This is a genomic window from Paenibacillus sp. P32E (genome assembly GCF_001909085.1).
GTDB lineage: Bacteria > Bacillota > Bacilli > Paenibacillales > Paenibacillaceae > Paenibacillus_AQ > Paenibacillus_AQ helianthi.
The window spans coordinates 1-115,343 of the sequence record NZ_LVYY01000006.1 but is presented as its reverse complement, the minus strand read 5'-3'; the positions used below and the strand labels follow the sequence as shown (position 1 = coordinate 115,343).

Below are 115,343 nucleotides of genomic sequence, written 5' to 3'. Positions count from 1 at the left end.
TGCAGAGTTGTTATATGTAAAATGAGTCCCAGGCTCAAAGATAACCGGTTCTTCAAAGAACAACTGAGAAATATCCCAACTTGTATCGCTTCCCCAATCCGCTTTAACTACTGGGCATTCTGCGTGTCCAGTTCCCATGCACAGCAAATCATGGATAGTCATCTTTATTAAATATTCATTTAAATATACTTTTGGAATATCAGAAAAAAAATCAATAACAGGGTCATTCATTTTGAAGTAACCCTCACTGATAGCAATCCCAACTGCCATTGAAGTAAACGTTTTACTTACTGACCACAAAGGAGCAGGCTTTTCTTCTTCAAAATCATGTTTCGCTATGATCTGACCCTCTTGCCTAACCAGGACATTTAGCACCTGAAGATTTTGACTTTTTACGGACACTATCAAATCATTCAGCAATTTATTATTCATTGTAATCATCTCCGAGTTATTTCCTACAGCTTCATATATTGGTTATATAATTGCTCAAAGGTGTCGTATCGCTCGACCTTTCTTCCTACCCTGTTGTATTCTTCCAGATATTCATCCATGGCCTGCAGGAACTGATCTTTAAATAAATTAAGATGATCTGAATCAAAATACTGCATTAGCTCAAACTTTTTTGTCCCTCTCGTTTCTGTCATTTCATCAAGAAAATTTTGTGTACTCATTGCTGTAAGATAGGCATAGGATTTATCACCTAATTCCACACTTACTATAATCTTATTGCGAAGGTTACACCATAACTCCTCATAGGTACCAGCCAGATTATCATAGCCCGGGACAGGTTGCACTACGAAATCCTTATCCATTTTATGATATAAATCATTCATGCTCTTAAGAATGTTATAGGATGCACTTCTGATTTCCCGGGGAGTCTTCGCATCTATCACAGCCATATATTTCATTTCAAAATCACCAGGAATGTAACGGTATGTACCTATTTCCTCCAGATATCTCTTAAGCCCCCGTTTGAAATAGGTATTGTTCAAATTCGTCAGAGCATTTACCAAATTGAATAAAACTCCGCATGAAGCATACCTTATTGCTCCTAAATCTTCAGATAGCAATGTATTCGTATATTCCTGTTTTGCTACGTCTAAGTACTTTTTTGCTCTACGGATACATTCTTTCCCTATGGGCTTGGCTATAGCATCAAGTGCTCTCTGTTTATATAGGTTAAACTTATCCATGTATTCGGGTTTTGCACAATATAATATCTGTAAATCTACCAGATGTGAAATCATGGGACTCTCGAGATTCGCTTCATCCTCTATTCTTGTTTCCCACGGCGTACAATAGATGTCATATCCAATGTCCTCCAGGATAAAACAAGAAGAGATCCCCCAGCCCCGGTCCGTGTTATTAATGATAATTAGATCAAGGTCGCTTTTTTCATAAAAATCTCCGGTACTAAAAGAACCTGTAAGCCCAATGATTGCAATATCCTCGGGAAAATCTCTCTTCGCACGTTCAATAACCATGTTAATCAGTTTTTCATTTTTAATTAAAATCTTCTGTCTATTCCCATCATCCATATTCCATGTCCCCTCTCAGTCAGATCCAACGATTGATTGTATTGTATCAACCTGCCTGAATAAGGGGTATCCCGACTTTATCTATAAATCAATCTATACCAAAGGCTACGGGATGCAACTCCCGGGCAGCTTTGGACTGATTCATCAGCTCCTGGTACGCATAATTCAATTCCACGTCCTGCCCTTCGATAAATTTCATTTTAAAGGTCTGCTCGTTCATGGGAACTGTAATGTCGGGAGTCGCTCCTCCTTGTCCGTGTTCATCGCTATCCCCTTGAATCTTTTGGTCTTGATTAAGAGATCTGCCATCCGGAAACTGCACGACATATCCTCCCGGCATCTTCATCTCTATAGGAGCGGAGACGACACCGAATGAACCATTCGTAGGCGTAAAGCCGATAATCTTAACATTCGGCATTCCTTTTAAGAACAGAGGTAATCCTTCCCCCGAGCTCGCGGTGTTATGATTAATAAGGACAGCTATTTTCCCTGAAAAGTAAATCCGCGAAGGTTGAACGGTTCTGGTCTCGGCACGGTTGAGCTCGAAGCGTCCTGTGTTCCGGTTGTAGTAACTGACGTATTCAAAGATCCTTTTCCCATTCACGAAATGTCCTGCCATTTGGGCAACCAGGTCATCATCCCCGCCCGGATTATCCCGTAGATCAATGATTATTCCCTTTACATGTTTCTCCTGAAACTCTTTTATTGTATCTTCCAGCACTTTCGCGGGATCAGATTGCGTTGTACCCGGAAGGAAATATCTGATTTTTATATAGCCGTAATTCTCCTTAAGGATCTGACCCTCCACTGGCGGATCTTCTTTCTTCAGCTTTACCTTTGTTTTCTTCAAGGTTTCGTACTGATCGTCATAAGCTGTAAGTGTTGCAGTTATGGCCGCTGAATCGTCCGGATTCTGAAATTTGACTTGGATGTCTTGGCCGATAGGGGCCCTTGCTAAGAACCGTCCTTGATTCTGAATCCGGACTCCTTCCGTTGCCGGCGGGTTCTCACTCCAGAATGTCTGGTCCAATGCCTTGTGAACGTCCTTTCCATCCCAGGTAATAATTTCGGCTCCGAGCTTGATGCCGCATTTGTCAGCCGGGCTGCCCGGTACCAGCAAGCTAACCAACACCTTGCCGTTATCCAATTGAATCACGCTGATTCCGACTCCGCCGCCAACTTCTTTCTTAAATGTGTTATTCCCGTCATACAGATGTTCGTTCACGATTTGGATATGACCGTCACGGAATGAAAAGAGGTAATCCCTTAAAGTTTTATAGTAGAGGTTGGAATCTCGGTTGATTTCCGCTTGGAGGATTAAAGGCTCGTATTTATTCCGCTTAGCTTCCCAATCGACTTTTTTCCAGTCTCCGAAAGGATATTCGGCGGACAATCTTTCGTTCATCGCAATGAAGGCTTGGGTATAGCCCTTATGGCTGAAATCGCTCACTGGATTATATCGGACTTCGCCCGCAATGGTTAAGGCCAATAGCGTTGGCAGGGATCCGAGGACGAAACCGATAACCATGAAGGTCCGAACCTTCGGGGATATGGGTTTAACGGACGGTTTAAAGATTCTTCTAACGGTGAATAAGAAAAGTATGGCCGTTGAGGAGTAAATCAACAGAGCCAGTATAGAGGCATCACCACGGATAAGACTTATAACCGCAATGATTACGCCCGCGCCTGGAATAAAATAAAACCACCGGTTATTTCTGAGAAAAACATACCCCAGCAAGACAAACAAGTACAGCGCGCACAAAATCATTTCCCAGCCCGTTAACCATTTCAATGAATCGAAAATATTAAGTATAAAGCTCATCGTTCATATTCCTCCAATCGGTTCAATGTGTTTCGTAGTGAGCTTATTGGAGAAATATGAACGGAGCGTGAACTTAAAGAACAGAATCAGAAGGAGAGACAACGGGAAGTGTGACGGTGAACGTTGTGCCCACCCCGACCGTACTCTTCACCTCTAGGCTTCCATGATGGAGCGCAACGATCTTGTGGGAGATGGCAAGGCCAAGACCATTGCCGCTCCGGTCTTCAGCCCGCGACCTGTCCACTTTGTAGAAGCGCTCAAATATAGAGCTGATCTCCTCCGGCGCAATGCCGATCCCGGAATCGCTTACTGCTACAGCGATCTCATTAGGATGGGGCCGGCTGATCACGATGAAGACCTGTCCGGCGGAAGGTGTGAACTTAATGGCATTCCCGAGCAAATTCATCCACACTTGATTGAGTTGATCCTTGTCGGCCGTTATTCGGACTGCAGCCCCTGAAGGAGACTCCATATCGACGCGGATGTTTTTGGCCGACCACTGGGGCTCACAAGAGACAATCACCCGCCGAATCTGCTCATCCAGGGTATAGGCTTCCGCCTTGAACGGATGATGCTCCGATTCGAGGGAGGCTAGCTTCAGCAGATTGTCGCTAAGTCTGGACAACCTGTCACTCTCAGTAACGATAATATCCAAATAGCGAACGCGTTCATCCTCCCCGATAACAAGATTGCCATCCTTCAGCGCCTTCGCAAAACCAGAGATGGAAGTTAACGGGGACTGGATTTCATGAGACACGTTCGATACAAAATCCTGCCGCATCCGCTCCATTTGTCTGATATCCCGGGCCATATCGTTAATGCTCCGCGAGAGGGTTCCCAGTTCGTCTCCGCGGTTTATTTTCAGCTCAACCTCAAAGTCGCCTTTGGCCAGCCGCTTAGTCGCATTCGTCATCGCTTGGAGAGGCTTCACCACATATCTGCCAGCAATGAGAATGCCCAAGCTTCCGATCGCGAGCATGAGAAGAAGGATGGTAAAGAACAAACGGATGAGTGCGCCTTCATTCTTAGAAGAGCTATGTAAAAATAAGGCATAATGTTTCCCTTCAGATAAAAATGGAAGGCCGACAAACGTTCCGTTATCTTTTCCCTGCGAACGGTATAACTCTCCCTGCAGCACCTTGCGTACAGATTCCGGGTTAATCTTGCCGGCCTTCCTGCCTTTGGCCGGTACATAGGATTTCACCCCGCCATTGCCGTCGTACAGCTGCAGGGTATAGGAAACCAATTCGGCCATATTATCCATTAATACATCCAAATCCGGAGGATTCGTCTGTTCATACACGCTTATGATACGATTGCCGGCCGCGAGCATATCGTTCTTCCCTGTAGCGTTCAGAGTCTTCTGGAATAGAGCAAGGGAGATTAACAAGGATGAGACCAGGCTGATGACGATGACGGCCAGAAAAGTCAGCACGACGCGGACATATAATGTTTTCACCCCGGATTCACCGCCAGACGATAACCTACACTTCGTGCCGTTTCAATGCGGAAATGGCGGGCATCCCCGGCAAAACGTTCCCGCAGCCGCTTGATATGAACGTCAACAGTCCGGTCGTCTCCTTCGTAATCCATGCCCCAGATCTGGGTGATCAGCTGCTCCCGCGTGAAGATCTGCCCCGGGTGGCCGGCAAGCATGAATAACAGCTCGAATTCCTTTAGAGGCAAAGTTAATTCCTGGTCTCCCCGCATGACCTTATACGTTTTCCGGTTCAGTACGATATCCCCCAGAGGGATGACCTGGGAAGAGGCAATCCGGGATCGCCTCAGTAATGCCTTAACCCTCATCACAAGTTCCCCCGGATCGAACGGCTTCGTCATATAATCGTCGGTCCCGAGCTGGAAGCCTTTGATCTTTTGACCCGGTTCACCCTTGGCCGTTACCATCAGAAGCGGAATATCAGGATCACTTGTCCGAATCGCCTGGCATAACTCCCATCCGTCCATATGCGGCATCATAATATCGAGGATAACGAGATCGATTCCCGAACCTTTGATGATGGCATGTGCATCGATGCCATTATCCGCCTCAGCCAGATCAAACCCTTCATTCTTCAAGTAAAGGCAGATCAAGGCGCGAATATGCGGATCGTCGTCCACGATAAGAATTTTGACCATATAAACAGTCCTCCAGCCTTTTGTATTCATAACCTCACTGGACTGATTCCATCAGCTCATAGAAATACTGGGAATCGTGAGTCTTATTCAGACTATACCAGGCATCTAATGTTTTTGAAGAAAACACACCCATAGCTTTCAAGATATGTGCTGCAAATTCCAAAGGAGCTATTCCTGAAGACGTGATCAGTTTCCCATCGGTTACAGTGGACTCCGTTTTATAATACTGTTCGCCCGTATAAGCGGGACAGATCATTTTTAGATATCCCAGATCATTGCTTGTATGACAGCGTGAATTCAGCAGTCCAGTTTGGGCTAGTCCTATTGTAGCACCGCAAATGGCGGCAACCAGTACCCTTTCCTGTAAACACCTCTCAACAAATTTTAAGATGGGGTGATGAATGGACTCTGTCCATGTATTTCCACCGGGTAAAATTAATGTATCTGTACTTTCAATGCTGCACTCATCCAGTTGGAGGTCAGGCAGTATTTTCAATCCGCCCATTGTAGTTACAGGTGTCTTTTCAATTCCCACGGTAACTATTTTGGATGGGGAGAGTCCCTTTCTGTAATATCTTCCCGAGTTCAGTTCGGAAGTTAAGTAACCTATTTCCCAGTCTGCCATGGTGTCAAATACATAAAGATATACCGTGCTACTCATTTGTAAATCCTCCCAATATATTCTCAAGTGATAACCAATCATCAACAGCGATCAATTATTATCCCTATTATAAAACGGCTTGACTGACAACTACTGTCAGTCAAGCCGTTTTATTTAAACATATAAATAACTAACCGCAGCCATTTTATTTTTCCAACGCTGTGGCTCGATTACAGACATAGGTCGTCTAATGCTTCTGACCTGCATTCGATAATTAAAGTAATTCCTCTGCAACGTAGAATTGAGAAAAAGGTTCCACATCATCTTTTAATGATTTCCGGTTCACAATAGCCTACTGTACAAGTCAGCATTTCATTATAACTACTTACTCCCAACATGAGCCTTGGCGATTTAAACACGAGTGTGACAATATAAGCATCCTTTACAATAGATCTTCTTTTGGTCATAATACATGCCAACATAAAATCGCAGTCTCTGCAATTTCATATTGGGTGACTACTTGGAATATGGATTCCATTTCCTAATATAACACTATTTTTTTATAAACACATAGGTACTCTCTTCCGATAGCTCATCAGCAAAACAGAAATCAAACCCGTCGAAACCCTTAATATCCTCAATGCAGGTGATTTTCCGCTCGGCCATGAAGCGCACCATTTCACCTCGGGCCATCTTGACCAGGGTTCCTTTTTCAACCACCTTACCGCCAATTTCCTCCCCGAATACACAACTAACCATTCTAACGTTCGTCCCAATATACCTTGAGACGCACTTACTGTATTCTTTGGACGCCAGATTGAGAATGCAATCACTCTCCGAAAATAGCTGATCCGCCAGTTTGCTGTTCCAGAACTCATAGAGAGAGCCGAACCCAGGCCCCTTCAGCCTCGCCTGCATCTCCAGCCTGTACGGAACAACTCCGTCCAAGGGCCGGGCCATTCCATAGAACCCAGACAATATCCGCAAATGTTGCTGAAGATACTCGAGCTCCTCCATTTGCATGACCCCAGGTGCCATGTACTGATATTGAATACCCTCGTAGGAAAAGATAGCCGGCGTCAGATTCCGGGTTACATCCATATTACGAATCCGCTCCACATTCAACGTAGCGATGGCATCATTGCATTTCCATAGAGCTTTGGCTTCTTCATAATTCAACTTTTGTAGTAAGGCCAAGAGAGTTTCCGACTCGCTTATGAATTGCGGCATTTGGCGGCAATCCAAGAAATCCGTGTCTGTCTTCATCTTCTTCGCAGGTGAAATAATGATTCTCATGCTGCTCCCTTTTTTTGTCCCCGCGGGGAATATACATACAACTTTATCGTATCATAGTTTACATTTATAGGCTCAGTGTAAGTTTTGTTCATGTACAAGCGGTACAAATACAGAGGCGCACTTGGCTTATTCTCACGCATGTAACTCTTTAACGAAATGACTCCACCGCGCTGGTGGTAGTCGTCTTGGATTCAGTTTTTTCTGCAGAAAAAGTATAGCAAAAAGACGCTCAGAAAAGAGGAATTGAGCGCCTTTCATATGTATATGTAGGCGTTGACGCTGCCAAACCCTTGCCAATTCATTCGCACAACTATAAAGACATGCTTCTATAGTACTATTTCGCGTAAAAAAGAATATCCAACTATACAAATATCACCTATTTATAGGCTTAACATTAAATAAAATCTTCATATTTACGCTTACCGTAGAGTATTCGTCTAATTTCAACAATATCGTCAAACACGACATAGAACACCATATAATTCTCTACAACTAGAGAACGATATTCATCTTTTAGACCGTTAAGTTTGTAACAGATTGGCCCCGAAAACGGGAATAGCTCTAACCTGGATATAGCCTCATCAAACTTATCTACAAGATCATTTGCGGCATCCGGCGCAGAAAGCTCATTACATATATAATCAACAATGTCCTGCAAGTCTGATTGTGCCAATGTTAGATAACGCAGTTTATATTTTCTGTCCATAAGCGTCTCCCCCAGGTTAATTATTCATACCTATTTGTTTCAGCAACCGGCCTCTTTCCATTGTAAATCTCTGTTCAGTCTCTTGAATCCGTTCTTCATATTCCTGCTTACTTCGTCTAAGCTCAGCCCCTACTTGGTTCATCAAATCTATGGATAATAAAGGTATTTCAAGTTTTTCTAATTTAGACGGATTAATCAATTTAATCGTAGTCCCTGTCTGTAGACCATCAAGCATTCTACGTCCCACTTCGCTTTGTAAGAATTCATACAAGACGTACACATTATAGTGGGCAGGATTCACTCTGATAATGGATAAATTCCCGCTCACAAAAGCCTCTTCATACTTATCTTCTACAATTGCAAACTTGATCAAAGATCCCTTGGAAGTCATGATGATATCCATAGGGTGGATCGCAAATTTCTCCAGCCAGTCCCGTTTCTTATACGTTATCCTTGACTTCTCATCATAGGCAATTGTTCCATTCTCGATATCTTTAATATTCAATAAATAGTGAGTGGTTGTTCCTGACAGCTCCTCTATCTCTTCTTTCGTTAGTTGAACGCCTCGTCTAATTGTGGCAACATCACCAAGCTTGACTGTTTGATGAAAAGAATATTTCAATACATCAAAATCTAAATATTCCTTAGGGTTAAAACTATAGTTGTACTCTCTTATCTTAGCCAGATCAACAAATCTGCTGAAGTTCTCCTCTTCAGTTCCATTTCTATAGGCATAGACTATTTTTGAAATTCCCTCTTCCGTAATCGAGCATTGGTTCCTATTTAATCTCTGTGTAAACTTGCTGGCGTCAATAAACAGTATCTTTCCACTTCTATTTTTTGACTTAGTCTTATTAAATATAATGAGCTCTGTACCTATTCTCGCTCTAAGATAAAGATTATCAGGTAACGTAATCACTGCTTCAATTAAATCTTCTTCAGTAATTGCTTTACGTATATGTACTTCAGTGCTCCTGACCAACGTTCCCTTTGTACCAACTACGGCTGCTTGACCATGCTCATTTAAGTGATATAAAGCATTCTGATAGAATGCCCAGTCGGCAGAAGACTTCGGAGGAAGGCCATATTTATATCTGGGATCATTCTGGCCTTCCGATTGGTTCCATGCCACCCCGAAAGGCGCATCTGACCAAACAAAGTCAACCTCTAACCGTTCAGCCTCTAGGTGAACTCTCTCCAACACATCTTTATTCTCAATATGAAATTGAGGGACATTATTGATATTCAGCAACAATTTTGAAATCAAATAATCTGATGCATTCTTCTCTTCGCCATAATAGAAGACAGACTTATTAGCTCTCTCGGCTCTGAAATGCCTAAACAATTCAATTGCAAAACTAGATATTCCGGAACAATAATCAGCAACTGAAGAAACATTCTCGAAGTCCATCAAACCCAAAACCAGCTTAATGATCGTTTCCGGCGTCTGATTCTCTTCATAGTTGCAGCTATATTTCAATGCAATCAAATTAATAAATTGAACAATCTCTTCTTGATCGATGAATTGAAAACTGATAAGTTTCTCAATCATTGTCTTTAAAATAATGTCCGGGTAGTTATATTGAAGGAATGAGGGAACCAATCCTGTAAAAACTCCTGTAAACTCTTTGTATTGATGCTCAAGTTCAATCATGGTTTGGTCCAGCATTTGAGCAATCGATAGTGACTCTGAGAGCACCGCTCGGGCAGCTTGGTCCTTTTCACCCTGTTCTAACTCTCTTAAATAAAATATAGTCACAATAACCAAGATCATACGAGCTATCTGTTCGTTAGGATAGAGGCCCTCCAAATCTTCTGTTATGGACTCCAGTATGTATTTAATTTCGTTCTCTCTTCTATTCATTAACACACCCCCAATAATGTATGGTTATACCTAATTATTATTTTCTAAAAAAACACGTCTTACTAAGACGTGGGAAAATTTTATCTTGGTTACAACTGGACGTCAATAATCGTTAACTATTGGGTCTATTCCGGATCTTCATTCTCAAATTGTTGAACACCTCAGAGTGACTGAAGCGTTCATTAGAAGTATCAGCTTCATGTTCCGCTTCTTTAAGTTTCATCAAGATCTCTTGGTTCTGCTGTATATTTTCATATTGCTCTATGCTCATAACAACCATATCACCATATCCATTTTTCGTGAGAAAAACGGGTTCATTACTTTCATGCACTATTTTAGATATTTCAGTAAAGTTGTTGCGCAAATCGGATACAGGTCTAATTTGTGGCATAAATCCCCCTCCTTCTTAGCGTGATCATATCATAATTATGATATCAAATCAATTTCACCTCACTTCTTTTCACAATTACCATAACAAAAAAGCCCAAGCACCGACACAGCTGCAGGCATGAGCTTTTTCAATATTCCTACTCCCCAATTATCAGGATAACCGTGTCATACGGAGCCAATTCCATGGTGTGTTCTCCATCCTCCGTATGGATCGTAGTCCTTTGCAGCTGGCCGCTATTGTTCATCACAACGAGCTTCTTACTCTCCGGATAATAAGCACACTCTGTATATAAGTTATCCGTAAGGTACTTTGTCTCATGCAGCTCTTTGCCCGCATAGCGCAGCAGATTCAGCAGCAATCGTGTATTTTCCCAGCTGAATTCGAAAGAAGGAAGGTAGATTCCCTTTCCTTTACCGAAGGCATGAGTGGACAGGGTTATCCTTCCGCTTGCTTCATTCATTACTGTGGCAGACCCGTCGGTAAGATAAATATTAGGCTTAGGCGTTAGGCTGGCCCCTTCAGGCACCAATCCCTGCTCCGCCTTCACCTCATAGGTCCATCGGCCATGTGCTACTCTTGAGCCTGTATCTTCATCCAGACCGAGAACATGTGCCATTCTGAAAAAACTGTCGTACCCGTTGACCGCCGAAGGCTGGTTAATACCAATAAAGGTACCGCCCTCATACACCCACTGGGTCAGGACGTCCACGCACTTGCTGTCTTTCCAGCAGTCCCCGCCGCTCCAGGCTGAACCGGCAGAGCCCGCATTGATCACTACATCACAATTTTGCAGCTTCCCCTGGCGGATATCCTCAAAATCTATGAACTGCACATCTACCGGCAATCCGGATAAGGCCTCATTGATATGAATCAGATCATGCATGAACGTTTCATGAAAATGGCCGGACAGCGTCCACGATCTCAACTTGCCCCAAGCGTGCAGAATGGCTACCTTCGTCTTGATCTGATACGGCTTGCCCCGTTGATGCAGCTCTTGAATCTCCCGGAATTCACCCGCAATCTTCTCGATATAATCACAGAAATCCGGGTATGGCTCTACCAGATGCAGGTATCCGCCCAGTCCAATCCGGTCGACCGGCTCGCGCAGGAGGGCCCGCCGGATATGAATCCAGTATTTCTTGGCATCCAGCGTAGGGTCCCCGCCCTCCATAAAAGTAGGCGCTCCGCCTAAACCAACCGGAAACAGATACGGATGCAGCCGGATCTCATGCGTATCCACTTTTACCCCGGCACACAGCCTTGCCTCATAGCCTGAGAACACGCATTTAATCATCCCGTCCAAGCCAAACTCCTGAAAACGGTCGTTGTACGGCTCCATGCCCACCCAGCTGTCATCATAAAAGACATACGCCAGCTTGCCGTGCTTATGCACAAGGTCAATCAATTGCTTGCCGAATCCAATGACAAAATCATTGATAAAAGTCATATAATCAAGCTTGCGCTGCTCAGCCGGGATATGACTGACGCGGTATTTCCCGCCATTCACAAAATCCTCGGCCGACAGCGAATAGCCGTATCTCTCAGCGAACAGATCAAGCGCTCTTGCACTTACTGTGAAGTCATATGAACCCCAGTCCGAGAACAGATGGCGGTTGCGCTCACTGCTGCCCCAGATCCAGGCGAAATTATAAAAAAGCGAAGTGAACCGGACAACCGTTGTTCCCTTATGCTGCAGACACCAGTCCTCCATCCAGTCCAGCAGATACTTTTGCGTGTCTGCATACATGGGATCAATCTGCATCAAATGCTCTTTATCCCAATGATTCGTGGTGTGATTGTACATGGAAATCTCTTCCCAGATCCGGTAGGCCATGAAGCTGACCGTGTATTTATGCCAAGGCGCAATTCCGGTAAGGACCACGTTCCCCGCTTCCCGTTCATAATTCCACTGTTCTCTGGGAACCTCCTCCCCGGTCGTCCGGTCAATAACCTGCCAATACTTAAATGCCTCTTTGGAATCATTCACTCTGAATTGTTCAGCAAAAAAGTCCTCCATCAGATAGATGGATACATACCCCTGCACCGCTACCTTCGGATTCGTAATGAGAAAGCACTGCTGCAGCTTATCCGGATTGCGCGAAGCCCACACATTATGATCCCTAATGATACAGAGGGTAGAATAGATGCCGTATCCTGCGTGGATAATCTCATCGGACAACTTCGTGCCGTCACTGTCACGGATGACATCGGCACCCCACCGTTCAGCGAGTTCCAGGGTCAGCGCCTCATAACCGGATTCTCCCGGCAGCGTAAAGGCTCCCGCTCTATGTTTGGACAACGTGTTCCCTCCTATTGAAGCATATCGGACAGAAAAGCGAGTGCTAAGCCTTGTCCCCAGCCCTGAATCCAGTCTTTGGGAATATTGCGGTACCCTTCCCGGTCCTTCATCACTGCGGTTCCGCCCGATACCCCCAGTACCCGTCCATCTTCACTGATATGGTCCAGAATGCCTTTCAGGGCCTTTTGCACATATTTGGTATGCAGCGGGTTGCCGTTACCCACCATCGCCGCCGCAATCCCGCAGGATGCAGATACTTCTTCATAGGATTCCCCGTCATCCAGTACTGTCCGCCACAAGCCGTTCTCCGTCTGTACCAGCTTCAGCGCGGCCAGCTGATCACGCAGCGAACATTCCACGTCCATACACTGCGGATACAGATACCAGTCATTGAGCAAAGGTTTGACCTGAGACATGGTATAGGCACCCCAGGCATTCGCTCTCCCCCAATACAATCCGGACATGTGATCCTGCTTCACATTATTGTAACCATGGAACCAGAACCCGGTGCTGGGGTCTTGCAGGTATTTGATGTGCCAGTAATATTGATTCAAGGCATCCTGGATCATCGCCTGGTCCTTCAGTTTGCTTCCCACCCGCAGCAGGAAAAAGGCCGCCATAAACAGCGTATCCGCCCAAGCCTGCTCCGGAAAATCATTCGATACGGATACCGTATGCTGCAGCACATTGTCCCCGAATCTTAGCGCATGATTCTGGAGATAATCCACCTTGCTCATCACAATATCCCAATATTTCTGGTTGCCTGTCTCTTCATACAAGGTGATCAGCATATGGCCCATGGCACAGGTGTTCACCGTCCAGTCCGGCAGGCCAAGCTCGATATATTCATCCACCCACTGGATCAGCATGTTCAGATAATCCTTATTGCCTGTGGTCTGATAAGCTCTGGACACCCCGTAATACGCCACCCCGCAAGGCCATTCCCACGTTAAATCCATAGCCAAGGTTTTTCGGGTCACTTTGTCGATAATGCGTAGAATTTCTTCCTTGTCATACGTTAATTTATCCATCTTAATCCCCTCTCTTGTCGAACACTTCATATCCGTCCATATGCGTGCAAGCGCTTTACAGACTCTATTGTAAGCAGTAAAATGGTCTACATCTAAGCATATTCGCAGTAAAAGTGTGCAGTTTCGACCATTTATTGTTAGGGAGAAGGAGCAATTACATATGCCCAGAAAAAAGAAACCCGTCATCGAGTACCGCCACTACAGCCTGCCGATCCATTTTCCTATCCTGCTGCTGAGCGGAGACCGCTGGAGGATTTCTGATATCAAATCTGAGCATTTGCATTTCCATAACCATTTGGAGATTGGTATCTGTTATTCAGACAGCGGCATCATGGAGATCAAAGGAGAAGCCGTCCCCTTTAAAGCCGGTGATGTGACCTTTCTCCCCCGGTATCTTCCCCATACGACGTACAGTTCACCGGGTGAAGCCAGTCTGTGGTCTTATCTTTTTTTCTCCCCGGAGGATCTGTTCCAGCATTCCTTCAAAAGCGCCTACAGCAGCTTCGAACCGAATCTGTGGCGGGTGCAGGGGAAGAACTGTATTTTGAACAAGGCGCAGTATCCCAAGGTCTATTCCCTGGCCACATCCGTCGTCGAGGAATTGAAGCAGCAGAACCCCTACTATCAGGAAAGTGCCTACGGCTTGTTGTTATCACTGTATATCGAACTCCTTAGAATCCATTCCACGAATGAAACGCTGGCGGAACAAGACACCGAGCATAGCCTGAAGGGTGATTTTATCATTTCCCCGGCTCTGGAATATATCACCACAAACTACATGACCCCTATGACCATCGATTTCCTGGCAGATCTGTGCCACCTGAGCACCACGCATTTCCGCAGAAAATTCCATGAGATCATGGGCACCGCCCCTCTCGAGTTCCTGAGCAGTACCCGGATTGAAGAAGCCTGCAAGCAGCTAAAGAGCACGGAAGATTCCATTCTCTCCATCTCCGAACAAGTGGGATTTCACTCTATTTCCAGCTTCAACCGCTCTTTCTCCAGGCTAATGGGGGTGTCACCCAAGGAATGGCGTAAAGCTGCACAATCCGAGGCGCATTCTGCGAAGGCGTCTATTCTGGAGTTCACGGGATGGGTGTAATCCGGCTCACGGTTTGTGAAGTACTCCAGGCTCCTGCTTCGGCAGAGTGATAAAGATGACAAATCCAATGATAAATAACGGGATCACCGATAGAATACTAAGGCTAGCATTGCCCGTTAAGGTAGTTGTCAAAGACATGAGCGCAGGACCGATGATCGCCGCGAATTTGCCAAAGATATTGTAAAAGCCAAAGAATTCATTGGATTTTTCCTTAGGGATAATCTTCGCATAATAGGACCGGCTGAGCGCCTGAATGCCGCCCTGGGCTGAACCAATCAACGCCCCAAGAATAAAAATATGCCAGACGGAAGTGATAAAGAAAGCCGCGATACAGGCAATGATATAGGTGAATATCCCCACAATAATCATCGTCCGGGCGGAGTAGGTTTTGGCCAGGTTGCCATAGAGGATAGCACAGGGAAAAGCAATAATCTGGATCACCAGCAGAATGCCAAGCAAGGAAAACGTGTCTAAGGCATCAGCGCCCAGAACGGACGTCGCATAAGGCACTACCATTTTAATAATCGTATCTACCCCGTCAATATAGAAAAAGTAAGCAAGCAAGAAAACAAAGACCATTTTGTGCTGTCTGATATTCCTGAAGGTGCTAGCCAGTCTTCTGAAGCTGCGGATCACCGGTCTGGGCTCAGGCTCAATATAGTGTCTCTGCTTCACGTCTCTGATCATGGGTATGGTCAACAGCCCCCACCAAAGGGCCGTAATGATGAATCCAATCTGATAACCGGTGGCCTTATCCATCCCCAGAGCAAGAATCAAGAGCAGGCTGATCCCAAAAGGAATAACGCTGGAGATATAGCCAAAAGCAAACCCCCGGGTCGACACCTTATCCATCCGTTCATCCTTCGTAACATCCACCAGAAAGGAGTCATAGAAAATGTTAGCTCCGGCAAAACCGATGGCTGACAGGATATAGAATACAATTAATAGCTGCCACTGTCCGCTCGCAGGTGCGACGAAGGCCAGCGAAGCGGTAGCCAACACCCCGATCATAGTAAAAAACACGAAGAAACGTTTCTTCGTGTCCTTATAATCAGCGATCGTCCCTAAAACCGGACTTAGGATCGCCACCAAAATACTTGCGATGGAATTAAAATACCCCAGATCCATGCTGCTGTTCACATTCGTAAACATGCCAAATACTATGGGCAAAAGCGCCGTGGTCACCGCCATCGAATACGCCGAATTGCCGCAGTCATACAGAATCCATGATTTCTCTTCTTTGCTAAGCTTCATCCAACATCCACCTCTTATCACTAGTTAATTACTGTTATATCATGTGATCATATGAGGCATGTTAAGCGGATGTAAAATCACCTATTCTAACTACAACGTCTCCGTACTGAGTGTAAATCCTTCGATCACGACATCCTCGTCCACCTCGATCATGATGCAGCGTTTCCCTTGATAGTTCACCTGCTTCACATATCTCAGGTCCTGCGGGCTGATGGAAATGGTAGCTACCTTAGTTTCGATCTTGATCGACTTGGTCGTGAATTTCGGGATCACACTGCTCGCCTTCATTTCATAGTTCTTATCGTCGATGATGGTTTCGAATGCCCGCTCCACCTTTTCCGCCGTCACGTTCTCAACACCGCTTCCCGCCAGGACACGTTCCACGTCTTTGTAATCCAGCTTAGGTGGCTCTTCTTCCCCTGCGCCATCTTCAATGACCTGCTGAATCTGCTCATATACCTGGGCAAGGGTGGTCGTATCGAGCAGTTCACCCGCTACTTCCTTCACGATGTCCTCAAAGTAAGACCGTTCCTCGAGCGCCGTTACAGAGGTCTCCGCATTCAAGACCTGCTCAATGAACCGAGGGTCCGGAAAATTAGATTTTCCCGTACAATACAGAATGCGGTTCACATCCGAATAGTTGTCCGTCACACTCGGATAAAAGAAACCCTGCTCCGGCGTACTGAGCTTAACAATCGGATCGACGATAATATTGTACTTGAATTCCCGCTCCACATAATCGAACATGAGGTTCTTGCGCTGTTGCTCCGTGGAATTCACGCTGCACAGAATGAACGGATGCGCGAACATCTCGTTCTTCTCGCTCTCTTCGGCTTCATCATTTCTGGCCTTAGTCGGCCGGTAATACTGCCCGCGCACAAAAGTGACCACCATGTCCTTTTCATACTTGGCATCTACCAGCATTTTGTCCACCAGCAGCATCATCAGGTCCTGCCATTCTTCAGGATCACCTGTCACCAGGCCTTGGTGAAGCATGACCCGCGCCGGATCCTCTGCGTCCTCCTGAAACTTCAACTCGAACAGCTTATGGTCCAGATCACCGGTCAGCAATTTTTTGAAATTGCCCATATAGAGCTCCTGCTTCTCTCTGTCCACAAGGCCAAACGGCAGGCGCTCCCAATGATAAATCTCGTTCGTCTCCTTCATAATATACACGTTAAGAATATCATGGAGGTTCAGCAAATCATGATCCAGCTTAAACTGCTTGCGTATGTGTGCGACTTCTTTTTTATTCATAATGGGTTAGGCAGCTCCTTAGATGTGTTCTGACTTTTACTAGTATAAAGGATCGGAGCGGAATTTTCCTATGTTAACTTGGACTTTGAAAAGCTGCCGGGCCGCGTTCTTGCCGCATACTGTCTGCCGGCTCTTGATATGTATAGATATAGTGGGATTAACAGAGGTATGTCCCCTCCGGAAACAAAAGCAAAAAAGCGGGTTCAGACTGGGTCTGAATCCGCTTTTTTGCTGATTATTCCGAATTTAATTCGTAAGATCCGACTTCTGTAGCAGCCGTTGAATCAGGACTGCCACTTCTGCACGGGTGACATTGGATTTGGCCTCCAGTTTGTTACCGCTGCGGCCGCTGATCAAGCCTGCTTTGACGGCCAGTGCGAGACTGTCCTTAGCCCAGTCTCCTACACTTCCTGCATCCTTGAAGCTGGCAAGCACGCTCGCAGCATCTGCAGCCCCGGTCCGGTCAGCAAGTCCGGTCGGCTTCATCGCTTTGGCAATAATATTCATCGCCTGCTCACGGGTGATTTTGGCATCCGGACGGAATGTTCCGTCTTCGAAGCCGGTAATCAGACCGAACTCAGAAGCTGTTTCTACTGCTCCTGCATACCAGGCATCCGCAGGTACATCCGCAAATGCCGTTTTTCCTTCCCCAAGCTTCAGCCCCAGACCGCGTACGATAATTGCCGCGAACTCCGCCCGGGTAATATCAGAATTCGGATTAAATGTTGTTTCGTTCACTCCGTTAACTATCATACGTGAGCCCATATCATTCACCGCATCCTTAGCCCAATGGTTCTCCACATCAGCAAAGGTCATTGGATGCCAGATCACAGAATACGAGCTGTTCGTCAGGCTGTTAATCTCTGCATAATACTTTCCGTCCTTCAGGATGATTTTGGTCGGTACATGCCGCACTGTTCCATCAGGGTCTACAACAATCCCTGTTGTGATCCGTTTCGGGTCAATGCCGCCCGGAAGTGCTACTGTCCGCTCAACATACGCGTTAAACCGGCTGATCTCCACTGTCGAATTGCCGTAAGTTCCGGTAATAGTGAAATCCAATGAAGGAGCAATGAGGGTAAAACCATCTCTGCTTGCTGCCCCTGTTATCACCTGACTCATGGTCGTCGAAGTCTCACCAATGGTAATCTTCAGCTTGATATCTTCCAGCTTCACACCGGTACCGAATTGCTGAGCCATCGCCCCGATGTTGATTTCCTTGGCTGGCAAGATGTAGGAAGCATTATTCGTCTGAAGCACTAGTGTTGACGACACATTCTCCATATTTTTAATCATCTGACCATTCAGTTCGCCGACGAAAATGTTGGAATCCTGTGATACCGGAATTGTAACCACTGCCCCTTTGCCTTCCGTATCCAGCTTCGCTTGGAGTTTGGATGGATCAACAGCGATAGTAGTTGTTTTTACGGTACCGGTAGTTGTGGTCGTCGCTGTGCCTGCATTCTCTTGCTTGCCGTTAACAAGGACTATTACTTCGGTAATCCCCCCGGTGCCACTGGACGTGCCGCCGGTATTGCTATTCGTGTTGCCTGGATCTGTGCTAGGAGCCGCCGTTTCAGCAACTACAACTGCTATCACGCTTCCATACTTCACTACCTTGCCGCCCGCATCAACTTCAGCAATCCCCATTCTTTCACCATTCGCCGCAGGAACCAATCCATCACTTCCCACAAGCGTGTAGCCTGCAAGGATGTCTCCTACATTCGGCACTACGGCACTGCCGGTGCCAAAGTTCTTATAGTATAAATTATGCCCAGCTGCAGGTGCAGGTGTGACTGTGATTTGGGTTTTACCGTTATTGCCCGTGCCGCTTGGATCGCTGGCGCTCAAGTTGAGACCGCCAGCTGGAGCAGGCACACTATCCGTAAAGGTCAGTGTAGTAGCCTGTCCTGCCGGTAAAGAGCCACTGGCAGCCACCCTTACTTTAACGATATGATTGCCGCTTAAATCCGGCAGGTTAGTACCGTCATACCGTACATAAGATTTATCATCTACTGCAAATTCCATGCTCGTATCGAGACCAACAATCGCATTGTTCTGATCGTCAGCTGTGACTTCAGGTGCGGCTGGAATGACTGCATTGGAGTTATGCACGGTAACTTGAAGAGCAATGGAAGCAAAGGATGTTGGCGTCGCCTTTACCCGGATGTAGTAGGTATCAGGGGCAAGGCCGGTTATCGCAGCATCCTCCACTATTGTCCAAGAGCCTGCGCTGCCTTTCTTGTACTCCATCTGGAGTGTCACATTCTGAATGGAACCGTTGTTAGCCCCGCCGTATGTGATATCTGTGACGGTCACTCCAACCGGAGCCGCAGAACGGGACGGAACATTCAGCGTCTGCGCCGTGCTGTCTGTAGTTGTCGAGCCGTTACCCTTCTTCACGATGCTCAGCGGTGTTCCCAGCCAGCTGCTGTCCATCGCCAGCTTGCCGCTGGCGTCTGCCATAACTGCATTACCGTTCACCGTGTAAGAGCCGCTTGCCGTCAGGCCGGTCAGCTGCTCGGCAGTGTAGTCGATCACTGCCGCCGGGGTTGTTTCCGGTGTGGCCGTGAACGCGCCGACCGTCACTTGTACGGGAGTTGAAGCGAATGTTGTTGGCGTTGCTTTTGTACGGACGTAGTACATGTCCGGTGCAAGTCCGGTTACGCTTGTACCCGTTACATCTGACCAAGCCCCTACAGAGCCTTTCTTGTATTCCATTGCAGTGGTCACATTCGTGAGCGAGCCGTCGTTCGCATTCACTGCTGTTTCATTCGTCTTGCCGACACTGCTTGGTGCCGCCGGACGGGACGGAACATTCAGCGTCTGCGCCGTGCTGTCTGTAGTCGTGGAGCCATTCCCCTTCTTCACGATGCTCAGCGGTGTTCCCAGCCAGCTGCTGTCGATCGCCAGCTTGCCGTTAGCGTCTGCCGTGACTGCATTACCGTTCACGGTGTAGGAGCCGTTTGCCGTCAGGCCGGTCAGCTGCTCAGCGGTGTAGTCGATCACTGCCGCCGGTGTCGATTCCGGTGTGGCCGTGAACGCGCCGACCGTCACTTGTACGGGAGCTGAAACGAATGTTGTTGGCGTTGCTTTCGTCCGGACGTAGTACATGTCCGGTGCAAGTCCGGTTACGCTTGTACCCGTTACATCTGACCAAGCCCCTACTGAGCCTTTCTTGTACTCCATTGCAGTGCTCACATTCGTGAGCGAGCCGTCGTTCGCATTCACTGCTGTTTCATTCGTCTTGCCGACACTGCTTGGTGCCGCCGGACGCGACGGAACATTCAGCGTCTGCGCCGTGCTGTCTGTAGTCGTGGAGCCGTTCCCCTTCTTCACGATGCTCAGCGGCGTTCCCAGCCAGCTGCTGTCCATCGCCAGCTTGCCGCTGGCGTCTGCCGTGACTGCATTACCGTTCACGGTATAGGAGCCGCTTGCCGTCAGGCCGCTTAACTGCTCGGCGGTGTAGTCGATCACTGCCGCCGGGGTTGTTTCCGGCGTGGCCGTGAACGCGCCGACCGTCACTTGTACGGGAGCTGAAGCGAATGTTGTTGGCGTTGCTTTCGTCCGGACGTAGTACATGTCCGGTGCAAGTCCGGTTACGCTTGTACCCGTTACATCTGACCAAGCCCCTACTGAGCCTTTCTTGTACTCCATTGCAGTGGTCACATTCGTGAGCGAGCCGTCGTTCGCATTCACTGCTGTTTCATTCGTCTTGCCGACACTGCTTGGTGCCGCAGAACGAGACGGAACATTCAGCGTCTGCGCCGTGCTGTCTGTAGTTGTCGAGCCGTTACCCTTCTTCACGATGCTCAGTGGCGTTCCCAGCCAGCTGCTATCGATCGCCAGCTTGCCGCTGGCGTCTGCCGTGACTGCATTACCGTTCACGGTGTAGGAACCGTTTGCCGTTAGGCCGGTTAACTGCTCGGCGGTGTAGTCGATCACTGCCGCCGGGGTCGTTTCCGCTATCCCACCACTTCCGAGCACAATTTTTGTATTCCCGTTACCAACAATATAGAATTTATTATTTTGATAGAGAACCTGGCTTAATCCGCTTCCGCTTACTCCCAGGGCTTGCTCATCATACTTGGACCATGTCTGTAGATCATTGGAAGAGTATGCAACATGATGTTGAATATTCTGATTGTCGTACATCGTTCCAACAGCAACATACATTCCGTTGCCATAATCTATGGAGTACAGTTCAGTCCAATTTGAGCTTCCGTCAATAACATGGTCTGTCCAGACCGAGGCACCGCTTAATGCTCCTGTGGTCTCCAGAACATGAGGAAATCCATCATTGCCATTCGTAACCACAACCATGTATTTTCCATTTGCATAAGTTACATCATAGATGGAATAATATTCGCTGGATTGCTGATAGTCATTAACTAACGAATCAAGAGAACTCCAACTCGTACCATTCACGGAGCTCCATACGCCTCCAGTACCAAAGGCTACATATACCCCGTTCACATACTTCACGTTATAAAATGTTGCCCCGCTATAGGTTGCGCCTACAGTCCATGAGGTTCCATCAGCGGATGTGAGGATTTTATCACCTTTAGTTACAGCAACAAAGCCGCTGGCGCCATAGGCTAACCCGGTCACAGGCCCTGCAGCTCCGGCTGGAAGATCGGAGATTGTCCAGGTTTGTGCATCTGCCGAGACCCCTACTCTCTTCCCTGCCGCAACGAAAAGATTGTTCCCATATGCAATTTTTGAAAGACCCTGTGCAGGCAGCAGAGTATCGGCTGTACTCAGCTGATCCCATCCGCCTGAAGAGGACAAGATGAACCCATCCGGAAGCTCCGCACTATCATTAGGACTTATGCTTCCGGCAACCCCCCATGTGCTTCCGTTATACGCAATCCCCTGTAAATTACCACTGAGTCTTTTCCAAGTTACTCTATCGGGAGTAACGACAAGACTTGGGGATGACGTAGTGATCAGTACCATTCCTGTACCGTTCGAGGCAGCCGAACGTATCGTATGGTTCGTTACGGAATTCGCTGCTGTCCACGCCGCTCCGCCGTTTACCGAACTATACATCTCTCCTGCCCGGCCAAAACGATACAGCTGTGACCCTACCTGCACAACACCAAGCGTTCTATTGTAGGATGAATCTGCGGTAAACGTCATTCCATCACTGCTGGCGAAACCTTCATTCCAGCTATGTGATACATAGAGCTTACTGTTGTACACAGATAATGAATCCAATCCGTATGAATTACTCAAGCCACTCAAGAATTTAGTTGTCCAGCTTGCCCCATTAGTCGAGTATGCATATCCGGCAAATACATTTCCGGTGACAACATATTTTCCATTAAAGTAGGAGATGTCTGTCAAATAAAATGGGGTGCTGGTGGTTGATCCACTAGGCCAGAAACAAGCCGTTGTACTCCATTGGCTCCAGTTCTGCCCATCTGCAGAAGAATAGACCACTCCCAAGTCCTCCGCCCGGGCAAAGGCACTATTGCTGGTACTCCATCTTCCGCCAACAGCATAAAATGCCCCGTTGAGGTAGCGCACACTTTGTAAGACATCAGCAGTTACAGCTGTGGACTTGTCCGTCCATGTTGCGCCTCCGTCCGTGGAAACCATCAGCTTGGCTTTTGCACTGGAGTTTGTATAATCTACACCTGTCACCACATAAGTACTTGAAGTGAAGGCAATGCTCCGCCATGAAATTTTGGCATTAGAGAACGGGACAGTGATTAGGGTCCAATTCATCCCATCTGCCGATTGAATAACTTTCCCGCCTTCACCTACTGCCGTATACTTCCCATTAGCATAGATCACGCTGTTTAAATTTCCGTCCAGATTCCCTGCTACCGCCGATTCAACGGTCAGGTTGCCCCCCGAAGCCTGCGCCCGGACCATATTCAAATTCGGAAATACCAGTAAGAGTGCGAGAATTAAAACTAAGGATCTCTTCCATAACAACTGTTTCTTCATGCTGTTCCTCCTCTTCTCGATTTGATGTGCTGCATAGCAGTTTACTCTGTAGCTATTCCTCAGGTTTATCTTTAAAAAGCTTCTTCCTGTGTGAGCGATTTAATTGACAAAGATAAAGTTCGACAAATAATAACAAATCCCTTTAAAATGCGGTACTATATTCAAAAAAATCTTCTGCTAATATTGAAATTTTCGACTAATTGACCTCTTTACTATTTAATCTCATTAACCCTATAGTCTCATCCGTTACGTATGGTAAAAACAAAAAGAAGGGGCAATACTTCTCCCCTTCCATTCTCTCTTCTTATATAAATAAGAACCCTACTTTTCCTTGAAGCAAACGGACAACCACTAATCCCGTTCCGGCTCATTTTACATAGTCTTCTCTTAGAATACTGTACATTTCTATATCAATAATCCCTTTACCTGACCATAAGGTTGCTTGTCTTAACGTTCCTTCTTTGATGAAGCCGTTCTTCAATAGGACCTTCTTGGAATTCTCATTTCGAGGCATGACTTCAGCCTGAATTCTGTTGACGTTGACGTCCCTGAACAAGAAATCGAGCAACAGGTTTACCGCTCCGGCAGCAATCCCTTTTCCCCAATGCGATTCCGCCAAAAAGTAGCCAATCGTCACCACGTTTACCTTTTGATTAAAATCTTGAGCTTCAATAATCCCCATCAACCGGCCGGGCTCAGAATGGTAGAAGATTCCCCACTTGACCCTTGATTTTTTATGATAGTCTCTCTCGAAATGCCCTATCATGTTCTTCACAGTATCTTTATTGTGTTTCGGGATGATGCCGCAGTATTCAAATACACGGTCATTGGTGTAGATTTCAAAAACTTCGTCCAAATGATCATCCACAATCTTTTTCAATACGATATCATCTGACTGCAGGATCGGAAACTGCCCAAACACGGCTTCTAAGTTCATTCCGGCACCACTCCTATTCTCATATAAGTAAAATGATATAATAATCGTTTGTTAATTTCTTGATAATCAATGCGCATATGTGTCTGAGTCTGTACATAACGCGTCAGCGGTCAGACCCTGAGCGAGCCACGGAATCCCCTAGCACCATAGTAAGAATCCGCACCGTTATGATACACGAAGACATTGCCGTAACGGAAATCAGCAAAGATAGCACCACCAAGTTGTCTAATCTCAGAAGGTGTTTTCACCCAGCTTGATGTTTTCATATCGAAATTCCCAAGCTTCTGCAGCTCACGGTATTGTTCTTCTGTTAACAGCTCAATGCCCATGGCGGCCACCATATTCATAGCGCTGTTTTTCGGCTTATGTTCTTTCCTTGACTCCAGCGCTTTATGGTCATAACATACACTTCTGCGGCCTTTAGGGCTCTCTGCTGAGCAGTCATAAAAAATGTATTCATCCGTCTCTTCCTCATACCTAACCACATCCGGTTCACCGCCGGTTATCTCCATTTCATGGAGTGACCACCATTTTTCAGGATTCGCTTCCAGCTTTGCTTGTACTTTAGCCCATTCCAAACCTGGATGGCGGTTCATGTGTTTCTCAAAACGGGCTTTCAATACTCCGAGCAGTTCTTCACGTTGTTCTGTTGACAATTCTCTTTTTTCATTGGTCATCATGAAACCCCCTCAATTTGTATAACGATTATATTGAATAGGAACCATCGTAATTATACTTCAGTTCACCCCGCCATATACTGGCTCTGGAACAGCAGATCATACGGTTCGTTTCTGTTACGCAGGTTGTCATGCGTATCTAAAGCCGCCACCCTGCCGTCCTTTAGCACCATTACCTTGTCGCAGTCCACAATAGTCGATAAACGGTGAGCAATCGAAATCATGGTTTTCCCAGAGGAGAGACTCTTCAGTTCTGTAATGATGTCACTCTCATTTTCATTATCAAGGGCGCTTGTACTTTCGTCAAAAATAATGATGTCCCTGTCCTGTAAAAATGCCCGGGCAATCGATAAACGCTGCCTCTGGCCCCCCGACAGCTTTACACCCTTTTCTCCGATGATGGTATCGAGTTGATCCTGCAATGTTTCAATGAAGTCATAAATACGCGCTCTGCGGCAGCACCCGATCAATTCCGCGTCGGTTGCGCCAGCCTTTGCCAGCAATAAGTTCTCTCGGATTGTCATATTGAAAAGAACGGGTTCCTGCACGACTATACTCACTTTGCCCGAAACACTCTCGCCGCTCACTGTATGGAGATCAACACCGCCAATCTGTATAGCACCCGCTTGCGGTTTGATCTGCCCGGTCAGCAGCTTCGCGAGGGTAGACTTGCCGCTGCCGCTTTGTCCCACGATGGCCAGATGCTCGCCCTTACTCACCGAGAACGAAATCCCGTCAAGCGCAAATGAATCGTTTCCCTCATACGTAAATCTCAGATTATCAACGGTTAATCCGGTTCCGGCGATTTTCTTATAAGGCCTCTTGTCTGTTTCTACATTTAAGATTCCGATCACTTTCTCGATATTCACCGAATCACTCTTATAATTCATCATGCCATTGCTGATGTTCTCGATGAACCCGAAGAACTGCCCGTAAAAGTTGATAAATACAAGCAGTACGCCAACCTCCGAGTAGCCCTTAATAACAAATACTCCGCCAATGAAATAGATAAACAGCTGGGTAATGAAGTTTTTGGTGAAGAACGAGTAGGTAATCCCCAGATGCATATAGAGCTGGTTCAGAAACCAAATAGGCCTGATCTTCTTGTAGTGCCCGTTTAATTCAGCGAGTTGCGCGTCTTCCAGGTTGTTGGTCTTGATATCCTTCCAGTTTTGAAAATTGGCATGTAAAAAGCTTTCATATTGGATTTGCAGCTTCCAGAGCTCCTCACCGGTGCTCTTCGCTTTCCCTCCCAGAACATTAACCGTAACCAAAGAAACCGGAACAAAAATAAAGCTGAGGAGCGCAATCCGCCAGTCGTAGCACAGCAAAATAACGGCAAGTGCAATAGCGTAAACGACAGCGTAGATAAAGTCTAATATATGGGTCGTAAAAAACCTCCCGGCAACCGCGGAATCGTTCTCAATCCGGCTTTTCACGTCGCCAATACTATAATTGCTGTACACCTCACTATCAAGACTTATATACTTCTTCAGCAATTTGTTCTTGATTCGCAGGTCGAATTTCAGGATTAACTGGTTGGAGAACCGCTTGGAGGCGGCAATCCCGATGGTCGTAAGCAGGAAAACAGCCAGGAATCCTGCGATGACAGGCCCAAGCTCATGTAACTTCTGATCCACGAGGACATGGTTAACCAAATACGAATACAAGAACAAAGGGATCAGCCCGAATATTAAGCTCCACAGCTTGAACAGGCCGAGCGCAAGGAGCGGCTTGTGAATACCGTCTATATCCCGGGTTAAGGCCTTGAAGGTTTCTATTCGTGTCATACCGCTTCACCTCCTGCAAACTGTTCGCTGAATAAGTCTATATACGTTTTGTTGCTTGTAATCAGTACATCGTGGGTGTCGTAGCCTTCGACAATGCCGTCCGCTAACACCGCGATTTTATCACAACTCTTAATCGTGGAAAAACGGTGGGCGATGATAATCAGCGTCCGTTCCTTCGACAGTTCACCAAGCATGCTCCGGATCAGCACTTCGTTCCGGCTGTCGAGGGATGAGGTGGCTTCGTCGAAGACCAGAATCTTAGGATTCTTGACCAATATTCTCGCGATAGCCAGCCGCTGCTTCTGCCCGCCGGATAATTCCTGCCCGCCCGTCCCAAGCCGCGTATCCAGTCCGTCAGGAAGGGCCTGGACAACCTCATACAGGGCTGCTTTCTTAATGGCCTCCATCAAAGCGTCATCCTTATCCTTGCAGTTTGTGAAGGAAAGATTGTAGCGCAGGGTCTGATCATAGAGAATCGTCTCCTGATGGACAATCCCCACCTGGCTCCGCAGGCTATGCAGGTTATACTCCTTAACATTCGTTCCGTCGATCAGAAGCTCGCCGCTGTCCACGTTGTACAGGTTGTAGAGCAGGTTCCCCATCGTTGTTTTACCCGCGCCGCTCCTTCCGACAATGCCAATCGTGCTTCCTGCCTCAATACGGAGATTGAATCCGTTCAGAACCGGTCTGTCTCCGGCGTATCCAAAGGTGACATTGTTAAACTCAATCCTGCCCTCTTGGATTGGCTTCGGAGGCTGGTTTTCCCGGTAATCCTCTTCCTCTTCATTCAGAATATCCACGACACGCTGCAAGGAGACCGACTGCCCCCAGACATCGACAATTTTGCTGTTGATCGAGCTGAAATAGTTCACAGCCATATTGAAGTAGCTTACGGCGGCTACAAAAACGCCAAGCTGCATTTGGCCTTTTGTAATGAAATAAGCACAAATCGTAAATATCAGCAGCTGTGCAATCAGCGTGATGAACGAATTCACCCGCTCTGTCGTCACTTCGATTTTTCCGTTGTCCACATTCATTTTATGGATCGAGGTCGTTTTTCTTAAATAGGTGCTGGTTACTTTCCGGCCTGCATTAAGGATTCGGATCTCCTGCAAGTTCTTCACGATCTCAAATAAATAAGAGGATAGCTTGCCCTGTTCGGCTGCAATATCCTTGTTGACCTTTTGCGCCCGGGTCTTGAAATATTTTGAGGCGAAGAACACAGCGGGAACCAGAACGACCGTAAAAGCCCCCAGAAATACATTGTAGTAAAACATGAAACCGACAGCGAACAGGATATGCAAAAAGTTGGAATACCCCCACAGTCCGCTCCAGAAGACGAGATTCATAATATCCGTAGTGTCGTGATTCATCCGGCTGATCATATCCCCGCTGTACATCCCGGAGAGGTCCTTCCCCTTCTTATGTAATATCTTGTTGAACAGAGCCCGGCGGATATCAAATACAAACCCCGTCATCATCTGCGAAGAAATGAGATTATTTAACGTCGCAACAACAAACTGATTGAACAAGAGGATCCCCGCATAGATCAGGCACAGATTCATAAAGGCGCTCATGTCTTTATCATAAAAAGCTACATTAATCAGCTTCCCGCCCAGGAACGGGTACATCAGATTGACCATCGTCATTAATGTGGTGATCACAAACCCAAATAAGAATACCCATTTATGCATCAGTATAAATTTGGTGACCCATTGCCTTTTCGTCATCAACTCCCGTAACCCCCTTCCATATATTCACAAAAGAAATTGTAGCACAAACGTTCGCTTGGGAGAGTGATGATTTTATGACTTCTGATTGTTACATATTTATGGCGCAAAAAAGAGACACGAATGGGTTCGTGTCTCTTGTATGCGATAATTACAACAGCTTACCCCAATACTGCCGGGCAATCTGTTGTCCTTGCCTAATCTTCGCCCACTGCTCATCTTCCGTTAATTCATTACCGCCATCGCAGGAGGCAAACCCGCATTGATGAGACAGTAATAACCGGTCCTTATCAATAATTTTCGATGCTTCATCCAGCATTTGTACTACACGCGCTTCATCGTCAAGCGTACTGGTCTTGGAAGACAATAGCCCAAGTACAATTTCCGTCTCCGGCTTATCCTTGAAAACTGCTAGCGCCTCAAGGGAGCCCGCACGGTCATCATCCCATTCCAGGAAAAAGCGGTCGTACTTCAGCTGCTTCAGGAACAGATTAGCAATCTTGGCATAGGAGCCGCCGCCCATATTACGGGAATCATAGTTGCCCCGGCAGTTATGTGTCCACATTAGGAGGCCTAAGCTATGACCGTAATCAATGACGGTATTGTTAATGTCAATAAATGCTGCAGCCAGCGCCTGTACTTCCGCTTGGTTAATATTCTCGCCGGTATATGGGGAGTTCGGGTTATCATCGGCGAACAGCTCCCACAAGCAATCGTCGAATTGCAGAATACGTCCTCCGGCAGCAGCGAATTCCCCTACAAAATCCTTATAAGCCTTAACCAAACCGTCTTTCAGCTCATGTCTGTCCTTATACACGGCTTCGGTGCCGCCAATGTTATCCGACCAGGATAATTCACCATAAATATGGGACGGCGAAGGCACGCATAGCTTGGTCTCCCGGTCGCCGGCAAGAGCCTGAAGCTTCTTATAGGCTTGAATGAAATGATGGTTCTTTCCACCCAATTCACCTGTAATGCGCAGACCAATATCTTTTCTCGTCTCATATTTGGAAGTTCCATCTGTATCTCTGAAGAAATACCCATGATCCGCAATGTAGCGGTCAATCCCCTGGAAGCCCCAGACAAAGTCCAGATGCCACATCGATTTGGAATATTCGCCATCCGTAAGTATGGTCAGGCCATTCTCACTTTCTTGTTCAACTACAGCCTGAATCGCCTCAGCCTCACACTGCTCATACCCCTGGAAGTCCTGGTAAAAAGGATACCGGATATCATCCCGGTGTTCGATCTGCCCTTTATATTCTAATAAATCCGCCGGACGCAGCAGGCTGCCTACGATTTGAAATCTATTGCACATGAATACTCCTCCTCCATCGAATACATCTCTTACTCTAATGCATTGATTCTAGCATGGAGGGTTATCCACTAAGTAACACTTAAAAGTGATATCTGGTTATAGGGAAAAGGTATAGGGGGGCAGATTAAATGCCGAAAAACTCTGCCGCCGTTTCTTTCGACCGTTAAACATTCGTATTTATACGCCTCCCGTTTAGCTTAAAGCAATTTCAAGCTATAGCTTTACTCCGAAGCCTAACTGACCATACTGGTTATTATTACCGCTTACCCACAATTTCCCGTTGGATGCCCAGTACATGTTACCATTGCTCGTTTCGATCAGTGTCACATTTTTGTACGAGTTTTTTCCTTCCTTCGTTGTCGAGAACGCCACGGTTCCTGCATTATAACCCATGAAAAGCATCTCGTTCTTATCCGTTAGAACCAAGGCACCCTCATCGCCAGCAGAAATCGTTTTGTATACCAGGTCTTCATTGGGATAAGAATACCCGTCCTTTTTAATACGGATCGGACCTTTATTAATTATGGTAGGCTTAGACATGTATTGTGTGACATTGAAGCCAAGCTGGCGCGAACCATTGCTCCCCCATGCCCACAAGTTCCCCTTATTATCCAGAGCAAGCAGGTAAGGATTGTTATCCCCCGCGGAGTCGATCTGCTTTATATTCTTGAATCCCTCGATCTGACTTACCGTGTTTTCCTTATCTACAATCGTTGTTTGCCAGTACCACACCGTTCCGTCCTTCTTCACAGCGTAAGCTCGTAATAAATCCCCGATGGCAATATCGGTTACATCGCTGATCGGCAGTTTTCGAACATGATTTTTGAGCAGTAGCACTCCAGGACCGTAGGCCCCACCTAGTTGGTACACATTCCCTTCATTTGTCAGCAACACAACGCCTTGACTATATACTTTCATCGATCTGATTGCTTCAGGCACGAGTGTAATCTTCTGGGGCGTTCCCGTTTTCGTTTTGACTCCCAAATAGTTCAGATCGCCCCAGCCATATAACTCGCCCTGCTTGGTCAAATAGAGCGAGAATCGTTCGCCTGCTTCCACCTGCCTTACATTGGACAGCATACCAATCTTAGTTACCGGAAGTACCGGGTAGCTGCTATTATTAATTTCATTATGTAAATTGTTTCCCCAACCATACAAGCTTCCATCGGCCGTCAAAGCAATAACGTGAGTATCGCTTGCTGCCACTGATACCGGATTCGTCACTTGCTTGATCAGCTCAGCTTCGAATATAACTGGAGCACCCTTCCCCACGCCGTATAAGGAATAATCAATATTTTTCATTGGCGGAATGTATCCATCCTTAAATTTATCATAGGGTCCTTCTTTAGGAATGTCAGGGTCTTCGTAGTAGACGCTCATATCTATGTTCGGTACATCCAACGGATATTTAGGCGAAATGCTTGATTCCCTGCCTTGCTCATTGTAAACGGAAATCGTAATCGCGCTCTCTTGAACCTGCGCCGCATCGATCGGTGTCGTCGTGACACTGAAATAACCGTTGGTATTCGTGGATACAACCTGTTCGAACAATGTAACACTTTTAGATTCCTTATTCTTGCCGATGTTTACGAAACCTCGTGTACTGACTTTCAAACGGACCGTCGCGTTTTTGGAATTATCAGCAACCCCCTCAATGAAAATGGTGCCATCCGGATTTGGCGTGTACCGGTAGTCCACGAAAGGCCTTTCCTCAGCATGCGTTACAGGTGCCTGACCAAGCGTTAACGAAGACATTATCAACGTCAGAACGAGGAGTGCACCCAACATCTTTCTGATCTGCAAAATGATTCCTTCCTTCTTCCATGAATTTAAATGTTACATTGATAAATATATCGCATTGACGACATCATTTGAACAAAACTATCTCTTTTCCCCTGAAATCACATATTCCTTACCTCCACAACCTTCCCCAGATCCACATACTGCTCATGATCCAGCTTCACCTGCACTCTACCCTTGCGGCGCTTCTCCCGCCATTCGCGAATATCTTCCTCCGTCTCTAAACGAAGCTCTGCAATCTCCAAAGCCCGGTCCAGGATGTACTTGCTGGTATAGAGCACGGTATAGATTCCTTGTCCTCCAAGTACGATAGGAGCAGCCAACCGCTTCCATTCCTCAACCGCAAACCGAACATACAGCTCTTCTTCTGTACCCGGGCGACAAGGGACTTCCTGGATCTCCTTACGCCGCAGCACCTTCCAATCCGCTACTTTCCCTACCCAGTGAATCCCCGTTTTTGCAGGATCATTGAACTTTTTTCTGGATTGGCACATTGCCACGTATTCGATTTGAGTGAGTATCTTAACATCCGCAAGGTTCCTCAAAGGCACATGGTAAAAAGAATGCCGCCGCGCCACCTCAACTTGTTCAGGGCCTTTAACCGAACCGACCAGCACATTTTTGCCCGCAAGCTGATTGGCATAGTATTCCCTCGTCCCCCGTGGACGTGTGGAGCGTTCGTAAGCTTTTTCCGGACTGTCCTGGATAATCTCATCCAAGAATTGCTCTACGAGGCTTGTGGAATTCGGCAGGAACGGCAAGGCGCCAATATTCAATAGCTCAATGCTTTTGTAAAAATGGTGTGCCTTGTACCGCTCCTCATCTGGATACGGAAACAACACATACGCGCCAAACATACTTCGCTCATATTCTCCAGAGCCTTTTTCCTGATACACAATCGCGTCCCGATACCGGTGCATCGTGTTGATGTCATCCTCCTCAGGTCCAGGCTGTCTATATTTCTCATGATAGGAAGTACCCTCGTAGGCCGGATTTAAGCGGTATTTGGCATCAAAAACATACTTATACTCTTTGACTCTGCCCGCATCCTTCTTCTTCAGCGTCAGTACATTATCCGGCCTTTGACTGAGCGTCGGGGCCTTATCCGAGCCGGGAATTGTATTATAGTACAAGATGAACTGCTCCCCGTTGACTGGATTCTCGTAGACCATCTTAGCGCTCTGCGAGCGATCTAGCGTAACAAAGATGCCGTTCCGATTCACCTTGATAATGTCCTGCTTCACCAACTTATACTTCTGCCCCAGGAGCTGATTCAGCTTGAGGAAGCACCAATACTCATAGAGCTGAGCAACATCCTTCATCGATAAGCGGAACAGGTCGCCTTGGATAGACAGACCTTTCAGCAGCATCAGATAGCAGCGATAGACCTCACGGTATCCAGGGGCCATCTGCAGAACAAGCGTAACAGACATCTGCTTAAGCACTCCTGCTTCACGCAAAAAATCCATCTTGAGCAGTCGTTCCAGCTGGGTGAGCATGGCATCTAACCTTTTGATCAGTAATGGATCTGGGGTTCGGTTATTCAGCTTCCAGCGACCCTTGAGCTCCTTCAGCTTCCCATGAATACGTTCCAGCATCCAGCGGATGAACCGGTTCTCATTCGTATCATAGGCGAGCCGTTTACGTGTCTCTATTAAATGTGTGGCTGTGTAGTTCCGATTGCCGATGGTTATGAAGCCATGTCTTGGATCTTCTCTCAACCGTTCAGGATGCTTCACGAGCTCGCGGATGTTCTCTCTTCCTGCCCTTTTGACCCGATTGGCATCCATCAGCCTCTGATCCTGGAGCAGTGCGTAATTGGGATTCTTGTTAATCCGCTCGACCGCATCCAAGAGCTGTCTAAAGACATGCTGTAGTATGGTGAAGAACTCCGTCAGGCTCTGATGCTGCGTCTCCCGCAGGCCTGTGAGTTGGTAGGTTCGGCGCAGGAAATCAAACGCCAAATTATAAATCTGCGCGTTCACTTCATTGAGGATATTCTGGTAATCCAGCTTGTAATCCATCTTCGAGGGGAAAATCTCCATCTCTACCCGCAGTACAGTCTGTCCCTTACTTCGGACCTCCCACTCCGTCAGCCCAACCTCATTCCCGAAGTTCAGAACACCCGCAAGAATAGAGTCCCCTAGAGGCTTAACCGCCTGCCGCAGAAGTACATTTTCATGGTAAAAGGAAAGGCTCTCCGAGCTCTTGTTCTGGATAACTAGTTCATACGATTGTGTCTCATAAAAGCAAGGGAAAACAGTCGCCCCCGGCTGCCACTCCACCATCCTGCCCCTCTCAGGTGAAAAGACTTTAATCTGCACATTACCCAGCCGTTCGGAGCAATTCAGCCCAAGCTGCGCATTCACCCACTCCTGACTAGAGGAACGATGAAGCTGCAATGTCTGTACCGTAGGATGATAAGGCCTTCCTTGGAGAAAAAGCGTAAAAAGCTCCGTTTCTACACGCAGCAACTCGGCCGTCCCATTAAGAGAGCCAGAATGAGGTGAATCCATCTTCCTCCAGCCTCCTGAGCATAAAAGCCAATTTACGAGCACTTTGCGGATGTTTGGCCGTAGGCGGAGTTTGGCCAGCAGCCCATTTCATATAGAGCGGAGTAGCATCCTCCATGAGATCATCCATATTAACCGTCACACCAGAACCACTACCAATAGCACCCTTGATCAAGTTCAACAGGACTCGACGAACCGAGGAATGGCTCCCTTGGATGCGTGGCAGTATCTTTTGCAGCAGCTGCCAGTCAAAAGCTTCTTCTTCACTCATCAGCTTGTACCGATCGTTATAAATCATATAGAAGCAAATCGCATCCCGCACCCGAAAGCCCACATTAGCATGAATATCCTCTAGCAAGGCATTGATCTTAAGCAATCTCTCTGTCGTCCGGATCACGAGCTCTTTGTTGACATCATAGGCATCCACTAGCTGCAAGTAATCGGAGCGCAGGAAAAGATGATTCAGTTCGGCAGCATCAGGGCCCTCATTAGCCTCTACCAGCTCACTCAAATCCGGATACTGCTGCAGATTGATGTAATTGAACTCTAAGGTGCTTGCGCGGTCGAGTACTTTTTTGCTAAAAGGATGTGTGGTCTCGTCCATATTCACCGTCCCGATCAAGAACACATTCTCCGGGATGCCAAGACCGCCATACTCCTCTTGATCCTCAGGTGTGCCGAGCAAGGTTGGAGCGATAAGGTCCTGCGTCGTAATCCTTCCCTCCCGCCACTCCTGTGTTTCCAGCACACTTAACAGATCACTGAAATAATGCTCCACCCGTGCCAAATTCATCTCATCCAGGCAGATAAAATAAGGCTTATGCTGATTCTCCAGCTTCCGCGCCTCCACGAACACCTTCGTAATCGGACCCGGTTGGAACCTCCCCGAAAGATCCTTATACCCCAGCAGATCCGCAGGATCACTCCAATCCGGCCGCACCGGGATCAAGGTGAACTGGCCGTTAACCCGTGTTGCCCCAAGCGCCTCCGCAAACAACTTCACTAGCCGAGTCTTCCCTGTGCCCGAGATACCCGCCAGAATGACAAAAGGCTTAGCCTTCAGCGAGAGGTAGAAATTTTCGATAAGGTGTTCAGGGAAAAAGAATCCTTGGCGGCGGATGTGGGATTGGATTTGGTGGAGGAATGAGGGGATTTGGGCATCGTCAATTGGCTCAGGTAACGATTCTATATACTCCATCACTGGCTCTACCTCCAGAGTGCTTGCCGTTTCGTTAAGTATGTGCTCTTCAACATAGATTCGATAATCTTCCATTACGTTCTGTAAATCCTGTACCAATTTCTCATCTGACGGCACTTTGCCACGTTCATACTTTATATAAGCAACAGTAGATGCCTGATAATCATTCCCTCGGCCGTGGCCCAGGAGCTGAATGTTTTCATCCTTGTTCATATCTACGAGAGGAATGAGCTCACGAATTTCTTGGGTTTTATTGCGTAGATAGGCATACTTATCCTTGCTCCCCTTCTCCTTCGGTGCAGTTGTTACTCCTTGGGCAAGTGTTAGATACACGGCACTCATATTTTCGGCAAAAAGATAGACGACATATTCACCGCTTTGAGTGGTTCTAGTAATGCGTTTATCTAATATAGAAAACCAAGGCACATCAGCCCATTTCCCCTGTCCAATGGAGCCTTGAATCTTATAGTGCTCCTCATTCAGGAAAGGCAAAGCCCTTAATTCAGCAGGAATCGTCTTTCTCAATAAAGTGCCCAATGAATGATCTTTAAAGGGTTCTCTTTTGGCCTGAACATACTGAGCCATTATATTATCCAGGTGATTTTTTAGAGAGAATTGTTGCATTGCAGTATTATATTTATGAAGCTCTTCTTTTGCTAGTTTCTCCAACTGGCGTAGGCCATCCTCCCCGAGTTGATTCTTTACCTCAGGATAAAAACCAATTGAATTATCTTCTGTATCTACAAATATAACCTCTGAAAGAACCTTAACAGGTGTCGTTAAAATAGAATTCAGCTGCCCTTTCGTTATCCCACTCCATCGGGCGTGATAGCGAGTAGGTGTCTCATCTACTCTATGCCCAAGATCTTGTTGCTGGGTATAGTAACTAAGAAATCGGTTCTTCACTTTATCAAAAGAAACTCTCTCTTGATCGGTAATCTTCAGCTCTTCAATTAAAGATAAGATGAGCACCATCTTGTATGATTTTTGTTTTTTCTTGAAAATTTGAGTAATGGATTCCGATAATGTCATGTTGATCCCCCAATAGGCGCGTTTGATTTCAAGTGAGAACGATTACTCCGTTACTTCAATTAGAAAATTACGATCTTTAAAGCCTCCGCGTTCCTCAACTTTCTTTGCGCGCACCTTCTCTAAATCCTCCGGTAGGATCTTATGTATTTGAGCAAGAGCATGGACCACCTCAAGAATATCGGCCAGCTCTTCCACTGCCTCTGAATCATCAGCAGCCTGGGTATACTCTTCTACCTCTTCACGAAGCTTACGTTTTAGTTCAGAAATATAAAATTCATACTCTAAAGTTATACAATTGCAGTCCTTACCCGAGCTTCGGATAATATTCGGGATTTTGTCACGAACAAGTTTGTTGTAGATCGGCATTAAAATCAGCTCCTGTTCTTGATTTTATCCACATGACGCCTACGAATCTCGGCATCGTTAATATTAGTCTGAACCAAATGATTGTATATGGTTTGGACCTGTGCTGCAGAAATAGAAGTTTCAGGTGCTGCCGTTCTCAAACTGAGCATCTTCCTAGTGATAAACTCACTTAATTCCACATCATAGACAATCAGTTCGTCCGAGTGGATCTTCCGAAGCTCCGGGTCAATACTGAACCTACATCTCATCGTGAATGAAATCATAGAGATGTATTTCACCGTGGCCACATTTTTTAACAGACTCTCGATGGCCTTGATATGTCCATAGTTCTGTTTCAGCGGATTGTACATCTTGTAACGGTTACTCACTGACCATTGCTGATCCGTCCGTCCACCTTTAATTTCCCCATTGTAGTTTTTCGTCTCGATGACAAATACGCAATACGGGGAAATAACAACATGATCAATCTGGGCGTAACCTGTTCTAGACTTGGAATTAGGAAGCAGCAGATCGCTTAAAGATCTACATTCCTTAGGTAGCTGGTCAAGTTGAATATTGATTTTATGTTCGCCTAACTCTCCAATTCGCGTGGGAGCAACTTTTGGCTTCGATTTTGGAGCCTGCACCTTATGTACAGCTTGTGGCGGCTTAGGATCGGATTTCTTGAAGAGAGACATTAGTGCTTTAAACATAGCTAAACCTCATATCATCTAGATTTACAATATGTATGGTTATTCGACAATATGGGAAGGATTCCCTTCCAAAAATGCACATAAGAAAAGACTGTCGCATGGACAGCCCAAATATAAGTATGCTTATGTTTTTTATTGTGTTTTATTCCGAGAGAACAGAAGGAGCAGTAAAGGCATGTGCAAGCTGCATTCCATCCTTAAGTCCCTGAAGATATAAGCGTTCATAAAGAACGGCCTGTTTCAATTGAAGTTTATTCTCCCAATCCTCAAACTCCGGCATACGAGCAATACCAATGGAGTCAAATAACGCCTGAAAAGCATCGCTCTCTTCTTCAAAAGCTTGTCTAGGCTCCGATTGATATTCTATTTGTGCAGTCACCTCATTCAATCGACCTTGAATTGTTTGTATAAACCACGCTGGAAAGCTCACCACATCTCCCCCAAGACAGAAGTTTAAACGCAAAGCCTCTGAATAACCGTCCTTTTCTTGATACATCTGATTAATAAGTTCATCCACTCTACGACTCTGAGCCTGAAGTGCCTCATTGGTGCTCAAAGGAATTCCTTGCTCCATTAATCGCTGCCCGAGTTCATTCAGCTTGCGTTTCTCTTCCTCATATTTATGCGTCAGATTGTGCATTGCATCCTCACCTTTCTGGCAAAGCTAAGTCTGTAGACGATGTACAGAGGTTTTAGTGCGTTTATCGGTTTATTTTATTTTAATTCGATATTCGCATTAAAACAATACTTGCCTCGCATACAATTTTGTTAAATTGTGAGGTGACACGGAAATGAGACATCGTAAAGAGCCCCCAGGTGACAAAAACATCATAGGAACTCGAGTTGTAGCTATTCGAAAAGCTAAGCGAATGAAGCAAAAGGATTTCCTCGCCAAATTACAAACCTTCGGTTTGGACATCAGCCCAACCAGTTTGTCGCGGTTGGAAGGTCAATATAGGCTTGTGCAGGATTATGAGGTGGTGGCTATTGCGAAGGCGTTGGAGGTTTCTGTTGGGGAGTTGTTGGAAAAAGATGACTTAGGCGCTGGAAGAGTTTAATAATTGGACGATATAGGCAACAAGGTCTAGCCTCCAGATGTGATCCTAACGTCTTTACATGATGCTTAGAATTTGGGAGCTGAATTTCTTTTCATAAATTCCAAAATGTAGTTCATTGCATTATTGCTTAGTACCCTTTGCTTAGACAAATTACTTATAAATATGACTTTACAGTTCGACAACAACATTAAAATAAGAACTGAACAATCTAAATCAGCTCATAAGGCTATACCGCAATACCGCAATACCGCAAGTGAGTAGGATAGGTAGATGGATCAGAAACGCCTCCCCCCAGAAAGGGAGCACCTTTCCTAGTTGGGCTTGGCGCGCGATTGAGAACACCTCCTACTTAATGCTGGGAGGAAGAGTTATTATAAAAAAAGATATTTTTATAATATTTTTTTGCAGAGGCACTTTTTGCAGGAGCATCTACGAATGAAGTTTGCCTTTTACCAAGATATTAATCTCAACTCAACATTCTATATTCTTTATTTGAATAGTATTCTTGCATACCTTTCAGAATACCCTGAATAAAATCAACAACTGCAATTTTAATTTCATATAAATCGTTCAAAGTAAGATCCCTAGCACACTCGCTAAAAGAAACATCTCCATGAGCAAGACTATTTCTCTTTTCCTTCACCGTTTGAAGAGCAGCTTTATCATCACTTGCAACATATCTTATACGATGTTTGTCACAAAAAAACTTAATCCTCTTAGCATCAAGATTTCCTGATAGTTTAAAAGAGTTTCTATCCAACTGAATCACGCTATTGTTAGTTATGCTTTCAATTATACTTTTCATTTTTTTTTCGTATGCGCTTTGAGTAGTAGTCGGTCCATATATTTTAGAAATTTGTGAGTCGACCCAAATATCCTTAATTTCATCAATAACACTTTGATATGTGCAGTTATCATTTTTTACCTGTTCGTAGATCTCCATAATTCCACTAATAGTGCAAGACTCCACCAAATTATATAACATTAAAATGAAATTAGATTTAAGTATCTTAAAAAACCTGGAATTATTAATAGTTTTTATTGTGGGACTTTGATTGTCTAAATCAAGCATTATTGAATAATATAATTCTAACTCCTCAATTCTATCTGAAAAAATCTCTTTTGTGTTATTCATGGAGTCCTCTGCAACAATTGATCTCTGACATACTCAATTCGCCCACGTAGCTTCGCTTGGTTATTACTTGCATCTGAAGTTGTACATTGTTTGAAATCATCGGATTCAATCCACAATACATTTTCAACAGTCAAATCTGGTTGTTCTCTCAAGGCTAAACATACCCCAACCGATATAGCCTCAAATCGCACTCTTGGTGTAGCTGTTGCATTATTTATCTTTGCAAACCCGTTAGGGAAGTATTTTTCTACAAACTCTAACATTGACACAAATTCCTTATAGTATAATTCCTCGTCAAATGTTTCCATATTGGAAACAAGAAATTCATCTAAGAATGTGTTAACACTATGGACAAATGATAAATAATTGTTTGAATATGCAAAAAAGCGTATGACTAATTCAAAACGTTCATGACGTCGTTCTCCCTTTTCTGGTATCGGGCATAGCTTAATAAAGAGTTCATTTTTACAACATTCCTCTATGAATGAAGTGAGTTTTCCAGGGAAAGAGCCTCTTCTAATTTCAGATGGGTTTGCTTTTATACCAGTTGTATTTATACGATTAAAAAGATCTTGCCTTATCTCATCTGGTGTATTTTCTTCAAGTGTAATAATTCTTAATGTCTTCTCCTTGAATTTTCGTTGTTGGGTATCTGACAAATCCGAAAAGAAAAATTTGTTTAATTGATCTAACTTTTTCAACCCAATAAGTCTAAATCCATCTGCCAAAAAAGAATTCATTGTTTGTATTCTCTGTGCTCCATCAATAATTTCAATTTTACCATCATCGCAATTACCAAAAAACATAAATGGGATTGGTAATCCTAATAAGACTGATTCAATAAATAGTGCTCTATTTGCATCTTTCCAAATAAAATCACGTTGATATTCAGGAATGAAAAAATCCCCCTTTTTAAACTTTTCGACTAAAAATTCAATTGTGTAGTCTTTGGTATCATAATCAATTTGTTTTTGTATTTCCTTTATCTGTATATCTGCACTGTGTTTTTGTTCGAGTGTAACTTTAGATTTTCTTTTCTTGTTCATTAAGCTTTAACCTCCTTTAAATGTTTAATTATACTTATTCCTATAGCTCTGCCTAACTCCACCGGAACAGCATTTCCAATATGTGTACCTAAAATTCTTTTATTAAACGGTTTCTCAGGAGCAATGAATTGATATTTTCCTGGGAAAGATTGGAGAATCGCCCCTTCTCTTAATGATAGTGCACGATGCTGCTCAGGGTGACCGAAGCGTCCATTCCCTAACCCATAAAATTGTGTGGTTATCGTCGGTGACGGTAAATCCCACGACATTCTTCCATATACAGAAGGATAACTTCTTCCTGTTTTCTTCTTATGGCATTCTAATTGTAGCGACTCATCCCAATCACGCCAAGTTCCTCCAGGCATTGATTGACGAATACGCTGGCGATTAAGTGATGAAAGACTGCTGGCTTGATGTGTAACATCATTAGGATCAATTTCTCCATCAGTAAGAGTAGGTAACCCACTTAAAGCCTCTCTTACAGTGACAAAATTAGTTTCATCATGTGTTGGCGGAATAAGATCAATCTTTGCAAGATTTGATGCAAGTAAAACTAGTCTTTTTCGGTATTGAGGTACTCCATAGTTGGTTGCATTAACTATTCCCCAAGATACCTTATAATTTAATTTTTCCAAAATATTAATAAAATCAACAAACACTTCTTCACGGGATAGTTCTGGCACATTCTCCATTGAAACAATCTCTGGGCGTGCTTCTTTAATTATTCTCGCAAATGAATACAATAACTTCCACTTATCATCCACAGGCCCTTCTTTTCTATATCTTTTTGTATATTTAGAAAAAGGTTGGCATGGAGCACAACCAACTAAAATACGCAAGCTTTCTGTGGGGTAAAGTCTATTAATGTCTGCCCCTGTTAAAGTATTAATATCTTCATTTATAAAAAGTGCACTATTGTTCTTTTCATATGCAAATCTACATGACTCTTCAATATCAAAACCAGCAACCACATTTAAGCCAGATAACTCCAGACCATGAGTTAACCCACCTACACCACAAAACAAATCAATCACCGCTGCATTTGGCATTTTCATTCACCTTATCTTTATCCTCTAATTTTTGTAACTTTTCTCCTTATCCAAAATGGATAAAAGTAATTTTAAAATGTACATGAGATTTTAGTTTAAATTATATTCAATCTTTCAATAAAAAAATATGCTTAACAAAAAAGCTATTATTCAGACATTAGAATGAAGAGTCCAAGAACAAACGTTCTTAACTAAAAAAGTATATCACAAGTCTTCTTTATCAACAATCCACTTAAATTCTTAACATATAATTTAATAACAATTCTAAATAAAACTGTACCCTCATTAAGCATAAACATACGTCTTATTTTTCCCCCTACTGCACCTTATAATTCGGCCATAAACTGCTTAAAACCAAACAGCTATTTAAATAATTTGCGCTGTGATATCAGAATATTTTATAGAGAGAATCATAGCGTTTAAAATTATTCTAGGACATATAATTCTCACCAAAACAAAACAGAGGATCGGCTGGATGTCTCCGGGTTACCCCCTCTCCATTCATCCGATCCTCAATCTTTCCAAATCACTGATACAACTCTCCATCGCCCTCAACTAACCTTATCCCGAAATTACCACCGAACTTTGGATAGCCAATCGCCTTTGCAAGTACGCCTTCAGATGAGGGTCCACACAATAGATATAGCACCCCTTCGTTCCTCGGGTCATTAACGTCCTGTAGGTGTTTCGTATAATTTGATCGGCCATTCGGAGCGCCTCGTCCTTATCTTTCTTATACAAGGTCTTGAAGCCAGAAAGAGACTTATCCGTCTTCGCACGTTTGAACGGGTCGGTGACGATACGGTTATTCTCGTAACGCATATCTTCGCCAATGATCACTCCGACATAGTCAAATTCAAGTCCCTGTGAGGTATGTATGCAGCCCACTTGTTCGATGGATTCAGGGTCGATCGCCCAAGTCGTCGTATTGTTAAGGTTCCAGCTCATGAAGAATTGATAGCGATCTAATTGAATGTCATGGACGCCAGGATTGTTCTTGCCATCCGTCTTCCAATCCCAGCAGTATCCTGCAAGCATTCTTGCCTTATTATTGATCTGATTCTTGCTGAAGATTTCGTCCCGTAATTCATTCGGGTCATCATAGAGTCGAATGTCATAGTCGAAATCGAAACCATCTGCGTTTGCCGTTTCACGGATATCGAGTACATCATCGAGCCATGCCAGATATCCATCGGAGCCATTGCACCGGAATTGAGAAGCCAATGTCAGCTCCGTAATATCCGCATCCATTTGTTCGGCATAATGTCTAATCTGCTCTTTGCTACCAACATCGTGCATCGCGATCTTCTGATATTCATCGATAAAAAATACAGAAAACCGGGCAGCGCGGATAATCTCCATGGTTTGATTGATTCCTTTATTCTTGAACAGACCCGACTTTTCATTTAAGCGATGCGCCTCGTCAACAATCAAACAACCGAATTCATCGGGCAATGCTTCATAGTAAACGCCTGATCCCTTAAACAAGTTATCAATGAACGATTTCTTCAAGTTTTGCTGCAGCTTTTTCATGTATACGGCACGAGGCGCGCTATTCTTGGTTACATATTGGCAGACTAGTTCTCGTGCCGTAAGTTCTACCAAAAGATTAATTCCGAGAACCGACTTCCCTGTCCCTGGTCCGCCTTCGACAATCAAGACTTGTTTCTTGCCCGACTGGGCTTGCTGCGCCAATCTTAACGCTTCCTCATAGACTACCTTCTGATCGTCAATCATGATGAATTCCTGATTCCCCTGCAACATGCTGACGAGTGAATCCTGCAGCGATTTTGAGGGTTTAATTTTGCCATGTTCAATGAGGTACAGCGATTTGCTTCTATCGGTTTTTTTGATGTAGGTTGAGATAAACCCTCTTAACTTTAGAACATCCCCCTTTGAGAAGATAGGAGCTTCCTCAATGTATTGATTGTAGACAGGATGTAATAGAGGGTCGTTATCGGTCTGTACATAGTTATGTAAATAAGCACAAGGATAGAGCTCAACCGCTTCGTTCTGCACGGTCTCGTTATAATCCCTAATCAGCCTGGCATAAGACCATGCCTGAAAAGAAGGATGCGACGTTTTAGTCTTTGTTCCGTTATAGCGGGTTCTAACAAGGCCATCTGCATCCTCAACCGTTTCAACTTCTGACCATTGCTTAAGCTCGATGATGACGACAGAGTATTGATCCTTTTCATTCAAGCCTGTAATCATGAAGTCAACTCTTCTCGAGGTCGCTGGAATTTTATATTCAATCGCGATTCCCACGTTATCTGGAATGGTTGATGTGTTTAATACTTTATATAGGTAGTTCATCGAATTGTTCCATGCGTTGATTTCGCCCATGGAAACCCTGCCGACTTTTTGGACGTACTGGTTATGAATCTTTACCGCAATGCTGTCTTCGGTCACATCATTCATAAATTGCTGCTTTGTCGATTCATAAATAATCATGGAGTTCTCCCCTATCCGTTCACTGCCGCGTACCTTTTTTAGAACTTCCCTTGAAGCTGGATACCGGATATTTCTCCGCGTTTTTGTTTATTTTCTGAAGAACGGCATCCTTTACGTCAATATTTAAATCATGAACGAGCGTTAGCGTATAGATGAGAATATCAGCGATTTCGTCCTGCATGTCAGAATAATGTTGCTCTATGGCTTGCTGGCTGTTCTTCCATTGGAAGAGTTCCAGCAGTTCGCTAGACTCGAGCGAGATGGAAAGAGCCAGATCTTTAGGATCATGAAATTGCTTCCAGTCCCTTTCGTCGCGGAATTGGATAATTTTCTCGATTAGTTCGTCCATTTGTAGCACCTCATCCTGTTGTTCTAATTCAATCTACTTGCTCTGTACAAAATAATGATAGCCCAATCCTCAATGTAAATCCACGAAATTCCTACAAATTAAATAGAAAAAGACTCCTGTTAACAGAAGCCCTTATTAAATCATATATCTAATCATGGCTCTGAACCTCATAATGTACCACGCCGCAACTCATAAAAATACCGCACAACCGGATGCTTCAACTCCATCTTTTCCACCATACCCACAATCCGCTTTTTCCCAACTCTCCGGTCCACCAAAGCCAGAATATTCAATACCATATCATTGCTCTCCAAGCTCTCCTCTATAGGCGTCGTTAAGAACTGATTAGCCACCACGATAAAATTCGATTTAACGAGTGTAGCCTGTGCTGACATTAGCTCCTTGGCATGTTCTGTACTTTTTCTGCTTCTGGCCATTACGATTAGGCGATCCTCCGGTACTGGTCCCTTGGTGGCCTGTCTGACCGCTTCAATATCGTCGTCGCTGATAGGAATTTGGATATCCGGATCATTCTTAATTTCCAGCTCATTTCGGTACCATCTGATCGCATTCGTTTTATCACTCATATTGAGTACGTTCTTTTTATCTACCGAGATATAGCAAATCCCTGATCAGGCAGATAACGGTAACCGGGCGCGCGGTATTCTACCCTTCCATGTAGCGCCGGGCTGAGAAAGCCCTCCAGTTGTTGCTTCAATTTGCTCCAGGACATGTGATCCCCTCCCATATCAAATACCCCCACAAAGTGGGGCTTTAGCTTCGAAGATGACTCAGGTACTTTGGGACCCCAAAACATATTTTTAGAAACAGAGGAAAGGCTTGGTGGCTCCGGGTTGTTCCCCTTCTCCATTTAGCCGATCCTCGATCTTTTTGCGTCTTTTTCTATTTTCACACGGATTTCTCCAATCTGGGCAGCCTAATCTCCAAGTGCCTCTGCCACTGTATATACAGAATAATGTCATCATAGATTACCAAGCAATCGATAACCTTAGGTTTATTTTCTCTATTCATCCAAAAGTGTTCCACATCAATTGTAGTCGGGGTGAGATAAAATTCATGTTCTAATGTCATGTAATCCTCCTGAAATTCCGTACTACATAACCCCCTCCTCAGGTTCACCAACATTAAACCCTAATACTTTTGTTGCTTCTGATTTAAACCGTTCTATCCAAGAATCCCATTCACTCTTATTCATCTGTGAAACGAAACTGAGCTATTATTCGCAGCAGCTTGCGCGGGGTATCCTCAAGCACTCTGCCGTCCTAATGATGGCTGATATGTCACCCGGATAAGGCCGTTCCGGATTGCATCTAGCATCTAGGAGAGCTCCGATGCTTAGACGTTCGACTGCCCAGAGTACTTATTATTTATGAAAAAAACAAAAATAGAGCTGGAGTGTTGTTAAACTCGACGAAAGACTTCCCTATATAGTGAGACAGCAAAGCGCGCTGGTGGCTCAAACAAAAATATCATTTTGGAGGTAGATTAATTATGGCAAGAAGTCGTGAATATGCAGCTTCTATTACGGTTAGTATTGCTCAACTGGAACAAATGCGTGACGCACAGAACTACTCTTATATTTATGGGCATTGGGGTGACGGTTCGGCTGACAAAGTGGGTTTGACTGGTGCACTGGCAGGATACTCTGCTACAATCCTTGGTCTTATTTTTGTGGCTAGCACGCCTGCTGGGATTGCTGTGGGTATTACAAGTCTTGTAGCAAGTTTATTTGCTACAACAGGTAATGATACAGGACATGTTATCCAAAACGGGGTTACATCCATGACTGAAATGATTCGTGGCTTGAAACCTTTAACTCGGTACGATCTGTTTCAAATCCGGTTCCCTTTCCTTGAATTCAGTTTGCAAGATGGCACAGTTATTCGTTTTATTTCTGGTAATGGGGTTATTGAGAGAGCCCATTCCGGTAGTGGTTGGGAGATCGTTTAAGTCTAAGTATCATAAAAGCCTGATACATCCAGTATCAGGCTTTTTCCTTGTACAAAACCATGAGCGTTATCTCTGTAATTATTGAATAAAGACTCGTAAGTGTTTTTTATTGGCAAACCTGCTTGGAAAAGTACCAAGCCCATTACTCACAAATAGATCGATGAAGCATTGAGTAAGGTCGAGTCTGCACGAAGGAGACATAGTTCCTGAAATAGGTACGAGAAACAGGAAAGCACCCATTCCACCGCAAAATGGTATATAATTGGAAATGAATATGTGAAGGATATGCAACACATGGCAACATGTAATCTTACGAAAGCGAATTATCCTGCCATTCTTGTGTCTCTGGTAGGCAGAAGGGAGTGACAACAAAGAGAAGACAGAGGATTAATGAATAAGGAGAAAAGGACGTGATGTGAATGAAACTGCTGAAAAAAAACGCAATAATAGCAATAATTGTGATTGTTGGTATTATTGTTTACGGAATTTATTATTTTATGAGCTTAACTACAACTATGGATAAAGCAGTACTTAATAAGCTCAATCAAACTGGTGTTACTCTTCAAATTATCCGCTTACCTCTTACTACCGATTCAGTTCCAAGTAAAGAAGTAAACATCACTGATCAAAATCAGATTAGTAATGTGTTTAAATACATGTCCAGTCTTAAATTAAAGAAAATATCTAATTTTAAAAAACTAGATGCCACCTCAGAGTATGACGTGTTTATTTATTCAAAAGATAATCAAAAAATCCTTTTCCGTGTCGCATTCCTGAGTGATAAATACGTTTACGTATATGATAAAAACAACAAAGAAACTATACAAAATTATTCCATTACAAGTGATTTTGACTTTAAATCATTTTCGGATATGCTCGAACAATCACTTAATTCGCAATAAATGAGGGGGCGATACCATTGACCTCTCCAACACCGTATATGATAGGAATCGATAAAAATACGATTCGTTTAAAGGGAGCTGCGGCTATCGCAGCTCCCTTCGTCTGTTGAATCCATACAGTAGGTCTGTCTTATTTGCGTTCCATAATTTTGAAATTGTTTTGTTTCTCCTCCAGCATCTGAATGGCCTGTGTGAGCAATTTCAATGAAGCATCCAGTTTATCTAATTTCTCCCCTACGGTGTCCAGCACATAACGAATCAGAATAAAGCAGAGTGTGACCGGAAAACCTACATTAGTTATTAAGGTGACAACATCTTCGATCTTCAAAGTTTCCCTCCTTCCTGAATCCACGCTTTTAAGGTAGGGAAACGGCATGCCCGTTTCACAACCATTACTTTTCATTCAAAAAAATGGTATAATTTATAGAAACATATGTTCCCATTTGGTTGTCATCGCCCTCTTTAAATTTACCTACTTATATAAGCTATATTAGAAAGGAGAGCACCATAATTGGAACAGAGCGAATATAACCGTTACAAGACTGAAATTTATCGTATTGGCTGGAGATTGCAGTATAGGGCTAAAAAGATAAGAAGACGAGAACATGGTTTTGACCGTGAATTCCCTGCACCTTCTTTCACAGAGTTATCAGATAACAAGGTGGCGGTGGAGCAGATACTTCGTACGCTCTCCTCCTATGAAAGAACAATTTTGCAAAAAATATATTTGGAAGGCTTGTCGGAAGCTGAAGTTGCCCACCAATTTAACATAACTCAACAGGGGGTGAATAAATGCAAAAGGAAGTTGCTTCAGAACCTATCACAAACAGCGAATTTTTAAATCTCTTAAATGCAGCCAGGAACAAAGACTCGGATGCAACCCTACAACTCCTTGAGCTGTACAAGCCGGATATTCTCCGCTTAAGTCGGTTTATACATTTACCAAAGGAAGACGTGAGTTCTGAAATTATTGTGGAGTTTCTGGAATTAATTTATCGAGAAAAGAAATAAACCGTAAAAAAATATAAAACCCTCTCAGTGAAAAGAGGGTTTTCACATCTTTTTCAATGATCGCGAAATTCGCATTCCGCCATTGATATATACGAAGGATATGATTTTAATCACCCTGTAAGTCAGGAAGAAACCTGATTTCTTTATGAGTCTACCTATATTTCCTGGAAAGATGTGTTTATATTAATATAAAACCCTGACGCGGAATAAGCGAAGGATTACGGGAGGAGAAGTTCAAATGAGCCAAGAGGTTACCGAGTTTATCGAGAAGGTCAAAGAACCGTGGCAAGCCAGTCTATGCCATGAATTACGCCAAGTCGTCCACAATGCAATTCCCGATGTACAGGAGCGTATTCAATACAATAAGCCTCATTTTCTGAAGAACAAAAAATATGCAGCCGTGATCTCTATTGCTAAGGATGCTGTCAGCTTCACGATCTTCAATGCGACTGGGCTGGAGCTTCCCGAAGGATTGTTCGACGGCCCTCCAGAACGGAAGACGATCAAGTTCCGAAATGGTGAGCAGATCGATGCCGGAATGCTGAACGATTGGGTGAAACAAGCCTCCCAGACGCTCTAGCACAATCAGAAAAGGGCTCCTGTTAATCGGAAGCCCTTATTAAATCATACACTAGCTAGGCACTTCTCTATAGGGCTACCCTACCCCGACAATCGACCAATTATTATCGACTTCCGGTGATAACGTCCCCTGTTCCTTGATGTAGCTAACCAGCATATCCCGGACGCTGCAGGACGACTCCCAATGTTTAGCCCTGCTAACCAATTTGGACGCCTTCAATAAGCTGCTGTAGCGGTAATTGTTGACGGCAAGCTGCAGCTGCTGCGTATCGGCTAGGGGTTGGCCTTGGTAGAGCACATTGATGATCCGGTGACCGGCTGGCTGTGACAGATCGATCTGATAATCGATCCCGGCGAACATGTCATAGAGGTAACTGGGCACCTCAGGATTGGCAGTGATCTCACGATCTCCCGGCTGCCACTGGTTGAAATGCGTGGCCGAGACTTCCATATAGGCTCTAAGCTCTTTGCCGGTTACCGTCACAACGTACAGCACATTGTCGAATGGATAGATGCGGTACACATCGGCGTAAGTTAACGGCCCCTGCCTCAAATCCGCCGTATCTGCGAAGAGGCTTGTGGCGGCAACATCCGCCCCGCTGGCCTGCAGCATCGCCTTCTGAATCAGCGTAATGACCGCTGTATCCCGCAATCTTCCCGCCGGTACTCCGCCCGTCCCGGCCTGCGGCTGGAAGTCGGCGGCCGCATAACCCAAGAGGCTGCTGGCTGCTTCTGAAGAGGAGTCTCCGCCTCCCTGGCCGCTGAAGGTCATCGTCTCTTCATGCGCTTCTGCAACCAGCTTCCGGAATTCAGGGTCCGGTTCCCAGCCAGCCATATCCACAATCGAGACTTCCTTGTTCACCACCCGGGGCCTTGCACCATCTAGCTGAACGGTCAGGTCGAAGCGGACCACCTCCCGCCCCCGGTCGCGCGGCCCTCCAATGACGGTATCCCCTATCCGTTCCTTAACGGTAATATGCATATGCCCGACGAGCAGCACATCTGCCTCAGGAACGAGCTTCGTAATGCGTTCAGCAGAATCCGAGCCGCCTTCTTCATCGAACTCGGCCACCATTCCCGCATGAGCGCTGATGACAATAATGTCGGCCTTGCCTTCAGCCCTCAGGGAGGCAGTAATCTGCTGCGCCGTTTCAGCCATGGGGCCAAAGTGCAGCGCATCCACCTTCCCGGCGTCCCAGCGCGGAATATTAGGATTAGTCAGTCCGATCACTGCGATTCTGACGCCTTGGATCTCCATTAGCGTATACGGCTCTGCGAACCGTTCTCCGCTGTGATACGCGGCATTCGCAGCAAGCACAGGGAACTCCAGCTCCTGCCTGAACTTCTCGATCAGGCCAAGCCCGAAATTAAATTCATGGTTGCCGAGGGTCATAGCCACATAACCCATTGCATTCAGCACAGCCGAAACCGGATGTATGCTATCCGGCCGCTTATTGTAGATATCATCAGTCAGCATATTCCCCTGGAACACGTCACCGTTATCGATGAGGATGACTTCCGCTCCACTGTCTCTGACTTCCCTGACATAGGCGGCGACTCTGGCCATCCCGTCATTCGTTGTCTCGTGGCCGTCTTCATACCGGTAACCCCACAGATTTCCGTGAAGATCCGAGGTGGCGATTATTACGATATTCAATAGTGTGCTGGTACCAGCCTGTATAGTCATCCCTTCATCCTTCTTTCGCCCTAATTACTTCAGAATTGCCCCTGCGGTAAAACTCTTCTCCATCTGTTCACTGAACAGCACGTAAGCCAGCAGAATGGGCAGTGTGGATATGACCATAGCTGCTGCCAGCGGCCCCCAGCTGATGCTGTATTGACCGCTGAAATTCATCAGGCCCAGCGGCAACGTCCTCAGCTCTTGCTTTTGAATAAAGGTAGCCGCCATCAACAGCTCATTCCACACCGCCAGGAACACGAAGATCGCTACCGAAGCAAGCGGCGGCTTGAGTAGCGGCAGCACTACCTTGAAGAAGGACTTCACCACCCCGCAGCCGTCCATAAATGCAGCTTCTTCCAGCTCCTTCGGCATGGTCCGCAGAAAAGCCGACAGCATGTATACGCCAATAGGCAAATTCACCGCGATGTACGGCAGAATAATGGACAGTCTTGAGCTAAGAATCCCCAGATTCTTGAGTATCATGAAGAGCGGAATTAGTGTAGCATGAATCGGAACCATCACGCCCATCAGAAGCATGAACAATATGACACTGTTATATTTGAATTTCATCCGTGTTAACGCATACGCCATCATCGAAGCAAACAGCAGCACAAACAAGAGTGTAACCAGCGTGACAATCACACTGTTCCCAAAGTATTGATTCACCTTGGCACTAACCCACGCCTCTGTAAAATTGCTTAAGCGCCACTCTGTAGGAAGCGCCCAGACGGTCCCGCCAATAATCTCCGAATTATCCTTAAAGGCACTGATCACAAGCCAGTAGAGCGGAAACAGCTGGAGGACGGCGATTATGATCATCAGGATATAGAGGCTTGAATTCTTTGTTTTTCTGAGCATGACCGATCCTCCTTAATATTCAATTTTCTCTTGGGTCAATATTTTATTTAGCACCCAGGAAATTACGAGGCATTCCAGCACCATAAATACCGCAAGCGCACTGCCATAACCAAAATTCTGCCTCAGGAAGGCTTCCTGGAACATTTTCAGCGCAATCACTGTTGTTGAATTCAGGGGTCCCCCGTTAGTCATTACATACACACTTTCGAACGTCTTCAGGGCATAGATCACATTCAGGACGATACAGATCCGCAGCACATCGGACAATAGCGGAAAGGTAATATGACGCACAGCTTTCCAGCCTGTCGCTCCGTCCAGCTTCGCCGCTTCATAATACTGCTCCGGTATCCCTTGCATCCCGGCGAACAGAATCAGCATATTGTAACCGACATAATGCCAGGTAGTCACGATCAGGACGGACAACAGTGCCGTCTTCGTATCTCCAAGCCAGGCCCCCGTCCAGGCACCCAGTCCAAGGGTATCCATCAATGTGTTCAGCATGCCGATGTTCGGATCATAGATTTTGACCCACAGCAGGCTGACCATTGTCGTTGACATCACTACCGGAAAAAAATAAATATTGCGGAACCATTTACGTCCCTTCATCTTCCGGGAGACCAGCAGCGCCAATGCAAACGAGACCGGCAGCTGGATAAACACGCCTACCAGTAAGAAAGCAAGGCTATTCCATACCGCCTGCCAGAAGCTTTTATCCACCGTAAACATCTTGGTGTAGTTGTCCAGTCCAATGAAGGTCATCGGGTTAATGCCATCCCAATCTTGGAGACTGTAGTAGGCGGTCATCACAATAGGCACAAAATAAAAAATCAGAAAAACGATGAAGCCGGGCAATAAAAACAAAGCAATTATTTTTTTATTAGAGAGTGCTTTTTCCATCACTTACCCACCTGTCCAATTACAGAAAGTCGATGCGGTCCTGGTGACTGCATCGACTTTCCTGGAATATTGTATTAAATGCTGCCGCCTTGAGCGGAACTGTGTAAGGAATCCTTCTTACTTGGCTGCATGCAGCAACGTCTCCAGCTGAGCGGTGAACTCACCTGCTGTGAGCTGCCCGCCATATAATGCTTGTGTCAGATCACGGTATTCCTGGCCTACATCTGCTGACAACAGACCGAACCACATCGCCTGCGTTTTGGCAGTCTTTTTAATATCCGCAGCATACGCTGAGAGCTCCTTATTCTGTGATTCGGACTTCACCTCGCTCTTGGCATACCCAGGGAGACCTTTTCTGACAAATTCATCATTAAGCTTCAAAGATAAACGGATGGCAAATTCCTTCGCTTCCTCCACATTTGCAGAGCTGTTGTTCACGAACAAGGAGTATGGCGCTTCAGCGTTCTGGAAGCCGATAGTTGCACTGAGGACATCCTCTGCCCCCGTCTTTGGAAACGCAATATAGCCCAGATTGTCACCCATTGCCTTAGACAGGGAGGAGAAGTTAAAGCTTCCGTCGATCCACATCGCAGCCTTATCATTCTTGAACAGCTCTTGTGCATCCAGGTAAGCAGAGCCGAGGAAGCCTTTCTGGAAGGCATTCGAATTCACCAGGGTGGTCACCTTATTCGCCGCCTCAACAAATGGTGCATCTGTGAACTTCGCCTTCCCGTTAATCGCCTCATCGAAGGCGTTCACATCCTCACGGGCTACGAGCATATTGTAGAGCAGATCCGCTTGCCATCTTTCTTTTCCGCCCAGTGCAATGGGAATCACGCCTTTATCGTTCGCAGCTTTAATCAGCGCCTGAAGATCATCCCATGTTGCTGGAGCAGCAGCGCCAAGTTCGCTTATTAGCTTTTTATTATAGTAAAGAACAAGGGTTGTACTGATGTTAGAAGGAACCGAATAGATGTTGCCATCCTTTTCCGTCACCAGCTGGTTGTCCAGGAATTGCGCGCCCAGGCCCGTGGAATCGAGGGTATCATTAAGCGGAGCCACTGTCTTCGACTGCAGAACAGGGGTACGGTAGGACTTGCCGGCATGCTGCTGGAATACATCCGGAAGCTCATTTGCGGCAAGCGCAACACTCAGTTTGGTTTTGTAGGTCTCATCTTGAATGTATTCATACTTCAGTTCAACGCCCATTTCCGCTGCGGTAGCCTCAGCTGCTGACTGGTACATCGGATCTGCATCGAAAATCCACAGCGTGACAGATTTCTTACTATCCGCTGCCGCCGCTTCCTGACCCTGGGTTCCCCCATTATTGGCTTCCGCACCTCCGCACGAAGTAAGCACTACACTGACGAGCGCGGCGGATGCTGCAACAACCCCAAACTTTTTACCAAACATCTGATTTGGACCACCTTTCACAATTTACGGATACGAACCACAGGTACAATCTTAACAAGTACGAAGCCAGGTTCGAATGGAGATATATTGGCTTTGACAGTAAAATTTTTAGGTATGTTATGTTACTTTACATGCACTTTACATTTCTCCTTATCAATAACATCAGGTTTACACAATAACCGTTTTGCATCAACAAAAAAGCCCGGTTGAATAACCGGACTCCTGCTGGCGATGGCTCAATATTTCCCGGAATAGGTTCCTCCGTATACTTTATTCGGGGTAATTCCGTACTTCTTCTTAAAGCATTTGCTGAAGTAGAACGGATCTCTGTAGCCGACCTGATGGGCGATCGTTGCTACCTTGGGAACCGAAGCATCCTCGGTAGCCGCCCCCTGGCGCAACAGCTCCATGGCTTTGCCCAGGCGGATATTTGTCATATACTCCACGAAAGACTCGTTGGTCTCCTTCTTGAAGACATGACTTAAGTAGCTCGGATTCACGAAGAGGGCACTCGCTGTGCTCTGAAGCGATAAGGTATCCTCGGCATAATGTGCAGTCACATACGCAGCCGCTTTATGGATCAGCCGTTTCCCGCTGCCCTGGCGTCCTCCATCCTCAGAAGTCTGGTCCGCGGCCGGCTGCCCCTCGTAACCCGCCTCTATTTTCAACCGGTTAATGTAACGTTCCTCTTCCCATTTCTCCTGCAACTGCGCACGGATAGTATTAAGCGCCTGTTCAACCGCCTCCTCATCAACGGGCTTCAGCAAATAATGATCCGCTCCGAGCGAGATAGCCTGCTGGGCATAGGTGAAGTTATCATAGCTTGTGATGAAAATCAGCTTAGCCGCTGAGTCTAAGGCACGGACGGCCTTCACAAAATCAAGCCCGTTCATATTCGGCATTTCAATATCTGTAATAATCAGATCAATCGGCTGTTCCTCCATGATCCTCAAGGCTTCCGAACCGTCCTCCGCCTCTGCAACCACTTCGAAACCGGCAGAAGTCCAGTCTATCAAATGGATCAGCAGCTGCCTGAAATAATATTCGTCATCTACGATCAGGACGCGTGCTGCCGGCGCTGTAGTTCTCATTCAGCTATCCCCTCCCCTGCTCGTTCGCTTGCATAATCAGCGGCAACCGTACCTTCACTTCTACTCCATGTCCCGGTTCAGACGACAGGACGATACCATAAGCTTCGCCAAATCTCAGCTGAATCCGGTCCTGGATATTCTTAAGTCCGAAGCTGTACTCCCCTTCTTCACTCGAACTTAACCAGATCTGCCGCTGTTCCTCTTCACTCATGCCTTTGCCGTTGTCACGGACTATAAAGCACAGAATACGCTCCTCTCCCGAACTTTCCATAGAGCCGGTAATCTCACATAAACCTCCGTCCGGCATCCCTCTGATTCCATGGTGAATCGCATTCTCGACCAGAGGCTGGAGCAGCATCGTGGGTACTTGGCAGGACTCAATTCCCGGTTCAAACGAAATCCGGTAATTCAGCTTTTTGAAGCGGATCTGCTGAATGTAGAGATAGCTCTCCAGATGCTTCTTCTCCTGTGCTGCCGCAATCAATTCCTGTCCGTTGCTAAGTGAAATCCGGTAGAACTCCCCCAGCGCCTTCAAGATACTGCTAATCTCCTTAGCATTCGTCATCACAGCCATCGCACGAATCGTGTCCAGTGTATTATATAGAAAATGCGGTTTGATCTGCGAATACAGCAGCCTCAGCTCCAACAGCCGCTTGGTCTTCTCTTCCGTTTCAATGGTTAGCATCAAGTCCTGAATATGCTCGACCATCTCATTAAATGTCGCACCCAGCCTGCCTATTTCATCCTGGCTGCCGGCAGATGCGCGTCTCTCGAAATTCCCGGCACCCACCTCAACAATAACCTCACTGAGCTTGCTTAGGGGCCGGGTCAGCCGGCGCGCGAATACAACCGACAGGACCATTGCGGACAGCATGCTGATCAGCCCGAAAACGGCTATAGATAAGGCGATCTTCCAATACCCGTTCGTCAATTCCGAAGTGGGGACAAGGTGGATTACCTTCCAGCCATAGGGATCAAGCCTTTGTAAGGATACCAGATAGCGCTTGTCCCCCACCCGCTCGGTCCTACTCCCTCCCGATGCCGACTTCACCCACCGGGCAAGCGACTGATCCTCAACGGTGCGGCTGACGAGTGCAGCTTCATACGCGGAGATCACCACTCCCTCTTGGTTGATGACCAGGGTAGGATTCTGATTATCCTGTTCATTATGGTACAGCCGGGCGAGCGTCCGTTCGTCAATATTGACATATATATAACCGATCGGCGTCCCCTTCTCCATGCTCATAATGACTCTGCACACACTAATCATATGCTTAGCAGTCATCCCCGACAGAAATGAAGGCTTCAGCGTATCTACCCAGACCGCACCGCCTTTTGCCGCATCAATCTTATCTTTGGGATAGATGGCGAGACTCTGCGAAGTCACACCGGTCAGGTTGGAGGTATAATAGAGATCGCCCCCGATCGATTCGATAATGACCGAGTCGATGTTAGGCTCTGTCTCCAGCATTGCAGCCAGCGTGTTATGTATAGACTTCAGCGCGGAGACATCCCCGTCTGCTCCGGTATCCCGGCTAAGTACATTCTGTGTATCCTGGTTAATCAGAGCAAATTTCGAGAAGTTCTGAACCGATTGGAATACGGTCTTCATAGACTGGCTTACCAGCTTCACTTCCTGCTGCGAACTGGCCGAAGTTCTATCGAGCGTCTGATTAAAGACAATTCTATGAATACTTAGAACGAATATCACCAGAGCCAGTAGAACAATAAGGATGTTACTGATTAGAATCTTCCTCCGAAGCGGCATATTCTGTCTGAACGCCAAAGATTGAACCGCCTGGAATTTCTTCAAGAGGGATTGGTGAGACAGTAGCTTCTTCATATTCCCCTCCGATGGTTGTTGAATCGTTCAGTATAATCTGCCTGCTTGTTATCCCTCACTATTATACACACCCATTCAACCCTATCGGAAGACTGCAATTTGTCTCCATAATCTCCTTTGAATTTTAACTACCTGCTCCAGGACATAGTAATCCCCCTTCATATCAAAAAAAAGGAAAGGCTTGTTAGCTCCGGGCTGGTGCCCTTCCCCATTCAGCCGATCCTTAATCTTTTTGCGTCTTTTTCTATTTTCACACGGATTTCTCTAATCCCGGCCGCTTAATCTCCAAGTTCCTCTGTATACTCATCTATTACCTAATGAAACCCATCCTCAGGTTCACCAACATTAAACCCTAATGCTTTTGTTGCTTCTGATTTAAACCGTTCTATCCAAGAATCCCATTCACTCTTATTCATCTGTGCATAAAATGATAATCCACTCGGCTCAACGGATGCCTGAATAAAAACATCATCATCTTCCTGCCCAAACCAGTGTGGAATTCCATCTGTGTACCCTTTCCAACCAGGCATAAGCTCATATATATTAGCAACTTTATTCCATACTTCATCAGGTAGATGAGCCCATATATTCAAATTACAATGATGAGAGTGTATTCTATCCATTTGCCTCTCCCTCCATCGTGAAATGCCTGTATACTCTTATTTTTGATAAAATCAATCATTGTATAGTCACAACCTCCAATTAAACTTCGTTCCCATCGTACCATATGTTGGAATTTCGGTCCTATCGCAAATTATTCAATTATAGTTGCCGAAAAGATGTGCCAGCCATTCCTAGCCTAGACAAACAGAAAAACCCTCTCAGTGAAGAGAGGGCGATCATTCCCAGGCATCATATCTCACAACGCCCCCCGCCTTAGCTCATAAAAATACCGCACAATCGGATGCTTTAACTCCATCTTCTCTACCATACTCAAAATCCACTTTTTCCCAACTCTCCTGTCCACCAAAGCCAGAACATTCAACAGGATTTCACTGCTCTCCAAGCTTTCCTCTATAGGCGTCGTCATTTGGCAAGAACATTGGGTCTCCAGCAGGTCAACAGACCGTATTTGGACAGACAGATGTTAGAAAGTCGTTAAGAGAGACTGCTAACTTGTTGGGGATACCGGGATATGTTGCCAAGGTGCACAAAATCTCTTTGTGATTATACAAAAAAAGTCGGCTGCACCTACACAGCCGACTAAGAAATCACTCATTCTTATTTTTTAAATATTCATCTAAATACTCTTGGTGGAATTCATCTCTAGGTAATAATCCAAGAACCTCATATTTCCAGATCGTAAGTTGTTTAGAGGGATTGTTAATTACTTCATCATAACTATAATCAATATTAAATTTACCTGATTGCTCAAGATACATCGTCAGATTTGTCCAAGGTTGATCAAGAGTATTTCTGAAAACCTTATTCAGTTCAACAAAATATTCTTGCAACTCCCCATGCAACCGATCATATATGCGTTCATCTACTCCATAAATCTCAGGGATTAAATGACTATATATTAGTTCTTTTTTTGTAGCAGATTCGAAGTAAAAATAGATGATTCTTGAACCTGGCAATACTTCTGCGTAGAGATAAATTTTATCCCACTGATCGGGAATTATTCCTACTAATTTCTTACCTATAAGTTGATATAGTTCTTCCATTTTTTCCATGTATGTGTCAACCTCCAACTTTATTTAATATAGTTACCAAAAAGGTTTATCATTGTCAATTCTATATTTCACATTAAATTATGCCGGGCGCCCCCTTGCCCATCTATGATCATTTGCGGGTAAAAATTGTTTGCTTCACAATGTATCACGCCGTAGCTCATAAAAATACCGCACAATCGGATGCTTTAACTCCATCTTCTCAGCCATGTTTAAAATCCGCTTCTTCCCAACTCTCCGGTCCACCAAAGCCAGAATATTCAATACCATATCATTGCTCTCTAAGCTCTCCTCTATAGGCGTCGTTAAGAACTGATTAGCCACCACGATAAAATTCGATTTAACGAGTGCAGCCTGTGCTGACATTAGCTCTTTGGCATGTTCTGTACTTTTTCTGCTTCTGGCCATTACGATTAGGCGATCCTCCGGCACTGGCCCCTTGGTAGCTTGTCTGACCGCTTCAATGTCGCTATTTGCGATAGGAATTTGGATATCCGGATCATTTTTAATCTCCAGTTCTGTTTGATACCATCTGATAGTGTTCGTCTTATCACTCATGTTGAGTACGTTCTTTTTATCTACCGAGATATAGCAAATCCCTGATTTATCAGGCAGATAACGGTAACCGGGCGCGCGGTATTCTACCCTTCTATGTAGCGCCGGGCTAAGAAAGCCCTCCAGTTGTTGCTTCAATTTGCTCCAGGACATGTGGTCCCCCTCCCATATAAAAAATGAGGAACGGCTTGCTGGCTCCGGGCTTGTCCCTTCCCCATCATCCGATCCTCACACTCTTTTTACGTCTATTCTATTTCCCGCTCGAAATTCAATAATTCTGGCTGCCTAATCCCCAAGCTCCCCCGCCCCGTCCTGCTCCTTGCTCCCAAACTCATCCAGCAGCGCACGCACTTCACTTGTGGACTTGGTGTTCATTAAGCTATTTCTTAACTCACTTGCCCCGCGAAATCCGCGGACATAGATTTTGAAGAATCGTTGAAGCGGGCTGAACGAACGTGGTGCTTGTCCTGCGTATTGATCATAGAGATCCAGATGCAGCCGCAGCAGATCAAGCAATTCCTCACTACTGTGCTCCTTCGGCTCCTGCTCAAAAGCAAACGGATTCTGAAAAATACCGCGCCCGATCATAATTCCATCCACACCGTACTGCTCAGCGAGCCTGAGGCCGGTCTGACGGTCAGGAATGTCCCCGTTAATAGTCAGCAGTGTATGGGGTGCCACCTCATCACGAAGTTTCTTAATCTCCGGAATCAGCTCCCAGTGGGCATCTACTTTGCTCATTTCCTCTCTGGTGCGCAGATGAATGGACAGATTCACAATATCTTGCTGCAAAATATGGGTTAACCAGCCGCGCCATTCGTCGATGTCACTAAATCCGAGCCTTGTTTTGACACTGACGGGCAGTCCCCCGGCCTTTGCGGCCTGGATGATCTCTGCTGCAAGTTCGGGACGGCAGATTAGGCCGCTTCCCTTCCCGTTCTCTGCTACATTCGCTACAGGACACCCCATATTAAGATCAATACCTTTGAAGCCTTCCTCGGCCATCCCGATGCTCATCTGACGGAAGAATTCCGGCTTATCTCCCCAGATATGCGCTACAATGGGCTGTTCATCCTCTGTAAATGTCAGACGCCCGCGCACAGCATGGTGCCCCTCCGGGTGACAATAGCTCTCTGAATTCGCAAACTCCGTAAAAAACACATCCGGTCTAGCAGCAATACTTACGACATGGCGAAACACAACATCCGTCACATCTTCCATGGGCGCCAGTATGAAAAAAGGCCGTGGTAAATCACGCCAAAAATTATTCGTCATATCATTAACCTCTCTATACGTACCAGGACACTCTTTATCCCGAAATAGTAAACGAACCTGTTCATGACAAAGTATATCATAACCCCGGTAGAAGCATACTCACCCAATAAATGTGCATCTTTTGAATTTGCAATTGTATAGTTATTTTCCGGGTTCACACATGGTAAAATAAAGAAGAATTTACTGTTGGGTGAATTCAACCTCGAGCGATAAAGAAGGAGAAAACACATGAAAATATGCAGTGGCACCGCTCCGTGCAAGGTCTGAACCGGACGAAACTGCACGGAGCGGATAGAGTTCGTCCGTTCGGCTTTGCACTTTCATTGATTCGTTAAGAATTCATTGAAAGAGGAGCAGAGTCATGATAAAAAAATTAAAAACGAACGTCAGGGAGCTTCGAACGTTCCTGATTTTATGGATTACACAGTCATTTTCAGCACTGGGCAGTGCAATGACCTCCTTTGCCTTAGTGATCTGGTCTTATCAACAGCAAGGGTCGGCTCTTACCAGCTCGCTATTGGTTATCTGTTCCTACGCCCCCTATGTCCTGCTGAGTATCTTCGCAGGTGCACTGAGCGACCGTTGGAACAAGAAGGCCACTATGCTGATCAGCGACAGCTTTGCGGCACTTTGTACCGTTTCGATCCTTATTCTGATGACGACGGGTACACTCCAGATTTGGCATCTGTATTTGATCAATACCTTGAATGGTGTGATGAACACTGTACAGCAACCGGCGTCGGATGTAGCGATTAGCCTGTTAGCTCCGCAAAAACACTACCAGAAGGTAAGCGGGATGCGTTCCTTATCCAATTCATTGGTTACCATACTGACGCCTATACTCGCCACTTCAATGCTTTCCTTTACCAGTATCCGGGTTGTTATTGTGTTTGATTTGATTACATTTGCTACAGCGTTCATGGCGTTGCTCTGCTGGGTCCATATCCCGCAAGTTCCAAAACAGAGCGGCACGGGGAGCGAGACGGTATTACAATCTGCCAAAAGCGGCTTACGGTATCTCAGGGACAACCGGGGCATTCTGGATTTGATCCTTTTTTTGGCCGTGATCAATTTTACCGCCTCGATCTTCAATGCTGCCCTGCCCGCAATGATGCTCTCACGTGTTGGCGGCGGAGAATTAGCGCTAGGTATGGTCAACGCAGTTACAGGGATAGCCATGATGGTTGGAAGCCTTGCGGTTGCTATTCTGCCGCCGCCAAAAAGCCGGGTTCGGGTCATTTTGAATTGCCTGCTGTTCTCCATGAGCTCCGAGAATTTCATCCTTGCCTTCGGCAGAAGTACACCGGTATGGTGTTTGGGCGCTATCCTCGGATGGGTATTCATTCCGGTTATGAACGCTAATATGGATGTGCTTTTCCGCTCCACCATCCCGATTGAGATGCAGGGGCGTGTCTATTCGGCAAGGAATACGTTACAGTTTTTCACCATTCCTGTAGGATATCTGTGCGGTGGCGTGTTGGTTGACAGGGTGTTTGAACCCTTTATGGCCGTGCAGCCGATGAACAGCCTGTGGGTCGCACTGGTCGGAACAGGCAAAGGCTCCGGAGCAGCCTTGCTATTTCTTGCCATCGGAATTTTCGGTGCCTGTTCTTGCCTGCCGTTCCGGGCGGACAAACATATCTGGAGATTGGAAGAATAGTTGCCCCGGGTAAATAAATGTCTGAATTGACCATAGCTGGTAAGCTGTCCAATGGGTACGCTTAAGGTGCAGGAGCACTTTAAGAGAGGATGAAAGAGATGTATGAGCACCATAGACAGACGCTGGAGAAGCTGGTGGGGAAGCATGAGAAGAACCCTTCCTGTCTGGCAGTAATCACCAGTGGTTCGGTAGCGCAAGGAACGGCCAAGGAAACCTCGGATGTGGATGTTCACCTCGTATTCACCGATGAAGCGTATGAAGAATATGACCGGAACAATACGCTGTCCTATGTGGACCATGAAGTCAGTACCTATGAAGGCGGATACGCCGATATCAAGGTGATCAACCTCCGGTTCTTGGAGCTTGCAGCCAAGCGGGGCAATGAGCCGACGAGGTATGCTTTTACCGGTTCAGACGTTGTGTTCTCTAGAATCCCGCAGCTGAACGATCTGGTAGCCCGAATCCCCGTCTATCCTGAAGAGAACCGGGACCGCAATCTGCGGGACTTTTGCGCCCAGATCTTCCTGTACGCTTTTTATTTCGCCAAAGAGGCGGCCCGGAAGAACGATGCCTACCTGCTCGCTCACACAGCCAGCAATCTGGTATTCTTCAGCGGGAGAATGATCCTGGCTTATAACCGGAGGCTCTTTCCAAGCCACAAGGGGCTTCTGGATGCCGTAGATGCTGCAGAACATAAGCCGAAGGACTTCCGTAAGCTCGCTGCAGAGCTGCTGCAGTCGCCCGGTGCAGATAAGAGTATGCGCTTCGCCGCGAAGATGCTGGCTTTTTATAATCACGGCCTTACCTTCGAGCAGGCGCTGGGCATCTATGTGATGAACAACGAGCGCTCCTGGATAGAGCAGCCTCCTTCCCTGCAGGACCGCTAATACAAACAGCGACTCTCCGGTGATCGGAGGTCGCTGTTTTGACGTTTGGACTATAGATGGCTGGCCGCATTATAGACCCGGCGCTGCTGCGCCTCGGCCATGATTATGGATTGAAGGTGCACCCGTTCCCATGTAGCTTCCAGCTTTTCTGCCCTTTGCCCGCTCATCATTTCTGCAAAAGCCTCCAGCTGGTTGACATAATAGTTCATCGGCTCAAATTCGCAAAGGGTGCTGCGGTTGTCCGGAAGATCATGCCGTATTTTGATTTTGTAGAATCCTTTGACCGGCCGGAAGAAATCCGGGACCGTCAGCACTGTATGCTCGAAATACAAGGTATGCGAAGCCCGGAAAGGAAGCTCAAAGGAAGTGAGACACTCCGCTTCCAGACCGTTCTCATATTGCAGCGCCGCCTGAAAGGTCCAATCGCAGCCATCCGGTCCGTCAAAAGCCGACTGGGCCCTCATCTCTCGGGGCTGAAGACCGACCAGGGTCTGCAGGAACTGCAGCCAATAACAGCCCAGGTCGGTAAAAGCGCCTCCACCTTTAGCCTTGACACTGCGGTAATTTCCGGCATATCTGTCCTTGGCAGGGACGGATATTCTTGTACTGATCCTGTGGAGCGGACCGAATTGCCCGGAGCGGACAATAGATTGGAGTGCCTGCTGCCAGGGGTGGAAGGCAATCATCAGACCTTCGGCAAGCTTTGGAGTGGCGAATTTTTCTTTTACCAGACGTAACCGTTCTGCTTCTTCGGGATTCAGGCAGATCGGCTTTTCTACCAATACATGCTTACCCGCCTTCAAAGCCCGGACTGCCCATTCTGTATGAAGCTCATTACTGAGTGCAATATATACTCCATCCAGCTCGCCAAGCTCCAGCAGTTCCTCCAGACTGCCCGCCACATAAGGAATCCGGTAGGTGTCCGCCAGTTTCACCGCTTTTTCAAAGGTCCGGTTGGCGATTGCCGTTATCCGAACCTTCTCCACAACCCGCGCAGGCTCCAGTATGGCCGGTACAGCAATGTTCGACGAACCCAGGATTCCGAGCTTGTAGGCAGGTTGTTCCTCTCCGTTCTTCATACATGCGTTAGCGCAGCATAAGTATTCAAGTACAGCACATTGCATTTGGAGCATGCCGGCGACAAGCCTTCATCCAGAATCCGCCGCAGCCTGTCGTAGCGGGCTGAATTCCATATTTCCGTCAGCGTCTGCTCCTTCACATTGCCAATAGCCAGCTCGCCAAAAAATTTGCATGCACTCACCATGCCGTTCGGAGCAATATCCACCCGGGTACTGAGCGCCAGACATTTCGACGTACTGCGGGACGCCATCGGCTTGCCAGCCACAAAGTCTTCGATTTCATCAAAGTCCAGCCCCGGCTGATAACGGATTCGGGTATTGTGCCAAGTGTTGCTGTTGATCCGTTTCAGGTCTTCGGTTAGCCTTGTGACATTCTCAGGCTTGATATGGTATTTGAAGGCATGCCAGCTGCTCCGGTGATCCGGCGGAAGCTCAGCCAGCCACTGGAAGTGTTCATCGTAGAAGCGGTCCATTTCCAGACTGGTTTCCGCAGAGATATACCACGGGAAGCAGAGCAATACCAGATCGACTTTCTTTTGCTCAAAAAACTCCACCAGCTCGTACAATCGGCCGATCATATTGTCATTAATCACATTGTGCACAGAGATCCGGCCGCGGAAGCGGCCTTGCTTGCGCAGTTCAAGCAGCCGTTCGACGCTCTCGATCACTTTGTGAAATGAACCTTTGCCGCGCAGCAAATCATGCTCCTCCTCGAACCCTTCTATCGGAATCAGCAGTTCCAGGTTGTCAGAGATCGCACACAGCTCCTCTTCGTACTTAGGAATCAGATAGGCGTTGGTACAGATCGTTGTATCCCGGGGATGCTCCTTCAGAAGCTCCAGAATCTGCCGGGTATTCCGGTGAAAAAGCGGCTCGCCCCCCCATAAATACAAACGGGATTGTGCCTCATCCGTCTCCTCCAGAAGCCTCTGGATCATCTCCAGATCCATATCCAGGTTCTGCTCGGCGGTGTCCATATCATGATGATAGCCGGATTCATTCCATTGGTAGCAATGCTTGCAGCGGAGATTACAGCGGTTGGTCAGCTTCAGGGACATAATTTCCGGCATAACGGTTCTGAACCCGGGATCAAGTTTGCGTTCTCTGTGTGGAACCACGACATTCTTGATCGTGCGTTTCAGAGCCTCAAAGGACTTGGCATCAAGGTTAACTCTACTGGTAGGCTGCATTAGCTTCTCCCTTCTGCTGCGGATCGTTGTTCCGCATAGCTTGCCGCATAGTCTGGATACCGGCCCCTGGCTGACCTGAGGTTATCCGCCAGCTTACGCAATTTCTCACGGTCAAAGCCAGATTCGGCCCACTCCCCGTAACGGATGCCATAACCAAGCTCTACCCACAGATCACTGTTAATCTTCTCGTGCGGGCCAAAGGGGTCCAGCAGCACCAGCGGAGTGCCCGAAGTAAGTGAATCAATCAAGGCGCCTCCTCCCGGCTTGCTGATTACTGCGGATGTCTGCCGGATGACACCATACATCCCATCCTGATAGTTACGGCAGGGCGGAAAACGGTCTGCCTGGTTACTGGTTACCTCTGCAAAAGGCGGGAAGGTATACTGCCCGCTGCTGTCACGCTTCCAGGTCCGCCACTCCGGGTCGTTCATATAATAACGTCTTCCATGGATGGCCGCTCCAATCTCCTGAGAGCTGTACGCGGCAATATCCAGTTCATACCCTGCCGACTCCAGGGCATCAAACTTCTCACGGAAGGTTCCAATTCCCCAGCCGCCGCCATGAACAACCAGTCTTCCGTTCCTAGCCGAAGGGGACAGCGCTTCCGGGGGGCCGGCATCTATGCTGTATAGAATCTCCCGTTTCGCGGGATCATACATGCTTACTTCACGGTAGCCTTCCGCGTAACCAGGGTTCAGCCTGCGGAGATTCTTCCATGATGGCGAAAGATCGGCATCAATATAGAGCAAATCGGCATCCACAGAAAAGCCGGCCAGTTCACGGTACCTGTCCATAACATGCACCCAGTGCCCGGATAATACAATGAAGCGCTGTCTTTCTTCCTGCTTCCATTGTTGAAGCAAACGTTCCACGGCTGCAGCATCAAGGCTGCTCCGGATATCCGCCGGTATTTTCTGTGAGGTCAAGGCTACGGCGAAGTTCTGCTGGTACGCTTTGCGGCTGTTGTCCGTCTGCTTCTTTTTGCTGTCCGGCATGAGTGTTTCAAAAACTTCAATCTCCGCCTGGATACCAAGTGCTATGAGTCTCCGTTCAATCAGCAGGCCGGGGACATAGAAGCCCAGACCAAAACCAGAACATAGAATAGTTACGGTGTTATTCATTGGAGGATCCCTTTCTTTATCGCAGTATAGTATAGCCAGTGCGCAGAAGCGATTCGTCCAGCTTACGGATGAGTCTATTCTTGCTGTCTTCATTCCGGTAAGCGAGTGCTGCATACAGCTTGCCTTTGCCGGAGCCGGTGGATCGGGAAGAGGCTGGAGGCTGGAGTGTACCCGAAGCCAAAGGAATTACTCCTTCCCCCTCTCCCAGCGAAAATAAAACGTCTTCTTGCGCAAGCCGCCCCAGCAGATCTTCATAATGAACCTCGCCTAGAGTTGCCAGCGGTACCTGTAATAGACAGGTGTGCATCCCCTCCTGCTTGAGATGGCGGTCTACATTATGCTTGATCAGACTCATCGACTTCCGGGCATTGATCTCCACCAGAGGGGCGAGGCTCCCGTCACGCAGCAGCATTGAATCCACGCATACATCACCGAAATAACCATCTGCATACAGCTCCCGCCCAATGCTGTGCATGGTTTCCCAATATCCTTCCCGGTCCAGCCTTTCGAGCAGAGACGGCTCCGGGGAATGTGACTCTCCGAAGGCAAAACCGTGGTTGACCAGTTGCTGAACGGACAATATCGAGATCCGGCCTTCCGGATCAATGTGAAATTGACAGGAGAAGTCTGTCTCCCGGTCCAGCAGAGGTTCGAGCACAAACTTTATTCTTTTGTCCTGGTTTCGGCTGGACTCCAGATACCCGGCAATTCTGCGCAACACCCGCTCAGAGTCCACGAGCTGATTTCCTTTGCCGGATACACCATACTCATCCTTGATCAGAAAAGCCCCCTTCTCCAGCAACGCTTGTCCTGATTGCAGCAACTCTTCCGTGTTATGGACGACAAGAGCGATATTCGGCAGCAGCAGCCTGTCCCGCATAGCAGCAGAGTAGGTTTTGGTGTTCACTTTGCGTACAATTTGTTCATCCGGGATAACGGGCAGAAGCTTATATCGCCTAACCGCCTCATGCGTCCCGGGAAGCACGGCAAAAGGTTCAAGGAACCATCCTTCCGGTATTAAGCTGCCCAGTTCCTGCCCGGGGTCCAGCCTTCCCAGCAATTCAAATACATTCAGTGCGTTCTGTGCTGTGCCTGGTTCCTCCACTCCCAAGGTTAATGGATTCCTATTGGTCCTAAATGAATAATCGAGCGATTGCAGATAGTCATATTGAGCCTTGTCCATACCCTGACGGGTTAATAGAATATCTCCGCTCCTGCAGAAGACAAACAGCATCTCATCCATGGCCTGCACAATAGCCAGAGCCTTCGCATCAGGAACGGATGGCAGAGCAGCCAGATCTTCCTCCCGCCAGTACCGTTCCGACTCCAGGCTGCCGCAGTGCACAGCGTTCTTCATCGTACGGCAAGCCCCGCGACATAATCGGAGAAGCGGTCTACCGATTTCAAATGTTCAAGATCAAAGGTATCGAAATCTACTTCGACATCGAATTCGTCTTCGATTCTCAGAATAAAGTTGATGATTTGCAGGGAATCAAGTGCGGCGTCCAGCGTCAGATCTGAAGCTCCGTTCAGCGTCTGAAGCAGGCCCGGTTCCTCTTTGATTTCGGCGATAATTTCAATGACCTTCTGCTGCATGTGTATACCCCTTTCAGTATGCGTATTAGGAATGAATAGAAAGAATATACCAAAAATCGAACTGTTAATATATGGTTGAATGCGCCAAAATATTCAGCTATACTAGGGGAGATTCCAGGTTGTCCATCCTAAGGAAGCAGGAAACGGAGGTTTGTTTATGGAAGGTTTTCCGGTATTTACTGGGGAATATCTATTTGACTCCTGTTCATCGGTACAAATGCTCCTCACTCAGGAAACGGTCACTTCCGTATGTCATCAGCACGATTTTTTGGAGCTCGCTTATGTGGTTCAAGGGAAAGGAATCCATCTGGCGGGTGAGGATAAAATGCAGGTTATGCAGGGGGATTTGTTAGTTATACCTCCCGGGGTTTCCCATGTCTTTCACCCTCAGGATCTGACCGGTGCAGAGCCGCTCCTCATCTTCAATTGTATGCTCAGGCCTGAGCTTAACAGGATTCTCAGAGAGCTGCCGGGACCCTTCTCCGAAGTGGATATGTTACCACTGCTGAGGCTTCTGGAGGTGAAGCAATGGTTCTGGTATAGAGGGAAAAGCGTAGAGCTGACCTTATTGCTCCGCCGTATGCAGGGGATGCAAAACTATGGCTCACTTAGGGGTCAACAGCAGCTATACCCGTTGCTGTTCGAAGTGGCGAACCTCATTATGCCTGCAGCTGCCGTCCCTTTCACTCAGCAGCCCGGGAAGGACTATGATCCGCTGCATGACGTCATCCTGTATATGATTAGTAATTTCAGGAAAAAAATCACGCTGAAGGAGATGAGCCGGCAGATTTCGGTGAGCTCCCGCCAATTTCAGAGATTATTCAAAATTAAAACCGGCAGGTCCTACATCCAGATGCTGCAGGAAATCCGCATGAAATACAGCTGCATCCTGCTGATGTTCACGAAGCTCGGGATACAGTCCGTTGCACTGGAGGTCGGAATTTACGATATGAAATATTTCTACCGGCTATTCCGTGAATATAGCGGGATGACCCCTGCCTCTTACCGAAACCGGTTGCAGAGTCATTTTTTGTCGGCGAAGGAGATGATGAGCAGTGCTGAACATTGCTCCCATTAAGAGTACCCCCTACCCTACCCTGCGCAGTTGTATTGATGACTGCATCCAGTCTGTTGCGAAGTGGCAGGGAACGGACAGCAAGTGCATGTACGGCAATGCCTGGCAGATGTCTTTTGAAGAACAGCAGTCCCCGGATCAGCCGTTGATTGAGCGGTTAATGCTGCCACGGATCAGTACAGAATCCCTGTCTGCGTACCATGGCCTTAGGTTCAGTTATATCGAACGGAAGGGGCCGGCTATGGATAAGAACTTTATGCTGGACATCCTGGAGAGCCGGCTGTCCTCAGGAATGCCGGTCCTGGTCGGATTCGATTCTTATGACTGCCCCTGGTGTGTGGCCTTCCGCAGGCTGCATACCAGCCATGCCTGTCTCGCCGTTGGACTGGACCGTTCGAGCAACATCATTTATCTGACGGATGCCTACTATGGCAAAGAGCTTGAAGCAGTGGATTTTGATCTCCTGGAGCAAGCCTGCCATTTCTATGCCTTATTTGATCTTTGTGATACTTCGCGTTCATACACAGATTGGCAGACTACGCTTCAAGGAATGCTGACCCATCCAACCCACCAGATTCAGCCGGGCCAGGTTGCCGCGCAGCTATCCGCCTATGCGGACGCCTATCTGGAGGAGGGAGTTACCGGCGACGGGACTGCCGAAGCCAGTTCTAACTTCAAGATCTACGCCAACGCCCTGCCGATCAGCAGAATTCGGTTCAGCCTGTTCCTGCAGCTGCTTGACGATGGTGCCCATGTGCCCGCACTCTCCCGGGCCGCCGAGGGCTACCGGCATGCAGGAGAGCAGTGGGATCTGATTAATCAATTTATAATCAAGGTGATGTGTTCCGGCAATAAGCCGGCTGCGCGGGTGAAGATTCATAAGAAGATGGGTGAGATCATCAGCTTGGAAGAGCAGCTTCTGGATGAATTGGTAGAGTTAACAATGATCATCAACAACCATTATTAAATCCCCATTATTCTGCACAAGCACAAAAAAAGAAGACGCACAGGAATTAGGAGTTTCCTGCGTCTTCTTTTCATTGGTGATGCCACAGGGTGGAATCACGTAATCTAATTCTCTCTCCGAAGGCCATCTACAATATTTACTTTATTTAACCTATACATCGGCCAAATCGCGGCGGCGAGCGACGTAATCATCGCACCCGCGAAGGCAATGCCGATACTGGCCCACGGGAATACCCAGGCTGTATCCAAAATGCCTGCGAAGAGAACATGTAGTCCATAATTCAGAGCCGTCCCTAGCAGAATACCGATCAAGGAGGCCAATAAACCATAGAATATCCCTTCTAAAATAATCATTTTCCTCACTTCATTCTGCGTCATGCCGATGGCCTTCAGCACTGCAAACTCTTTCGTACGAAGGATCAGATTCGTACCTACGGTATTCATAATGTTCAAGAAACCAATGAGCACAATGACACCGATGAAGCCATACAGCAAGATACTGAACGTCATGGCGTCATTTTTGGCCTGAGCGATTTCCGTCACCCGATCCGTATAATTAAATCCGGCATCCTTTTCATTTAATGATTTGAGATAGTCTGTTATAGGCAGGCTCGATAGCTCCGGATTAGCCAGGATGAAGATTCTGGAATAAGTATCGGTTCCCATGATCCTGGAATAGACTTCCGGGGACGTAAAGAATGAAAGAACTTGACTGCTATTATATTCGTTCGACAGCAAATCCTGATCGACAATCCCCGCTACTGTCACAGTTAGATATCCTTTATGCTTCCCGTCCATGGCTCGAATGGTGATGTGGTCTCCAAGGCCCGAAATAAAAAAGATTCGGGCAGTGAGGTGATGCTCTTTATTTTATTTGAACAACGGCATTGAGCGGAGATCAGATAGATCAAAACCATTTGTCATCTGTACCCCTCAAAAAAAAGCTGCTCTGCCAATACGCCAATAGTTGCAGATCCGGCTGCCGCCGCAAGCCTTCTCGGCATTTTCCCCTGAAACAGCATGACAAAAGAAAGAAGAGTTAATAATATCTCGAAAGTCGAAAGTTGTCATGATTCCTCCCTTATATAAGCTGTTCGTGGTCTTGTACATAAGGACTAGCTCCAATCGAATACTCTTTTTCATTTCAATAAATGCCTCAGCTTATCTGGGTTCCTAATAAAGTACAGGTTGCAAATCGCATTTCTCTCAACGTGTATCAGCACAACAACTTCGATGCCCTCGCCTGAACGGACAACAAGCCCTGTTTGACCATTTATATCCGTCATCTCTACATGCACGCCTCCTTCGTAATGAGGAGCCTTACGAATTAGACCGAGAAGGAACCGGGCGACGGGATCGCGCGATTCAATAGGACGGACGGCGGCGAACGCTTTGCCCCCTCCATCAGAGACCAACACGACATCTTCGGCGAGTATGGATACAACCGTGTCCACGTTTCCCAGTTCGAGAGCCTTCAGGAATCGACGGACCCACTCTTCGCTCGCCGCTTCTGAGTGGACCTGCTCATCACGGGTAATCCCCATCTTCCCTCTCGCACGGCTGAACAGTTTGCGGCAATTTGCTTCACTTTTGTCAACAAGTTCAGCAATATCTGAATATTCAAAGCCGAGCGCTTCACGAAGCACGAACACCGCCCGTTCCGTATGGGATAGCCTTTCAAGCAACACGAGCATAGCGTAAGACAACAGCTCATCACGAACAACCGCTTCAAACGATTCATCATTGGGCGTAAAAATGGGCTCGGGAAGCCATTGTCCGAAATACAGTTCCCGCCGTTTACGCGCCGATTTGAATAAATCCCGACAGCGATTAGTCACCATTTTGCACAGATATGCTCTGGGTTTAACCAAACGCGCCAGATCTACGTCATTGATCTTCAGGAATACGTCCTGCACAACATCCTCCGCATCGGAAGCCGACCCGGTCAGTTGGTAGGCAAGCGTAAACAGCAGCGCTTTATACTGCTCATATAACTCTTGCATCTTCCCACTTCCAATCTTAGCCTCAAATCCTCTACTTAGTTACATTATTTTAACAGACTTGGTGCATCCCATGTAAATTTCCTCAGTCGCCAACCCAGCTTTCCCGTAAAAACAATATCTACCCCCAATATACGTGTCCATGCCATTCCATGCCCCGGACCTAAGCCAAAGCAGAAAAAGTCTATAAACCCCTTATGCGAAGGTGCAGGGCGCCCTTCAAGATCCGCCGACAAAATCTTCCCAAGCCTTGCCGCTTGAGCGGTCGCTTCCTTACACGTCTTCCCGTCCGCACGTCCGCTAGCAGGGTCTACGATTCGGGCGCAGTCGCCAATGCTGTATACACCCTGAGTACCCTGAACCCGGTAACTTGCATCTACGATCACGTATCCTTCCGGAGTGACCGGTAACCCGATGTTTCGCAGCGTTGGATTGGGTAGAAGCCCCAGCGTCCAAACACATAGACCGACAGACATCGTTTCTCCGCTAGATAAGGTAAGCGTTCCCTCTTTCTCCTGTAAAACTCTGCTCCCTTGTAAGACGGTTACTCCGCAAGCTTCAAGTGAACGTTCCAGTTTAAGCCCTACCTTGGCCGGGCCATCCGGGAATAGCCTCTTGTTCGTGTTAAATAGTTTTATCCTCACAGCGCCCGGATCAAGTCCCCATTGCTGCGCATCTTCTCGAACGAAATGAGCCAGTTCGGCAGATGTCTCGATGCCGCTTATACCTGCTCCCGCAACGGCAATGGTCATTAATCTCTGACGCTCTTTCGCGTTTGTTTCCTTAACGGCTTTTTGCATATTCGTGCGCCACGCTTCTCTGATCTTCCACGCGGCATCCAAGCTCGCCAATGCCATCCCCCCCTGATCAAGGTCGGGTTGCCGTACGATGCTGCCTACCGTCAAAACGAGAATGTCATATTCCATCGAATTCTCAATTCCTTCGGCATCCTGATAAAGCAGCCTTCTCTTCTCTGATTCGATTTTGGTTACTGTAGCCTGAACGAATTCGACCCCCACGGGAAACAACCTTGTCAGTGGGACAATTATATCTTCGTTTCCTGCCGCAGGCTTAAAAAGCAAAACTTTACGAAGGTGATAGGGATTCTTATCGATTAGAATGAGTCGAAGCGGACGCTGGCTTGACTCACCCTTTAACGTTTTTCGAATCGCATTAACCGCATTGATGCCCGCATATCCTCCGCCAACGATGATGCATATCAATTCTTTCATTGCAACCACTCCTTATTTTGTTTTGCTTATAAAACGAGATAAGGGGTCGTGTTGTGACAACAGCGATATGTTGACGACTGCCGATTATTCGTACTCACGGATATTAAACGGTGTAAAACATGCCTTACCTTTGTCGGTAATTATTTTCGATTGAGAATTGAATCTTTATCATATTTTCCCCTTTGTTTGTTGGATTTACAGGCGTAAAGACTTGAAGCATCTCAAAATGATTAGGTTTCAATCCAAAATCTTTTTACGATATTGCCATCTTCTTCTGTAAAGCTTGTGTCCGGTATTCCGCCGTTGTTTAGTATCGTTTTCTCGGAAGCTATATTGTCTTCATCACATACAACAAGAACTTTTCTGATACCGAGTTCTTTTGTTTTTCCCAATGCCATAGCAAGTAATTTTGTAGCATAACCTTTTTGTCTCTCGGTAGGACGAATTCCGTATCCAATATGACCGCCACAATTTAATAACTTTTCAGTTAAGTCATGTCTGATATTTACTGCCCCTATGACCCTCTTGTCATTGGATACTAACCAGTATGTAGAACTTGGAACCCAATTTTCAGGGATATGCTCTCGATTTTCATTTTCAAGCAGAAATTGAATCATACCCTCAAAGTCAGACGGGTCTCTGCTTACAACCCACGGTACAATAGATTCTCCACTAGACCTCCATTCCTCGTAGAAAGCTATGTATTCGTCTTGATATTCAATACTCGGCTTTGCTAAAAATACGGTTTTCAAGAACAATCCCCCCTATCAACTATTTGCCAGTAGTCAAAATCAAATATAATCAACCATTACATTTTTCCCAAAAAATAGATGTGATATTGTGATTTTATACAATGATAACGAGGAGAGATCTGCGATTGAATAAAAATTTGAGTATAGCAAAGGAAGCGTTAAGTAACTACTCCATAACATGTAAATCGATTGATTTCATTGCACAAAGCGGAAATACGATCTACAAAATCACTGACCTGGATAACAACAGCTATAGCCTCCGATTGCATATATCCAAGGGTGACGCTCTTGAGAGTTTTTGGAGTAAGCCGGAAGTGATCCATTCCGAAATGATCTGGCTTCACGCCTTAGCATTAGATACAGATTTAACCCTGCCTTCACCTTACAAGAATACCTGCGGAGAATTCATTACGAACGTAAACAATACAAGCTGCACTTTGCTACAATGGGTGGAAGGTGAGCAGAAGCCTTTTATCCTTACAATAGATGACGCTAAATATATAGGTGAAATGACCGGTAAATTACATAGGCAAGCCTCTAACTGGCAAATCCCAAGTTTATTTGAACGTCCTGTCTTTGATAGTTCCCGTATATTACAATCACTGGGCAAGCTTAGGGAGCGGGCTAATGCAGGTTTGCTTCATACAAGTGATACTGAACTTCTTCAGATTGCAGGTGAGCAGGTAATTACAATGATGAACTCTATGGAGAGAACGTCCGGTAATTGGGGAATGATTCATGCCGATTTGATTCCAAGTAATATTGTGTTTCATGAAAACGAGGCGCGGCCCATCGATTTTGGCGCTTGCGGGTTTGGTTACTATTTGGTTGATCTGGGCTGGACGTTCTCCTATATACACCCTTCATTCAGAGAACAGTTACTGAAATCATATTCTAAGTATCATTCATTACCGGATAACTATATTGAGCTATTGGAAGGTTTTTTCGTTGCAGCACAGCTTGAAACCATGAATTTCTGGCTGGGTCTGCCCGATTCGCAGGATTGGTTGCCAAACCATATCAGTAAATTAGCCAGTAGAGAAATTAATGCCTATGTAAACAATGAATCGTTTCTCTTCACAGGTGTTCCGTATTGGGAATAACAATTCCTATACTCTTGAACGCTCGCAATCTAAGTTTAAAAATACACAAAAGAGCCATGTAGACCTCTCTACATGGCTCTTACTCCAGAAGAGATCCGGAATCTTATATAGATTCCTGGCCGCTTCTGTTTATTTTTTACTCCCTCACTAGCAAAGCTACCGACTCCACATGCACCGTATGCGGGAACATATCCACCGGAGTCACCTCCACTGTCTTGTACCCGCCATCCTCCAGCACCCGCAAATCCCTCGCCAGTGTCGATGGATTACACGACACATACACCACCCGCTCCGGCTTCATTGCAAGGATTGTCTCTAATAACCTAGGATCGCAGCCCTTACGCGGCGGATCAACAACGATCACGTCCGGTGTGACGCCCTGCTCTTTCCAGTTCGGAATCACGTCTTCGGACGCGCCTACCTCGAACACTACGTTCTTCATCCCATTCAACTTAGCGTTAGAACGCGCGTCTTCAATCGCTTCAGGCACAATCTCAACACCGTACACCTTAGCCGCGTGCTGTGCCAGGAACAGCGAGATCGTTCCGATGCCGCAGTAGGCATCAATAACCGTTTCATTACCTGTCAATCCGGCGTATTCTACGGTTTTACCGTACAGCACCTCAGTCTGTGCCGGATTGACCTGATAGAAGGAACGGGCAGAAATGGCGAACTGTACATCTCCGATGTAGTCGTAGATGACGTCTCTGCCCCACAGGACACGGGTTTCGCTGCCAAAAATCACATTCGTCCGCTGGGTGTTCACGTTCTGGCAGATGCTCTCCACTTGCGGCAGTGCCTCACGGATGCTGCCGATCCAGGCGTCCAGATGCGGGATATCGCGGCCGTTGGTTACGAGGACGAGCATCATTTCGCCGGTGCGGAAGGCCTTCTTCACTACGACGTGACGCAGTAGCCCGCGTCCGGTTTCCTCATCGTAGGCAGAGATGCCAAGCTCTCTGCCGATTCGCTTCACTGCAGCTACGACATCGTCGTTATGTTCATGCTGGATCAGACAGGTCTCCATGTCGACAATCCGGTGGCTGCCGCGGGCGTAGAATCCGCCCACAAGTCCTCCGTCGGTAACGCCGATAGGCACCTGGGCTTTGTTGCGGTATCGCCAAGGCTCGTCCATACCGAGGGTGGGCCGGACGATGATGCCGTCAGCCTGTGCCCCCGCAGCACTTGCGCTTACATCCGCCACGTTATCCCCATCAGACGCCCCAATTTCCGCCCCGGCAGTGAGATTCGCCGCGGCTCCTTCTGCACCCCCGCTTCCAGCTATAGCACCTCTCCCCGGTGCCCCCATAATCTGCAGCTTCCCTATCCGCTGCAGGTTGTCCACCACCAGCTGGCGTTTCCACGCCAGCTGGGCCGTGTAGTCCATATGCTGCAGCTGGCAGCCGCCGCATTGGTCGTAGATCGGGCAAGGCGGCTGGATCCGGTCGCCGCTGGCCTGCACAAGCTCAAGCAGTTTGGCATAGCCATACTGCTTCTTGGTCTTAAGCACCTTGGCCCGGACCTTCTCACCAGGTAGCGCGCCCTGCACAAAAAGGGTAAAGCCCTCTACCCGGCCTACCCCCTCGCCTTCATGGGTCATGCCGATAATATCGAGCATCACCTCGTCATTCTTATTCACTGGCAGTCCGGCGGCAGGTGCCGAGCCGTCACGGCGGCTTGCGCTGCGTCCACTGCGTTGTTTACTCATCTATGGGTTCACTTCTTTCATTATCTTCACTATTAAGCTTCTTAACTATGGTCCTCGGAAGCACCTATATCATACATTTAGTTGGAATTCCTCCAGCTAATTATATCTCATTGTCATTATAGAAGCACTTAAATGGAAAAACTCCAGCTAATTCGCCGGCTCGACATTCAAAGAGGAGCTTGTTACACGAATTAAATGGAGCAATTCCAACTATTTCAGCGCACAGAGACTTTCCAGCCCATTTAGTTGGAGTATTTCCCGTTATTGAAGGATTCCCGCTCAATTATTCTGTGCAAAAATCCGCAGATGCTGCGGCAGTATACTGAAATTGCCCGGCAGTGTGCCGCCAAGCTCGCCGTCCAGATTTAGCTGAACATAGCCTGGGGAGGTAACCTCCATGGCATCGGTGCGGAAATAGACAACCTTCTTATCCTGCAAGTGCTCACCGCGGATCGTCAGGCTGACCAGGCGGATAAATTCGGCCAGGTTACATTTCTTGACCGCGATTACGTCGAATAGTCCATCGTCAATCCGGGCATCCGGAGCAAGCTTCTCAAAGCCGCCTACGGAATTAGTATTGGCGATCAGGAAGAGCATGAACTCGTCATGGATCAGTTCTTGGCCGTTCGCGCGGATGTACAGCTCCTGCGGAGAGAGACTGGCCATTTTTTCAATCCCCTTCAGGTAGTACGCAAGCTGGCCCATCATAGTCTTCAGTCGGCTGGGAACCTCGTATGTCAGCTCAGTCAGTTGTCCGCCGCCGGCTATATTAATGAAATAACGGTCATTGGCTTTGCCAAGATCAATTAGGCGCGACTCCTGACGCAGAATCAGATCACATGAATCCTCCCAGTTCTTAGGGATACCCATCGCCCGGGCAAAATCATTGGTAGTCCCCACCGGAAATACACCGAGAGGAGGAAGATTCGGCTTCTCGGCCATACCATTGATAACCTCATTCAGCGTACCGTCGCCACCCGCCGCTATGATCAGATCATAACACCCGCGTTCGACGGCTTCCGCTGCGGCTGCTGTAGCATCGCCCTCTCCGGTTGTTGCATGGCACGAGGCTTCAATGCCGCCAATATCCAGCCGGTCCAAAATATCGGCAAGCCGCTTCTTCATTTCTTCCCGACCAGAGGTGGGATTATAGATCAATCTCGCAGTTTTCATTACCGGACGCCACCTGTTTATATAATTGATAACTTTACTGATTATACCCAATTCGGGACCACACAAGCAATGACGGCAAGCAGAATGCATAGATCAATGTATGCAGCAGGAGATGAAATCAATACCGGAAACACTATTTTTTGCTGCAAAATATTCTTAACAGCCTTCCCGAATCCGTTCCAGCATAACCTTCACCTGCTGCTCAATCCAGTGCGGCAATAAGGGATGCGGCAGCAGCGTCTGTCCTGAATAGGCATACTTCAGGCCGCTGAGCCGCCCGGGAATAACATGCTTGGTGAAATAGCCTTGACTTAAAAAAAGCGGAGCCACCAGTACATCATGGCCCTGCTCCTGCCAATACTCCACCTTGCTCCGCACACTGTCCGGGTTCAGCAGACCGTAGTCCGCCGCTGCTGCACCGCTAATCCGGCGCACACGTTCAGCCAGCGTGGATATCCCCTGCTGCCAGCGCTGCCGGAACCCGTCATGTACGCTACCATGGCCCACCAGCAGAATCGTCTCCCGCTCCGGATGCTTGGACAGCCCTCGCAGCTTGTCCCAGATCATAACAGCTATATCCGGATCGTCGTCGACCGGGTAGCCGTAATGCACCCTGGCCTTGACGGCAAAAGGTTCAAGGTCGGTCTCCTTCTCCGGCGCAGGCTTGGCGCCCAGCGCATACTCTATCTCATCGATATGTGTACTGCCGGAAGAAACAAACAAGGGGATCACAATAATATCTGTGACCCCTGCATGTTCCAAACTATCTATACCATCCTGAATCAAACGGCCTTCTACCAGCTCCAGAAAAGAAACCGCAACGGGCATCTCTTCCTCCAGCGCCACATGGCTTACAGCTTCCTCGACAATTGAAACCCAGGCCTGATCGCGGGAGCCGTGACTGATAATCAGTACGCCCGTCTTCATCAATTATCGTCCCAAACGTTCCAGCGTTAACTTGTATCCGTCATTCCCGTAGTTCAGGCAGCGCTTCACACGCGAAATCGTCGCAGTGCTGGCTCCGGTCTCCGCTTCAATCTGATTGTATGTAGACCCTTTGCCCAGCATACGCGCCACTTCCAGACGCTGCGAGAGGGATTGAATCTCATTCACCGTGCACAGGTCATCAAAAAACACATAGCATTCTTCCATATCTTTTAAAGTCAAAATGGCTTCGAATAATTGGTCTATACTTTTATCGTTTAGCTTCTTAAGCTGCATCGATTATCATCCCCTAAAAGTTTGGTCAGTGCTGACATCACTGATAAGATATCCTTCAAAAAAAAGAGTTCAAAAGCCTAAATGTAGTGACTATCTTGCCTCTACTATATTGTACTGGAGCACATTTTTCAAGCATTAACGGTTTCACGCTGTAAAGAACGAAATCGACGGACAAACGTCCACCCCACGCGCACAAAATTAATCCTGCATTCAGACTCCTACTCTGAATCCGCAAGATTTACCGCCTTAACTATAGTACTACATAAGCGCCGAAAATCAAGCATGGTCACGGTTTCTTCACTTCCGGCACGGGCGGGTGGGCATCCGCCCTTTTCCGCTGCTATCCCGGTAAACCGGGCGTTCGTCTATACCTTATGTTCGCCTATGACATACAGTATATCAAACCACTAACGAAGGAATGTGATGTTATGCCTGATCATTACTATAATCACTCCCGCCGGGGCGGGCGTTCGCTGGCCGAGCCGTATCCTTCATCGCCGTATCCCGGGATCAGTTCATATGCCCAGCCCCCCTTCTATGGGGAATCTGGAATGCTTCCTGCCCTAGGCACAGAAGCAGCCGCAGAGACGGCTCTGGCCGTCCCCGTTGCCGAAGCCGCTGCCGCCAAACCCGGCGGACTGCTCGGAGGACTTGGCAATCTTGGAAATCTTGGAAATCTCGCAAACATGGAGCAGATCAAGGGCATCGTTGACCGGCTGGGCGGCGTCGACGGCATTGTCAATTCCATGGGCAAGGTGCAGAAGGTCATGCAGGGATTTCAGCAGATGGCCCCGATGGTGAAGCTGGTCATGGGCAGCTTTGGCAAGAAGAAGGGCTCGGGAGCAGGCGAGCTGGCAGCTGAAGAAGACGCAGCACTCTACGGCCCCAAACGGCGCAAGAAGAGACGCTCAGGGTCACAGCCACGCAAAAAAACGGCTCCGAAGAGCCGGCGCAAATCCTCCCCCGCCTCCGTTAAACGCCGCCGCAAGTAGGCGGCGTTTAACGCTTTTGGCGAATAGCCGTTAACGGTTCTGCCGTACATCGATTCGCGGCATAGCTGCAAGCTCCAGCCTAAAAAGCGTACCTCTCAAGGTACGCTTCAGTCAAACCTGGCGCTCGATTAATGCTAATGTCCCCTTTACTTAAACCAGCCGCTGCGCCGGAACCAGCGGAACATGCCCACGCCGAGCACCAGCATCAGCAGCAGCACTCCAAAGTAACCGTATTTCCAGTCCAGCTCCGGCATTACCCGAAAATTCATGCCGTATATTCCGGCAATCAGGGTCAGCGGCATGAAGACGGTTGTGATAACCGTCAGGGTCTTCATGATCGAGTTCATCCGGTTGGAGTTGAGCGAGATGTAGCTGTCGCGCAGATCGGCTGTCATTTCCCGGTCCACTTCGATCATATCGGTCAGCTTCAGCAGATGATCATAAATATCGCCAAAGTAGATCCGCTCCTCGCCGTTGCTCTGCACATGCTGCGAATTGACGATCCGGTACATCAGGTCACGCATCGGCACGATCGTCCGGCGCAGCTTAAGCAGACGGCCGCGCACATTGAATACCTGGCTCATGAGCTCTTCCACAGACTCGTTGCCGCCCTGGCTCTCCAGATCGGCAAGCTCATCCTCCAAACCGTACAAGCTTGGAAAATACCGGTCCACCAGCTTATCCATCACGGTATACGCAGCAGCCATCGGACCGCCTGACCAGCCTTTGCGGCTATGAATTTCCGCCTTTACCATCTGCCAGGCTTCATCCATCTCCGGTTTCTCCTGATGATGATAGGATACGAGGAAGCCTTTGCTGAGGAACAGGTCGATCTCTTCTGCTTCCAGCGTCCGCTCATTAAGCGCATGCAGCACAAAAAACTGCACATTCTCATAATAATCCAGCTTCGGGCGCTGCAGGATATGCATGCAGTCTTCAATCGCCAAGGGATGAAAATGAAAATAAGTATCCAGCAGCAGGGTCTCCTCCGCTGTAGGGGTGGAAAAATCGGCCCAAATCCAGGCATAGTCTGCCAGGGTAATGTCCTGAAGCGGCAGATCCGTCAACACCTCACCCTTATGTGTAACTGCAAGCGTTCGTATCATATAAGTCCCCCGTCTATTGCATCTTCCACTGCTCAATCTTGCACCTAACCATTGTACAGCAAGAAGCGCCTTCCCCCCAAATGGTATACAGCTGTTCCCAGCCAACAAAAAAAGATGTCCGCAGCCATTCTTGGCTTCCGTGACATCTTGATATGCAGCCATGCTGCTGCTTAGAATATGATCTTAAAAATAATCCCTGCCAATACCGCGCTGATCGGAATGGTAATAAACCAGGTGATCACAATGCGTCCGGCGATTCCCCATTTTACAGCAGAGAAGCGTTTGGCTGAACCTACACCGAGAATAGATGATGTGATGGCATGTGTTGTACTTACCGGCAGATGCAGCAGTGTAGCCGAGAAAATAACGGAAGCGGCGGAAATATCGGCAGCGAAGCCGTTAATAGGCTCAATTTTGAAAATCTTCGTTCCCATGGTCTTGATAATCTTCCAGCCGCCAATGGACGTCCCTAGTGCCATGGATGTTGCCGCAGCGATTTTAACCCATAAAGGAACTTCCATGGTGTCCAGACGGCCTGAGGTCACGAGTGCAAAGGTGATAATTCCCATCGCCTTCTGGGCGTCATTGGTACCATGCGTGAAGGATTGAAGCGCCGCAGTAATGACCTGCATGGAGCGGAAGCCCTTGTTCACGGTATGCGGACTGCGTTTGGCGAAGATCCATTTCAGGATCGTCATGACAATATAACCAATGACAAAAGCAATCAGCGGGGAGAATACGAGCCCCTCGACGATTTCGATAAAGCCATGCCACTTGATATGCTCTGTACCGGCACCTACGTAGACTGCTCCAGCCAACGCACCGATAAGCGCATGAGAAGAGGAGGAAGGAATCCCCAGCCACCAGGTCACCAGATTCCAGATAATCGCGGCGATCAGTGTAGCTATGACAATATCTACCCCGTTGTCCAGCAGGGCCGGATCGGTGATGCTACCCCCGATTTTTTTGGCTACCCCCGTAAACATCAGCGCCCCGATAAAGTTCATGGAAGCCGCCATAAGAATAGCCGTCCGTGGACGAAGCGCCCGGGTGGAGACCGAGGTGGCAATCGCATTAGCCGTATCGTGGAACCCGTTGATGAAGTCGAATGCAAGCGCTAGAACAATCACAAAACCTAGTACAAATATTGATGTTTCCATATTCCAGGCCCCTTATGAGTTGCGCATGATGATCGATTCCAGCATGTTCGCTACATCTTCGCATTTGTCGGTTGTAGTTTCAAGCCGCTCGTACAGCTCTTTGCGCTTAATCAGCTCAATCGGGTCTTTTACCGTTTCGAACAGGGCTTTGGTGCAGATGCGGAGTACTTCGTCGCCCTGGTTCTCCAGATCATTCAGACGGATAGTGTACTCGCGGATGGCCAGCAGCTTCTTCTGGGAGAGCAAGTGAACCGCTTTTTGAATTTCATAGGCGGACTGGCGGAGAATCTCTGCGAACTGCACGATATATTCGTCCGGGTCCAACAGGTTGTACATATAGAAACGTGAGGCTGAAGCTTCCAGACCATCAATAACATCATCCATACTTGTGATGAGGTCCATAATATCGTCGCGTTCCAGCGGTGTGATAAACGTCTTGTTCAATTCCTTGATGACGGTGTGCGTGTACGTGTCGCATTGGGATTCATATTTCTTCATCACCGCTGCGAAATTCTCGACATTATCCCGCAGAGTCGTAATATTCTGAGCGAAATAATCTGCCGCCTGGACAATGGTATCGGCCATATTTTCCAGTGTCTCAAAGAATATGTCCTTTTTTCTCAACTTCATTAGTTTAAACCCCTTTACATAAAATGCAGCCATTCATATGTAAACAGCATGAAAATGAATGACAACCCTTGTTATCTTATCATATCAATTGAAGGTATAGAAGTAAAAGAAACGAACTTTTTTACACTATAATAACAATTCCCTGTAATCGTGAAAATAATCATCCTAACGGCTTCTTTTGGCGTCCGTATCAGGTAGAACCTGGGATCGGTGCATATTCGATATGACTGCTGAAGGAAGGGCTGTTCGGCACAATCAGAATATGGGTAATTCCGGGATACATCAGCGCCTCTGTGCCGTCCTTCTTCACGAAGCGGATTACATCTCCAGGCTTGCGGGACCATCTTCCCTTCTGCGCTTGTCCACGTTGAAACAGCACGGCCTCCCCTCCCAGCTCGATGTCGATCTGCAGTCTACCCACATCGTCGAGCACTTTATGGTCAGCCCCCATCACCATTACATTGGCCGCCTCGACCGGATTTCCGTCATTCAGATCCAGATGCGGCTTGCCGTTCACCCAGCGCAGATAGGTCCTCCGCTCCGTGCTATATTTATACCCCACGGTATAGCTTTTCAGCAGAAAATTGACATTGAACTCTGCCGCTGCATCTCCCCCGGCCGGTAAATCATCGGGATCTGTGAAAAGATACCCGGGAACCTCTATAGTTCCGGCGTATCCCAGCTTGTCCGCACCCTCACGCAGCTTGGCGGCATTGCTGTACAGATTATGCGGGGCTTTGCGCTCCTTGTCGCGCCAGAAATAGGCTCCGGCTCTGCCGATCTCGTCCATGTCGTCCTTTTTACCCTTCTGGAGAATGGCATACGCCGCCTGACTCCCTCCCGCATGTACCGTCACGCCGCCATAGCTTTCACCGATGTCGATAAGATACGGGCGGATGCTGCGGATCGGCCCGATCTTGACCACGCCGGTATGGCTCTGAAAAATCCCGATCAGCCGCGTAATTCCGCCTTCAGCCAGCACCTCATACAGAATATCCGCCTCGCTGATTCCTGACTGCGGCCGTGCAGCCGGCGCATTGTTGATCATCACTGCCAAAGGACGGGGCAAAATGCTCTCTTCCAGCGGAAGCCCGGTCAGCCCGGAGGTGATCCCCCCGATCACAGGCTTGGCTTCTGGTGACGGCTCAGCAGATACGGCAGGGGATGGCGCAAGGGTAGGCACTGCTGCAGGTGAAGGCGCAGGAACATTCTCCGCATCCTGATTTCCACAGGCAGAGAGCAGCAGGGCCGCAAGGAGACAGCCGGAGATTAGACGGGATGAATAACGGCTTAGGGTCATATGTATTTTTTCCTCCTAAAAGTTTTATGGAGCCTTGCTTCCTGATCTTTCTACGCAATAAAACTGGCTTCGTAAGCATGCGCTTAGTTTTATGGAGCCTTTCATCCTGATCCTTCTACGTAATAAAACTGGCTTCGTTCTTCCATTTAATCATAGCGGAGTCCATTTGTCTTGATTCCCGCATCAAGTGGAAACGGCTTCGCCGTCCTTTTATGAAGGTATCCGTTTCAGGACATATACATTCATAAATTTTAAAAAGGACACAGCCCCTCTTCAGGCTGCATCCCTCATGTATCGTATGTGTGATTTAGTCAATCATCCAGCAGTTTAGGCTAAGCGTCCCGTATTGGTAGGCTTGAATCATGAGCTGTGCGCGCCTGCCTTCATCGGCTGTTCCCATTACATAGAAGATCGGCACAAAATGCTCCCGTCCATAGCTGGGAACCGCATCGCGTACATGCGGCGCTTTTTTCTCATAAGCGAACAGTGCAGGCAGGTTCCATGCTTCAAGGCCGGCGGCTATCCAGGCATCGAAGTCAAGCGCCCATTGCTCAGGCTGGTCGTCCTGCTTCAGCAGCCGCAGATTATGAACCAGCCCCCCGCTTCCAATCAGCAGAACACCCTCATCACGCAGTGGGGCCAGCATCCTGCCGATATTATACTGCTCCTCCGGGGAACGCAAGGAATCGACAGATAAGGCCACTACAGGGATATCGGCAGCCGGGAACATTTTTTTCAGAATGACCCAGATTCCATGATCAAGCCCCCGTCCCAGCACCGGCTGGTGAGGAAGATTGTTCGCGGTAAAGAGTTCGGAGATTCGGCGGCTGAGTGCGGAATCCCCAGGTGCAGGATAGGTCAGCGAATACATCTCGTCCGGGAATCCATAGAAATCATGCAAGGTTTCGTGCTGTCCATCTACTGTAATCAACTGCTCAGGGCTGTCCCAATGCGCAGAAAAGACTACAATGCCGCGCGGTGTCCCCAGATCAGCCCCCAGCCGTTCCAGGAAACGGGTATATTCGTTATTCTCAAGGGCAAGCAGCGGAGAGCCATGTGCAATAAAAAATGCCGGTAATTTCATAGGGTGCCCACCTCCATAACCCAGTATATGGTCTGCACTTTTATTTTACCGCTTATTCTGAGTTAATGCGAGCGGAGGACAAACCCTAAATCATCCAGTTCTGCCATTCTTCCTGCACATGCTCCTGTTGATTCATCCAATCCTTGGTCCGTTTCAGCAACTGGGCCTGCGCCGGACCTGATGAGAAGGTATGATCCCCCTGAAAAATCACTTCTTTGTCGCAGCGGCCCTCCGGGCGTGTCCAGAACAGTTTCTGATAGAGAAAAGCGTAGTCCACAGGGATTACATCATCAGAAGTTCCGTGAATCACCAGCACATCGCCGCTGAATTTGCCGGCTTCCTGAAATGGCTGAAAAGCGGCAAGTGAGTTGAAATAGACCGGTGTAAACGAATAGCCGGAAAAATCTGATGAACCGCTCTTCACCGAACGGTCATAAGCTTCCCTGCCCACGATCTTTACGATATCATTGAACGGGTAGCCTACCGCCGCCCACAGGACCAGATTCTTGACCCGGCGGTCCCGCACTCCGGTGAGCAGGGCTACCGCACCGCCAAGACTGTGCCCGATCAGCGTCACACGCTGAGGATCTACATCGGCGGAACTGATGCCATAGTCGAGAACGGCCCGGGTCTGGGCAATCATCGATTCCATGTCTTCACTGCCATAGTTCCCGCTGCTCTCCCCGCAGCCCACATAATCAAAACGGATTACCATATATCCGTCAGAAGCCAGCTCGCGGGCAGCCTTGACAAAAATCCGGTCGACTCCGATCCGGTTGCCGACGAATCCATGGCAGATCACCGCAAGCGGCACCCTTTCCTTGCAGCGTCCGGAGCTTCCCTTTTCCCTCGATGGATAATGGATGCTGGCTGTTAATTCTTCCCCGTGATGACGAATGATAATATTCCGTTCCATTGCTGAAGCCCTCCTCTAAAAAGGCACATTATTTTAAATTATAATTATCCCGATTAAATTAGTCAGATTAATATCTTCATTATACGTTTTGCTTTCCTATTGTCAACAAGCAGCAGGAATAAACTGCCGTGCAGGCTTAGCAAAAAGCCCCTTCTGCTCGGCATGGAGCAAAAGAGGCCCAGCACTGGAGGAACTGCACTTCATTTACTATTTATTCATAGCTTTCGTGAAACATATCATGCGTTTTCCGTCTGCCCTGCCAGCCTTCCAGGCCATTCTCAGGCGTATCCAGCTCAGAATCCCATAAGCTGAATCCGTCGGAATTGCCCCAATCCCCCACTTCACCTGCAAGCGGAGGCGCGAAGCCGTCACCCACGAATTTGCCTGTCTCTTCTCTGTTATCAGTATCCATAACGCTCCCTACCTTCCTTGAAGCCATAGTGGTGAAGCCGAACCATTAACAGTGTTCACTCTTCCAAACGGATTATTCATCCCGGGCAGAGAAATGCTTGTCCTTGCACACAACCGCCACCCAAACGTATACTCTAGGTTAAAGACCTATTTAGGCCCACCACTGGAGGTTTATATTTTTACTATGAAACTCAAAGCAATGATTAAGCAAAATAATGTACTGCGTGAGCAGATGACACCCTTCAACCGCTCTTATTATGAAGATATGCTGCTGGCGCTCCGTGCCAGCAAAGTAGACCCGGTCCGAACCGAGCAGCTGCTGCTGGAGGCGGCAGCGCTTCTGCTGGAGGGGCAGGGTAAAGGTAAAAATGCCAAACAGATTTTTGGCGAGCATCCTGAGGACTATTTCAAAGAGATTACCGGCAGCGCCTCTATCCCCAAGGTGCGCAGCAAGCTGAACCACTACCTGATGATTTCCTGTGCCGCACTGACAGGGCTGTTCAGTGTGTATGCCATCGCTGGCCTGCTCCTGTTATGGAGTACAGGGGAAGCGGGCCTGTTCGGCCGGATCAGTATATTTACAATTCTTGTCGTAGGTGCGGGGGCTATTGTCCTTATGGAGATGATCATGAGATGGATGTCCTCCTTATCCGAGGATGATGCGCCAAAGCCCAAGGCATTCGATATCAAGGCACTCGGAATTTATGTAGGCATTGCTATTCTCGTAGTATTCCTCGGTGTGTTTCTTGACAACCTGTTTCCGGTCATTTCTATCTCCCCTTGGGTAAGTCTGGTTCTCGCTGTGGCCGGGGGGCTTGGGTTAAAGGTAGTATTTTTCAGATCATAGATGTCAGGGTTCCAAGTTCAACTCAAACAGGGGGAAACGTCCATGAAAATGAAAACAATTCTTCTATCCGCCGCTATAACTGCTGTTCTGGGACTGCCTGCAGGGATTAACGGACATGTTCTGGCAGAGGGTGCAGCTACCGGAACCGCCGGAGCTTCCGCCCCTGCCCCTGGAAGCAAGGTGACCGCTGAAGCGGGCAGCAGTCATGCTGAAGCGGTATACAAGGCGGCTCTCCCGATGCTGGCCTCTTCCGCCAGACTTCCGGAGGCAGTCCGGTTCCTGAACAGCAATATCTATGCGGTCAGCCCTTATCAGGCAACCGTATTGACCCTGAAGCTGGAGAATCTTCATAAGGCTGCCATGAATACTTGGGAGAGCAAATTCAGCAGCAGCAGTGTTCAGCGGAAGCTGACCTCAGTCTACAAAGCAGGCATCAGCATGACCAAGCTGGCCGAGACCACCCAGGATGCTTCGTTGCGGGACCTGCTGAAAAGTGCAGGGGAAAGCGGCTATAAGCTGGAGACGGCTGAAGGTTCCTTTTTTCCGGTGATTGATTATGCGGCTTACCGCAAATATAAAGTTTACGTTACGAATGACATCCGTGATTATATTTCCATTATGGCTACGGAAGCAGACCTGCCCTCCTCCAAAGATAACGGACTGGTTATTTCCTGGGGGGATGTTGCCGCCCGGGCGCTGGCTCAGGAGGAGTTCATCCAGAGCCACCCCAAATCGAACCGTATTTCGGCGGTGAAGGCCTTATATTCCCAATATGTAATCAATACCTTTTATGGACAAAACAATACCCCTCTTTTCCATTATGACAATCTGGAGATGGACCTGGAGGCACAGAAGGCATACAGCAGCATTCTCTCCAAGAGCAATGGCAGCAGCCCTTTTCTCCTGAAACTGGAGGGCTTCATGAAGCTGCTGAAGGAGAATGGCTATAAGCTGGATGATGGTGTTACTGATTATCTGAAGACTGAGGTACCTCAGTCTTAAATCCCCATAATATAGAAGGCCCGCCCCATAACTTCCTGGGACGGGCCTTTTTCGTCTGTATGCAATGGATAGAGGATTAGATCAGCATATTAAATAAGTTGGGATCCTTATTGATTTCCAGATAATCCACACCTTTTTGCTTCATCCGTTCAATGAGCGGGGTGTAATCCTCTTTATGCTGAAGCTCAATTCCGACCAGCGCCGGACCGTTCTCCTTTTCATTCTTCTTCGTATATTCGAAACGTGTGATATCATCTCCGGGTCCAAGCACCTCAGCGAGGAACTCGCGCAGGGCACCGGCGCGCTGCGGAAAGTTAACCATGAAATAATGCTTAAGACCTTCATAGATCAGCGACCGTTCCTTGATCTCCTGCATCCGGTCAATATCATTGTTCCCGCCGCTGATGATACAGACCACCGTCTTGCCGCGGATTTGGTCGCGGTACAGATCAAGCGCCGCGATGGGCAGCGAGCCTGCAGGCTCCACAACAATCGCATTCTCGTTGTACAGCTCCAGAATGGTCGTACAAGCCTTGCCCTCCGGCACCTTAACCACATCGTCAAGGCGGCGGGAGCAGATATCATAAGTCAATCCGCCCACCCGTTTCACGGCAGCTCCATCGACAAATTTATTAATCTCTTCCAGGGTGATCACTTCTCCGCGCTTCAGCGCTTCGCTCATCGAGGCCGCGCCGGAAGGCTCAACGCCAATAACCTTTGTAGAAGGGCTCACCGTCTTCACATAGGTGGCAACACCCGCTGCCAGGCCGCCTCCGCCAATGGTAACGAACACAAAGTCAGCGGGCTTGTCTAGGCTCTCCATAACCTCCATCGCAATCGTACCGTTTCCGGCGATAATCCGCGGTTCATCGAACGGATGAATCAGTGTCATACTATGATCAATGCATGCCTGCAGCGCCTCATCATAAGCATCATCGAAGGTGTCGCCCTTTAGAATGACCTCAACATACTCGCCGCCGAACTTCCGGACCTGCTTAATCTTTTGATTAGGAGTGGTGGTTGGCATATATATCTTCCCTTTAATGCCCAGAGCCTTGCAGGAGTAGGCTACACCCTGCGCATGGTTCCCCGCGCTTGCACAGACAATGCCCTTGGCTCTATCCTCTGCAGACAAGCTGCGGATCATATTATAGGCACCCCGGATCTTGAAGGAGCGGACAATCTGCAGATCCTCACGTTTCAAATACACATTACAGCCGTATCTGGCCGACAGCACCGTATCCAACTGCAAAGGGGTGCGGACGATAACCTCCCGCAGCACATGATGCGCACGCACAATATCTTCCATTCCTACGATCCGGTCTTCGCCTTCTCTCATTTTCCCTCGCCTCACTGTCTCTAACTTATCAATTTGCTTCTTGTAACATACTCTTCCGGGGACATTTTTTCAAGCATTGTCCTCTCCAGGTTAGTACACTTTGAATCTGGATACCGTGTGCAGCAGGTTCGCCGGGCTGTGCTTGATCTCTTCCATCTCGGCAACGCCTACGTAATCTGCTCTACACTCTCAGCGGGCTGAAGCCGTTCGCGGATCTTGACGCTGATTATCCCTTTACCGTTTCACTCCAAAAGAGCATAACTTAACAAGCGTTTACCTTTGTAAACGCCCAAATCGAAGCCGGTTTATTGGATTACACAAGAATATAAGCCCATTTATGTTAGGTTTTATATTAGGAAGGCTGACACAATTAATTAAGAGGGAGGTTGTGGAGAAAAAATTAAGGTGGGGTTATAACAGAGGCGTTGTACCACCGCAGGCATTGTATTGCTTTTTCTCCAAATAATAGCCTGCGGCGTAAACGACCTGCTGTTCCATTCGAGCATGTCCAAGTATGCTGGTGCATCTGATAGAGAGAATAACTGCGAAGGCGGTATAATGCGTAGAGTGCTTCCACGCTCCCTTTTAGGATGCGGAGTTTGCGGTCCGATACAGCTGTGCACGCGTTGGCCATAGCTCTTCGGCTGCCAGCCTGCTGCCGGCTGCACCTGATCTTTTTTTCACTTGGGCGACGTTGCTTCGGGTGTATTGATTAATCAGTTCGTCGAGTACCATCGATTGATGAAGCACAGCCGGATGATCCAGATCGTACTTGTATTGCAGATTGTTCAAATCTCGCCGGGCTTGTTCCAAAGTTTGTTTCAAACAGTCCTGTTCTCTCACTTCTATCCCTCCTCTTTTAGTATTTTAGAGGGCTATGTCTTTTTCGGGGTGAAAATTTTTTCAGATAATTTTTGGAAGAATTGAAAAAAGACCAGCCAAGGACTTGCCAAGGAATGGTCTTTTTTCGAGCAATATCGTCTACTCCAGAACTATAGTAATAGATTAACCCCCATGATTATCGGACATAATGACGAAGGAATGTGAGGTACCCGAATGAATTGGAACAACAAGCACCAGGGCAAAACTAGCTACGACCAATAGAGATGCCAATTTTCTTTTCATGTTCTTCTTCCTCCTCTTTTAATAGGTTCTGATATCTATGTTGTATTTCATGGGGTGCAAATGCTCTATATCTCTCAAATAACCTCACACAGGCGAGAATACGGGTTTCGTTGTTGATGAGAGATGACGTGAACAGACTAGACAATAAGTATTCAAAACCTATCTGGTATAGGCTTTGTTTCAGATAGTACAGGGCCACTCCGTATAGAAAACGGGCGTGCTGCTCAGAGACCACTTGCTTCGTATATACACCCACAGCCTCTTGATATTTTATCTGCATGTAGCCGTTGATTTCAGAATTAAAATACTGCAGGATATGATCCACATTGAGATCAAACAGATTGGCCGCCTCTGTAATATTTAATAAGCCCACCAGAAGCTCATCCTTGTTCTGTTCAATATAGAGAACATAATCAGCTAGTACACTTTCATCCCCGCGCATCAGCTTGGATACGTAGATGTTGGCCTGTGCCCATCCTTTATACAGTTTCAGCCAATGCAGGGTGTCCTCATCGGTTTCTTTGACCCAGCTCAAGTCTTCATAGGCGTATGTGTATTGGATTCCCTGCTCATAATCGTTCCTGGAATCGCAGACGCTCCCGCGAAGCAGATAAGAGAAGGCCAGATATACAAACATCGGTTTCTTAGGTTTCTTAGGCTGCTCCCGTTTTGCCCTCGCCGGCTGTGGTATCGTAAAAAGCTGGATTCTTGCCAGCCGTTCCATCTCCTCGGCTATCGGTTCCACTTTGTCCCAACGCCTGAGCGAACGGTAGGTATTCGCCAGATCCCGTAGCGCATCAAGCTGATCGATTTCGTCAAGCCGGTCTACAAAAGGCTCAAACTGGAGCGCACACTGGAGGTTGTCCTCCTGATTATCGCTTAGCCGAAGTGTAAACAGGCGATACTGGCAAAAGGCCAGGCGTTCGGAATGCTGCCTCCTCTCACTGAGGGCAACGCTCTCATAGATCAAGACTGCTGCGGCGCGCCTGCCTTCCACGAAGAATTCCTCAGCGGTCTCAAACAGCAAAGGGGAGTAGGTCAGATTGTCCAGGAGCAGCGGCAGAATCCGCTTGATGCAATCAAGCTTGTCCAACTCTGCACAACGATAGAGAAAGGGTCTGACTCTTCGCCAGTTCGGTACGGCTTCAACCATACACTCCTGAATATACTGCTCGTAAAAATGTCCTTTGGGCAAGCCGAGGACAGCAGTCATACGGTCCAGCTGATCCACGCCCATAATCCGGTTACCCTTTAGAATAGAACTCACGGTACCTGCATTAAGCCCCGCAAGCCTTCCCAATTGGCTGAAGCTCAGAGCCTCACGTTCTATAAAACGCTCCAGCTCGGTGCGAATCGTGGTTGCATGGTTCAAAAAAAACACCCCTTAGACCCGCTTCACAATGGCGAAATTTCCCGATGTAACTTCGCTAACATTTGATAATATTTACTAATATATTGCAAATATAACCACATTTCTCCGTCAGGTCAATTCTTTTTTTTGCATTCTTCTTTTTTCTGCATCATGTTATATAATACGCCATTTTTCGCGTGGAATTTTGACATAAAAGCACAAAAAATCACAGCCGGATCCGGCTGTGATTTGTATTTCAGTGTTCATCTCTACTGCTTCAGCATCCACTTCAGCAGATCAGGTACGCTCGCCCATAGACGGGAGTGCATAATGACATATTCGATCGCTTCATTGGAATCACCCATTCCGACAAAATCAGGAAGGTTATGCGGCAGCCGCTTCACACCCAGCAGATAATCGGGCACATGCTTGTTCACACCCCGTGCCACGCGGTAGAGCATTTTGAGCTGGGAGGTGATTCCGTTCTTCTTGTATTCCAGAATGATGCGGTCATAGGCATAAGCGGCAGCAGCATCATCCTTGCCGTACTTCTCCAGCACCTGCTCAGCCTGCTTCAACTGGTTGCTGTACAGGTATACGGCAGCAAGCAGATAGCGCGCACCGGTATTATCTTCCGTATTCAGCTCTAGAATATGCTCCAGAATTTGCGCTGCTTCTTTGGCATTTCCGCCAAACCAGCAGGATTCAGCGTAGCTTTTACAAATCCGGATGTACGGGCGGGTCTCATGAAGACTCCAGAAGTGCCCCTTATTCTTCTCAAAAAAGAGTTCGCCCAGCTCTCGTTCACCTGCAGCGATCCCCGCTTTGAGATGAGCCCGTGCATCTTGTTCATTCTCCGATTCTTCAGCCAGGATCAGATAGGCGTCTGAGCTGTCTGGATACAGGTCCAGCGCAGCCTGCGCCAGCTGTATTCTCCGTTTGGAGGACGTTGCTTCCATGGCTTTGTACAGCAGAGCCTGGGCTTTATCCTTGGGTGTGCCCGGACCGTTCATCGCCAAAAGCTCATCTGCCTCGCCGCCCATGCCATACTCCTCGATATAGTTAAGCATTTCTTTGACCTTGCGAGAAATTGTAGCCGTTGTGACCTCATATTTATCGGCGAGTTCCGCCTGCGTAATATTGAAGCCGTACTCCTCAGACAGCAGATACTCAATTGCCGCACAGAAGGAGCCTGTCTTCTTTACAGCAGGTTTGGTCTGGCGGGAATACCCGTTCCATAGCACCAGAGCTTCAAAAATCAGCTCCCGCTCGTATTGATTTCTCATACTCTCGATAAGCTGCAAAGCCAGCTGTTCGTGAGCCGGGTGCTCCCATTTCAGTTCACGAGCCACCATCTTCTTCAGCTTGGTCAGGGTAAGCTTGTTCTCAGGCCGAATTGCGGTTTCCTGGACTGCCTCTTCCATTTCCGGCAGCGAGGCTGCAGCCTCTTGCGCGGCCGCTTCCCCCGTTGTTACCAGCCGCAATATGGATTCTACTGCAGAGGATTCCTTGTCCAGGCAGCATCTCTTATATTTTTTCCCGCTTCCGCATGGGCACAAGTCATTTCTTCCAACCTTACTCAAAAGTAATTCCCCCTTAAATCTGTAACTAACCATTCGCATGAGCGTATTGCTGCTTTAGCACTACAGGTATCATTTCCGGGCACGAGGCATTCTATATGACTTGCATTTCTAAATGATTTAAAAAAGGCCTTTCCTGAAAGGAAAGACCTTTTATCTGTATATATCCGCACATTTTTCCCCCGTACGAGTTGTATTATAGCACTTCTTCTATCACTTGTCAGTCCTTTTTTAGGACTAATAGCGTAAAAGGGTTCTCTAATACAGTTCTTTGTCCTCAGACCAATGCCTTCATAGCGATGTCAGTGCGGCTGTGCATTCCGGGAAATGAAATCTTTGCCGCACTGGCATATGCTGCTGAACGCGCTTCGGCAATGCTGGCTCCCATGCCAACGACGCCCAGCACCCGTCCGCCATTGGTCACCCATGTCCCGTCTTCCGTACGCGCAGTTCCGGCATGAAAAACCAGCTCATTGGCGCGGTCCCCGAGTCCTGAAATCGGCACTCCTTTTGGATAAGGGCCCGGGTATCCTTCGGAAGCCAAGACTACACATACCGCGGCTTCCTCGCTCCATTCAATCTCGATATCTGCGAGTCTTCCCTCGGTTACAGCAAGGAGGATCTCCAGCAGATCACTCTTTAATCTTGGAAGCACGACCTGTGTCTCGGGATCGCCAAAGCGTGCGTTAAATTCAATGGTCTTCGGTTTGCCCTCCGGAGAGATCATCAGACCGGCGAACAAGACGCCGCTGAATGGGCGGCCTTCCGCTACCATTGCCCGCGCAGTCGGCTTGATAATCGTTTCCACGGCTTCCTGAATAATGGCCTCGTCAATATGCGGCAGAGGTGAATAGGTACCCATTCCGCCTGTATTGGGACCTTTGTCATCGTCAAATGCAGGCTTGTGGTCCTGTGCAGCAGCCATCGGACGCACAGTTTCTCCATCAACAAAGGCAAGAATCGACATTTCCTGCCCGGCCAGAAACTCCTCAATGACCACCTGTGCACCGGCTTCCCCAAACACCATGGTCACCATAATATCCTGCAAGGCAAGCTCCGCTTCTTCACGGGAATAGGCCACGGTTACGCCCTTTCCAGCCGCCAGCCCGTCCGCTTTAATGACAATCGGCAGGCCCTGGCTGCGTAAATAGGCGAGTGCAGCCTCATAATCGCTGAACTTCTCATAGGCTGCGGTAGGAATACTGTATTTATGCAGGAGGTCCTTCATAAAGGTCTTGCTGCCTTCAATTTCTGCCGCATTCTTGCGTGGGCCGAATACAGGAATATCTTCCGCTTCAAATGCATCGACTATGCCAGCAGCAAGCGGATCATCCGGTCCGATAACCACATAGTCAATGTTCTTGTCCTTGGCAAAAGCGGTCAGCTTATCGAACTCGAACACGTCGATCGGTACACATTCCGCAAGCTGTGCAATCCCGGCGTTGCCGGGTGCACAGTAGATTTTGCCGGCTTTGGGACTGCGGGACAGGCTCCAGATGATAGCATGCTCCCGGCCGCCCCCGCCCACTACTAAAATATCCATTGAAATGAGTCCTCCCAGCGTTCTAGTGTTTGAAATGGCGAACGCCGGTGAAGACCATGGCAATACCATATTCGTTAGCAACCTTGATGGACTCCTCGTCCTTGATGGAACCGCCTGGTTGAATGACTGCGGTTATCCCTGCTTTTGCTGCCATTTCCAGCGTATCGCCCATCGGGAAAAAGGCATCGGATGCTAATATGGAGCCTTTGGCTTTCTCCCCGGCCTGCTCGATGGCAATCTTCGCTGCACCGACACGGTTCATTTGGCCTGCGCCTACGCCGACTGTCATATCATCTGCCGCCAGCACAATCGCGTTAGACTTCACATGCTTAACGACCTTCCAGCCGAACAGCAGCTGCTTCAATTCTTCATCTGTTGGCTTGCGGGTAGTCACTACCTGCAACTCCTCAGGATTGACGGAATGCACATCGCTCTCCTGAACGACCATGCCACCTTCAATAGAGGTCACCACAAAGCTCGATTTGCGCGCTGCAGCCGTGCTGAGATTGCCGAGTTTGAGCAGCCGGATGTTCTTTTTCTTCGTGAGAATTTCCAGCGCTTCGTCGGTAAAGCCCGGGGCCAGCACGATTTCCAGAAAAATATCCTTCAGCATATTGGCCGTATCGGCATCAATAATCCGGTTCGCGGCTACAATCCCGCCAAAGATGGAGGTTGGATCGGCATTATAGGCTTTTTGATAAGCCTCATATACGCTTGCCCCTACGCCTACGCCGCAAGGATTCATGTGCTTCACTGCCACAACAGCCGGCTCTTCGAACTCCTTCACAATCTGCAGAGCCGCGTTGGCATCATTGATATTGTTGTAGGAGAGCTCTTTGCCGTGAAGCTGCTCGGCAGCCGTGAGTGTATCCTGGGCAGCCAGAGGTTTGCGGTAGAAGGCAGCCTTCTGATGCGGATTCTCCCCGTAACGCAGATCCTGAATCTTCTCGTAGGTTACCGTATAGCGCTCCGGCAGCGGTTCACCGGTCACATTCGCCAGATAATCGGAAATCAGGGCATCGTAAGCCGCCGTGTGGCGGAACACTTTTGCCGCAAGACGTTTGCGGGTCTCGAGAGTCGTATCTCCGCCTGCGCGTACTTCCTCAAGCACGGTAGCATAATCAGCTGCATCCACTACCACACTGACAAAGGCATGGTTCTTCGCCGCCGAACGCAGCATCGTCGGTCCGCCGATATCGATGTTCTCGATCGCTTCCTCGTAGGACACATCCGGTTTGGCAATCGTCTCCGCGAACGGATAGAGATTTACCACGACCAGATCGATGTAGTCCAGACCCAGCTCCTGCATCTGACGCGTATGCTCCTCGTTGTCACGAACCGCCAGAAGGCCGCTGTGTACAGCCGGATGCAGTGTTTTAACACGTCCATCCATAATTTCCGGAAAGCCCGTCACATCAGAAATGCCGATGACCGGTACGCCTTCTTTGGCCAAAAGGGTGCTAGTGCCGCCTGTGGAGATGATTTCTACGCCCAATGCAGACAACTCGCGGCAAAAATCCACGATGCCCTGTTTGTCCGATACGCTGACCAGCGCTCTTTTGATACTCACTTTGAATAGTCCCCCTCCGGATGATGCTGAATTTAGTTACAGGTGAATCGGTACTGAAGCACTGCTATGTGAAAATTGGCCTTAGCTTTATTAGTTGAACTTTAGATAATCCCAATGGGTTCTGGTCGTAACTGCAGGGAATGTATGGATTTCTATCCGCACAACAATATTCGCACATAACCCTCCTGCTGCTCGACATCTGCTCCCCGCTTGTGCAATATTTCCCGAGAAATATCAGAACAGGTCAGGCTCGTCTGAGAAAGTCGATTCATGCGCTTATGAAGCTGCCTCTAGGACACATCCCGGACCAATATGCTATCTGCGGATAATGGTCTGTCTGCCCTCCAGCTTAACCTTCCCCTCAGCCAATGCACGCACAACCTCGGGATACAGCTCATATTCGATTTTATGGATGCGTTCTGCCAGCGATTCCGGCGTGTCGCCAGCATTGACGACCACACTGCGCTGGGCAATAACCGGACCGGTGTCCATCCCTCCATCGACAAAATGCACGGTGACTCCGGTCAGCTTGACGCCATACTCCAGAGCCTGGCCAATAGCGTCCTTACCGGCAAACGCAGGCAAAAGCGAAGGATGAATGTTAATAATCCGTCCTCCATAAGGTTCAAGCAAAACCGGGGTAATCAGCCGCATGTATCCGGCCAGCACAATCAGACCGATATCCCGGCGCTTCAGTTCAGCTACAATCTCGGCCTCATATAGCTCACGGCTTGCAAAATCCTTCGGCCGCAGCAGGAGGGAGGGAATACCCGCCTCCTCTGCCCGCTTCGCCACAGGTGCTTCCGGCTTGTCGGACACAAGCAGCTCAATACGGCCTCCTCCAAGCAGTCCTGCCCGCTCCGCCTCTGCCAGTGCGGCAAAATTGCTGCCCTGCCCAGAGGCAAAGACAGCGATCCGGCTCCACTGCATCAGACTTCAGCTCCCGTAAAGGTAACGATGCGATCCCCTTGCGTTACTGTACCAATCCGGTAAGCTTCTTCCCCGGCAGCCTTCAGCAGCTCCAGTGCACGCTCCCCATCAGCTTCAGCTACAACCATCACCAGACCTACACCCATATTAAAGGTGGTGAACATATCGCGGTTGCTCACATTGCCCTTCTTCTGCATCAACCCGAAAATCGGCAATATCGGCCAGGAGCCGTAGTTGATGTCTACATTCACATGGTCCGGCAGTACGCGCGGAATATTCTCAATGAACCCGCCTCCGGTAATATGCGCCATACCTTTGACCGGAAGCTGCTCCAGCAGTGCCAGCAACGGCTTCACATAGATCTTGGTAGGTGCAAGCAGCACATCTACCAGCGGAGCGCCCAGCTCTGGAACCACAGCGCTCAGTTCATAGCCGTCTTCCTCCAGCAAAAGCTTACGCACCAGCGAGAACCCGTTGCTGTGCACCCCACTTGAAGCCAGACCAATGACTGTATCTCCAGGCGCAATGTCCGCACCTGTTACCAGCTTGGCCTTATCCGCCACACCCACCGTGAATCCGGCGATATCATATTCGCCTGCTGAATACATACCCGGCATCTCCGCAGTCTCGCCGCCGATTAGCGCACAGCCTGCCTGATGGCAGCCTTCAGCGATCCCGGCAACAATGGCCTCGATCTTCTCCGGCACCACCTTGTCGCAGGCCAGGTAATCGAGGAAGAACAACGGCTCTGCACCCTGTACTACAATATCATTCACACACATGGCCACGGCATCAATACCAATCGTGTCGTGGCGGTCGGCCGCGAAAGCAATTTTGAGCTTCGTGCCCACCCCATCGGTTCCCGATACGAGCACCGGCTCTTCATACTTGTCTTTATTGAGACCAAAGAGCGCTCCGAAGCCGCCCAGCTCCGTCATAACTTCCGGACGGTACGTGCGCTTCACATGCTTTTTCATGCGTTCAACCGCTTCATTGCCAGCCGCAATATCCACTCCGGCGTTTTTGTAAGCTTCTGACACTTGGTACACCTCATTTGAATTAGTTTAGAGCGCGTGTGGTCGGGGCGGCAGGGATTTGAAGCTGGGGTGGTTATTATCGTGATTACAAGGAATGTTTGGACTTCCGATTGCTGTTATGGTTGGATTTCTTGATTTGAACCGCTCTTCGCGGTAGAAATCCACCCATAAAGGCAAGCGCTACGCTTCTCCAGTTCCAAACTTCCTCTCCATCACTCCAACCACCGGGTTCAAACCCGGCCGCAAGCCGAACTTACGCGGCTTGCACAGGGCAGTCAGTCGGCGCTCTTGGCGAAGCCAAGCGCCTCCTTTAGCGAGAGCACCCCCGCTTTTGCGAAGCAAACAGGACGGGGGCTTGAGCCTTTGGTGTTGCCGCACGAGGCGAAGCCGTGCGCTCCTCGGGCGAGAGCACCCCCGCTTTTGCGAAGCAAACAGGACGGGGGCTTGAGCTCCTAGGCCCGGCGAGGCAGCATGACGCCAGGGCGCGGTACGCCGTTAAGCGTGTCCGCAGGACAAAGCGGGCACCCGCACCCACGCCCTCTTAGAAAGTTAAAAACAAACTCCTACCGCCAAACTTTCGGGTGGCCGGAGGGCAGCGCCCTTCGGAATCCCCCTTTGCAAGGGGGACTTAGGGGGATGGACCCATATTAACAAGAGCATCCGTCCTTCTCTTCCCCGCCGAAATCCACCTGCGTCGGGTAATCATTATCGAAACAGGACAGGCACAAACCGCCTTTGTAATCCCCGCTGTTATACCCGCCGATGGACTGAATCAGGCCCTCCGGGGAGAGGAACGCCAGCGAATCGGCATTGATCTCTTCACACATTTCGGCAATCGTCTTGTAAGAGGCGATCAGCTCGCGGCGGTCCGGTGTATCGATCCCGTAGAAGCAAGGATTCTTGAATGGCGGTGAAGTAATCCGCACATGGACTTCGGTTGCTCCGGCTTCGCGTAGCAGGTTGACGATCCGGCGCGAGGTAGTGCCGCGTACGATGGAATCGTCGATCATGACTACGCGCTGGCCTTCAACGACGCGGCGGACTGCGCTCAGCTTCATCTTTACGCCCTGCTCACGAAGTTCCTGGCTAGGCTGGATGAAGGTCCGGCCCGTGTATTTGTTCTTGATGAGGCCAAGCTCATAAGGAATACCCGTCTGTTCTGCAAAGCCGATGGCTGCTGAGATACTGGAGTCCGGTACCCCCGTTACGATGTCTGCATCCACGAACGCTTCCAGGGCCATACGGCTGCCCATCCGCTTACGGGCGGAGTGCAGGTTGGAGCCGTTCAGATCGCTGTCGGGACGGGCGAAATAAATATATTCCATGGCACACAGTGCTTTGCGCTGCGGCTCAGCGAACCGGTCTTCCTTGAAGCCGTTCTGATCAAGCACCAGCAATTCGCCGGGCTCAATGTCACGGACGAACTGAGCACCAATGACTTCCAGTGCGCAGGATTCCGAAGCGAAAACATAGGCTTCCCCTACACGTCCCATCACTAGCGGGCGGAGGCCATGCGTATCGGATGCTACGATCAGCTTGTCGTTCGTCATCAGCAGGAAGGCAAAGCCTCCCACGAGCTGCTTAAGGGCATCTTTGGTCGCTTCGACAAAATCCTTCTGCGACCGCGCAATCAGATGCGCCAGGACTTCCGTGTCACTTGTGGTCTGGAAAATCGAGCCGCCCTGCTCCAGCTGTTTGCGGATCAGCGGCTCATTGACGATGTTCCCGTTGGTGGCAATCGCCAGATCCCCGTCACGGTATTTAAAGACCAGCGGCTGCGCATTAGTCAGCCGGCTGTCGCCACTGGTGGAATAGCGCACATGGCCAATGGACATATTGCCGATCAGCGAGGCAATTTTGTCCTTGTCGAACACTTCTTTGACCAGTCCCATACCCCGGTGATAGTTGAAGTCACGTCCATCCGCCACGCAGATGCCCGCACTCTCTTCTCCCCGGTGCTGCAGAGCGTGCAGGCCGTAGTATGACATGGAGGCAGCCTCCGGGTGTCCAAAGACCCCGAAGACGCCGCATTCTTCTTTTAGCGTGTCAAAAATATCTCCCGAGCCCGTTCCTTCGTTGTAAAAGTCGCCGGTCCACAGGATAGGGGTCTCCTGCTTGTTCCCGGTCTTTATTTCATAAGACATGGAATAGCATCCTCCCAAGTGATTTTTAATGCCTCTACAGCCTCATCCAGTGCGGATGCGCCGTCCAGAGACACACGAAGTCTATCGCCACCGACGGTTCCGATGATTTCTACCGGTACACCGTAAGCAGCTACCGCTGCTTTTAGCTCTTCCGCACGGTCAGGTGCCGATGTCAGCACAATGCGGGACTGGCTCTCGCTGAACAGCGCCACATCCGGGCGCAGTCCGCCAGCGGACAGCTCCACATTTGCGCCAATCGAACCGCTGATGCAGCTCTCCGCCAGTGCTACAGCTAAACCGCCTTCCGAAAGGTCATGCGCCGAGCGGACCAGACCGCTGCGGATGGTGCCGAGCACAGCATCCAGCAGCTTTTGCTCTGTAGCCAGATCCAGTTCTGGCGGACGTCCTTCAGTCAAGCCGTGTACGGCATACTGGAACTCACTTCCGCCAAGCTCTGCTTTGGTTACACCCAGCAGCAGAATAGCATCGCCTTCTTGCTTGAAGGCTTGTGTAGTAATGTGATCGGTATCTTCAACCAGTCCCACCATACCGACAACCGGGGTAGGATAGATGGCGCCGGCAGCATTTTCGTTGTACAAGCTGACATTTCCGCCGATAACCGGCGTATCCAGCACACGACAGGCTTCAGCCATACCGTCTACCGCCCGTTCCATCTGCCAGAAAATCTCCGGCTTCTCCGGGCTGCCAAAGTTTAGGTTATCCGTAATCGCCAGCGGCTTCGCCCCGGAACAAACGATGTTACGCGCTGCTTCACTTACCGCGATACGTCCGCCCACTTCAGGGTCCAGATAGACATAACGTCCGTTGCAGTCTGTAGTCATTGCCAGGCCTTTGCGTGTGCCGTGGATCGTTACCACTGCCGCATCTGAGCCTGGGCGCACCGCAGTGCTGGTCCGTACCATATAATCATATTGGTTATACACCCATGCTTTGCTTGCCACTGTCGGTGAAGCCAGTATAGTGTGCAGTGCGCCGCCAAGATCAGTTACCTCGTCATAGCGCAGCGTGTCAACCGTGGCGTTCTCCTCATAGTACGCAGGAACTGCAGATGGTTTTTTATAGATCGGGCATTCATCCACAAGAGCCGTTACGGGCATATCGCCAACAACCTCGCCGTGATGGAACAGCTTCAGACGTCCGTCATCCGTTACCTTGCCCACCTTGCGGCAAATGACACCCCAGCGGTCAAAAATCTCTTGTGCCTGTGCCTCATCCTTAGGCTCTACCACAAACAGCATCCGCTCTTGTGATTCAGAGAGCATCATTTCGTAAGGCGTCATACCGTCTTCACGCTGTGGCACCTGGTCCAGATAGAGTTCAAGACCATTGCCCGCTTTACTTGCCATTTCAGCACTGGAACAGGTCAGTCCGGCTGCGCCCATATCCTGAATGCCAAGCACGATGCCGCTGTCGATCAGCTCCAGGCAGGATTCCATGACCAGCTTTTCCATAAACGGATCGCCGACCTGCACTGCAGTCTTCTTGGCTTCCGATTCTTCACTCAGCTCCACGGAGGCAAAGGTTGCCCCGTGAATTCCGTCGCGTCCGGTAGGCGGACCAACGTAAAACACTGGATTGCCCACACCTTTAGCGACACCGCGCTGGATTTTATCATGATCAATGAGTCCGACACACATCGCATTGACCAGCGGATTGCCGTCATAGCTGTTGTCGAACATAATTTCGCCGCCCACTGTAGGAATTCCGATACAGTTACCGTAGCCTGCGATACCGGATACCACATGCTCGAACAAATATTTAACCCGGTCACTTTCGAGCTTACCGAAACGCAGGGAGTTCAGCAGAGCTACCGGTCTTGCTCCCATCGAGAAAATATCGCGGATAATCCCGCCCACCCCTGTCGCCGCGCCCTGATAAGGCTCGACCGCCGACGGATGGTTGTGACTTTCGATTTTGAATACAACCGCCTGGTTGTCACCGATGTCTACGATACCCGCACCTTCACCAGGTCCCATCAGTACACGCGGCCCGCTTGTAGGGAAACGTCCCAGCAGCGGTTTGGAGTTCTTATAGGCGCAGTGCTCGGACCACATTACGCTGAAGACCCCGATTTCTGTATAGTTTGGCTTGCGGCCCATGAAAGAAGTGATGAGCTCATATTCGCTGTCCGACACACCGAATTGACTGTAGATTTTCTGCTCCGCGATTTGCTCTGCGGTCGGCTCCTTAGCGGATACTTGCTGCGTCATAACGATCCCTCCATGTCTTGAGAATGGATGTGAACATCCGTTTGCCGTCTTCCGAACCCAGTAGGCTGTTCGCCGCGCGTTCCGGGTGAGGCATCATGCCAACCACATTGCCCTGCACATTGCAAATTCCCGCAATATGTTCCACAGAACCGTTAGGGTTATCGCTATAAGTGAAGACGATCTGATTGTTAGCTTTTAGTCCGGCCAGAGTCTCTTCATCGCAGTAGTAGTTGCCTTCACCGTGTGCGATTGGAATGACGATCTCTTCATCCTTCGCATAATCAATAGTAAACGGGGTAGTGTTATTAACCACCTTAAGCACCGAATCATGACAGCGGAACTTCATCGACATGTTGCGGCGAAGTGCTCCCGGCAGTAAGCCGGCTTCGGTCAAAATTTGGAACCCGTTGCAGATGCCCAGCACATATTTGCCCTGTTCTACCGCTTTGGCCACTTCGGCCATGACCGGAGCAAACCGGGAAATCGCGCCGCAGCGCAGATAATCACCATAAGAGAAACCGCCTGGTACAATAATGCAGTCATAGTCGGACAGATCCGTCGCCGTATGCCACACGTAATCTACAGGCTCACCAAGGCTGTCTTCTACAGCTTTGTAGCAGTCAATGTCACAATTGGAGCCCGGAAAGACAAGTACAGCAAATTTCATGACTTTTAGTCCTCCAATTCGTAGCGGTAATCCTCGATCACCGTGTTGGCCAGCAGCTTTTCGCACATTTCTTTAAGGCGTCCTTCCGCTTCAGCGCGGTTGTCGGTATCTAGGGTCAGCTCCATATACTTGCCGATCCGCAAACTCTCTACTTCCTGAAAACCTACGGAATGCAGCGCTCCTTGCACGGCTACACCTTGGGGATCGAGCACACTTTTCTTGATGGTGACATAGACTGTCGCTTTTAACATACGCTTGTAGTTCCTCCTAAAATTTAATGAGCTTGACTTGGCGCAACTATGACCACTTACAATCTATAAAGACTTGCCGGTGAGACGATGATAAATGTCCAGATAACGGCGTGTTGTTTCTTCCACTACTTCAATAGGCAGCGGGTCGGGTGTGCTGTTCTTATCCCAAGAGGATGCGGACAAATAGGTCCGGACCGGTTCCTTATCCATGCTGTCGATCTCAATATCCAGTGCGTAGTTATGCTTGGCCCAGAAGCGTGAAGCATCCGGTGTAAAAATCTCATCGATCAGGATCACTTTGCCGTCCAGCAGACCGAACTCGAATTTGCAATCCGCCAGGATGATACCGCGCTCTTCACAATATTCTCTGGCAAAAGCGAACAGCTTCAGGCTCTTCTCCTTCAACTCCAGTGCCAGCTCGGCACCAATCAGCTCCTGCATGTTCTCAAAAGGGATATCCTCATCATGACCGACATCATTTTTGGCAGCAGGGGTGAAAATCGGCTGGGCCAGTACTGCATTTTTGCGCAAGCCTAGGGGAAGCTCGATTCCGTTGACTTTCCCAGTCTCCTGATATTGCCGCCAGCCTCCGCCAGTGATACAGCCGCGCACAACGCATTCAATATCAATACGCTCCGCCTTGCGGACGACCATGACACGGTTTTTGAGCGCCTCCCGGTCCTTCGCGATCTCTCCAAGCTGGTCTACATCGATATGCACGACATGGTTCTCCATCAGCTCCTTGGTTAATCCGAACCAAAAGGCGCTGAGCCGGTTGAGCACATTGCCTTTCTCCGGCACCGCCGGGTCAAGTACATAGTCAAATGCGGATATCCGGTCCGTGACGACGACCAGCATTTCTTCCCCCAGATCGTATAATTCGCGGACCTTACCTTTGTAGAGCAGCGGTGCATTTACCAGATCCACAGCCGTGGATACGGCAGGGTATGCCATGACCTTTCCTCCCTTGAACTAATGATCTTGCGTATATACTTGAGCTAAAAGAGCTGGGACGTCTTCTTTTCTTCGATTCGAATCCACAAAATTGAATACTCCTTGGGGTTAATAGGTTCACTGCAAGAAATGTTTGAACTTCCGATCGCTGTTATGGTCATATTTCTCTGATTTAACCGCAAGCTGCGGTAGAAATCTGACCATAAAGGCGAACGCTAACGCTTCTCCAGTTCCAAAATTTCTCTCCGTTCATCTTTAACCCAAATGTCTATTCCAATCTCCTGTTGCTCCGCTTCTCAGAAACAAAATAACTTCTCAGCATTTCCGCTCGTATTATTCTCGAGCTCCTCAGTTCACCACTAACTTACCTTTATTAAATAAGCTCCAGCTTGCGGAAGATGGTGTCCACATGCTTAAGGTGCCAAGAAGGATTAAAAGCATCCTCGATCTCTTCCGGGCTTAGTACGGCTGTGATTTCCGGGGTAGCTTCAACGATATCGCGGAACTGGGTTTGTTCCTCCCAGGCCTGCATCGCACGCGGTTGCACGGTATCATAAGCCTGCTCACGGCTGAAGCCTTTGTCGATCAGCTTGGTTAGAATACGGCCGGAGAACGGCACGCCGAAGGTCCGGTTCATGTTGCGTTTCATGTTTTCCGGGAATACGGTCAGGTTCTTCACAATGTTGCCGAAGCGATTCAGCATATAGTTCAGCAGCATCGTTGCATCCGGCAGGATAATCCGCTCCACGGAGGAGTGCGAGATATCGCGTTCATGCCACAGCGGCACGTTCTCGTAAGCAGTAACCATGTGTCCGCGAATGACGCGCGACAAGCCGGAGATGTTCTCACAGCCGATGGGATTGCGTTTGTGCGGCATTGCCGAGGAACCCTTTTGGCCTTTGGCAAAAGCTTCCTCTACCTCGCGGATTTCGCTCTTTTGCAGTGCACGGATCTCGGTGGCGAACTTGTCCAGGGACGTGGCGACGAGCGCCAGGGTTGCCATATATTCAGCGTGACGGTCACGCTGCAGCGTTTGTGTAGAAATGGGCGCCGGGCTGGTGCCGAGCTTGCGGCAGACGAATTCTTCAACAGACGGATCAATGTTGGCGTAAGTGCCGACCGCGCCGGAGATTTTGCCGAACTGCACACCGTTCGCAGCATGGCGGAAACGTTCCAGGTTGCGCTTCATTTCCTCGTACCAGAGCGCCATTTTGAGACCAAAGGTAGTTGGCTCTGCATGCACGCCATGGGTGCGTCCCATCATCGGAGTGTCTTTGAATGCCAGCGCCTTGTCTTTGAGAATTTCGATAAAGTTCATGATGTCCTTCTCCAGGATTTCATTGGCCTGGCGCAGCAGGTAGCCGAGCGCCGTGTCGACAACGTCCGTGGAAGTGAGTCCGTAATGCACCCATTTGCGCTCCGCACCCAGGCTCTCGGATACCGCACGGGTAAAAGCAATCACATCATGGCGCGTCTCCAGCTCAATCTCATTAATGCGGTCGATGTCGAATTTGGCATCCTTCCGCAGCTTCGCGGCATCCTCATGCGGGATTACTCCCAGCTCGGCCCAAGCCTCGCAGGCGCAAATCTCCACTTCCAGCCACGCGTTGAATTTATTTTCTTCGGTCCAAATGGCCCGCATCTCAGGTCTGCTGTAACGTTCGATCATATCTGGTCAGTTCCTCCAAAGGTTAGTTTGCTCTACCCAGGACAGCCCGTCGCCGGTATCCTTGCAGAGCAGGTTGATATGGCCCATTTTACGGCCGTTCTTGCTCTCTGTCTTGCCATATATATGAAGCTTGGGTGCGACTCCAAGCCGGTTTGCTTCTTCATTCACCGTGCTTACTGCCTGAACAGCCCCGTCCAGATGCTGGCCGAGTACGTTCACCATGACCACAGGGGTCAGCAGTGAGGTGTCGCCAAGCGGCAGATTGCAGATGGCACGCACATGCTGCTCGAACTGTGAGGTTACGCAGGCGTCCATTGTATAATGCCCGGAATTATGCGGACGCGGCGCCAGCTCATTTACGAACAGCTCACCCTCTTCGGTCACGAACATTTCCACGGCCAGCAGTCCGACCGCATTCATCCCGGTAACAATCTGTTCGGCCAGCTCGCAGGCCCGCCGCTGAATCTCCTCAGGCACTCTTGCTGGTACGATAGACAGGTGCAGGATGTTGTTCACGTGAATGTTCTCCGCAGGCGGGAAGCTCTTGACCTCGCCGGAGGCGCTGCGGGCGGCAACTACAGAAATTTCGCACTGGAAAGCGACAAATTTCTCCAGCACCAGCTCGGGTAGCGCCTCCCCGGCAGACGTTCCGGGAGCTACCTGACGGAAGGCGGTTTCCAGCTCTTCAGAGTGCCGGATGACGGCTTGTCCCTTGCCGTCATACCCCCCTGTGGCTGTCTTCAGCACACAGGGCAGGCCCAGCTCGGCAGCAGCGGTCGTAAGCTCCGCCAGGCTGCCGACCTTGCGGTACGGGGCAACGGATACGCCTGCTGCCTCAATGGCGGCTTTTTCGCGCAGCCGGTGCTGCGTTGTATACAGCAGCGCGCTGCCCTGCGGCACGTACGACTCTGACGTCAACAGCGCGGCCACGCCCGCGTCAACGTTCTCGAACTCGTACGTGATAACGTCCGCGCGCCGCGCCAGCTCACGCGCTGCGTCCCGGTCGTTGTACGCCGCCGTAATCTGCGGCGTCACCTGCCCGCAGGGCGCATCCGGCGCAGGGTCCAGCGCCACGAAGCGATAGCCCATGGCGCTGCCGGCCAGCGCCATCATACGACCGAGCTGCCCGCCGCCGAGCACGCCGATGGTTGCTCCTGGCAGGAGCATCCGGGGTGTGCCGGCACCTGTCACGCCCGTATCTCCAGAAGCCGCAGCTGCCAGATCAGCAAGCCCCTTACCCTCTGCCTGTAGCACTTCCCTGCTCCCTTCCCCAGTTATGCCGGAGCCCTCTGCCTTCAGCTCCTCCGGCCTCATAGGCTCTCGCTGCTTTCCAGCACTTCTCGTTGAATGGCATCGCGCCGCTGCTGCGCCCGGCTCTGCACCTCAGGATCGAACGCGCCGATGATCTGCGCGGCAAGCAGCCCCGCATTGATGGCTCCGGCACGGCCAATCGCTACCGTGGCTACCGGAATGCCACCCGGCATCTGCACGATAGAGAGCAGCGAATCCAGGCCGTTCAGCGCCTTGGACTGCACAGGGACACCGATCACAGGCAGCATTGTCTTCGCTGCCACCATACCAGGCAAATGCGCAGCTCCACCTGCCCCTGCGATAATCACGCGCAGGCCACGGCCTGCCGCCTCTTCAGCGTAGCGGAACATCAGATCCGGTGTGCGGTGTGCCGAGATCACCTTTTTCTCATATCCTACGCCCAGCTCCTCAAGCACAAGACACGCTTGCTCCATCGTTTCCCAATCTGATTTGCTGCCCATGATGACACCAACCTGCACTGACATGATTCAACCTACCTTCCGCTTCCCTATTTTAGAGACTCATGTTGCTATAAGTTTGTCCTGTTACATTCAGTTTTCCATAAATCCGAAAAAAAAAGCCCGGATTCCAACGCATTTTGCTGCGGATGGACCCAGACTACTGCAGGAATTAGGAGCGCCGCATCGGATTTATGGCTGCAGCGGCATGTAACAGGAACAAGCGCACAGCTCGCAGCCCCGGGCACGGGGCGGCGCTGACGGCCGTTCTAGTCATCCTATTCCCTCGTAGTCCGGCAATTTACGGTTACCGGGTAGAAACTTCCGGGCCCTATCCCCGGTTTTATACGAGCTCTTCATAGGTTCATCTTAACAATGGCCTACACTTCATGTCAACTTAAACACGAACATTGTCATATAAAGGAGTTGAAACGTTCGCTTTTGGGCACATTTGGATTTTCTTGCGGCCACGGGATCTAACTGCCTAAAAGAAAAAGGGGAACGCATAGCGCTCCTCCAGGAAATTATATTATTTAACGACCAAAACCGGAATGCGTGCGCTCTGAACGACGTTGTGGCTGACACTGCCCAGAACAAATTCGCGAATTCCGCCGAGCCCGCGGCTGCCGATCACGATTACATCCGCACCATGCTCCTTAGCGTAACTCAATATCACTTCAGCAGGAGAGCCTTGCAGCAGTTCAACCGTTGCGTTCAGACCTTCCGCCTCCAGACGGCTCTTCACTTCATCGGTGGTTTGTACCGCCAAATCATAATAATCCTTGTTCACTGAGGCCGGCAGAGGCGCGAGAGCTTCCCCGATAAAAAACCGCGGGAATTCGAAAGCGTGTACGACGTAAAGGGATGAGCCCGGAGTTACCTTAGCCAGTTCGATTGCGCGCTCCAGCGCCTGATTGGAAGCCTTGGAACCGTCATAGGCCAGCAAAATTTTCGAGAATAACATGTACGCCACCTCTTCTTCTGTTTTATCTATCCCAAAAAGTATCCATAGAGCAAGATATTCAGCAGCAGCAAGAACGGAATTCCAATCCTGAAGGAAGTATGCCTGGTCTTGTGACGTTTGCGGTACATGGCGATAAGAACACCCAGCGCTCCGCCCATGAATGCCAGCAAAAACAAAGTTTTTTCCGGCACCCGGTCCCGTCTTTTACGGGCCCTGTTCTTGTCCTCGGACATGACCACATACCCGATAATATTAATCAGTGCGAACCACAGCAGTACAACCTGGACCATGCTTTCCAGCTCCTCCTCCACACAGCCTATCTACTGTATATTATATTACCCTTTTGGACAAAAAACCAATGACCCTTACATCAGCTGCCAATTTTCTGCTCTGATCGCCTGACTTGGCCACCGGCTCCGCCCGCTTCCCTAACCCATACCCAGGAGAGCAATGCAGCAAGCGCTGCCGCGATCCCACCCAACCAGAAACCACCCTTTAATCCATAAGCTGAACTCATCCATCCCGCCACAAAAGGTCCACCCGACATACCGATAGCATACACAGCCTGATAGAACCCCATTGCCGTCGCCCGTTTGAACGGAGCCACCCCGGAGACTGATTTGCCCAGCAGCAAAGGAAAGATCAGCCCCTGCATAAAACCATTCCCCACCTGGGTTGCGCACAGAGCTGTAAGTGTAGGCATTGACGGAATTAGCAGAGTGAACAGTGCACTTCCGGCAAAACCAAGCAGCAGTGTTCCACGGTCTCCGAGCAGCCTGCCGAACCAGCGGGAACCATATAACGTCGCTGCCGCATGGGGCAGCATGAAGGCCAGCGTAAGCCAACCGAGGCTTTCCTTGCTCGCTCCAATGGCAAGCGCCTGATTCGGGGTATAACCGAACATCGTAATGAAGAGCACACAATGCGCCAGCACCGATAAAAGCGACACTTTGACCAGCAGCGGTTCCTTGATCACTTCAGCAAGATCCTTGATCTTTATCGTATTTTCACGTTTGTCCTGCTGCTGTTCCGGCAAGCGGAGTGCTAATAACAGTGCTGCAGCCGCAACCACTCCGCCAATGATAAACGGGGCATTCCAACCCCAATGCTCTGTTATGTATCCACTGATCATCATGCTTGCCAGCTGTGCAATCACCGTTGTGAACTGCAGCATCCCCATGGCTCTTCCAGCCTGCTCCTTCGGAAAATATCCGGCAAACATCACCGAATAGACAACCCAAGCCGAGGCTGCAATTCCGGAAACCGCCCGTGCGGCTAGAGCCCAGCCAGGACTTGCACCCGCGAGGAACAGCAGGCTGCTGGAACCGCTTGCGATCAGTCCCAGATAGATAAACGGCCTACGCCGGTTCAGAACATCCGAGCCTATGCCGATTGGCAGCCGGAACAGAATCTGCATCAGCCCATATATCCCAAGGACCGCTCCTACCATTACATAAGAGGCTCCCAAATGCTCCACATACGGTGAGAGCACCGGAACATAGATATATGATGAGAACCAGAACATAAATACAATCATCAAAAAGAAAAAACGGCTCCCGCCCCAGCCTGCCTGAATTCCAGCCGCTTGTTTTGCATCAATCCGCCCCTGATCCGCTATCACACGATCACCCACCACTCATTTCTATTTTCCCGAAAAAGTTATCTTTTCCACTGCAACTTTAAGTAAAACATATCTGGTTTGTATTGGACAGTCCAGAAATTATCTGCTGAGCGCCAGCACAAAAAGTATATGTCAAAAAACATAGCACATTTATACGATAAATTTTATGTTACATTGAATTTAAAAAAATCATTAATAAAATTAAGCCTTATTCTTTTTCCAGCCTCCTTGGTCCCCGTTCGTCGTCCTTTCACGATAGCCTGTTCTGTTAACTCCAAAAAAAAGAAGACTGCTATACCTCAGGCAATCTTCTTTGCATTAATGATTATCCCAAAACCAGCTCACGCCCTATTCACATCAGTCTGGCCGTGAAATTCCTTATTTGCGTATCTGCTTATTTGCCCTTCTCCTTGGCTTCCATTGCTGCTTTGAGCAGATCACCCAGGTTAGATCCCACACTTTCAGGCTTGCTGTATTGCTGCACAAGCTTCTGCTGCTCGCGCTTGTTGATGTGCTTGTGATCCTTGTCCATGGTCTCCGTTATTCCGCATCCGAGACACTGGACATAGAGACCGGCTTTGCCCTCTTTTAGCTCCATCTTCTTATGGCATTGAGGGCATCGGCGGTTAGACAGCTGCTTCTCTCCAGCCCGGGTATATCCGCAATCGTCTGCCGGGCAGACCAGCAGCTTTCCGCGTTTGGTTTTCTTTTCCAGCATTCTCGTTCCACAGTTCGGACAGTGGCTGCTGGAGACGTTATGTGGCTTGTATTCCGCACCACTGTTCTTCACACCAGACACCAGCTCCTGTGCCATACTACGTATCCCTTGCAGAAAAGGCTCCGGCCGTCCCTGTCCGCGGGCGATCTTCTCCAGTTCCGCCTCCCAGCGCGCTGTAAGCTCCGGTGTACGCAGTTGTCCAGCCACCAGCCCGATCAGCTGTTTGCCCTTACCTGTCGGATGAAGGAGATTGCCCTGGCGTTCAATCGTATCGGAGCTGACCAGCTTCTCGATGATGTCAGCTCGTGTAGCTGGTGTTCCCAGCCCATGCTTCTCCATCTGTGTCAGCAGCGATGCTTCATTGTAGCGCTTCGGCGGCTGCGTCCGGCCTGGCCGGATCATACAGCGCTGGACGGTAACGGTTTCGCCTTCTCGCAGCTCCGGCAGTTTCACACTGCTCGGAGCTGGTTCATCTGCAGTATTTTCTTCTTCGTCATCGCTGCTCATATCTCCGCCATAGACCTCGCGCCAGCCAGGATCTTTTACTGTTGTTCCTTTGATATAGAAGCTCTCGCCTTCCACGTTTACGGTTACAGCAACTGCATCATATCGCGCCGCTGGATAGAACAGGCTAATGAAACGCCGTACAATGAGATCATAAAGCTTGCGCTCTTCAGCACTTAGCTGATTTAAAAGTACAGTCTGTTCCGTAGGAATGATAGCGTGGTGATCGCTCACCTTGCTGTCGTCTACAATCCGCTTAGTAATCGGCAGCGGCTTGCGCAGCAATGGTCTTGCCAATGGCGCATAGGGCCCAACAGCTACGCTGTCCAGCCTTTCTTTGAGCGTACCGGTCATATCAGAAGTCAAATAGCGGCTATCCGTACGCGGGTAGGTCACCAGCTTGTGCTGCTCATATAACTTCTGGAGTACACTGGAAGTTTGCTTGGCCGAGAAGCCAAACTTACGGTTCGCATCACGCTGCAGCTCTGTAAGATCATAAGCCAGCGGATGCGGTTCACTTTTCTCACTTTTTTGCACCTTGGTAATTCGTCCGCTGCGTCCAGTGAGCTTCTCTTTTAGTATTGCCGTTTTATCCCGGTCAAAAATACGCCCATCCCCGCCCTGGGCCCGCCAGCATGCCTGAAAGCTGCCAAAATCAGCCGTCAGCTGGTCATATTCCTGAGAACGGAAGCCGGTAATTTCATTTTCCCGGTCCATAATCATTCCCAGCGTCGGTGTCTGTACCCGTCCGGCAGACAGTGGTGCGCCGAACTTGCAGGTCAGCGCCCGGGTTACGTTAAGCCCGATCATCCAATCCGCCTCAGCCCGGCAACGGGCCGATTCATACAGACGGTCAAAATCCCGGCCCGGACGTAGCGATGCAAACCCTTCCTTAATCGCCTTATCCGTCTGAGAAGAGATCCAGAGCCGCCGGAATGGCTTCTTCCACCCAGCCATATTCATGATCCAGCGCGCCAGCAGTTCACCTTCACGCGCAGCATCCGTAGCCACAATTAGTTCCTCGATATCCTGACGTTTCATCAGCTGCTGCACAGCCTTATACTGCTGGTTCGTTTCCCGCAGCACCTTCAGCTTTGCCTTATCCGGCAGAATCGGTAAATCCTCCAATGCCCAACTGGCATATTTATTGTTATAGTCCTCCGGCTCCGCCAGGCCCACCAAATGCCCCAAAGCCCAGGTAACTACATATTTAGGTCCTTCAATATAGCTCTTCTGTTTGTTCCCACAGCCCATCACCCGCGCAATTTCACGCGCAACTGACGGCTTCTCAGCAAGTACCAATACCTTCATCGCTCTCTCCCTTCCCTAACAACACCCTATTATACCATGATCCCAAAGCCCAAAAATTTCGTCAGGCTGAATGAGCAGCTCTTATTATAGAATAAATTCTATCCTTTAACTTGAAGAAGCAGTCTAAACCTCCAACGTATGTATTTATACCACCGACTGGGCTGCTATTCTGTAACAATGGCTATGTCTGCACTCGGCACGGTCTTCCCGCTTCTTGAGAATCCCAGGCAAGCTGTAAAAAACACTTTATCTCCTGCTGTACCCTGCATATATATTCCTTCATTCGTTAAGGCGGAACGCTGTATCTGAAGCACATCGCCTAACCTAGCTTCCTGTACATAAGTTATCCGGAAACGCTTTAACTCCTTGGCCCCCCATTCCTCCAAAGAAAGAGCATCACAGCAGATCTCGCCATACCTTGCATTATTCAAATGCAGATTACTATCCAGGCCGCTGAACCTTACCTTGTAGGGATATGCTGCTTGAAGGCTTATATCATCTGGAATCGTTGCTTTATCCGGCATACTGCCTACTGAATCACCACTATAGTGGTTCACAGGGACCGGTATAGCAGTTGGCCGCAAAATCTTCCGCTTTTCAATATCCACTAAAGCCCAGACAGAACGCACTACAGCAACCTCTACATCGTTCTTGTCGTAAATCCGATAATCCCGCTGCCACAATGCTCCTTTGGTTCCTTTACTCCATGTGTGCACTGTTAACTGATCATTTAGCCGTGGCATACGGCGGATCTCAAGGTCCAAGGTAATCAGCATCCAGCCCATTCCATTATCCAGCATTTTTTCCAGACTCAAGCCCAGTGCGTTAACAGCTGCGTCAGCTGTACGCTGCAATATTTCCAAAATGAAAGAGAGCTTTGCCTGCGAACGGCAATCCGTATCGCTTGCCTGAACCACAAATTGCTCTGTCCACAGAAGATTATTTGATTTATCCACTACGCTATCTCCTTTGTAACGCAAAAACGTTAGATTTAATAAAAAAGAACCTTTGTATCCACAATTATTCTACACTATCCACACAAACTGGGGAGTACTTTGACTACATTGTATTAATATATTTCCTTATCCACATGTGGATAAGTTTTTTCACTGTTCTTCTTAATACTTATAATATCTACAGATCTTAGTTCCTTAAGAAATCCCTTACTTTGTAAAACAACAAAAAAGCCATTGTCGATTGCTCAACAATGGCTTCATGTGCTTGGCGGCGTCCTACTCTCCCAGGACCCTTCGGTCCAAGTACCATCGGCGCTGGAGGGCTTAACGGTCGTGTTCGGGATGGGTACGCGTGGAACCCCTCCGCTATCGCCACCAAACGGGCATTTACAGCGTAAATGCTTCAGGAACCTTCATTCCTGAAAACTGAATCCGAAACGAATCTGCGTTTTATGATTTGGATAAGCCCTCGACCGATTAGTATTGGTCAGCTCCACACGTTGCCGTGCTTCCACCTCCAACCTATCTACCTCGTCGTCTTCAAGGGGTCTTACATACTGGGAAATCTCATCTTGAGGGGGGCTTCACGCTTAGATGCTTTCAGCGCTTATCCCGTCCGTACGTAGCTACTCAGCCATGCTCCTGGCGGAACAACTGATGCACCAGCGGTACGTCCATCCCGGTCCTCTCGTACTAAGGACAGCTCCTCTCAAATTTCCTGCGCCCACGACAGATAGGGACCGAACTGTC

The 115,343-nt window shown here is 48.3% G+C and carries 97 protein-coding genes, 2 rRNA genes, 2 pseudogenes and 1 riboswitch (1 of these 102 running past the window's edge); of the genes and pseudogenes, 14 read left to right on the top strand and 87 right to left on the bottom strand.

Translation table 11 applies throughout. From position 1 onward, the window contains the following. From A3848_RS07470 to A3848_RS07415, 12 genes are all read right to left on the bottom strand, one after another. Positions 1-432: the 5' end (the start) of a serine hydrolase domain-containing protein gene (locus tag A3848_RS07470; RefSeq protein ID WP_074084330.1), read on the bottom strand. 495 nt of this gene lie to the left of the window's left edge; the window shows 432 of its 927 coding nt (coding positions 1-432); the start codon lies at positions 430-432; its stop codon lies beyond the left edge, outside the window. Positions 433-455: 23 nt separating this feature from the next. Beyond that, entirely contained in the window at positions 456-1,538 is a 1,083-nt protein-coding gene (locus tag A3848_RS07465) for a nucleotidyltransferase domain-containing protein (protein WP_074084329.1), read from the bottom strand. An 88-nt stretch (positions 1,539-1,626) separates the two neighbouring features. Beyond that, entirely contained in the window at positions 1,627-3,360 is a 1,734-nt protein-coding gene (locus A3848_RS07460; protein WP_074084328.1) for a S41 family peptidase, read from the bottom strand. A 73-nt stretch (positions 3,361-3,433) separates the two neighbouring features. Then, complete coding sequence (locus tag A3848_RS07455; protein WP_074084327.1) at positions 3,434-4,819, bottom strand: sensor histidine kinase; 1,386 nt, start codon at positions 4,817-4,819, stop codon at positions 3,434-3,436. After that, the gene (locus tag A3848_RS07450) at positions 4,816-5,496 is read right to left on the bottom strand and encodes a response regulator transcription factor (RefSeq protein WP_074084326.1); all 681 of its coding nucleotides are present in this window, start codon (positions 5,494-5,496) and stop codon (positions 4,816-4,818) included. Before A3848_RS07450 ends, A3848_RS07455 begins: the two co-directional genes overlap by 4 nt. A gap of 34 nt (positions 5,497-5,530) precedes the next feature. After that, a complete protein-coding gene (locus A3848_RS07445) occupies positions 5,531-6,157 on the bottom strand; it encodes a type 1 glutamine amidotransferase family protein (RefSeq protein WP_074084325.1) in 627 nt (208 codons plus the stop codon). A 492-nt stretch (positions 6,158-6,649) separates the two neighbouring features. Then, positions 6,650-7,393, bottom strand: coding sequence for a peroxide stress protein YaaA (gene yaaA / locus A3848_RS07440; protein WP_074084324.1), 744 nt, complete (start codon positions 7,391-7,393; stop codon positions 6,650-6,652). 394 nt (positions 7,394-7,787) lie between these two features. Continuing rightward, positions 7,788-8,099, bottom strand: a complete 312-nt coding sequence (locus tag A3848_RS07435; RefSeq protein ID WP_074084323.1) for a type II toxin-antitoxin system RelE/ParE family toxin — start codon at positions 8,097-8,099, stop codon at positions 7,788-7,790. A 16-nt stretch (positions 8,100-8,115) separates the two neighbouring features. After that, positions 8,116-9,963, bottom strand: a complete 1,848-nt coding sequence (locus A3848_RS07430) for an N-6 DNA methylase (protein ID WP_074084322.1) — start codon at positions 9,961-9,963, stop codon at positions 8,116-8,118. Positions 9,964-10,075: 112 nt separating this feature from the next. Continuing rightward, on the bottom strand, positions 10,076-10,354 hold the full coding sequence (locus A3848_RS07425) for a type II toxin-antitoxin system Phd/YefM family antitoxin (protein WP_074084321.1): 279 nt from the start codon (positions 10,352-10,354) through the stop codon (positions 10,076-10,078). A 136-nt stretch (positions 10,355-10,490) separates the two neighbouring features. After that, on the bottom strand, positions 10,491-12,653 hold the full coding sequence (gene gnpA / locus A3848_RS07420) for a 1,3-beta-galactosyl-N-acetylhexosamine phosphorylase (RefSeq protein WP_074084320.1): 2,163 nt from the start codon (positions 12,651-12,653) through the stop codon (positions 10,491-10,493). 11 nt (positions 12,654-12,664) lie between these two features. After that, positions 12,665-13,684: a glycoside hydrolase family 88/105 protein gene (locus tag A3848_RS07415; protein ID WP_074084319.1), complete on the bottom strand. Its 1,020-nt coding sequence runs from the start codon at positions 13,682-13,684 to the stop codon at positions 12,665-12,667. 160 nt (positions 13,685-13,844) lie between these two features. Here A3848_RS07415 and A3848_RS07410 point away from each other — a divergent pair, with 160 nt between their 5' ends. Next, positions 13,845-14,786 carry an AraC family transcriptional regulator gene (locus tag A3848_RS07410; protein WP_074084318.1) on the top strand — a complete coding sequence of 314 codons (942 nt, stop codon included), beginning with the start codon at positions 13,845-13,847 and terminating at the stop codon, positions 14,784-14,786. A 6-nt stretch (positions 14,787-14,792) separates the two neighbouring features. On the opposite strand, the gene A3848_RS07405 is transcribed toward A3848_RS07410, so the two are convergent. The 14 genes from A3848_RS07405 to A3848_RS07340 all read right to left on the bottom strand — a co-directional run bounded on the left by A3848_RS07405 (position 14,793) and on the right by A3848_RS07340 (position 37,948). After that, positions 14,793-16,040: an MFS transporter gene (locus A3848_RS07405; protein ID WP_074084317.1), complete on the bottom strand. Its 1,248-nt coding sequence runs from the start codon at positions 16,038-16,040 to the stop codon at positions 14,793-14,795. Positions 16,041-16,130: 90 nt separating this feature from the next. Then, positions 16,131-17,297, bottom strand: coding sequence for a DUF4317 domain-containing protein (locus tag A3848_RS07400; RefSeq protein ID WP_074084316.1), 1,167 nt, complete (start codon positions 17,295-17,297; stop codon positions 16,131-16,133). Between the two features lie 246 nt (positions 17,298-17,543). Continuing rightward, positions 17,544-23,255 carry an S-layer homology domain-containing protein gene (locus A3848_RS07395; protein ID WP_074084315.1) on the bottom strand — a complete coding sequence of 1,904 codons (5,712 nt, stop codon included), beginning with the start codon at positions 23,253-23,255 and terminating at the stop codon, positions 17,544-17,546. A 367-nt stretch (positions 23,256-23,622) separates the two neighbouring features. Then, complete coding sequence (locus tag A3848_RS07390) at positions 23,623-24,192, bottom strand: GNAT family N-acetyltransferase (protein ID WP_074084314.1); 570 nt, start codon at positions 24,190-24,192, stop codon at positions 23,623-23,625. A 110-nt stretch (positions 24,193-24,302) separates the two neighbouring features. Continuing rightward, on the bottom strand, positions 24,303-24,869 hold the full coding sequence (locus tag A3848_RS07385; protein ID WP_074084313.1) for a DUF4256 domain-containing protein: 567 nt from the start codon (positions 24,867-24,869) through the stop codon (positions 24,303-24,305). A gap of 65 nt (positions 24,870-24,934) precedes the next feature. After that, positions 24,935-26,659: an ABC transporter ATP-binding protein gene (locus A3848_RS07380; protein WP_074084312.1), complete on the bottom strand. Its 1,725-nt coding sequence runs from the start codon at positions 26,657-26,659 to the stop codon at positions 24,935-24,937. Beyond that, entirely contained in the window at positions 26,656-28,389 is a 1,734-nt protein-coding gene (locus A3848_RS07375) for an ABC transporter ATP-binding protein (RefSeq protein ID WP_074084311.1), read from the bottom strand. Before A3848_RS07375 ends, A3848_RS07380 begins: the two co-directional genes overlap by 4 nt. Before the next feature lie 151 nt (positions 28,390-28,540). Beyond that, entirely contained in the window at positions 28,541-29,707 is a 1,167-nt protein-coding gene (locus A3848_RS07370) for a cobalamin-independent methionine synthase II family protein (RefSeq protein ID WP_074084310.1), read from the bottom strand. A 213-nt stretch (positions 29,708-29,920) separates the two neighbouring features. Further along, entirely contained in the window at positions 29,921-31,462 is a 1,542-nt protein-coding gene (locus A3848_RS07365) for an RCC1 domain-containing protein (protein ID WP_178381928.1), read from the bottom strand. A gap of 146 nt (positions 31,463-31,608) precedes the next feature. Then, the gene (locus A3848_RS07360; RefSeq protein WP_074084308.1) at positions 31,609-34,023 is read right to left on the bottom strand and encodes a restriction endonuclease-like protein; all 2,415 of its coding nucleotides are present in this window, start codon (positions 34,021-34,023) and stop codon (positions 31,609-31,611) included. Further along, positions 33,995-35,803: an MrcB family domain-containing protein gene (locus A3848_RS07355; protein WP_256702202.1), complete on the bottom strand. Its 1,809-nt coding sequence runs from the start codon at positions 35,801-35,803 to the stop codon at positions 33,995-33,997. The genes A3848_RS07360 and A3848_RS07355 overlap by 29 nt, the downstream gene beginning before the upstream one ends. 489 nt (positions 35,804-36,292) lie before the next feature. Next, positions 36,293-36,616: a nucleoside triphosphate pyrophosphohydrolase gene (locus A3848_RS07350; protein WP_074084306.1), complete on the bottom strand. Its 324-nt coding sequence runs from the start codon at positions 36,614-36,616 to the stop codon at positions 36,293-36,295. A gap of 5 nt (positions 36,617-36,621) precedes the next feature. Continuing rightward, positions 36,622-37,308, bottom strand: a complete 687-nt coding sequence (locus tag A3848_RS07345; protein ID WP_074084305.1) for a nuclease-related domain-containing protein — start codon at positions 37,306-37,308, stop codon at positions 36,622-36,624. A 142-nt stretch (positions 37,309-37,450) separates the two neighbouring features. Beyond that, positions 37,451-37,948 carry a hypothetical protein gene (locus tag A3848_RS07340; RefSeq protein ID WP_074084304.1) on the bottom strand — a complete coding sequence of 166 codons (498 nt, stop codon included), beginning with the start codon at positions 37,946-37,948 and terminating at the stop codon, positions 37,451-37,453. A 151-nt stretch (positions 37,949-38,099) separates the two neighbouring features. Between A3848_RS07340 and A3848_RS07335 the strand changes: the two genes are divergently transcribed. After that, on the top strand, positions 38,100-38,366 hold the full coding sequence (locus A3848_RS07335) for a helix-turn-helix domain-containing protein (protein WP_074084303.1): 267 nt from the start codon (positions 38,100-38,102) through the stop codon (positions 38,364-38,366). A 466-nt stretch (positions 38,367-38,832) separates the two neighbouring features. On the opposite strand, the gene A3848_RS07330 is transcribed toward A3848_RS07335, so the two are convergent. The 6 genes and pseudogenes from A3848_RS07330 to A3848_RS07305 form a co-directional block, all read right to left on the bottom strand. Further along, positions 38,833-39,501 carry an MAE_28990/MAE_18760 family HEPN-like nuclease gene (locus tag A3848_RS07330; protein WP_074084302.1) on the bottom strand — a complete coding sequence of 223 codons (669 nt, stop codon included), beginning with the start codon at positions 39,499-39,501 and terminating at the stop codon, positions 38,833-38,835. Next, complete coding sequence (locus A3848_RS07325; RefSeq protein ID WP_074084301.1) at positions 39,498-40,547, bottom strand: DUF262 domain-containing protein; 1,050 nt, start codon at positions 40,545-40,547, stop codon at positions 39,498-39,500. The genes A3848_RS07330 and A3848_RS07325 overlap by 4 nt, the downstream gene beginning before the upstream one ends. Further along, positions 40,547-41,602 (bottom strand): DNA cytosine methyltransferase, encoded by a 1,056-nt coding sequence (locus A3848_RS07320; RefSeq protein ID WP_143192356.1) that lies wholly within the window; start codon positions 41,600-41,602, stop codon positions 40,547-40,549. The genes A3848_RS07325 and A3848_RS07320 overlap by 1 nt, the downstream gene beginning before the upstream one ends. A gap of 555 nt (positions 41,603-42,157) precedes the next feature. Continuing rightward, a complete protein-coding gene (locus tag A3848_RS07315) occupies positions 42,158-44,050 on the bottom strand; it encodes a DUF2075 domain-containing protein (RefSeq protein WP_074084299.1) in 1,893 nt (630 codons plus the stop codon). 19 nt (positions 44,051-44,069) lie between these two features. Continuing rightward, entirely contained in the window at positions 44,070-44,399 is a 330-nt protein-coding gene (locus A3848_RS07310) for a MazG-like family protein (RefSeq protein WP_074084298.1), read from the bottom strand. A 167-nt stretch (positions 44,400-44,566) separates the two neighbouring features. Continuing rightward, positions 44,567-45,132 (bottom strand): annotated as a pseudogene (locus A3848_RS07305) (SF0329 family protein). Between the two features lie 779 nt (positions 45,133-45,911). Between A3848_RS07305 and A3848_RS07295 the strand changes: the two are divergent. Next, positions 45,912-46,370: a hypothetical protein gene (locus tag A3848_RS07295; RefSeq protein WP_074084296.1), complete on the top strand. Its 459-nt coding sequence runs from the start codon at positions 45,912-45,914 to the stop codon at positions 46,368-46,370. Positions 46,371-46,789: 419 nt separating this feature from the next. Next, the gene (locus tag A3848_RS07290; protein WP_074084295.1) at positions 46,790-47,272 is read left to right on the top strand and encodes a hypothetical protein; all 483 of its coding nucleotides are present in this window, start codon (positions 46,790-46,792) and stop codon (positions 47,270-47,272) included. Between the two features lie 130 nt (positions 47,273-47,402). On the opposite strand, the gene A3848_RS07285 is transcribed toward A3848_RS07290, so the two are convergent. Beyond that, positions 47,403-47,600: a hypothetical protein gene (locus A3848_RS07285; RefSeq protein ID WP_178381927.1), complete on the bottom strand. Its 198-nt coding sequence runs from the start codon at positions 47,598-47,600 to the stop codon at positions 47,403-47,405. Between the two features lie 183 nt (positions 47,601-47,783). Between A3848_RS07285 and A3848_RS07280 the strand changes: the two genes are divergently transcribed. Both A3848_RS07280 and A3848_RS07270 read left to right on the top strand, forming a co-directional pair. Next, positions 47,784-48,113: a sigma factor-like helix-turn-helix DNA-binding protein gene (locus tag A3848_RS07280; protein WP_074084293.1), complete on the top strand. Its 330-nt coding sequence runs from the start codon at positions 47,784-47,786 to the stop codon at positions 48,111-48,113. A 408-nt stretch (positions 48,114-48,521) separates the two neighbouring features. Then, positions 48,522-48,863: a DUF1801 domain-containing protein gene (locus A3848_RS07270; protein WP_074084291.1), complete on the top strand. Its 342-nt coding sequence runs from the start codon at positions 48,522-48,524 to the stop codon at positions 48,861-48,863. Positions 48,864-48,938: 75 nt separating this feature from the next. Here A3848_RS07270 and A3848_RS07265 read toward each other — a convergent pair whose 3' ends face one another. The 11 genes and pseudogenes from A3848_RS07265 to A3848_RS07220 form a co-directional block, all read right to left on the bottom strand. Continuing rightward, complete coding sequence (locus A3848_RS07265) at positions 48,939-50,549, bottom strand: bifunctional metallophosphatase/5'-nucleotidase (protein WP_083611983.1); 1,611 nt, start codon at positions 50,547-50,549, stop codon at positions 48,939-48,941. 24 nt (positions 50,550-50,573) lie between these two features. Continuing rightward, on the bottom strand, positions 50,574-51,401 hold the full coding sequence (locus A3848_RS07260; RefSeq protein ID WP_074084290.1) for a carbohydrate ABC transporter permease: 828 nt from the start codon (positions 51,399-51,401) through the stop codon (positions 50,574-50,576). Positions 51,402-51,413: 12 nt separating this feature from the next. Continuing rightward, complete coding sequence (locus A3848_RS07255; protein WP_074084289.1) at positions 51,414-52,298, bottom strand: carbohydrate ABC transporter permease; 885 nt, start codon at positions 52,296-52,298, stop codon at positions 51,414-51,416. A 117-nt stretch (positions 52,299-52,415) separates the two neighbouring features. Beyond that, positions 52,416-53,711, bottom strand: coding sequence for an ABC transporter substrate-binding protein (locus tag A3848_RS07250; RefSeq protein ID WP_074084288.1), 1,296 nt, complete (start codon positions 53,709-53,711; stop codon positions 52,416-52,418). Between the two features lie 236 nt (positions 53,712-53,947). Beyond that, entirely contained in the window at positions 53,948-54,802 is an 855-nt protein-coding gene (locus A3848_RS07245; RefSeq protein WP_074084287.1) for a response regulator transcription factor, read from the bottom strand. A gap of 4 nt (positions 54,803-54,806) precedes the next feature. Further along, on the bottom strand, positions 54,807-56,645 hold the full coding sequence (locus A3848_RS07240) for a cache domain-containing sensor histidine kinase (RefSeq protein WP_074084286.1): 1,839 nt from the start codon (positions 56,643-56,645) through the stop codon (positions 54,807-54,809). Between the two features lie 314 nt (positions 56,646-56,959). Then, positions 56,960-57,268, bottom strand: a complete 309-nt coding sequence (locus A3848_RS07235) for a hypothetical protein (RefSeq protein ID WP_074084285.1) — start codon at positions 57,266-57,268, stop codon at positions 56,960-56,962. Between the two features lie 236 nt (positions 57,269-57,504). Continuing rightward, a pseudogene (locus A3848_RS33540) lies at positions 57,505-57,675 on the bottom strand (SF0329 family protein); the annotation flags it as partial. A gap of 181 nt (positions 57,676-57,856) precedes the next feature. Continuing rightward, entirely contained in the window at positions 57,857-58,321 is a 465-nt protein-coding gene (locus tag A3848_RS07230) for an immunity protein YezG family protein (RefSeq protein ID WP_074084284.1), read from the bottom strand. Between the two features lie 135 nt (positions 58,322-58,456). Beyond that, positions 58,457-59,026 (bottom strand): SF0329 family protein, encoded by a 570-nt coding sequence (locus A3848_RS07225; RefSeq protein ID WP_074084283.1) that lies wholly within the window; start codon positions 59,024-59,026, stop codon positions 58,457-58,459. A gap of 132 nt (positions 59,027-59,158) precedes the next feature. Next, positions 59,159-60,148: a tRNA dihydrouridine synthase gene (locus A3848_RS07220; RefSeq protein ID WP_074084282.1), complete on the bottom strand. Its 990-nt coding sequence runs from the start codon at positions 60,146-60,148 to the stop codon at positions 59,159-59,161. 361 nt (positions 60,149-60,509) lie between these two features. Here A3848_RS07220 and A3848_RS07215 point away from each other — a divergent pair, with 361 nt between their 5' ends. Continuing rightward, positions 60,510-61,808 carry an MFS transporter gene (locus A3848_RS07215; RefSeq protein WP_074084281.1) on the top strand — a complete coding sequence of 433 codons (1,299 nt, stop codon included), beginning with the start codon at positions 60,510-60,512 and terminating at the stop codon, positions 61,806-61,808. An 89-nt stretch (positions 61,809-61,897) separates the two neighbouring features. After that, positions 61,898-62,695, top strand: a complete 798-nt coding sequence (locus tag A3848_RS07210) for a nucleotidyltransferase domain-containing protein (RefSeq protein WP_074084280.1) — start codon at positions 61,898-61,900, stop codon at positions 62,693-62,695. 50 nt (positions 62,696-62,745) lie between these two features. On the opposite strand, the gene A3848_RS07205 is transcribed toward A3848_RS07210, so the two are convergent. Genes A3848_RS07205 through A3848_RS07185 form a run of 5 tightly spaced genes read right to left on the bottom strand, consistent with a single transcriptional unit; the run spans position 62,746 to position 67,681 of the window. Beyond that, positions 62,746-63,774 (bottom strand): Gfo/Idh/MocA family protein, encoded by a 1,029-nt coding sequence (locus A3848_RS07205; RefSeq protein WP_074084279.1) that lies wholly within the window; start codon positions 63,772-63,774, stop codon positions 62,746-62,748. Continuing rightward, a complete protein-coding gene (locus A3848_RS07200) occupies positions 63,771-64,964 on the bottom strand; it encodes a radical SAM/SPASM domain-containing protein (RefSeq protein WP_074084278.1) in 1,194 nt (397 codons plus the stop codon). Before A3848_RS07200 ends, A3848_RS07205 begins: the two co-directional genes overlap by 4 nt. Then, complete coding sequence (locus A3848_RS07195; RefSeq protein ID WP_074084277.1) at positions 64,964-66,085, bottom strand: glycosyltransferase family protein; 1,122 nt, start codon at positions 66,083-66,085, stop codon at positions 64,964-64,966. The genes A3848_RS07200 and A3848_RS07195 overlap by 1 nt, the downstream gene beginning before the upstream one ends. A 16-nt stretch (positions 66,086-66,101) precedes the next feature. Then, positions 66,102-67,442 carry an ATP-grasp domain-containing protein gene (locus A3848_RS07190; protein ID WP_074084276.1) on the bottom strand — a complete coding sequence of 447 codons (1,341 nt, stop codon included), beginning with the start codon at positions 67,440-67,442 and terminating at the stop codon, positions 66,102-66,104. Continuing rightward, positions 67,439-67,681 carry an acyl carrier protein gene (locus A3848_RS07185; RefSeq protein WP_074084275.1) on the bottom strand — a complete coding sequence of 81 codons (243 nt, stop codon included), beginning with the start codon at positions 67,679-67,681 and terminating at the stop codon, positions 67,439-67,441. The genes A3848_RS07190 and A3848_RS07185 overlap by 4 nt, the downstream gene beginning before the upstream one ends. Positions 67,682-67,838: 157 nt before the next feature. Here A3848_RS07185 and A3848_RS07180 point away from each other — a divergent pair, with 157 nt between their 5' ends. Both A3848_RS07180 and A3848_RS07175 read left to right on the top strand, forming a co-directional pair. Beyond that, positions 67,839-68,759: an AraC family transcriptional regulator gene (locus tag A3848_RS07180; RefSeq protein ID WP_074084274.1), complete on the top strand. Its 921-nt coding sequence runs from the start codon at positions 67,839-67,841 to the stop codon at positions 68,757-68,759. Further along, on the top strand, positions 68,737-69,723 hold the full coding sequence (locus tag A3848_RS07175; RefSeq protein ID WP_074084273.1) for a hypothetical protein: 987 nt from the start codon (positions 68,737-68,739) through the stop codon (positions 69,721-69,723). The genes A3848_RS07180 and A3848_RS07175 overlap by 23 nt, the downstream gene beginning before the upstream one ends. Positions 69,724-69,827: 104 nt before the next feature. On the opposite strand, the gene A3848_RS07170 is transcribed toward A3848_RS07175, so the two are convergent. The 4 genes from A3848_RS07170 to A3848_RS07155 all read right to left on the bottom strand — a co-directional run bounded on the left by A3848_RS07170 (position 69,828) and on the right by A3848_RS07155 (position 73,706). Continuing rightward, on the bottom strand, positions 69,828-70,490 hold the full coding sequence (locus tag A3848_RS07170) for an ABC transporter permease (RefSeq protein WP_178381926.1): 663 nt from the start codon (positions 70,488-70,490) through the stop codon (positions 69,828-69,830). 371 nt (positions 70,491-70,861) lie between these two features. After that, positions 70,862-71,725, bottom strand: coding sequence for an RNA polymerase sigma-70 factor (locus tag A3848_RS07165; RefSeq protein ID WP_074084271.1), 864 nt, complete (start codon positions 71,723-71,725; stop codon positions 70,862-70,864). 44 nt (positions 71,726-71,769) lie between these two features. Next, complete coding sequence (locus tag A3848_RS07160; protein ID WP_074084270.1) at positions 71,770-72,954, bottom strand: NAD(P)/FAD-dependent oxidoreductase; 1,185 nt, start codon at positions 72,952-72,954, stop codon at positions 71,770-71,772. A 230-nt stretch (positions 72,955-73,184) separates the two neighbouring features. Further along, positions 73,185-73,706, bottom strand: coding sequence for a GNAT family N-acetyltransferase (locus A3848_RS07155; RefSeq protein WP_074084269.1), 522 nt, complete (start codon positions 73,704-73,706; stop codon positions 73,185-73,187). Positions 73,707-73,831: 125 nt separating this feature from the next. Between A3848_RS07155 and A3848_RS07150 the strand changes: the two genes are divergently transcribed. Next, positions 73,832-74,809, top strand: a complete 978-nt coding sequence (locus A3848_RS07150) for a phosphotransferase enzyme family protein (protein WP_074084268.1) — start codon at positions 73,832-73,834, stop codon at positions 74,807-74,809. Between the two features lie 136 nt (positions 74,810-74,945). Here the strand turns inward: A3848_RS07150 and rlmD are convergent, their stop codons facing one another. The 4 genes from rlmD to A3848_RS07130 form a co-directional block, all read right to left on the bottom strand. Further along, entirely contained in the window at positions 74,946-76,517 is a 1,572-nt protein-coding gene (gene rlmD / locus A3848_RS07145) for a 23S rRNA (uracil(1939)-C(5))-methyltransferase RlmD (protein ID WP_074084267.1), read from the bottom strand. Between the two features lie 279 nt (positions 76,518-76,796). Beyond that, the gene (locus tag A3848_RS07140) at positions 76,797-77,690 is read right to left on the bottom strand and encodes a diacylglycerol kinase (protein WP_074084266.1); all 894 of its coding nucleotides are present in this window, start codon (positions 77,688-77,690) and stop codon (positions 76,797-76,799) included. A gap of 156 nt (positions 77,691-77,846) precedes the next feature. Further along, positions 77,847-78,620 (bottom strand): sirohydrochlorin chelatase, encoded by a 774-nt coding sequence (locus A3848_RS07135; RefSeq protein ID WP_074084265.1) that lies wholly within the window; start codon positions 78,618-78,620, stop codon positions 77,847-77,849. Further along, positions 78,621-78,911, bottom strand: a complete 291-nt coding sequence (locus A3848_RS07130; protein WP_020428424.1) for a YerC/YecD family TrpR-related protein — start codon at positions 78,909-78,911, stop codon at positions 78,621-78,623. 428 nt (positions 78,912-79,339) lie between these two features. Here A3848_RS07130 and A3848_RS07125 point away from each other — a divergent pair, with 428 nt between their 5' ends. Then, positions 79,340-79,903 carry a hypothetical protein gene (locus A3848_RS07125; protein WP_074084264.1) on the top strand — a complete coding sequence of 188 codons (564 nt, stop codon included), beginning with the start codon at positions 79,340-79,342 and terminating at the stop codon, positions 79,901-79,903. Between the two features lie 146 nt (positions 79,904-80,049). Here A3848_RS07125 and corA read toward each other — a convergent pair whose 3' ends face one another. The 7 genes from corA to A3848_RS07090 form a co-directional block, all read right to left on the bottom strand. After that, entirely contained in the window at positions 80,050-81,009 is a 960-nt protein-coding gene (corA, locus tag A3848_RS07120; RefSeq protein ID WP_074084263.1) for a magnesium/cobalt transporter CorA, read from the bottom strand. Positions 81,010-81,179: 170 nt separating this feature from the next. Next, positions 81,180-82,169, bottom strand: coding sequence for an inorganic phosphate transporter (locus A3848_RS07115; protein ID WP_074084262.1), 990 nt, complete (start codon positions 82,167-82,169; stop codon positions 81,180-81,182). 12 nt (positions 82,170-82,181) lie between these two features. Beyond that, the gene (locus tag A3848_RS07110) at positions 82,182-82,799 is read right to left on the bottom strand and encodes a DUF47 domain-containing protein (RefSeq protein WP_074084261.1); all 618 of its coding nucleotides are present in this window, start codon (positions 82,797-82,799) and stop codon (positions 82,182-82,184) included. A gap of 190 nt (positions 82,800-82,989) precedes the next feature. After that, positions 82,990-84,099 carry a DUF3048 domain-containing protein gene (locus tag A3848_RS07105; protein ID WP_074084260.1) on the bottom strand — a complete coding sequence of 370 codons (1,110 nt, stop codon included), beginning with the start codon at positions 84,097-84,099 and terminating at the stop codon, positions 82,990-82,992. Between the two features lie 307 nt (positions 84,100-84,406). Next, on the bottom strand, positions 84,407-85,183 hold the full coding sequence (locus A3848_RS07100; protein WP_074084259.1) for a DODA-type extradiol aromatic ring-opening family dioxygenase: 777 nt from the start codon (positions 85,181-85,183) through the stop codon (positions 84,407-84,409). A gap of 85 nt (positions 85,184-85,268) precedes the next feature. After that, the gene (locus tag A3848_RS07095) at positions 85,269-86,099 is read right to left on the bottom strand and encodes an alpha/beta hydrolase family protein (protein WP_074084258.1); all 831 of its coding nucleotides are present in this window, start codon (positions 86,097-86,099) and stop codon (positions 85,269-85,271) included. Between the two features lie 211 nt (positions 86,100-86,310). Continuing rightward, positions 86,311-86,511, bottom strand: coding sequence for a hypothetical protein (locus A3848_RS07090; RefSeq protein ID WP_074084257.1), 201 nt, complete (start codon positions 86,509-86,511; stop codon positions 86,311-86,313). Positions 86,512-86,694: 183 nt separating this feature from the next. Here A3848_RS07090 and A3848_RS07085 point away from each other — a divergent pair, with 183 nt between their 5' ends. Further along, complete coding sequence (locus tag A3848_RS07085; RefSeq protein WP_074084256.1) at positions 86,695-87,357, top strand: DUF1129 family protein; 663 nt, start codon at positions 86,695-86,697, stop codon at positions 87,355-87,357. A 42-nt stretch (positions 87,358-87,399) separates the two neighbouring features. Further along, entirely contained in the window at positions 87,400-88,359 is a 960-nt protein-coding gene (locus A3848_RS31200; protein WP_083611979.1) for a hypothetical protein, read from the top strand. A 76-nt stretch (positions 88,360-88,435) separates the two neighbouring features. Here the strand turns inward: A3848_RS31200 and ilvA are convergent, their stop codons facing one another. From ilvA to A3848_RS06965, 23 genes are all read right to left on the bottom strand, one after another. Continuing rightward, positions 88,436-89,698 (bottom strand): threonine ammonia-lyase IlvA, encoded by a 1,263-nt coding sequence (ilvA, locus tag A3848_RS07075; RefSeq protein ID WP_074084255.1) that lies wholly within the window; start codon positions 89,696-89,698, stop codon positions 88,436-88,438. A gap of 585 nt (positions 89,699-90,283) precedes the next feature. Next, positions 90,284-90,541 (bottom strand): aspartyl-phosphate phosphatase Spo0E family protein, encoded by a 258-nt coding sequence (locus tag A3848_RS07070; RefSeq protein WP_074084254.1) that lies wholly within the window; start codon positions 90,539-90,541, stop codon positions 90,284-90,286. Positions 90,542-90,785: 244 nt separating this feature from the next. Then, positions 90,786-92,204, bottom strand: a complete 1,419-nt coding sequence (locus tag A3848_RS07065; RefSeq protein WP_305953424.1) for a helix-turn-helix domain-containing protein — start codon at positions 92,202-92,204, stop codon at positions 90,786-90,788. Between the two features lie 239 nt (positions 92,205-92,443). Next, positions 92,444-93,757 (bottom strand): SEC-C metal-binding domain-containing protein, encoded by a 1,314-nt coding sequence (locus A3848_RS07060; protein ID WP_074084252.1) that lies wholly within the window; start codon positions 93,755-93,757, stop codon positions 92,444-92,446. A 274-nt stretch (positions 93,758-94,031) separates the two neighbouring features. Further along, entirely contained in the window at positions 94,032-95,297 is a 1,266-nt protein-coding gene (gene purD / locus A3848_RS07055) for a phosphoribosylamine--glycine ligase (protein ID WP_074084251.1), read from the bottom strand. Positions 95,298-95,319: 22 nt separating this feature from the next. Further along, entirely contained in the window at positions 95,320-96,867 is a 1,548-nt protein-coding gene (gene purH, locus A3848_RS07050) for a bifunctional phosphoribosylaminoimidazolecarboxamide formyltransferase/IMP cyclohydrolase (protein WP_074084250.1), read from the bottom strand. Positions 96,868-97,182: 315 nt separating this feature from the next. Continuing rightward, positions 97,183-97,797, bottom strand: coding sequence for a phosphoribosylglycinamide formyltransferase (purN, locus tag A3848_RS07045; RefSeq protein WP_178381924.1), 615 nt, complete (start codon positions 97,795-97,797; stop codon positions 97,183-97,185). After that, positions 97,797-98,837, bottom strand: a complete 1,041-nt coding sequence (gene purM / locus A3848_RS07040) for a phosphoribosylformylglycinamidine cyclo-ligase (RefSeq protein WP_074084248.1) — start codon at positions 98,835-98,837, stop codon at positions 97,797-97,799. Before purM ends, purN begins: the two co-directional genes overlap by 1 nt. 644 nt (positions 98,838-99,481) lie before the next feature. Next, positions 99,482-100,978: an amidophosphoribosyltransferase gene (gene purF, locus A3848_RS07035; RefSeq protein WP_074084247.1), complete on the bottom strand. Its 1,497-nt coding sequence runs from the start codon at positions 100,976-100,978 to the stop codon at positions 99,482-99,484. Then, the gene (gene purL, locus A3848_RS07030) at positions 100,963-103,209 is read right to left on the bottom strand and encodes a phosphoribosylformylglycinamidine synthase subunit PurL (protein ID WP_074084246.1); all 2,247 of its coding nucleotides are present in this window, start codon (positions 103,207-103,209) and stop codon (positions 100,963-100,965) included. Before purL ends, purF begins: the two co-directional genes overlap by 16 nt. Next, on the bottom strand, positions 103,187-103,876 hold the full coding sequence (gene purQ / locus A3848_RS07025; protein WP_074084245.1) for a phosphoribosylformylglycinamidine synthase subunit PurQ: 690 nt from the start codon (positions 103,874-103,876) through the stop codon (positions 103,187-103,189). The genes purL and purQ overlap by 23 nt, the downstream gene beginning before the upstream one ends. Before the next feature lie 5 nt (positions 103,877-103,881). Further along, complete coding sequence (purS, locus tag A3848_RS07020) at positions 103,882-104,127, bottom strand: phosphoribosylformylglycinamidine synthase subunit PurS (RefSeq protein WP_019913657.1); 246 nt, start codon at positions 104,125-104,127, stop codon at positions 103,882-103,884. 63 nt (positions 104,128-104,190) lie between these two features. After that, positions 104,191-105,081: a phosphoribosylaminoimidazolesuccinocarboxamide synthase gene (locus A3848_RS07015; RefSeq protein WP_074084244.1), complete on the bottom strand. Its 891-nt coding sequence runs from the start codon at positions 105,079-105,081 to the stop codon at positions 104,191-104,193. A gap of 373 nt (positions 105,082-105,454) precedes the next feature. Beyond that, entirely contained in the window at positions 105,455-106,750 is a 1,296-nt protein-coding gene (gene purB, locus A3848_RS07010; RefSeq protein WP_074084243.1) for an adenylosuccinate lyase, read from the bottom strand. A gap of 6 nt (positions 106,751-106,756) precedes the next feature. Then, positions 106,757-107,917 (bottom strand): 5-(carboxyamino)imidazole ribonucleotide synthase, encoded by a 1,161-nt coding sequence (purK, locus tag A3848_RS07005; RefSeq protein WP_074084392.1) that lies wholly within the window; start codon positions 107,915-107,917, stop codon positions 106,757-106,759. A 143-nt stretch (positions 107,918-108,060) separates the two neighbouring features. After that, positions 108,061-108,546, bottom strand: coding sequence for a 5-(carboxyamino)imidazole ribonucleotide mutase (gene purE / locus A3848_RS07000; protein ID WP_074084242.1), 486 nt, complete (start codon positions 108,544-108,546; stop codon positions 108,061-108,063). Positions 108,547-108,788: 242 nt separating this feature from the next. After that, a riboswitch (purine riboswitch) is annotated at positions 108,789-108,890 on the bottom strand. 158 nt (positions 108,891-109,048) lie between these two features. Then, on the bottom strand, positions 109,049-109,483 hold the full coding sequence (locus tag A3848_RS06995) for a universal stress protein (protein WP_074084241.1): 435 nt from the start codon (positions 109,481-109,483) through the stop codon (positions 109,049-109,051). 26 nt (positions 109,484-109,509) lie between these two features. Further along, the gene (locus A3848_RS06990; protein WP_074084240.1) at positions 109,510-109,773 is read right to left on the bottom strand and encodes a DUF1294 domain-containing protein; all 264 of its coding nucleotides are present in this window, start codon (positions 109,771-109,773) and stop codon (positions 109,510-109,512) included. Between the two features lie 80 nt (positions 109,774-109,853). After that, positions 109,854-111,116: an MFS transporter gene (locus tag A3848_RS06985; protein ID WP_256702197.1), complete on the bottom strand. Its 1,263-nt coding sequence runs from the start codon at positions 111,114-111,116 to the stop codon at positions 109,854-109,856. 382 nt (positions 111,117-111,498) lie between these two features. After that, a complete protein-coding gene (locus A3848_RS06980; protein WP_074084239.1) occupies positions 111,499-113,637 on the bottom strand; it encodes a DNA topoisomerase III in 2,139 nt (712 codons plus the stop codon). 164 nt (positions 113,638-113,801) lie between these two features. Next, positions 113,802-114,593: an acyl-[acyl-carrier-protein] thioesterase gene (locus tag A3848_RS06975; protein WP_074084238.1), complete on the bottom strand. Its 792-nt coding sequence runs from the start codon at positions 114,591-114,593 to the stop codon at positions 113,802-113,804. Positions 114,594-114,856: 263 nt separating this feature from the next. Beyond that, positions 114,857-114,973 (bottom strand): 5S ribosomal RNA (rrf, locus tag A3848_RS06970). A gap of 77 nt (positions 114,974-115,050) precedes the next feature. Continuing rightward, a 23S ribosomal RNA gene (locus A3848_RS06965) occupies positions 115,051-115,343 on the bottom strand; the annotation flags it as partial.

What these genes read in the sequence shown, in the direction of transcription:
- A3848_RS07100 (WP_074084259.1), bottom strand. Translation starts at nt 85,183, where the DNA reads ATGAAATTACCGGCATTTTTTATTGCACATGGCTCTCCGCTGCTTGCC.
- A3848_RS06995 (WP_074084241.1), bottom strand. Translation starts at nt 109,483, where the DNA reads ATGTTATTCTCGAAAATTTTGCTGGCCTATGACGGTTCCAAGGCTTCC.
- rlmD (WP_074084267.1), bottom strand. Translation starts at nt 76,517, where the DNA reads ATGAGTAAACAACGCAGTGGACGCAGCGCAAGCCGCCGTGACGGCTCG.
- A3848_RS07345 (WP_074084305.1), bottom strand. Translation starts at nt 37,308, where the DNA reads ATGTTTAAAGCACTAATGTCTCTCTTCAAGAAATCCGATCCTAAGCCG.
- A3848_RS07095 (WP_074084258.1), bottom strand. Translation starts at nt 86,099, where the DNA reads ATGGAACGGAATATTATCATTCGTCATCACGGGGAAGAATTAACAGCC.
- A3848_RS07270 (WP_074084291.1), top strand. Translation starts at nt 48,522, where the DNA reads ATGAGCCAAGAGGTTACCGAGTTTATCGAGAAGGTCAAAGAACCGTGG.
- purS (WP_019913657.1), bottom strand. Translation starts at nt 104,127, where the DNA reads ATGTTAAAAGCGACAGTCTATGTCACCATCAAGAAAAGTGTGCTCGAT.
- A3848_RS07355 (WP_256702202.1), bottom strand. Translation starts at nt 35,803, where the DNA reads ATGGCTCAGTATGTTCAGGCCAAAAGAGAACCCTTTAAAGATCATTCA.
- A3848_RS07110 (WP_074084261.1), bottom strand. Translation starts at nt 82,799, where the DNA reads ATGAAGTTGAGAAAAAAGGACATATTCTTTGAGACACTGGAAAATATG.
- A3848_RS06980 (WP_074084239.1), bottom strand. Translation starts at nt 113,637, where the DNA reads ATGAAGGTATTGGTACTTGCTGAGAAGCCGTCAGTTGCGCGTGAAATT.
- A3848_RS07180 (WP_074084274.1), top strand. Translation starts at nt 67,839, where the DNA reads ATGGAAGGTTTTCCGGTATTTACTGGGGAATATCTATTTGACTCCTGT.
- A3848_RS07450 (WP_074084326.1), bottom strand. Translation starts at nt 5,496, where the DNA reads ATGGTCAAAATTCTTATCGTGGACGACGATCCGCATATTCGCGCCTTG.
- A3848_RS07190 (WP_074084276.1), bottom strand. Translation starts at nt 67,442, where the DNA reads ATGAAGAACGCTGTGCACTGCGGCAGCCTGGAGTCGGAACGGTACTGG.
- A3848_RS07115 (WP_074084262.1), bottom strand. Translation starts at nt 82,169, where the DNA reads ATGGAAACATCAATATTTGTACTAGGTTTTGTGATTGTTCTAGCGCTT.
- A3848_RS07140 (WP_074084266.1), bottom strand. Translation starts at nt 77,690, where the DNA reads ATGAAAACTGCGAGATTGATCTATAATCCCACCTCTGGTCGGGAAGAA.
- A3848_RS07360 (WP_074084308.1), bottom strand. Translation starts at nt 34,023, where the DNA reads ATGGATTCACCTCATTCTGGCTCTCTTAATGGGACGGCCGAGTTGCTG.
- A3848_RS31200 (WP_083611979.1), top strand. Translation starts at nt 87,400, where the DNA reads ATGAAAATGAAAACAATTCTTCTATCCGCCGCTATAACTGCTGTTCTG.
- A3848_RS07295 (WP_074084296.1), top strand. Translation starts at nt 45,912, where the DNA reads ATGGCAAGAAGTCGTGAATATGCAGCTTCTATTACGGTTAGTATTGCT.
- purQ (WP_074084245.1), bottom strand. Translation starts at nt 103,876, where the DNA reads ATGAAATTTGCTGTACTTGTCTTTCCGGGCTCCAATTGTGACATTGAC.
- A3848_RS07325 (WP_074084301.1), bottom strand. Translation starts at nt 40,547, where the DNA reads ATGAACAAGAAAAGAAAATCTAAAGTTACACTCGAACAAAAACACAGT.
- A3848_RS07410 (WP_074084318.1), top strand. Translation starts at nt 13,845, where the DNA reads ATGCCCAGAAAAAAGAAACCCGTCATCGAGTACCGCCACTACAGCCTG.
- A3848_RS07375 (WP_074084311.1), bottom strand. Translation starts at nt 28,389, where the DNA reads ATGACGAAAAGGCAATGGGTCACCAAATTTATACTGATGCATAAATGG.
- A3848_RS07255 (WP_074084289.1), bottom strand. Translation starts at nt 52,298, where the DNA reads ATGGAAAAAGCACTCTCTAATAAAAAAATAATTGCTTTGTTTTTATTG.
- purB (WP_074084243.1), bottom strand. Translation starts at nt 106,750, where the DNA reads ATGATCGAACGTTACAGCAGACCTGAGATGCGGGCCATTTGGACCGAA.
- A3848_RS07185 (WP_074084275.1), bottom strand. Translation starts at nt 67,681, where the DNA reads ATGCAGCAGAAGGTCATTGAAATTATCGCCGAAATCAAAGAGGAACCG.
- A3848_RS07245 (WP_074084287.1), bottom strand. Translation starts at nt 54,802, where the DNA reads ATGAGAACTACAGCGCCGGCAGCACGCGTCCTGATCGTAGATGACGAA.
- A3848_RS07265 (WP_083611983.1), bottom strand. Translation starts at nt 50,549, where the DNA reads ATGACTATACAGGCTGGTACCAGCACACTATTGAATATCGTAATAATC.
- A3848_RS07415 (WP_074084319.1), bottom strand. Translation starts at nt 13,684, where the DNA reads ATGGATAAATTAACGTATGACAAGGAAGAAATTCTACGCATTATCGAC.
- A3848_RS07310 (WP_074084298.1), bottom strand. Translation starts at nt 44,399, where the DNA reads ATGGACGAACTAATCGAGAAAATTATCCAATTCCGCGACGAAAGGGAC.
- A3848_RS07445 (WP_074084325.1), bottom strand. Translation starts at nt 6,157, where the DNA reads ATGAGTAGCACGGTATATCTTTATGTATTTGACACCATGGCAGACTGG.
- A3848_RS07130 (WP_020428424.1), bottom strand. Translation starts at nt 78,911, where the DNA reads ATGCAGCTTAAGAAGCTAAACGATAAAAGTATAGACCAATTATTCGAA.
- purK (WP_074084392.1), bottom strand. Translation starts at nt 107,917, where the DNA reads ATGCTCCTGCCAGGAGCAACCATCGGCGTGCTCGGCGGCGGGCAGCTC.
- yaaA (WP_074084324.1), bottom strand. Translation starts at nt 7,393, where the DNA reads ATGAGAATCATTATTTCACCTGCGAAGAAGATGAAGACAGACACGGAT.
- A3848_RS07350 (WP_074084306.1), bottom strand. Translation starts at nt 36,616, where the DNA reads ATGCCGATCTACAACAAACTTGTTCGTGACAAAATCCCGAATATTATC.
- purL (WP_074084246.1), bottom strand. Translation starts at nt 103,209, where the DNA reads ATGACGCAGCAAGTATCCGCTAAGGAGCCGACCGCAGAGCAAATCGCG.
- A3848_RS07290 (WP_074084295.1), top strand. Translation starts at nt 46,790, where the DNA reads ATGAAACTGCTGAAAAAAAACGCAATAATAGCAATAATTGTGATTGTT.
- A3848_RS07125 (WP_074084264.1), top strand. Translation starts at nt 79,340, where the DNA reads ATGCCTGATCATTACTATAATCACTCCCGCCGGGGCGGGCGTTCGCTG.
- A3848_RS07085 (WP_074084256.1), top strand. Translation starts at nt 86,695, where the DNA reads ATGAAACTCAAAGCAATGATTAAGCAAAATAATGTACTGCGTGAGCAG.
- A3848_RS07330 (WP_074084302.1), bottom strand. Translation starts at nt 39,501, where the DNA reads ATGAATAACACAAAAGAGATTTTTTCAGATAGAATTGAGGAGTTAGAA.
- ilvA (WP_074084255.1), bottom strand. Translation starts at nt 89,698, where the DNA reads ATGAGAGAAGGCGAAGACCGGATCGTAGGAATGGAAGATATTGTGCGT.
- A3848_RS07340 (WP_074084304.1), bottom strand. Translation starts at nt 37,948, where the DNA reads ATGCACAATCTGACGCATAAATATGAGGAAGAGAAACGCAAGCTGAAT.
- A3848_RS07380 (WP_074084312.1), bottom strand. Translation starts at nt 26,659, where the DNA reads ATGACACGAATAGAAACCTTCAAGGCCTTAACCCGGGATATAGACGGT.
- A3848_RS07215 (WP_074084281.1), top strand. Translation starts at nt 60,510, where the DNA reads ATGATAAAAAAATTAAAAACGAACGTCAGGGAGCTTCGAACGTTCCTG.
- A3848_RS07385 (WP_074084313.1), bottom strand. Translation starts at nt 24,869, where the DNA reads ATGACCAATGAAAAAAGAGAATTGTCAACAGAACAACGTGAAGAACTG.
- A3848_RS07425 (WP_074084321.1), bottom strand. Translation starts at nt 10,354, where the DNA reads ATGCCACAAATTAGACCTGTATCCGATTTGCGCAACAACTTTACTGAA.
- purF (WP_074084247.1), bottom strand. Translation starts at nt 100,978, where the DNA reads ATGTCTTATGAAATAAAGACCGGGAACAAGCAGGAGACCCCTATCCTG.
- A3848_RS07195 (WP_074084277.1), bottom strand. Translation starts at nt 66,085, where the DNA reads ATGAATAACACCGTAACTATTCTATGTTCTGGTTTTGGTCTGGGCTTC.
- A3848_RS07320 (WP_143192356.1), bottom strand. Translation starts at nt 41,602, where the DNA reads ATGAAAATGCCAAATGCAGCGGTGATTGATTTGTTTTGTGGTGTAGGT.
- A3848_RS07230 (WP_074084284.1), bottom strand. Translation starts at nt 58,321, where the DNA reads ATGGAAAAAATGGAAGAACTATATCAACTTATAGGTAAGAAATTAGTA.
- A3848_RS07435 (WP_074084323.1), bottom strand. Translation starts at nt 8,099, where the DNA reads ATGGACAGAAAATATAAACTGCGTTATCTAACATTGGCACAATCAGAC.
- A3848_RS07090 (WP_074084257.1), bottom strand. Translation starts at nt 86,511, where the DNA reads ATGGATACTGATAACAGAGAAGAGACAGGCAAATTCGTGGGTGACGGC.
- A3848_RS07400 (WP_074084316.1), bottom strand. Translation starts at nt 17,297, where the DNA reads ATGAATAAAAAAGAAGTCGCACACATACGCAAGCAGTTTAAGCTGGAT.
- A3848_RS07250 (WP_074084288.1), bottom strand. Translation starts at nt 53,711, where the DNA reads ATGTTTGGTAAAAAGTTTGGGGTTGTTGCAGCATCCGCCGCGCTCGTC.
- A3848_RS06990 (WP_074084240.1), bottom strand. Translation starts at nt 109,773, where the DNA reads ATGGTCCAGGTTGTACTGCTGTGGTTCGCACTGATTAATATTATCGGG.
- A3848_RS07015 (WP_074084244.1), bottom strand. Translation starts at nt 105,081, where the DNA reads ATGGCATACCCTGCCGTATCCACGGCTGTGGATCTGGTAAATGCACCG.
- purD (WP_074084251.1), bottom strand. Translation starts at nt 95,297, where the DNA reads ATGGATATTTTAGTAGTGGGCGGGGGCGGCCGGGAGCATGCTATCATC.
- A3848_RS07430 (WP_074084322.1), bottom strand. Translation starts at nt 9,963, where the DNA reads ATGAATAGAAGAGAGAACGAAATTAAATACATACTGGAGTCCATAACA.
- A3848_RS07200 (WP_074084278.1), bottom strand. Translation starts at nt 64,964, where the DNA reads ATGCAGCCTACCAGTAGAGTTAACCTTGATGCCAAGTCCTTTGAGGCT.
- A3848_RS07160 (WP_074084270.1), bottom strand. Translation starts at nt 72,954, where the DNA reads ATGAAAGAATTGATATGCATCATCGTTGGCGGAGGATATGCGGGCATC.
- A3848_RS07260 (WP_074084290.1), bottom strand. Translation starts at nt 51,401, where the DNA reads ATGCTCAGAAAAACAAAGAATTCAAGCCTCTATATCCTGATGATCATA.
- purN (WP_178381924.1), bottom strand. Translation starts at nt 97,797, where the DNA reads ATGCAGTGGAGCCGGATCGCTGTCTTTGCCTCTGGGCAGGGCAGCAAT.
- A3848_RS07220 (WP_074084282.1), bottom strand. Translation starts at nt 60,148, where the DNA reads ATGACGAATAATTTTTGGCGTGATTTACCACGGCCTTTTTTCATACTG.
- A3848_RS07365 (WP_178381928.1), bottom strand. Translation starts at nt 31,462, where the DNA reads ATGTCTTCGTTAACGCTTGGTCAGGCACCTGTAACGCATGCTGAGGAA.
- A3848_RS07390 (WP_074084314.1), bottom strand. Translation starts at nt 24,192, where the DNA reads ATGAACTTAGAAGCCGTGTTTGGGCAGTTTCCGATCCTGCAGTCAGAT.
- A3848_RS07225 (WP_074084283.1), bottom strand. Translation starts at nt 59,026, where the DNA reads ATGTCCTGGAGCAAATTGAAGCAACAACTGGAGGGCTTTCTTAGCCCG.
- A3848_RS07205 (WP_074084279.1), bottom strand. Translation starts at nt 63,774, where the DNA reads ATGAAGAACGGAGAGGAACAACCTGCCTACAAGCTCGGAATCCTGGGT.
- A3848_RS07210 (WP_074084280.1), top strand. Translation starts at nt 61,898, where the DNA reads ATGAAAGAGATGTATGAGCACCATAGACAGACGCTGGAGAAGCTGGTG.
- A3848_RS07335 (WP_074084303.1), top strand. Translation starts at nt 38,100, where the DNA reads ATGAGACATCGTAAAGAGCCCCCAGGTGACAAAAACATCATAGGAACT.
- A3848_RS07395 (WP_074084315.1), bottom strand. Translation starts at nt 23,255, where the DNA reads ATGAAGAAACAGTTGTTATGGAAGAGATCCTTAGTTTTAATTCTCGCA.
- A3848_RS07405 (WP_074084317.1), bottom strand. Translation starts at nt 16,040, where the DNA reads ATGAAGCTTAGCAAAGAAGAGAAATCATGGATTCTGTATGACTGCGGC.
- corA (WP_074084263.1), bottom strand. Translation starts at nt 81,009, where the DNA reads ATGATACGAACGCTTGCAGTTACACATAAGGGTGAGGTGTTGACGGAT.
- purE (WP_074084242.1), bottom strand. Translation starts at nt 108,546, where the DNA reads ATGTCAGTGCAGGTTGGTGTCATCATGGGCAGCAAATCAGATTGGGAA.
- A3848_RS07240 (WP_074084286.1), bottom strand. Translation starts at nt 56,645, where the DNA reads ATGAAGAAGCTACTGTCTCACCAATCCCTCTTGAAGAAATTCCAGGCG.
- A3848_RS07235 (WP_074084285.1), bottom strand. Translation starts at nt 57,268, where the DNA reads ATGGATAGAATACACTCTCATCATTGTAATTTGAATATATGGGCTCAT.
- A3848_RS07465 (WP_074084329.1), bottom strand. Translation starts at nt 1,538, where the DNA reads ATGGATGATGGGAATAGACAGAAGATTTTAATTAAAAATGAAAAACTG.
- A3848_RS07165 (WP_074084271.1), bottom strand. Translation starts at nt 71,725, where the DNA reads ATGCAAGAGTTATATGAGCAGTATAAAGCGCTGCTGTTTACGCTTGCC.
- A3848_RS07105 (WP_074084260.1), bottom strand. Translation starts at nt 84,099, where the DNA reads ATGACCCTAAGCCGTTATTCATCCCGTCTAATCTCCGGCTGTCTCCTT.
- A3848_RS07315 (WP_074084299.1), bottom strand. Translation starts at nt 44,050, where the DNA reads ATGATTATTTATGAATCGACAAAGCAGCAATTTATGAATGATGTGACC.
- A3848_RS07370 (WP_074084310.1), bottom strand. Translation starts at nt 29,707, where the DNA reads ATGTGCAATAGATTTCAAATCGTAGGCAGCCTGCTGCGTCCGGCGGAT.
- A3848_RS07460 (WP_074084328.1), bottom strand. Translation starts at nt 3,360, where the DNA reads ATGAGCTTTATACTTAATATTTTCGATTCATTGAAATGGTTAACGGGC.